Annotated in this window: 97 protein-coding genes, 1 tRNA gene and 1 riboswitch (1 of these 99 running past the window's edge); of the genes, 38 read left to right on the plus strand and 60 right to left on the minus strand. The window is 71.9% G+C overall.

Annotated features, from left to right (window positions below):
- Positions 1–878, minus strand: an 878-nt coding sequence (locus ACIGXP_RS30960) for an adenosylhomocysteinase (RefSeq protein ID WP_399773923.1), incomplete at its 3' end; no start/stop codon positions are given.
- A 467-nt stretch (positions 879–1345) separates the two neighbouring features.
- Between ACIGXP_RS30960 and ACIGXP_RS30965 the strand changes: the two genes are divergently transcribed.
- Positions 1346–3553 (plus strand): fructose-specific PTS transporter subunit EIIC, encoded by a 2208-nt coding sequence (locus ACIGXP_RS30965; RefSeq protein ID WP_399773926.1) that lies wholly within the window; start codon positions 1346–1348, stop codon positions 3551–3553.
- Between the two features lie 431 nt (positions 3554–3984).
- Here ACIGXP_RS30965 and ACIGXP_RS30970 read toward each other — a convergent pair whose 3' ends face one another.
- The 6 genes from ACIGXP_RS30970 to ACIGXP_RS30995 all read right to left on the minus strand — a co-directional run bounded on the left by ACIGXP_RS30970 (position 3985) and on the right by ACIGXP_RS30995 (position 9819).
- On the minus strand, positions 3985–4965 hold the full coding sequence (locus tag ACIGXP_RS30970; RefSeq protein ID WP_363216502.1) for a cation diffusion facilitator family transporter: 981 nt from the start codon (positions 4963–4965) through the stop codon (positions 3985–3987).
- Between the two features lie 162 nt (positions 4966–5127).
- Entirely contained in the window at positions 5128–6279 is a 1152-nt protein-coding gene (gene manA, locus ACIGXP_RS30975; protein WP_363216501.1) for a mannose-6-phosphate isomerase, class I, read from the minus strand.
- A 102-nt stretch (positions 6280–6381) separates the two neighbouring features.
- The gene (locus tag ACIGXP_RS30980) at positions 6382–7509 is read right to left on the minus strand and encodes an SIS domain-containing protein (protein ID WP_363216500.1); all 1128 of its coding nucleotides are present in this window, start codon (positions 7507–7509) and stop codon (positions 6382–6384) included.
- Positions 7510–7569: 60 nt separating this feature from the next.
- On the minus strand, positions 7570–7740 hold the full coding sequence (locus tag ACIGXP_RS30985) for a Trm112 family protein (RefSeq protein WP_363216499.1): 171 nt from the start codon (positions 7738–7740) through the stop codon (positions 7570–7572).
- A gap of 165 nt (positions 7741–7905) precedes the next feature.
- Positions 7906–9270 carry a phosphomannomutase/phosphoglucomutase gene (locus ACIGXP_RS30990; protein ID WP_399773931.1) on the minus strand — a complete coding sequence of 455 codons (1365 nt, stop codon included), beginning with the start codon at positions 9268–9270 and terminating at the stop codon, positions 7906–7908.
- A 123-nt stretch (positions 9271–9393) separates the two neighbouring features.
- Positions 9394–9819: a DUF3499 domain-containing protein gene (locus tag ACIGXP_RS30995; protein WP_094216539.1), complete on the minus strand. Its 426-nt coding sequence runs from the start codon at positions 9817–9819 to the stop codon at positions 9394–9396.
- Positions 9820–10235: 416 nt separating this feature from the next.
- Between ACIGXP_RS30995 and ACIGXP_RS31000 the strand changes: the two genes are divergently transcribed.
- Positions 10236–10688: a metallopeptidase family protein gene (locus ACIGXP_RS31000; RefSeq protein WP_363216506.1), complete on the plus strand. Its 453-nt coding sequence runs from the start codon at positions 10236–10238 to the stop codon at positions 10686–10688.
- A gap of 72 nt (positions 10689–10760) precedes the next feature.
- Here ACIGXP_RS31000 and ACIGXP_RS31005 read toward each other — a convergent pair whose 3' ends face one another.
- The 3 genes from ACIGXP_RS31005 to ACIGXP_RS31015 all read right to left on the minus strand — a co-directional run bounded on the left by ACIGXP_RS31005 (position 10761) and on the right by ACIGXP_RS31015 (position 16420).
- Positions 10761–12296, minus strand: coding sequence for a DUF5719 family protein (locus ACIGXP_RS31005; protein WP_399773934.1), 1536 nt, complete (start codon positions 12294–12296; stop codon positions 10761–10763).
- Positions 12293–15976: a glycosyltransferase family 2 protein gene (locus tag ACIGXP_RS31010; protein ID WP_399773936.1), complete on the minus strand. Its 3684-nt coding sequence runs from the start codon at positions 15974–15976 to the stop codon at positions 12293–12295. Before ACIGXP_RS31010 ends, ACIGXP_RS31005 begins: the two co-directional genes overlap by 4 nt.
- Before the next feature lie 180 nt (positions 15977–16156).
- Complete coding sequence (locus ACIGXP_RS31015) at positions 16157–16420, minus strand: WhiB family transcriptional regulator (protein ID WP_003975777.1); 264 nt, start codon at positions 16418–16420, stop codon at positions 16157–16159.
- Between the two features lie 579 nt (positions 16421–16999).
- On the opposite strand from ACIGXP_RS31015, the gene ACIGXP_RS31020 reads away from it, so the two are divergent.
- The 4 genes from ACIGXP_RS31020 to ACIGXP_RS31035 all read left to right on the plus strand — a co-directional run bounded on the left by ACIGXP_RS31020 (position 17000) and on the right by ACIGXP_RS31035 (position 20917).
- Complete coding sequence (locus ACIGXP_RS31020; protein ID WP_399773938.1) at positions 17000–17494, plus strand: cysteine dioxygenase; 495 nt, start codon at positions 17000–17002, stop codon at positions 17492–17494.
- 33 nt (positions 17495–17527) lie between these two features.
- Entirely contained in the window at positions 17528–18487 is a 960-nt protein-coding gene (cofD, locus tag ACIGXP_RS31025; RefSeq protein WP_363216494.1) for a 2-phospho-L-lactate transferase, read from the plus strand.
- Positions 18484–19791, plus strand: a complete 1308-nt coding sequence (locus ACIGXP_RS31030) for a coenzyme F420-0:L-glutamate ligase (protein ID WP_399773942.1) — start codon at positions 18484–18486, stop codon at positions 19789–19791. The genes cofD and ACIGXP_RS31030 overlap by 4 nt, the downstream gene beginning before the upstream one ends.
- A gap of 100 nt (positions 19792–19891) precedes the next feature.
- The gene (locus tag ACIGXP_RS31035; protein ID WP_399773944.1) at positions 19892–20917 is read left to right on the plus strand and encodes a DNA-3-methyladenine glycosylase family protein; all 1026 of its coding nucleotides are present in this window, start codon (positions 19892–19894) and stop codon (positions 20915–20917) included.
- A 148-nt stretch (positions 20918–21065) separates the two neighbouring features.
- Here ACIGXP_RS31035 and ACIGXP_RS31040 read toward each other — a convergent pair whose 3' ends face one another.
- Entirely contained in the window at positions 21066–22148 is a 1083-nt protein-coding gene (locus ACIGXP_RS31040; protein ID WP_363216491.1) for an NDP-sugar synthase, read from the minus strand.
- A gap of 182 nt (positions 22149–22330) precedes the next feature.
- Entirely contained in the window at positions 22331–23779 is a 1449-nt protein-coding gene (locus ACIGXP_RS31045) for a peptidoglycan recognition protein (RefSeq protein WP_399773947.1), read from the minus strand.
- A 129-nt stretch (positions 23780–23908) separates the two neighbouring features.
- Here ACIGXP_RS31045 and ACIGXP_RS31050 point away from each other — a divergent pair, with 129 nt between their 5' ends.
- From ACIGXP_RS31050 to ACIGXP_RS31060, 3 genes are all read left to right on the plus strand, one after another.
- Positions 23909–24664, plus strand: a complete 756-nt coding sequence (locus ACIGXP_RS31050) for a TIGR03089 family protein (protein WP_399773950.1) — start codon at positions 23909–23911, stop codon at positions 24662–24664.
- Between the two features lie 202 nt (positions 24665–24866).
- Positions 24867–25994 carry an LCP family protein gene (locus ACIGXP_RS31055; RefSeq protein ID WP_399773952.1) on the plus strand — a complete coding sequence of 376 codons (1128 nt, stop codon included), beginning with the start codon at positions 24867–24869 and terminating at the stop codon, positions 25992–25994.
- A gap of 229 nt (positions 25995–26223) precedes the next feature.
- Positions 26224–27984: an LCP family protein gene (locus ACIGXP_RS31060; protein WP_399773955.1), complete on the plus strand. Its 1761-nt coding sequence runs from the start codon at positions 26224–26226 to the stop codon at positions 27982–27984.
- A gap of 143 nt (positions 27985–28127) precedes the next feature.
- Here ACIGXP_RS31060 and ACIGXP_RS31065 read toward each other — a convergent pair whose 3' ends face one another.
- Positions 28128–29171: a glycosyltransferase family 2 protein gene (locus ACIGXP_RS31065; protein WP_363216487.1), complete on the minus strand. Its 1044-nt coding sequence runs from the start codon at positions 29169–29171 to the stop codon at positions 28128–28130.
- 254 nt (positions 29172–29425) lie between these two features.
- On the opposite strand from ACIGXP_RS31065, the gene ACIGXP_RS31070 reads away from it, so the two are divergent.
- A complete protein-coding gene (locus tag ACIGXP_RS31070) occupies positions 29426–30790 on the plus strand; it encodes an LCP family protein (RefSeq protein WP_399773959.1) in 1365 nt (454 codons plus the stop codon).
- Positions 30791–30899: 109 nt separating this feature from the next.
- Here the strand turns inward: ACIGXP_RS31070 and ACIGXP_RS31075 are convergent, their stop codons facing one another.
- Positions 30900–31460, minus strand: a complete 561-nt coding sequence (locus ACIGXP_RS31075; protein ID WP_363216485.1) for an acyl-CoA thioesterase — start codon at positions 31458–31460, stop codon at positions 30900–30902.
- A gap of 119 nt (positions 31461–31579) precedes the next feature.
- On the opposite strand from ACIGXP_RS31075, the gene ACIGXP_RS31080 reads away from it, so the two are divergent.
- Entirely contained in the window at positions 31580–32902 is a 1323-nt protein-coding gene (locus ACIGXP_RS31080) for an LCP family protein (protein WP_399773963.1), read from the plus strand.
- Between the two features lie 783 nt (positions 32903–33685).
- Positions 33686–35311 (plus strand): LCP family protein, encoded by a 1626-nt coding sequence (locus tag ACIGXP_RS31085; protein WP_363216483.1) that lies wholly within the window; start codon positions 33686–33688, stop codon positions 35309–35311.
- Positions 35312–35387: 76 nt separating this feature from the next.
- On the opposite strand, the gene ACIGXP_RS31090 is transcribed toward ACIGXP_RS31085, so the two are convergent.
- Entirely contained in the window at positions 35388–35750 is a 363-nt protein-coding gene (locus ACIGXP_RS31090) for a four-helix bundle copper-binding protein (RefSeq protein WP_363216482.1), read from the minus strand.
- 162 nt (positions 35751–35912) lie between these two features.
- Positions 35913–37070 (minus strand): acyl-CoA dehydrogenase family protein, encoded by a 1158-nt coding sequence (locus ACIGXP_RS31095; protein WP_399773968.1) that lies wholly within the window; start codon positions 37068–37070, stop codon positions 35913–35915.
- 180 nt (positions 37071–37250) lie between these two features.
- On the opposite strand from ACIGXP_RS31095, the gene ACIGXP_RS31100 reads away from it, so the two are divergent.
- Complete coding sequence (locus ACIGXP_RS31100; protein WP_399773971.1) at positions 37251–38594, plus strand: UDP-glucose dehydrogenase family protein; 1344 nt, start codon at positions 37251–37253, stop codon at positions 38592–38594.
- A gap of 90 nt (positions 38595–38684) precedes the next feature.
- On the opposite strand, the gene ACIGXP_RS31105 is transcribed toward ACIGXP_RS31100, so the two are convergent.
- Positions 38685–39191 (minus strand): CGNR zinc finger domain-containing protein, encoded by a 507-nt coding sequence (locus ACIGXP_RS31105; RefSeq protein ID WP_399773974.1) that lies wholly within the window; start codon positions 39189–39191, stop codon positions 38685–38687.
- Positions 39192–39285: 94 nt separating this feature from the next.
- On the opposite strand from ACIGXP_RS31105, the gene ACIGXP_RS31110 reads away from it, so the two are divergent.
- Together ACIGXP_RS31110 and ACIGXP_RS31115 are read left to right on the plus strand one after the other, a co-directional pair.
- Entirely contained in the window at positions 39286–39657 is a 372-nt protein-coding gene (locus ACIGXP_RS31110) for a VOC family protein (RefSeq protein ID WP_399773977.1), read from the plus strand.
- A 16-nt stretch (positions 39658–39673) separates the two neighbouring features.
- A complete protein-coding gene (locus ACIGXP_RS31115) occupies positions 39674–40060 on the plus strand; it encodes a VOC family protein (RefSeq protein WP_363216476.1) in 387 nt (128 codons plus the stop codon).
- Between the two features lie 19 nt (positions 40061–40079).
- Here the strand turns inward: ACIGXP_RS31115 and ACIGXP_RS31120 are convergent, their stop codons facing one another.
- Complete coding sequence (locus tag ACIGXP_RS31120) at positions 40080–40439, minus strand: MerR family transcriptional regulator (protein ID WP_363216475.1); 360 nt, start codon at positions 40437–40439, stop codon at positions 40080–40082.
- 61 nt (positions 40440–40500) lie between these two features.
- On the opposite strand from ACIGXP_RS31120, the gene ACIGXP_RS31125 reads away from it, so the two are divergent.
- The gene (locus tag ACIGXP_RS31125) at positions 40501–41631 is read left to right on the plus strand and encodes an alkene reductase (protein ID WP_399773982.1); all 1131 of its coding nucleotides are present in this window, start codon (positions 40501–40503) and stop codon (positions 41629–41631) included.
- Here the strand turns inward: ACIGXP_RS31125 and ACIGXP_RS31130 are convergent.
- The 3 genes from ACIGXP_RS31130 to ACIGXP_RS31140 are packed head-to-tail and all read right to left on the minus strand — an operon-like array spanning position 41580 to position 44421.
- A complete protein-coding gene (locus ACIGXP_RS31130; RefSeq protein WP_399773985.1) occupies positions 41580–42758 on the minus strand; it encodes a dipeptidase in 1179 nt (392 codons plus the stop codon). The genes ACIGXP_RS31125 and ACIGXP_RS31130 overlap by 52 nt on opposite strands.
- A gap of 5 nt (positions 42759–42763) precedes the next feature.
- The gene (purE, locus tag ACIGXP_RS31135) at positions 42764–43285 is read right to left on the minus strand and encodes a 5-(carboxyamino)imidazole ribonucleotide mutase (protein WP_363216472.1); all 522 of its coding nucleotides are present in this window, start codon (positions 43283–43285) and stop codon (positions 42764–42766) included.
- Positions 43282–44421, minus strand: coding sequence for a 5-(carboxyamino)imidazole ribonucleotide synthase (locus tag ACIGXP_RS31140; protein ID WP_363216471.1), 1140 nt, complete (start codon positions 44419–44421; stop codon positions 43282–43284). Before ACIGXP_RS31140 ends, purE begins: the two co-directional genes overlap by 4 nt.
- A 182-nt stretch (positions 44422–44603) precedes the next feature.
- On the opposite strand from ACIGXP_RS31140, the gene ACIGXP_RS31145 reads away from it, so the two are divergent.
- Positions 44604–45110, plus strand: a complete 507-nt coding sequence (locus ACIGXP_RS31145) for a GtrA family protein (RefSeq protein ID WP_363216470.1) — start codon at positions 44604–44606, stop codon at positions 45108–45110.
- A gap of 6 nt (positions 45111–45116) precedes the next feature.
- Here ACIGXP_RS31145 and ACIGXP_RS31150 read toward each other — a convergent pair whose 3' ends face one another.
- Together ACIGXP_RS31150 and ACIGXP_RS31155 are read right to left on the minus strand one after the other, a co-directional pair.
- A complete protein-coding gene (locus ACIGXP_RS31150; protein WP_363216469.1) occupies positions 45117–46388 on the minus strand; it encodes an ATP-binding protein in 1272 nt (423 codons plus the stop codon).
- A 41-nt stretch (positions 46389–46429) separates the two neighbouring features.
- Positions 46430–47107 carry a response regulator transcription factor gene (locus ACIGXP_RS31155; protein WP_053661516.1) on the minus strand — a complete coding sequence of 226 codons (678 nt, stop codon included), beginning with the start codon at positions 47105–47107 and terminating at the stop codon, positions 46430–46432.
- A gap of 497 nt (positions 47108–47604) precedes the next feature.
- Here ACIGXP_RS31155 and ACIGXP_RS31160 point away from each other — a divergent pair, with 497 nt between their 5' ends.
- Positions 47605–49110 (plus strand): peptide MFS transporter, encoded by a 1506-nt coding sequence (locus ACIGXP_RS31160; RefSeq protein ID WP_399773991.1) that lies wholly within the window; start codon positions 47605–47607, stop codon positions 49108–49110.
- 145 nt (positions 49111–49255) lie between these two features.
- Here ACIGXP_RS31160 and ACIGXP_RS31165 read toward each other — a convergent pair whose 3' ends face one another.
- From ACIGXP_RS31165 to ACIGXP_RS31195, 7 genes are all read right to left on the minus strand, one after another.
- Positions 49256–50536, minus strand: a complete 1281-nt coding sequence (locus ACIGXP_RS31165; protein ID WP_399773994.1) for a hypothetical protein — start codon at positions 50534–50536, stop codon at positions 49256–49258.
- On the minus strand, positions 50533–51630 hold the full coding sequence (locus tag ACIGXP_RS31170) for a hypothetical protein (RefSeq protein ID WP_399773997.1): 1098 nt from the start codon (positions 51628–51630) through the stop codon (positions 50533–50535). The genes ACIGXP_RS31165 and ACIGXP_RS31170 overlap by 4 nt, the downstream gene beginning before the upstream one ends.
- Positions 51627–52616 (minus strand): hypothetical protein, encoded by a 990-nt coding sequence (locus tag ACIGXP_RS31175; protein ID WP_399773999.1) that lies wholly within the window; start codon positions 52614–52616, stop codon positions 51627–51629. The genes ACIGXP_RS31170 and ACIGXP_RS31175 overlap by 4 nt, the downstream gene beginning before the upstream one ends.
- A 99-nt stretch (positions 52617–52715) precedes the next feature.
- Positions 52716–53432, minus strand: coding sequence for an LPXTG cell wall anchor domain-containing protein (locus ACIGXP_RS31180; protein ID WP_399774002.1), 717 nt, complete (start codon positions 53430–53432; stop codon positions 52716–52718).
- Between the two features lie 176 nt (positions 53433–53608).
- The gene (gene serS / locus ACIGXP_RS31185; RefSeq protein WP_399774005.1) at positions 53609–54892 is read right to left on the minus strand and encodes a serine--tRNA ligase; all 1284 of its coding nucleotides are present in this window, start codon (positions 54890–54892) and stop codon (positions 53609–53611) included.
- Between the two features lie 341 nt (positions 54893–55233).
- Entirely contained in the window at positions 55234–55794 is a 561-nt protein-coding gene (locus tag ACIGXP_RS31190) for an ATP-binding protein (RefSeq protein WP_363216462.1), read from the minus strand.
- 313 nt (positions 55795–56107) lie between these two features.
- Positions 56108–56485: an STAS domain-containing protein gene (locus tag ACIGXP_RS31195; protein ID WP_363216461.1), complete on the minus strand. Its 378-nt coding sequence runs from the start codon at positions 56483–56485 to the stop codon at positions 56108–56110.
- A 245-nt stretch (positions 56486–56730) separates the two neighbouring features.
- Here ACIGXP_RS31195 and ACIGXP_RS31200 point away from each other — a divergent pair, with 245 nt between their 5' ends.
- Positions 56731–57627, plus strand: coding sequence for an RNA polymerase sigma factor SigF (locus ACIGXP_RS31200; RefSeq protein WP_399774009.1), 897 nt, complete (start codon positions 56731–56733; stop codon positions 57625–57627).
- A gap of 300 nt (positions 57628–57927) precedes the next feature.
- Complete coding sequence (locus ACIGXP_RS31205; protein ID WP_399774012.1) at positions 57928–59517, plus strand: ricin-type beta-trefoil lectin domain protein; 1590 nt, start codon at positions 57928–57930, stop codon at positions 59515–59517.
- Positions 59518–59546: 29 nt separating this feature from the next.
- On the opposite strand, the gene ACIGXP_RS31210 is transcribed toward ACIGXP_RS31205, so the two are convergent.
- Positions 59547–59768, minus strand: coding sequence for a hypothetical protein (locus ACIGXP_RS31210; RefSeq protein WP_363215505.1), 222 nt, complete (start codon positions 59766–59768; stop codon positions 59547–59549).
- Between the two features lie 115 nt (positions 59769–59883).
- Here ACIGXP_RS31210 and ACIGXP_RS31215 point away from each other — a divergent pair, with 115 nt between their 5' ends.
- Positions 59884–61530: a hypothetical protein gene (locus ACIGXP_RS31215; RefSeq protein WP_399774016.1), complete on the plus strand. Its 1647-nt coding sequence runs from the start codon at positions 59884–59886 to the stop codon at positions 61528–61530.
- Between the two features lie 16 nt (positions 61531–61546).
- Here the strand turns inward: ACIGXP_RS31215 and hutI are convergent, their stop codons facing one another.
- From hutI to hutU, 4 genes are all read right to left on the minus strand, one after another.
- Positions 61547–62722, minus strand: a complete 1176-nt coding sequence (hutI, locus tag ACIGXP_RS31220) for an imidazolonepropionase (protein ID WP_399774019.1) — start codon at positions 62720–62722, stop codon at positions 61547–61549.
- Between the two features lie 20 nt (positions 62723–62742).
- Entirely contained in the window at positions 62743–64095 is a 1353-nt protein-coding gene (locus ACIGXP_RS31225; RefSeq protein ID WP_399774021.1) for a formimidoylglutamate deiminase, read from the minus strand.
- Positions 64092–65294 (minus strand): allantoate amidohydrolase, encoded by a 1203-nt coding sequence (locus ACIGXP_RS31230; RefSeq protein WP_399774267.1) that lies wholly within the window; start codon positions 65292–65294, stop codon positions 64092–64094. Before ACIGXP_RS31230 ends, ACIGXP_RS31225 begins: the two co-directional genes overlap by 4 nt.
- Before the next feature lie 119 nt (positions 65295–65413).
- Entirely contained in the window at positions 65414–67078 is a 1665-nt protein-coding gene (gene hutU, locus ACIGXP_RS31235) for a urocanate hydratase (RefSeq protein ID WP_399774024.1), read from the minus strand.
- Positions 67079–67225: 147 nt separating this feature from the next.
- Between hutU and ACIGXP_RS31240 the strand changes: the two genes are divergently transcribed.
- From ACIGXP_RS31240 to ACIGXP_RS31260, 5 genes are all read left to right on the plus strand, one after another.
- On the plus strand, positions 67226–68608 hold the full coding sequence (locus ACIGXP_RS31240; RefSeq protein WP_399774027.1) for a diaminopimelate decarboxylase: 1383 nt from the start codon (positions 67226–67228) through the stop codon (positions 68606–68608).
- A gap of 179 nt (positions 68609–68787) precedes the next feature.
- Complete coding sequence (locus tag ACIGXP_RS31245) at positions 68788–69171, plus strand: hypothetical protein (RefSeq protein ID WP_363215500.1); 384 nt, start codon at positions 68788–68790, stop codon at positions 69169–69171.
- Complete coding sequence (locus ACIGXP_RS31250) at positions 69168–69986, plus strand: transcriptional regulator (RefSeq protein ID WP_399774030.1); 819 nt, start codon at positions 69168–69170, stop codon at positions 69984–69986. The genes ACIGXP_RS31245 and ACIGXP_RS31250 overlap by 4 nt, the downstream gene beginning before the upstream one ends.
- Before the next feature lie 31 nt (positions 69987–70017).
- Positions 70018–70539, plus strand: a complete 522-nt coding sequence (locus ACIGXP_RS31255) for a roadblock/LC7 domain-containing protein (RefSeq protein ID WP_363215498.1) — start codon at positions 70018–70020, stop codon at positions 70537–70539.
- Positions 70540–70568: 29 nt separating this feature from the next.
- A complete protein-coding gene (locus ACIGXP_RS31260) occupies positions 70569–70943 on the plus strand; it encodes a hypothetical protein (protein WP_363215497.1) in 375 nt (124 codons plus the stop codon).
- Here ACIGXP_RS31260 and ACIGXP_RS31265 read toward each other — a convergent pair whose 3' ends face one another.
- Positions 70944–71528 carry a hypothetical protein gene (locus ACIGXP_RS31265; RefSeq protein ID WP_399774035.1) on the minus strand — a complete coding sequence of 195 codons (585 nt, stop codon included), beginning with the start codon at positions 71526–71528 and terminating at the stop codon, positions 70944–70946.
- A gap of 98 nt (positions 71529–71626) precedes the next feature.
- Positions 71627–72532 (minus strand): MurR/RpiR family transcriptional regulator, encoded by a 906-nt coding sequence (locus ACIGXP_RS31270; protein WP_363215495.1) that lies wholly within the window; start codon positions 72530–72532, stop codon positions 71627–71629.
- Positions 72533–72805: 273 nt separating this feature from the next.
- Between ACIGXP_RS31270 and ACIGXP_RS31275 the strand changes: the two genes are divergently transcribed.
- A complete protein-coding gene (locus ACIGXP_RS31275) occupies positions 72806–73246 on the plus strand; it encodes a hypothetical protein (protein WP_399774038.1) in 441 nt (146 codons plus the stop codon).
- Positions 73247–73252: 6 nt separating this feature from the next.
- Here the strand turns inward: ACIGXP_RS31275 and ACIGXP_RS31280 are convergent, their stop codons facing one another.
- Complete coding sequence (locus ACIGXP_RS31280) at positions 73253–74014, minus strand: SDR family oxidoreductase (RefSeq protein WP_363215493.1); 762 nt, start codon at positions 74012–74014, stop codon at positions 73253–73255.
- 149 nt (positions 74015–74163) lie between these two features.
- Here ACIGXP_RS31280 and ACIGXP_RS31285 point away from each other — a divergent pair, with 149 nt between their 5' ends.
- On the plus strand, positions 74164–75015 hold the full coding sequence (locus ACIGXP_RS31285) for a helix-turn-helix transcriptional regulator (protein WP_399774041.1): 852 nt from the start codon (positions 74164–74166) through the stop codon (positions 75013–75015).
- 297 nt (positions 75016–75312) lie between these two features.
- On the opposite strand, the gene ACIGXP_RS31290 is transcribed toward ACIGXP_RS31285, so the two are convergent.
- The gene (locus ACIGXP_RS31290; RefSeq protein ID WP_363215491.1) at positions 75313–76704 is read right to left on the minus strand and encodes a cystathionine beta-synthase; all 1392 of its coding nucleotides are present in this window, start codon (positions 76702–76704) and stop codon (positions 75313–75315) included.
- 160 nt (positions 76705–76864) lie between these two features.
- Between ACIGXP_RS31290 and ACIGXP_RS31295 the strand changes: the two genes are divergently transcribed.
- The 3 genes from ACIGXP_RS31295 (at position 76865) to ACIGXP_RS31305 (ending at position 80311) form a co-directional block, all read left to right on the plus strand.
- Positions 76865–77884, plus strand: a complete 1020-nt coding sequence (locus ACIGXP_RS31295; protein WP_363215490.1) for an SGNH/GDSL hydrolase family protein — start codon at positions 76865–76867, stop codon at positions 77882–77884.
- Between the two features lie 143 nt (positions 77885–78027).
- On the plus strand, positions 78028–79245 hold the full coding sequence (locus ACIGXP_RS31300) for an acetyl-CoA C-acetyltransferase (protein ID WP_363215489.1): 1218 nt from the start codon (positions 78028–78030) through the stop codon (positions 79243–79245).
- A gap of 283 nt (positions 79246–79528) precedes the next feature.
- Positions 79529–80311 (plus strand): hypothetical protein, encoded by a 783-nt coding sequence (locus ACIGXP_RS31305; RefSeq protein ID WP_363215488.1) that lies wholly within the window; start codon positions 79529–79531, stop codon positions 80309–80311.
- An 83-nt stretch (positions 80312–80394) separates the two neighbouring features.
- Here the strand turns inward: ACIGXP_RS31305 and ACIGXP_RS31310 are convergent, their stop codons facing one another.
- Positions 80395–80706, minus strand: a complete 312-nt coding sequence (locus tag ACIGXP_RS31310; RefSeq protein WP_363215487.1) for a hypothetical protein — start codon at positions 80704–80706, stop codon at positions 80395–80397.
- A 99-nt stretch (positions 80707–80805) separates the two neighbouring features.
- Between ACIGXP_RS31310 and ACIGXP_RS31315 the strand changes: the two genes are divergently transcribed.
- Positions 80806–81036, plus strand: a complete 231-nt coding sequence (locus ACIGXP_RS31315) for a DUF4287 domain-containing protein (protein ID WP_020940491.1) — start codon at positions 80806–80808, stop codon at positions 81034–81036.
- Between the two features lie 56 nt (positions 81037–81092).
- Here the strand turns inward: ACIGXP_RS31315 and ACIGXP_RS31320 are convergent, their stop codons facing one another.
- Together ACIGXP_RS31320 and ACIGXP_RS31325 are read right to left on the minus strand one after the other, a co-directional pair.
- Complete coding sequence (locus ACIGXP_RS31320; protein ID WP_399774047.1) at positions 81093–81953, minus strand: Bax inhibitor-1/YccA family protein; 861 nt, start codon at positions 81951–81953, stop codon at positions 81093–81095.
- Positions 81954–82219: 266 nt separating this feature from the next.
- A tRNA-Leu gene (locus ACIGXP_RS31325) sits at positions 82220–82306 on the minus strand.
- A 465-nt stretch (positions 82307–82771) separates the two neighbouring features.
- On the opposite strand from ACIGXP_RS31325, the gene ACIGXP_RS31330 reads away from it, so the two are divergent.
- Both ACIGXP_RS31330 and ACIGXP_RS31335 read left to right on the plus strand, forming a co-directional pair.
- Positions 82772–83542 carry an ABC transporter ATP-binding protein gene (locus tag ACIGXP_RS31330; RefSeq protein ID WP_363215485.1) on the plus strand — a complete coding sequence of 257 codons (771 nt, stop codon included), beginning with the start codon at positions 82772–82774 and terminating at the stop codon, positions 83540–83542.
- Positions 83542–86070: an ABC transporter permease gene (locus ACIGXP_RS31335; protein ID WP_399774050.1), complete on the plus strand. Its 2529-nt coding sequence runs from the start codon at positions 83542–83544 to the stop codon at positions 86068–86070. The genes ACIGXP_RS31330 and ACIGXP_RS31335 overlap by 1 nt, the downstream gene beginning before the upstream one ends.
- 72 nt (positions 86071–86142) lie before the next feature.
- Here ACIGXP_RS31335 and ACIGXP_RS31340 read toward each other — a convergent pair whose 3' ends face one another.
- The 14 genes from ACIGXP_RS31340 to ACIGXP_RS31405 form a co-directional block, all read right to left on the minus strand.
- A complete protein-coding gene (locus tag ACIGXP_RS31340) occupies positions 86143–87435 on the minus strand; it encodes a class I SAM-dependent methyltransferase (protein ID WP_399774052.1) in 1293 nt (430 codons plus the stop codon).
- Between the two features lie 162 nt (positions 87436–87597).
- Positions 87598–88989: an NAD(P)/FAD-dependent oxidoreductase gene (locus tag ACIGXP_RS31345; protein WP_363215482.1), complete on the minus strand. Its 1392-nt coding sequence runs from the start codon at positions 88987–88989 to the stop codon at positions 87598–87600.
- Positions 88990–89434: 445 nt separating this feature from the next.
- Positions 89435–90376 carry an exopolyphosphatase gene (locus ACIGXP_RS31350; protein ID WP_399774056.1) on the minus strand — a complete coding sequence of 314 codons (942 nt, stop codon included), beginning with the start codon at positions 90374–90376 and terminating at the stop codon, positions 89435–89437.
- Positions 90373–90909 (minus strand): DUF501 domain-containing protein, encoded by a 537-nt coding sequence (locus tag ACIGXP_RS31355; protein ID WP_399774059.1) that lies wholly within the window; start codon positions 90907–90909, stop codon positions 90373–90375. The genes ACIGXP_RS31350 and ACIGXP_RS31355 overlap by 4 nt, the downstream gene beginning before the upstream one ends.
- Before the next feature lie 53 nt (positions 90910–90962).
- Complete coding sequence (locus tag ACIGXP_RS31360; protein WP_399774062.1) at positions 90963–91439, minus strand: septum formation initiator family protein; 477 nt, start codon at positions 91437–91439, stop codon at positions 90963–90965.
- A gap of 118 nt (positions 91440–91557) precedes the next feature.
- The gene (gene eno / locus ACIGXP_RS31365) at positions 91558–92865 is read right to left on the minus strand and encodes a phosphopyruvate hydratase (RefSeq protein WP_363215478.1); all 1308 of its coding nucleotides are present in this window, start codon (positions 92863–92865) and stop codon (positions 91558–91560) included.
- A 307-nt stretch (positions 92866–93172) separates the two neighbouring features.
- Positions 93173–93874, minus strand: a complete 702-nt coding sequence (locus ACIGXP_RS31370) for a transglycosylase family protein (RefSeq protein ID WP_363215477.1) — start codon at positions 93872–93874, stop codon at positions 93173–93175.
- A 4-nt stretch (positions 93875–93878) separates the two neighbouring features.
- Positions 93879–94052: riboswitch (cyclic di-AMP (ydaO/yuaA leader) on the minus strand.
- Positions 94053–94234: 182 nt separating this feature from the next.
- Positions 94235–95386 carry a transglycosylase family protein gene (locus ACIGXP_RS31375; RefSeq protein WP_399774064.1) on the minus strand — a complete coding sequence of 384 codons (1152 nt, stop codon included), beginning with the start codon at positions 95384–95386 and terminating at the stop codon, positions 94235–94237.
- Between the two features lie 150 nt (positions 95387–95536).
- Complete coding sequence (locus ACIGXP_RS31380; RefSeq protein ID WP_399774067.1) at positions 95537–96859, minus strand: cytochrome P450; 1323 nt, start codon at positions 96857–96859, stop codon at positions 95537–95539.
- Positions 96856–97935, minus strand: a complete 1080-nt coding sequence (locus ACIGXP_RS31385; RefSeq protein ID WP_399774070.1) for a nucleoside triphosphate pyrophosphohydrolase — start codon at positions 97933–97935, stop codon at positions 96856–96858. The genes ACIGXP_RS31380 and ACIGXP_RS31385 overlap by 4 nt, the downstream gene beginning before the upstream one ends.
- Positions 97936–98045: 110 nt before the next feature.
- Positions 98046–98696, minus strand: a complete 651-nt coding sequence (locus ACIGXP_RS31390) for a SurA N-terminal domain-containing protein (RefSeq protein ID WP_399774270.1) — start codon at positions 98694–98696, stop codon at positions 98046–98048.
- 188 nt (positions 98697–98884) lie between these two features.
- The gene (locus ACIGXP_RS31395) at positions 98885–100378 is read right to left on the minus strand and encodes a protein kinase (protein ID WP_399774273.1); all 1494 of its coding nucleotides are present in this window, start codon (positions 100376–100378) and stop codon (positions 98885–98887) included.
- Between the two features lie 38 nt (positions 100379–100416).
- Positions 100417–101061: a hypothetical protein gene (locus ACIGXP_RS31400; RefSeq protein WP_399774073.1), complete on the minus strand. Its 645-nt coding sequence runs from the start codon at positions 101059–101061 to the stop codon at positions 100417–100419.
- A 173-nt stretch (positions 101062–101234) separates the two neighbouring features.
- On the minus strand, positions 101235–103514 hold the full coding sequence (locus ACIGXP_RS31405) for an N-6 DNA methylase (protein WP_399774076.1): 2280 nt from the start codon (positions 103512–103514) through the stop codon (positions 101235–101237).
- A 188-nt stretch (positions 103515–103702) separates the two neighbouring features.
- Between ACIGXP_RS31405 and ACIGXP_RS31410 the strand changes: the two genes are divergently transcribed.
- The 3 genes from ACIGXP_RS31410 to ACIGXP_RS31420 all read left to right on the plus strand — a co-directional run bounded on the left by ACIGXP_RS31410 (position 103703) and on the right by ACIGXP_RS31420 (position 107236).
- Positions 103703–104404 (plus strand): hypothetical protein, encoded by a 702-nt coding sequence (locus ACIGXP_RS31410; RefSeq protein WP_399774078.1) that lies wholly within the window; start codon positions 103703–103705, stop codon positions 104402–104404.
- A gap of 121 nt (positions 104405–104525) precedes the next feature.
- Positions 104526–105218 carry a hypothetical protein gene (locus ACIGXP_RS31415; RefSeq protein WP_363215471.1) on the plus strand — a complete coding sequence of 231 codons (693 nt, stop codon included), beginning with the start codon at positions 104526–104528 and terminating at the stop codon, positions 105216–105218.
- 71 nt (positions 105219–105289) lie between these two features.
- The gene (locus ACIGXP_RS31420; protein WP_399774082.1) at positions 105290–107236 is read left to right on the plus strand and encodes a hypothetical protein; all 1947 of its coding nucleotides are present in this window, start codon (positions 105290–105292) and stop codon (positions 107234–107236) included.
- 58 nt (positions 107237–107294) lie between these two features.
- On the opposite strand, the gene ACIGXP_RS31425 is transcribed toward ACIGXP_RS31420, so the two are convergent.
- Complete coding sequence (locus ACIGXP_RS31425; protein ID WP_399774085.1) at positions 107295–108014, minus strand: HNH endonuclease family protein; 720 nt, start codon at positions 108012–108014, stop codon at positions 107295–107297.
- A gap of 186 nt (positions 108015–108200) precedes the next feature.
- Complete coding sequence (locus tag ACIGXP_RS31430; protein WP_363215467.1) at positions 108201–109115, minus strand: hypothetical protein; 915 nt, start codon at positions 109113–109115, stop codon at positions 108201–108203.
- A gap of 156 nt (positions 109116–109271) precedes the next feature.
- Between ACIGXP_RS31430 and ACIGXP_RS31435 the strand changes: the two genes are divergently transcribed.
- Positions 109272–110033: an SDR family NAD(P)-dependent oxidoreductase gene (locus ACIGXP_RS31435; RefSeq protein ID WP_399774088.1), complete on the plus strand. Its 762-nt coding sequence runs from the start codon at positions 109272–109274 to the stop codon at positions 110031–110033.
- 9 nt (positions 110034–110042) lie between these two features.
- On the opposite strand, the gene ACIGXP_RS31440 is transcribed toward ACIGXP_RS31435, so the two are convergent.
- Positions 110043–110402: a MerR family transcriptional regulator gene (locus tag ACIGXP_RS31440; RefSeq protein WP_363215465.1), complete on the minus strand. Its 360-nt coding sequence runs from the start codon at positions 110400–110402 to the stop codon at positions 110043–110045.
- A 17-nt stretch (positions 110403–110419) separates the two neighbouring features.
- Positions 110420–113951, minus strand: the 3' portion of a protein-coding gene (gene mfd / locus ACIGXP_RS31445) for a transcription-repair coupling factor (protein ID WP_399774091.1). The gene runs 2 nt beyond the window's last position; 3532 of the gene's 3534 nt are visible here — the last part of the coding sequence; its start codon straddles the right edge of the window (only 1 of its three bases is visible, at position 113951); the stop codon is at positions 110420–110422.

Consider the following 113951-nt stretch of genomic DNA (forward strand, 5'->3'; position numbering starts at 1 on the left):
ACGATCACACGGGCACCCTGACCCCGCAGCGACTCCGCACAGCCCTTGCCCACATCGCCGTAACCGCACACCACCGCGGTCTTGCCGCCGATCAGAGTGTCCGTCGCACGGTTGATGCCGTCGACCAGCGAATGCCGGCAACCGTACTTGTTGTCGAACTTCGACTTCGTCACCGCGTCGTTCACATTGATCGCCGGGAACAGAAGGACACCGTCGCGCTGCATCTCGTACAGACGGTGCACACCCGTCGTCGTCTCCTCGGTGACACCGCGGATCTCGGAGGCCAGCTGGGTCCACTTCTGGGGGTTCTCGCCCAGGGTGCGGTGCAGCAGCTGGAGGATGACGCGGTGCTCGTCGGACTCGGCGGTCTCCAGGCCGGGGACCTTGCCGTCCTTCTCGTACTCGACGCCCTTGTGGACGAGGAGGGTGGCGTCGCCGCCGTCGTCGAGGATCATGTTCGGGCCGCCGGTGGGGCTGTCCGGCCAGGTCAGCGCCTGCTCGGTGCACCACCAGTACTCCTCCAGGGTCTCGCCCTTCCAGGCGAAGACCGGGACGCCCTGCGGGGCGTCGGGGGTGCCGTTCGGGCCGACGGCGATGGCGGCGGCGGCGTGGTCCTGGGTGGAGAAGATGTTGCAGGAGGCCCAGCGGACCCGGGCGCCGAGGGCGACCAGGGTCTCGATGAGGACGGCGGTCTGCACGGTCATGTGCAGGGAGCCGGTGATACGGGCGCCGGCGAGGGGCTGCGCCTCGGCGTACTCCTTGCGGATCGCCATCAGGCCCGGCATCTCGTGCTCGGCGAGGGAGATCTCCTTGCGGCCGAACTCGGCCAGGGACAGGTCGGCGACCTTGAAGTCCTGTCGGTTGTCGACAGTCGTCATTGCGAGCTGCTCCTCGGGGTTGGGTCGAGGTGGGTACGGCTGGTCTGCGCGGCGGCGGGCACAGGGGTGCCCGAAAGAGGACACAGGCATGCCCACGTACGCGCAGCGCAGTCCGTCGGAGGCCCTCTCTCCCTCGGCCGGCCCGCGCTGGGCCGCCCGACCGCCATCAGCAGCGACGTCTGGCTCCGTCCCAAGCTACACCGGACGGCCCGGTCGACCCCAGTCCGCCTCCGGTCGGTTCGAACGGTCCGAAAGGCGGTTTCGGGGTGCGGCGTGGGGCAGGAGCGGGCCGACGGGGGTGCGGGAAACCGTGGTACGGGAGCCCACAGACCGGCGCGAACAGGAACTTTCGCATCTTGGGGCCGTCGGTGGGGTGGTGCAGGATGCAGGGGCACCGGGGCCGTCCGGCTCCGCTCGCGGGGTGTCGGGGACGGCGCCTCGTGCGACGAAGGCGTTAGGAGATCGACGTGACCAGTCCGGCCGGCCCTCCCTCCATGGATGGCCGCGATGACGAGCGGCGGCAGGTGAAGCTGCTGGCGGTGACCGCCTGCCCGACCGGCATCGCGCACACCTACATGGCGGCGGAGAAGCTCGCACAGGCCGCGGCGAGCCGCGGCATCGAGATGAAAGTGGAGACCCAGGGATCGATCGGGGCCGAGAACGTTCTCGATGACAACGATGTCAGAAGCGCGGACGGCGTCATCGTCGCCGCCGACAAGGACGTCGACCTGAGCCGCTTCGCGGGCAAGCGGGTGCTGACGGTCGGGGTGGCCGAGGGCATCCACCGTCCCGAGCAGCTGATCGAGCGGGTGCGGTCGGCGCCCGTCCATGCGCCGGGCGGGGCTGCGGGCGGTTCGGCCGCGGTGCCCGCCCGTGGCGATGGCGGTGGCGGCGGCAAGGAACGGGGGCCGGTGTACAAGGCGCTGATGAACGGCGTGTCGTACATGATCCCGTTCGTCGTCGTCGGCGGTCTGCTGATCGCGGTCTCGCTGGCGCTCGGCGGGCATGCGACGGCGAAGGGTTATGTGATCCCGGACGGCACGTTCTGGGCGCATGTCAACGCGATCGGCGGGATCGGCTTCCAGCTGATGATCCCGATCCTGTCCGGCTATATCGCCTACGCCATCGCCGACCGGCCCGCGCTGGTGCCGGGCATGATCGGCGGCTGGATCGCCAACACGGGCGCACTGTACGACTCCCAGGCGGGTGCGGGCTTCATCGGGGCGATCGTGACCGGGTTCCTCGCCGGGTATCTGGTGTCGTGGATCAAGAAGGTCCGGGTGCCGAGGTTCGTGCAGCCGATCATGCCGATCATCGTGATCCCGATCGTGGCGACGACGGCGCTCGGGCTGTTCTTCATCTATGTCATCGGCAAGCCCATCTCATGGGTGTTCGAGCACCTGACGAGCTGGCTCGGCGGGATGACGGGGACGAGTGCGATTCTGCTCGGCGCGATTCTGGGGCTGATGATCGCGTTCGACATGGGCGGGCCGGTCAACAAGACGGCGTTCCTGTTCGGTGCGGGGCTCATCGCGAGCGGCAACCAGACGGTGATGGGCATGTGTGCCGCGGCGATTCCGGTGATGCCGCTCGGACAGGGGCTGGCCACGCTGATCCGCCGGCGGCTGTACACCGAGCAGGAGCGGGAGACGGGGCTGGCGGCACTGTTCATGGGGTGCTTCGGCATCTCCGAGGGTGCGATTCCGTTCGCGGCGGCACGGCCGGCGCAGGTGATTCCGGCGAACATGCTCGGTGGCGCGGTGGCCGGTGCGGTGGCGGGACTGGCCGGGGTGAAGGATGCGGTGCCGCATGGGGGGCCGATCGTGGCGGTGCTGGGCGCGGTGAGCGGGGTGCCGATGTTCTTCGTGGCCGTGGTGATCGGGACGGTGGTCACCGCGTTGGTGACCGTGGCGATGGTTGATGTGAGTGGGCGTCGGGGGGTGTCTGCCGGGGAGTCTGCGGGTGCGGGTGCGTCGCCGGCGGGTACGAGTGGCCCCGCGGACGGTGCGGACGCTCCGCCTGCGGATACGAGTGGCCTGGCGCGCGGTGTGAGTGTGGCGCCGGCCGGTGTCGGTGCGTCGGCTGTGGGTGCCGGGTCTGGGGTGGTTGTGCCCGGTCAGCGGGTGGAGGCTTCGGTGGGCCGGGACGAGGCGGGGGGCTCGGAGAGCTCGGCGCTTGTCTCGGCGGGCGGGGACGACGCGGCGGAGGGCAGCCGGGCCGAGGTGTTGTCCGGGTATCTCGATGAGCGGACCGTGCAGGGCACGCTCGGAGCGGTGGAGAAGGACGCCGCGATCCGGGAGATGGCGGAACTGCTCGCTCGGAGTGGAAAGGTCGCCGACGTGGACGAGCTGGTGGCGACCGCGTTGCGGCGCGAGGCGCAGGGGACGACCGGGCTCGGTGAGGAGATAGCGATCCCCCATGCGAAGACGGATGCGGTGACCGCCCCGGTCGTCGGTTTCGCCCGGTCGGCCGAGGGGGTCGAGTGGGGTTCGCTGGACGGTACGAAGGCCCGGCTGATCTTCATGATCGCCGTACCGGAGGCGGCCGCGGGGGACGAGCACCTGCGGATCCTCGCGCTGCTCTCGCGCAAGCTGATGGATCCCGGCTTCCGGGAGCGGCTGCTCGCTGCCCCGGACGAGGCGGCGGTGCTCGACGCGTTCGGCGAGGTGGGGTGACCTTTCGGTGAGGGGTCCGGTTTGGTCACTCGGTGAGGGGGTGAGTCCCTCGGGTCAGGTGAGTCCGGTGAAGTGAGCAGACGGTGCGGGTTGCCCTCGCCCTGGCCGCCGGCCTCTGGACCGGGACCCGCCCGCTCGGGGCGGCGTCGCGCCATCAGGGGTCGGCGCCCGCCCGGGACCGGGCCGCGTGCCCGGGGCCGGGCTTGCCTCCCTGGCTCGGGACCGCTGCGGGGCGCGGGCCGGCGCACTCGGGTCGGGGCCCGCACGCTTCAGGGAAAGGCCCACCTTCTCTGGTTCACATGCCCGCGCGCGCTCGGGGCCAGCCCGCTCCGGTTCACTGCCCGCACGCTCCGGGGCGGGCCGCTCTGGTCCGAGCCCCGCCCCGCCCTCGTCCCCGGGCCCGCGGGCTCTTGGGTGCTGTGGACGAGGGCTCAGTGTTCGGTTGTGTGGGGGGCCGGGCCGCCCGGGGTTGCCTCCGGGTCCGGGCCCTTGGCGGCCTCGGCCTCGCTGTAGATGTCCGGTTCGAGGTAGATCACGCGGGCGATGGGGACGGCGGCGCGGATGCGAGCCTCGGCGGCGTTGATGGCGCCGGCGACCTCCGCGGCCGTGTCGTCGTGCTGGACGGCGATCTTGGCGGCGATCAGGAGCTCCTCGGGGCCGAGGTGCAGCGTGCGCATGTGGATGACGCCGGTGACGGTGTCGCCGTCGACGGTCGCCTCCTGGATCTTCTTGATCACATCGAGGCCCGCCGCCTCGCCGAGCAGCAGCGACTTGGTCTCGGCGGCCAGGACCAGGGCGATCAGGACGAGCAGGACGCCGATGCAGACGGTGCCGATGCCGTCCCAGATGCCGTCGCCGGTGAGCACGGCCAGGCCGACGCCGAGGAGGGCGAGGACCAGGCCGATGAGCGCGCCGAAGTCCTCCAGCAGGACGACGGGCAGCTCGGGCGCCTTGGCGCGGCGGATGAACTGCGCCCAGGACAGTCTGCCGCGCAGTTCGTTGGACTCCTTGATGGCCGTGCGGAAGGAGAAGCCCTCGGCGATGACCGCGAAGACCAGGACGCCCACCGGCCAGTACCAGTGCTCCACTTCGTGCGGGTGGCTGATCTTCTCGTAGCCCTCGTAGATGGCGAACATGCCGCCGATGGAGAAGAGGACGATCGAGACCAGGAAGGCGTAGATGAACCGTTCACGGCCGTAGCCGAAGGGGTGCTGCGGGGTCGCCTCGCGCTGGGCCTTCTTGCCGCCGATGAGCAGCAGGAACTGGTTGCCGGAGTCGGCGAGCGAGTGGACGCCCTCGGCGAGCATGGAGGAGGAGCCGCTGAACGCGAACGCCACGAACTTCGACGCCGCGATCGCGAGATTGGCGCCGAGTGCTGCCACGATCGCCTTCGTACCGCCTGACGCGCTCATGTGTCCGCGTTGTCCCTTCGCCCGTGTCGTCGCCCTCGTGGCGTGTTCCGGCTTTGCCCGGCCTTTGCCGGTGGGCCATTCTTGCAGCCCGGCCGGGCCCCGGCGCGCCAGGTATCCACAACCCCGGTCATACGATCACAGCGCCGGGTATCCACAACCCCGTCAGACGATCACTGTGGCGCGGAAGACCGTGCCCGCGCCCGAGATCTCCGCCTTCTCGGCGGCCGGTACGAAGACCGACTGCCCCGGCTGCAGCTCGTGCTCGCCCGCGCGGACCGAACCGGCCGTGCAGAGCAGGATCTGCGGGGTGGTGAGGGTGAGGTCATGGGTGCTGCCGCCCTCGGGGAGGACGTACCGGGAGAGACGGAACTCGTCGATCGGTGTCTCGTAGACCTCCTCGCCGTCCGGGGAGGCCTCGGGGCGCAGCACGCCCGGGTCGCCCGGCTCGAAGCGGACCACCCGCAGCAGCTCGGGGACGTCGACGTGCTTGGGGGTCAGGCCGCAGCGCAGCACGTTGTCGGAGTTGGCCATGATCTCGACACCGAGGCCGCTGATGTACGCGTGCGGGATGCCGGCGCCCAGGAACAGGGCCTCGCCCGGCTGCAGGCGGACGTGGTTGAGCAGCATGCCCGCGATGACGCCGGGGTCGCCCGGGAAGTGGTGGGCGAGGACGGCGTAGGGGGCGTGGGCGCCGCCGAGGCGGGTGCAGGCGGCGGTGGTCTCGGTGACCGTCCGGGCCATGTCCTCGGGGTCGGCGGTGAGGATCGCGGTGAGGACCTCACGCAGGGCGGCGTCCTCGGGGTGGGCGTGCAACAGGTCGACGTACGGCTTGAGGGAGGCGACACCGAGCCCGTCGAGCAGGTCGGCGGCCTGGACCGGGTCACGGAAGCCGCACAGGCCGTCGAACTCGGTGAGGGCGCAGATCAGTTCGGGCTTGTGGTTGGCGTCCTTGTAGTTGCGGTGCGGGGCGTCGACCGGGATGCCGCGGCGCTCCTCGTCGGCGTAACCCTCCTTGGCCTGCTCCAGGTTGGGGTGCACCTGGAGGGAGAGGGGGGCGCCGGCGGCGAGGATCTTGAGGAGGAAGGGCAGGCGGGGGCCGAACTTGGCCACCGTCTCCGGGCCCAGTTCGCGCTCCGGGCCGGCGTCGATGACGTCGACGAGTGTCCCGCGTGCGGTGCGCGAGGGGGCTCCCGGGTGCGCGCCCATCCACATCTCCGCCTGCGGTTCACCGGTCGGCTCCACGCCGAGCAGGTGCGGGATGGCGGTGGTGGAACCCCAGGCGTAGGGACGGACGGTGTTTTCGAGGCGGTCCATGTGTCTTCTCTGTCTCCGTACGTACGCGGCTCAGCCGGCGCCTGCGGCCGAGCCGGTTGCCGTGCTGGTCGTGGGCGCGGGTCGGCCGGCCCGGAGCAAAGATCAGGCCCCCGAAGCGAGCGCCAGGTAAACAGCGGCGAAATCCGTGACGGCGATCAGTTCCGCGAGGGTCTCCAGTTCGCCGCCCTCCTCCGGTTCGAGTTCGCTGATCGGCGTGTCGTGGCTGAGAGCCAGGTCACGGGCGGCGGGGGCCGCGGTGAAGCCGGTGAGCGGGCGGTCGCGCAGCAGCACTACGCGCGCGTGCAGTGCGGGCTGTTCCTCGACGCGGTCGCGGAAGAAGTCCTCGGGGTCGGCGCTGGCGGCCAGCGGGCCGGCCAGCAGGGCGCTGTGCGCGGCGAGCGCCTCGGGGAGTTCGGCGACGAGCCCGGGGCGGCCGGCGAGTTCGGCGAGGGCGGCGGCGAAACGGCGCCCGGCGGGGCCCGCCGAGGTCCCTTCCGTCCACACCACGGGGAGCGCGTCGGCGAGTTCGGCGGCCAGGGTCTTGGCCGGGTTGCTGTAGGTGGCGATGGCGGGGCCGCAGCGCTCGGCGACGTGGTCCAGGCGGTCGGCGACCTTCTCCAGGGCCTCCGGCGGGGCGCTGAGCAGGCCGACACGGTCCAACAGGGCGAGCAGTGGGGTGAGCAGCGCCCAGAAGACGCCCGAGGAGGAGGCGGCGAGCGGTTCCGCCTGGTCGTACGGCGCCGTCGCCATCGGTACGAACAGGCCGTGGGCGCCTGCGACCGCCTCCGCGAGCGGGGTGCGGGGCGGAGCAACGGCGACGACCGAGCAACCGCGGCGGTAGGCCTGGTCGGCGAGGAGGGAGAGGCTGGGTTCGGTGCCGTCCGGGGTGGCGATCAGCAGCAGGTCGACGGAGCCGGTCCAGCCCGGCAGTTCCCAGCGCAGGGCGCCCGCGGCCGGGGCGACGCCGGTCGGGGCCAGGCGGACCACGGGGCTGCCGACGCCCGCCAGTGTGCCGAGGAGGTCGGCGGTGTGGGTGGCGGCGGCGCCGGGACCGGCGATGAGGACGGCGCGGGGCCGGCCGTCGGGCTTCAGGTCGCCGACGCCGGCCTCGGCGGCGTGCCGGGCGGCGGTACGGACGCGGGCGCCGGCCTCGGCGGCGCCGCGCAGCAGGCCCCGGCGGTCGGCCTCGGAGAGGCCCTCCGGGGTGTCGAGCAGCGATTCGTCCAGCATGGGCGGAAGCTCCGATCGCCGGGGGTCCTGTGCGGGTTGTCTACGACGTCGAGGGCGTCGTCACTCGGGGCGGCGGGCCTCGTCCACGAGGAGGACCGGGATGCCGTCGCGGACGGGGTAGGCGAGGCCGCAGTCCTGGCTCGTGCAGACCAGCTCGCTGTCCTGCTCCTTGAGGGGGGCGTGGCAGGCCGGGCAGGCGAGGATCTCCAGGAGGCCGGCTTCGAGCGGCATGGGGTGTCCCTTCGAGGGCGGGGTTTTCTTTGGCCGGTGGTCAGCGTACCGCTGGTGGGCGGGCTGAGCTGGGCTCACGTGCCGCCCAGGGGTCCGCCGGGTCGGCGGGGAGGCGAGGGCCCGGCGGCGTCGGCCGAGGCCGCCGGGAAAGTGCTGGCTGCAAAGTCAGGCCCTGATGATCGCCAGCGCCTCGTCGCGGATCTTGATCATCGTCGCCTCGTCCTTCGCCTCCGCGTTCAGACGGAGCAGGGGCTCGGTGTTGGAGGGGCGGACGTTGAACCACCAGTCGGGGGCGGCGACGGTGAGGCCGTCGAGGTCGTCGAGGGTGATGTCGGCGCGGCCCTCGTACGCGGAGCGGATCGCGGCGAGGCGGGCGGACTGGTCGGCGACCGTGGAGTTGATCTCGCCGGAGCCGGTGTAGCGGTCGTACTGGGCGACGAGGGAGGAGAGGGGGCCGTCCTGGCCGCCGAGAGCCGCGAGGACGTGCAGGGCGGCCAGCATGCCCGTGTCGGCGTTCCAGAAGTCCTTGAAGTAGTAGTGCGCGGAGTGCTCGCCGCCGAAGATGGCGCCGGTGCGGGCCATCTCGGCCTTGATGAAGGAGTGGCCGACGCGGGTGCGGACCGGGGTGCCGCCGTGCTCCTTCACGACCTCGGGGACCGTACGGGACGTGATCAGGTTGTGGATGATCGTGCCCTTGCCGCCGTTGCGGGCCAGCTCGCGCCTGGCCACCAGGGCGGTGATCGCGGACGGGGAGACCGGGTCGCCGTTCTCGTCCACGACGAAGCAGCGGTCGGCGTCGCCGTCGAAGGCGATGCCCAGGTCGGCGCCCTCCGCGGGGACGCGCTTCTGCAGGTCCACGAGGTTGGCGGGGTCGAGCGGGTTGGCCTCGTGGTTGGGGAAGGTGCCGTCCAGTTCGAAGTACATCGGGACGAGGGTCAGGGGCAGGCCGGCGAAGACCGTGGGGACCGTGTGGCCGCCCATGCCGTTGCCGGCGTCGACCACGACCTTCAGGGGGCGGACGGAGGTCAGGTCGACCAGGGAGCGGAGGTGCGCCGCGTACTCGTCCAACGTCTCGCGGGAGGACAGGGTTCCCGGCCGGGCCACCGCTTCCGGGGCTCCCGACTCCAGCCAGTGCTCGACCAGTTCACGGATCTGCGCGAGGCCGGTGTCCTGGCCGACCGGGGCGGCGCCCGCGCGGCACAGCTTGATGCCGTTGTACTGGGCGGGGTTGTGGGAGGCGGTGAACATCGCGCCGGGCAGGTTCAACGCGCCCGAGGCGTAGTACAGCTGGTCCGTGGAGCACAGGCCGATCTCGGTGACGTCCACACCGCGGTCCGCCGCGCCGCGGGCGAAGGCACGGGTGAGGCCGGGGGACGAGGGCCGCATGTCGTGGCCGACGACGATCGCCGCCGCTCCTGTCACCTCCGCGAAGGCGGCGCCGAACAGTCCGGCCAGTGACTCGTCCCACTGGTCCGGGACCACTCCGCGTACGTCGTACGCCTTCACGATCTGCGACAGATCAGCAGTCACGGCCAACCCTCCTGAAAGTCCTATGGGTGCCCACAAACTACCCGTTGGGGGTAAGGGCGAGGTGTGCGGACACCAAGGTCGACGCCCAGTGGTGCCCGAGAGGGGTCGGGCGGAATGGGTGGCTCAGTTGTCCGGAGAGCGCAGAACTCGCAGGTGGCCGCGGCGGGCGACCTCCATGGGGTCGGCCGTACGGCCTCCGCCGCCGCCCGCCTCGGCCGCGCGCTCCTGGGGCCGGGCCGCCTCGCGTACGGCGTTGGCAAGCGCTTCCAGATCGTCTCCGCTGGGCCGCGCGGGAGCGGAACCGTCGAGGAGGCGTACGACCTCCCAGCCACGGGGGGCGGTGAGGCGCTCGGAGTGCTCGGCGCACAGGTCGTAGCAGTGCGGCTCGGCGTAGGTGGCGAGCGGGCCGAGGACCGCGGTCGAGTCGGCGTAGACGTACGTCAGCGTCGCGACGGCGGGTCGGCCGCAGGCGGTGCGCGAACAGCGACGTACAGGGCTCACGACGTTGGACGGTACCGCACTCTTGAGCGGGCCGCGACGACTCTCCACCACGTCACTCCACTGTGTCGTGCTGTGAAACGCCCCACACACCCCTTCGGGGAGGCCTTGTTGACCTGCAAGGACGGGGGCTCGGAAAGTTTTGGGCGGGACCCGGTATGGTCATGAGTCAGTACAAACACCGTCAATTGCCGTGAGTTGGCGGTCTTGGAGGGTTACGGAAACGCGCCATTCGTTGGCTGGAATGGTCATCCTGTGACATGGGGGTGCATGCGGCCGATCGGCGGAGCATGGGCCGATCGGCGGCGGGCTGATCGGCGCTGGGTGCCGGTGGTCAGAACCGGCGGTCGAAGCCGGGGACCGGAGGCGGGGGTCCGGGCGGACGTGGCTGGTTGCGGTGCGGGGCCGGGTGGGTTGCCGTGTGGGGCCGGGCGGGCGGAGCCTGCGGGGACTACGCTTCCCCAGTGATGGACAACCGTGTACCGCCCCGCGCCGCCGGCCCCGGGCCCCGTCGCCGTGATCGTCACGGGCGGGGCATGCGGGGGCCGATCGCACCGCCGCAGGTGCCGCTCGCGGCCAGCCGTGCCGATGTGTTCGCGGACCTGGTGCAGGACTCCGTGGACCGTCTTGAGCGGCGGTGGCCGCAGCTGGCCGACTTCGATTTCCTCGTGTTGGAGGTGCCCCGGCTGGAGGGGCGGGCCGAGCAGGCGTGGAGCGACGAGGCCGTGCCGTTGGGCGGGGTCGTTCCTGCGCGCGACGGGCGGCGGGCGCGGGTGGTGGTGTACCGGCGGCCGGTGGAGATCCGGACGAAGGGGCGGGACGAGCGGGCCGCGCTGGTGCATGAAGTGGTGGTCGAGCAGGTCGCCGAGCTGCTGGGGCTGACTCCGGAGACCGTGGATCCGCGGTACGGGGAGGATTAGAGAGAGGGGGGACCCACCCCCTCTCCCGCCGGCACCTGCCCCGCACCGCACCGGCGCCACGGGACGCCCGTCTCACTTCTGCAGGATCGACAGGTCCTCCGTCGTCTTCGGTACGGCCACCATTCCCCGGTCGTACGGGAGCGTTTGGACGGTGAAGCCGGGGACTGCTGCCTCGGTGGCCGTGAGGGTGCGGGAGGCGTAGGCGGGGCCGCCGGAGACGGTTTCGACGGTGAGGGCGTAGCTGCCCCTGAGGCCGGCCGGGGCAGGGACCGGGACGTTCTGCGTGGTGCCGGATTTGATCGTGTACGTCTTCGTGGTCGCCGTGCCGCCCTCGCTGCCCGCCGAGGCGGTGACCCTCACCGTGGTGGCGGCGGTGGGCGCCGTCAGGGCGAGGGTCGTGCCCTTGGCGCTGTTGTCGGCCGATGTCGCGCGGGTGCCGACGGGGGCGGTGGCCGGGATGAAGGCCGTCTCCTGCTTGTCGCCCCTGCCCCTGACCACCCGGAGGGCCGCCACCACCGGCACCGACTGGTCCGTGGGGGTCAGGACGAGCGAGCCCGCCTCGCCTCTGGTCACGGCGCCGAGATCGGCCGTGGTCGTCATCCCCGACTTCACGTGCAGGGACTCGTTGCCCGCCGGGGTGATCAGGCCGTCCGGTGAGGCCAGGCGGACCTTCAGGTCGGCGTCGTCGCCGCCGGGTGTGAAGGCGATCAGACGGACGTCGGTGGCGTCCTTCGGGATGCCGGGCAGGACCAGGCTGCCGGCCGGGTCGGCGGCCGCGGCCAGCCAGTCGCCGCCCGCCTTGTCGTCCAGGGCCTGCACGGACGCGCCGACCCGGCCGCTGCGCACGCTGACGTGCACGGTCAGGTCGGCCTGCCGTTCGTCGGTGAGCGTGGAGAGCAGGATCGGCTTGCTCGCGTGCGGCGCGATGGTCTGGTTCTCGCCGAGCGGGGACTTGATCGCGCCGTCCTTGCCGTACAGCTCGATGTCGACGACCGCTGCGGAGTCGTCGGGATTGGTCAGGTGGACGTAGTCGGTGCGGCCGGTGGCCGTGCTCGCGCCCGGGAACCAGAAGTCGGTGTCGGCGGCCGTGCAGTTGACGCCCTGGAGGCCGCGGCCAGTGCCGGCGGCGACCTCGGTGGTCTCCTGGACGGTCCAGCCGGGTGCGAACTTGCCGTCGGCGGTGCCGATGAGTGCGGGCGCGTCGGCGCCGGAGGTGTCACCGGTGACCGGTGTGCCCGGTGCCTTGGGGGTGAGCACCGGCTTGTCCGCCGGCTTCTTCCCGCCCTTGGAACCCTTGGCGTCCTTGGAGCCCTTGCCGGTCCCGGAGTTGCCCGTGCCGTCCGCGGTCTGCTCGTCTGCCGCCTGGAGTTGGGCCTTGCCGCTGCTCGGCGTGGACCGGGTGACGGGCGTGAACGACGTGTACGCCGTGTCGGCGATGTCCGAGATGCTCGGCGCCGGGCAGAGCAGGCTCGTGCGCTGCACCGGCAGGTTCGCGGCCGGTTCGGGGGCGGCGGCCCCGGACGCGGACGGGCCGTCGAGCGCGGCGAACGCGGTGACGGCGGCCAGCGCGGTGGTGGCGGCGATCAGGGACAGGGTCGTGCGGTTCACTGCTGGCTCCCGTCGGGGCGCTCGCTGCCGGTGCCGTGGGGGTGCTGGGCCGGGTCGTAGCCCTGCTGGGCGGGGTCGTACGACGGGTCGTAGCCCTGTTGGTAGGCCGTCGGGTCGTACGGCATCCGGCCGGCCGTGCCGCCGTAGGCGTACGGGTCGTACTGGCCCGTCTGGTACGGGTCGGCGGCCGGGTATGCCTGCTGGTCGTAGCCGGAGGGCTGGTACGGGGTGCCGGTCTGGTACTGGTCGGTTCCGTAGCCCGCGTATCCGGCGTTCCCGTAGGAGCCCTGGTCCCAGCCGTCGTAGGACTGCTGGTGCGGTACGGCGGCCGGGGGCTCCTCGGGCTGCGGGGGCGCGGCGGGCTGCTCGTCGGCGGCCTGTTCCTCGGCCTGGGCGCGCAGGCGGCGGGCGCGGCGGCCCTCGCCGGCGGCGGCCTGGGCGGGCAGCGGCACCTCCTCGGGCAGGTCGTCGTCGACGTCGCGGCGGCGGCCGGGCAGGGCGAGGACGACCAGGACGACGGCGAGCGCGCCCTGGGCCCAGAGCCAGGCGGTGTGGGTGAGCGGGTCGGCGTAGGTGACGTCCAGCCTGCCGCTGTCGGCGGGCAGTCGGAAGCCCTGGGCCCAGCCGTCGACCGTGGTACGGGTGAGCGGCTTGCCGTTCAGGGTGGCCGTCCAGCCGGCGGAGGCGGTGTCGGCGAGGCGCAGCACGCGGCTGCCCGAACCGGCGGGGACGGTGGTGTGGATCTCCACCGGCCCGGCGCTGACCGACTGGGCGGTGCCCGAGCCGCCGGCGGGGACGATGGTGGCGCGGGACACCTCCTGGTCGACGCGGTACAGGGCGCTGCCGTGCTGCTGGCTGAGCCGGGTCAGGCCGGGGGTGGTGTCGAGGACGCGGGTGATGTCGCGGGGCGCGCCCTTGTGGACGAGGACGTAGCGCACGGCGAAGCCGCCGAGTTCGTCGGTCTGGTCGGCGCCGGAGCCGGCGACGAGGTTGGCGACGACCTTGTCCAGCCGGGTGTTCCGGCCGTCGGCGGCACCGGCCTCGGCGTCGCCCATACGGGCACCGGAGCCGCGGACCAGGGTGTAGCGCACGCGCGCGGTGGAGTCGCTGTCCAGGATCAGGGTGCGGGCCCGGTCGCCGGTGGTGGAGTCCTCGGCGACGAACGCGGGCACCTGGGTGGGGTCGCGGCGCTCCAGGGGCCCGTCGGCGCCGCGGATCATCCAGCCGGCGGCGACGAGCAGCGGGCCCGCGGCGCAGGCGAAGGCGATCAGGGCGGCGACGGGCTGGCGCCAGCCGAAGCTCTGCTCGGCGACACGCGCGCGTGCGCCGTCGGCGCCGAGGGCGGCCGCGGCCAGCAGGGCGATGCCGTAGACGAGGGTGGCCGGTCCGGCCCAGGCGGACCTGTTGGACAGGACGGCGAAGACGAGGGCCACCAGGGCGACCGCCCAGGCGGTGCGGATGGCCGGCTGCCGCTCGGAGCGCAGCAGCGCGGCGAGGGCGGCGAGGACGATGCCGATGAGCATGACGCCCTGCACGGTGCCGGGGCCGCCGGGGCTGGCGCCGAGCAGGTCGAGCGCGGAGGCCGCCGAAGGGTCGTACGCCAGGCCCGCTTCCTTGAAGAACCCGGCCGGGAACAGGGTCAGCGACCAGGGGGCGAGGAGCAGCAGCGGGGTGCCGAGCTGGGCGAGGAAGCGCAGGGCGTGGGCGACGAGGTCGCCGCGGCGCAGGACGAGCACGCCGGTGCCGAGGAGCAGCGCGATGGGCCACACGATCGGCGTGAAGGCGGTGGTGATGGTCAGCAGCAGCGCATACGCCCAGGTGGCGCGCCAACTGCCGCGGGCGCCGGAGCGGTTCGTGAGGCCGCTCGCGGCGAGGCCGGCGCGGGCGATCAGCGGCAGCAGCACGGCGAGGACGGCGGTGCCGATGCGGCCGCCGGCCAGGGCGCCGGTGGTGGCGGGCAGGAAGGCGTAGGCGATGGCCGCCCAGGCGCGCAGCAGCCGGGAGGTGACGAGCGGCCGGGAGGCGAAGTAGGCGGTGCATCCGGCGAGCGGTACCGAGGCGACCAGCAGGACGGTGACGGCGGGTCCGGTGGAGCCGAACAGCATGCCGGCGAAGGTCGCGAGGACCGCGAGGTAGGGCGGGGCGGACGCGGTGCCGCCCGCGCCGACCGGGTGCCAGGCGTCGGCGAAGCGCGCCCACAGGTCGCCGGCGCCGGCCGGGGCGGGCAGCAGGGCGCCGCCCGCGAGCGCGCCGCCGCTGAGGAGGGCGCGGCAGGCGGTCAGGGAGATGAGCAGGAGCGCGAGGAAGAGCACGGGGCCGGGCTTGCGGGCGATCCGCTTGAGCCGGGCGAACTGCTCGACCTCCAGGAACTCGGCGTCGTCGCCGCCGGGCCCGGACTCGACGGCACCGCCGTGCCGGCCGGCCCGGAAGGTGTCGTCGGAGCCGCTGGTGAAGTTGGCGGCGAGCTGCTCCACGGTGGCCCGGACGGTGGCGCCGGGCGGTGGGAACAGTTGGCGCAGTTCGCCCTTGTCGATCTGCGGGCGTCCGCGGCGGCGCCGGGCGGCGATGATCCGCTCGGGGCGCAGCAGGGTGCTGAGCAGGCCGCGGATCTCGTCGACGGCCTGGCCGGGCACCTTGCCGACGAGATAGGCGACGGTCCGCAGGACGGTGCCGAGGACGAGCCGCAGCAGCACCCAGGGCAGCGCGGCGCCACGGGAGTTGACGAGCAGGGTGTAGACGGCGCCGGCCTTGTCGACCTTGTGCGGGGAGGCGGCGGTGCGGCCGACGCAGTCGACGGTACGGCGCTCGCGGGAGGCGGCCTCGGCGTGCCGGACGACGGCGTCGGGGGCGATCAGGACGCGGTGGCCGGCGGCGTGGGCGCGCCAGCACAGGTCGACGTCGTCGCGCATCAGGGGCAGCCGGCGGTCGAAGCCGCCGAGCTGTTCGAAGACGTCGCGGCGGATGAGCATGCCGGCGGTGGAGACGGACAGCACGGTGCGGACGTGGTCGTGCTGGCCCTGGTCCTGTTCGCGGCGGTCCAGGCCGGTCCAGCGGCGGCCGGAGTTGGCGATGGAGACGCCGACCTCCAGCAGCTGCCGGCGGTCGTACCAGCCGCGCAGCTTGGGGCCGACGACCGCCACGTCGTCGCGGCCCAGCTCCAGTTCGGTGTCGACGACCCGCAGCAGCTGGGCGAGGGCGTCGGGTTCGGGGGCGCAGTCGTCGTGCAGCAGCCAGAGCCACTGGATGGGCTCGCCGTGCGGCAGTTCGGGCAGGTCGTAGGCGTCGTCGCGCCAGGAGCGGGTGACCGGGTCCCAGCCGCTGGGGCGTTTGAGGTACGGCAGCTCTTCCGGGGTGAGGACCGGGGCGGTGCGGCTCGCCTCCTCGACGGCCTGGCCGAAGCCGGTGCGCCGGGCGAGGTGCAGGACGCCCGCGTCGCCGAGGGCGTCGGTGAGCAGCCGGGCGGAGTCGTCCGCGCTGCCGGTGTCGGCGGCCACCGCGTACTGCACGGGGCGCTCCTGCCCGAGCAGCCCGGCGAGGGCGTCGGGCAGCCAGCGGGCACCGTCGTGGGCGACGAGGACCGCGGTCACCACGTGACGCGGGAACTCGGGTGGGCTGGCCGGGTCGAACGCTGCGGTGGCAGCGCGGTCTTGCTGGGCTGCCGTATGGCTGTGCACGGACATCGAGGTACGGGCCCCGGTTCGATGGACTGCGGTGGACGCCTGTGCCCTCTCGGGTGCGAGGGGACAGCGGGGCGTCTCGGACGAGCGACCACACTATCGGCTGGCCATGACGACGGCCCGCCGCCTGTGGATAACCCACCGGCGACGGGCCGTTCATGACGTTTTGGGCTGGATGTGCGGTCAGACGGCGGCCTTCTTGAGCCGGCGGCGCTCCCGCTCGGACAGGCCGCCCCAGATGCCGAATCGCTCGTCGTTGGCGAGGGCGTACTCAAGGCATTCGGAGCGGACCTCACAGGCGAGGCAGACCTTCTTCGCCTCTCTGGTGGAGCCGCCCTTCTCGGGGAAGAAGGACTCGGGGTCGGTCTGGGCGCACAGCGCGCGCTCCTGCCAGCCGAGTTCCTCGTCCGCGTCGTCGACCAGCAGTTGCTGCACCAGCTCGGTCATGTGCGCCCCTCGTCTGTCTTTCGCGTCCCCGTGTTGCCGCTACCGATTTCGGCTGAACGACACGAGTGAAATTACAAGTGTGCTGCTCCGGGCGAGTCAAGCCGAGATCTGCTATTGAGTCCGTTATTCACTCTGCGGAACCAAGGCCGTGCGGAAAGTGTTCAAATCGGCATAAACGGAAGGGTCGCCAGACCGTTCAGATGTCTGTACGGAGAAGGACGCCCCTGCGTTCGATCGCGTTCCGCGAGGCCCACGCGCCCGGATGGACGCCATGTGTCCCGGAAGTCGGGTGAACAAACCTTTCACCGCGGAGATGAACCGGATGAGGTGAAACGCGTCCCACATGCCGGTCGCCGAGTTGACAGCGCAGGTGTGAGCCGGTGTCCTAGGGGGCATGCTCGCGCACTCGGCACTCACCTCGACCCGCACCGCCGGGTCCCTCGGTGCTGCCCCGGGTCGCTGTAGCTGTTGTTGCTGTTCCAGCTGTTGAGCCAGACCTGCTCCAGCTGTCGGCCGGGTCACCCGCGGCCCGGTGTTCACCCCCCACTGCCCTTCCTTTTCCGAGGAACCACCGCACCCATGAACAGCGACAACGACCTCCAGATCGCCGGCGACATCCTCGAAGTCCCGCACCTGCTCCAGCCACCGCGCGAGCACCCGGCCACCGTTGCCGAGTTCGTGGGCCTCGCCCGCTCGATCGCCGCCGACCGCTCCCAGTGGGCCCACCTCGTCCGCTACGACGCGACCACCCGCTGGTACCACCGGCTGCGCACCGGCCCCGGCTACGAGCTGTGGCTGCTGTCCTGGGTGCCGGGACAGGGCAGCGGACTGCACGATCACGGCCGTTCCTCCGGTGTCCTGACCGTCCTGGAGGGAACGCTGACCGAACGCACCGCGCGGGGCACGCGCGCGCTCGCGGCGGGAGCACAGCGGGTGTTCGCGCCGGGCTACGTCCACGAGGTCGTCAACGACGCGCTGGAGCCGGCGGTCAGCCTGCACGTCTATCACCCGGGCCTGACGCAGATGCCGATGCACACGACCCCGCACTGCGAGGCTCGTCCGGTGACTGCCTGACGCGTTGTCGTACCCGCCTGCAAGACTTGGCGCATGCGCATTGTGGTTCTGGCAGGCGGCATCGGCGGTGCCCGTTTCCTGCGCGGTCTGAAACGGGCCGTGCCGGACGCGGACGTCACGGTGATCGGCAACACCGGCGACGACATCCACCTCTTCGGGCTGAAGGTCTGCCCCGACCTGGACACGGTGATGTACACGCTGGGCGGCGGCATCAACGAGGAGCAGGGCTGGGGGCGGGCCGACGAGACCTTCCACCTCAAGGAGGAACTGGCGGCCTACGGGGTCGGACCCGAGTGGTTCGGCCTCGGCGACCGGGACTTCGCCACGCACATCGTGCGCACGCAGATGCTCGGCGCGGGCTATCCGCTCAGCGCCGTCACCGAGGCGCTGTGCGACCGCTGGAAGCCGGGCGTGAAGCTGATCCCGATGACCGACGACCGCGTGGAGACCCATGTGGCCGTCGAGACCGAGGGCGAGCGCAAGGCGGTGCACTTCCAGGAGTACTGGGTACGGCTGCGCGCCGGGGTCCCGGCGCACGCGATCGTGCCCGTCGGCGCCGAGCAGGCCAAGCCGGCGCCCGGCGTGCTGGAGGCCATCGCCGAGGCGGACGTCATCCTCTTCCCGCCGTCCAACCCCATCGTGTCCATCGGGACCATCCTCGCCGTGCCCGGCATCCGGGAGGCGATCGCGGACGCGGGCGTGCCCGTGATCGGCCTGTCCCCCATCGTCGGGGACGCGCCGGTGCGCGGCATGGCCGACAAGGTGCTCGCCGCGGTCGGCGTGGAGTCCACCGCCGCCGCGGTCGCCGAGCACTACGGCTCCGGCCTGCTGGACGGCTGGCTGGTCGACACGGTGGACGCGGCCACGGTCGAGCGGGTCGAGGCGGACGGCATCCGCTGCCGCGCCGTGCCGCTGATGATGACCGACGTCGACGCGGCCGCGCAGATGGCGCGGGAGGCGCTGGCGCTGGCCGAGGAGGTGCGGGGAGCATGAGCGAGGAGCGCCCGCAGTACACGGTCCGGGCCCTGTCGGGCATCCCCGAGGTGCAGCCGGGCGACGACCTTGCCAAGCTGATCGCCGCCGCCGAGCCGGACCTGGCCGACGGGGACGTGCTGCTCGTCACGTCCAAGATCGTCTCCAAGGCGGAGGGCCGGGTCGTGCAGGCGGCCGACCGGGAGGCGGCGATCGACGCCGAGACGGTCCGGGTCGTGGCCCGCCGCGGCACCCTCCGCATCGTGGAGAACCGGCAGGGTCTGGTCATGGCCGCGGCCGGGGTCGACGCCTCCAACACCCCCGCCGGTACGGTGCTGTTGCTGCCCGAGGACCCGGACGCGTCCGCGCGGGCGATCCGCACGGGCCTGCGCGAGAGCCTCGGCGTCGACGTGGGTGTGGTCGTCACCGACACCTTCGGGCGTCCCTGGCGCGCGGGGCTCACGGACGTGGCGATCGGCGCCGCCGGCGTGCGCGTGCTGGACGATCTGCGCGGGGGCACGGACGGGCACGGCAACCCGCTCAGCGCGACCGTCGTCGCCACGGCGGACGAGCTGGCCGCCGCCGGCGACCTGGTCAAGGGCAAGGCGACGGGCCGGCCGGTGGCCGTGGTGCGCGGACTGCCGCATGTCGTGGGCGGCGACGACGGCGAGGGCGCGCGGGCACTGGTGCGGACCGCGCGGGACGACATGTTCCGGCTCGGCACGTCCGAAGCGGTCCGCGAGGCGGTGACCCAGCGGCGCACGGTCCGGGCCTTCACGGACGAGCCGGTGGACCCCGGCGCGGTACGGCGCGCGGTGGCGGCGGCGGTCACGGCACCGGCCCCGCACCACACCACGCCCTGGCGGTTCGTCCTGCTGGAGTCGGCGGAGTCCCGGACCCGGCTGCTGGACGCGATGCGGGACGCCTGGATCTCCGACCTGCGCCGGGACGGCAGGAGCGAGGAGTCCATCGCGAAGCGGGTGCGCCGTGGGGACGTGCTCCGCAACGCGCCCTATCTGGTCGTGCCGTGCCTCGTCATGGACGGCTCGCACCACTACGGGGACGCCCGGCGGGACGGTGCCGAGCGGGAGATGTTCGTCGTCGCGATGGGCGCGGGCGTGCAGAACCTGCTGGTCGCGCTGGCCGGGGAGCGGCTGGGCTCGGCGTGGGTGTCCTCCACGATGTTCTGCCGGGACGTCGTGCGCGAGGTGCTCGCGCTGCCCGCGGACTGGGAGCCGATGGGCGCGGTGGCGGTCGGACATCCGGCCGAGGAGGCGAGACCGCGGCCGCAGCGGGACGCGGGCGCGTTCGTCGAGGTGCGGTGAGTTCGCCGTACGCGCTCCTCCGCGAGCGCCTAGTCTCGTAGGACGACACCGGCTCTCGTAGGACGACACCGGCGGCACCGGCTCCCCTAGGACCTGATTCGTGGCAGGACGTTTCGCTCAGCGGCCCACGCGTACGACCGTGCGCGCAGGGGATGTCGGCGTACCCGCGGGTGCCGGTCCTGCCGGGATACCCCGGCAGGCCACGGCCCCTGCTCGGATACGACGCTGGGTGCCGGACGGGCCACTCGATCTGGGGCTGGTGCTCGGACCCCTGCGGCGCGGGCCCGCCGACCCGACCTTCCGGGCCACCGCGGACGGATCCGTGTGGCGGGCCTGCCGTACGCCCGCCGGGCCGGGCACGCTGCGGGTGCGCGGGTACGGCGGTGAGGTGCTCGGCGAGGCGTGGGGGCCGGGGGCGGAGTGGCTGCTGGACCGGCTGCCCGAGTGGCTCGGCGCGGCCGACGCGCCGGAGGCGTTCGTGCCCCGGCACCGGCTGGTGGCACTGGCGCGCCATCAGCGGCCGGGGCTGCGGCTGACGCGGACGGGGCTGGTGCTGGAGTCCCTCATCCCGTCGGTGCTGGAGCAGAAGGTCACGACGGATGAGGCGTACCGGGCGTGGCGGTTGCTCGTGCGGCGGTTCGGGGAGCGCGCGCCGGGGCCGGCGGGGGCCGGGGACCGGCCGATGTTCGTGATGCCGGAGCCGCGGACCTGGGCGCTGGTCCCCTCCTGGGAGTGGCACCGGGCCGGGGTCGACGACAAGCGGGCGTCCACGATTCTGCGAGCCGTGCGGGTCGCCGCGCGGCTGGAGCAGGCGGTGGGGATGCCGGCGGCCGAGGCGCAGGCGCGGTTGGAGGTCGTGCCGGGGGTGGGGCCGTGGACGTCGGCGGAGGTGGTGCAGCGCAGTCATGGGGCGCCGGATGCGGTGACGGTCGGGGACCTGCATCTGCCGGGGATCGTGGGGTGGGCGTTGGCGGGAGACCGGGACGCCGACGATGCGGGGATGCTGCGCCTGCTGGAGCCGTATGCCGGGCAGCGGCATCGGGCGGTTCGGTTGATCTTGTTGAGTGGGCGGGTGCCTGCACGGAGGGCGCCGAAGATGCCTCGGGTGGACATCGGGCTGCTGTAAGGGCGTTGCGTGGGGGCTCGGTGCTGAGACCGGGCGGGGGTTGGCCTGCCCGCGCTTACTGCCCGCGGCTGCGAACGCCCGAAGGGGCGCGGGGAACTGCGCGATCAGCCCCCACGCGCCCGCGGACGAGAACCAGGCGCCGGTGTTGCTACTGGTCCGAAGAGAAGCGCACCGCTCCCGCCGGGATGCGGGCGTCGCACCAGACACGTACTCCCTCGCGGAGCTCGTTGTCGGGGCCGATGACCGCGCCGTCGCCGATGACCGTGCCGGTGAGGACGGTGCGTTCGCCCACCCGGGCCCGGGTGCCGATGAGGGAGTCGGTGACGACCGCGCCGGGTTCGATGACGGCGCCCGGGAGGATGGTGGAGCCGAAGACCCGAGCGCCCTCGGCGACGAACGCGCCCTCGCCGACCACCGTGCCGCCGGTCAGCTTCGCGCCCGGCGCCACCGTGGCCGTGGGCAGGATCAGGCGGTCGCCGCAGCGGCCGGGGACCGCCGGTGAGGGCGCGCGGCCCAGGACCAGGTCGGCCGAGCCGCGGACGAAGGCCGCCGGGGTGCCGAGGTCCAGCCAGTACGTGGAGTCGACCATGCCCTGGAGATGGGCGCCCGCCGCGAGGAGGTCGGGGAACGTCTCGCGCTCCACCGAGACCGGGCGGCCCAGCGGGATCGTGTCGATGACCGAGCGGCGGAAGACGTACGCCCCCGCGTTGATCTGGTCGGTGACGATCTCCTCGGGCGTCTGCGGCTTCTCCAGGAAGGCGAGGACGCGGCCGGTCTCGTCCGTGGGGACCAGGCCGTAGGCCCTCGGGTCCGTCACCTTCGTCAGGTGCAGGGAGACGTCGGCGGACGTGGACTCGTGCGTGTCCACCAGCGCCTTGATGTCCAGGCCCGTCAGGATGTCGCCGTTGAAGATCAGTACCGGGTCGTCGGGGCCGGAGTGCAGGCGGGAGGCGACGTTGCGGATGGCACCGCCCGTGCCGAGGGGTTCCTCCTCGGTCACGTACTCGATGTGCAGACCGAGCGCGGAGCCGTCGCCGAAGTACGGCTCGAAGACCTCGGCCAGATAGCTGGTGGCGAGGACGATGTGGTCCACGCCCGCCGCCTTGGCGCGCGCCAGCTGGTGCGTGAGGAACGGCACCCCGGCGGCCGGGACCATGGGCTTGGGCGTGTGCACCGTCAACGGACGCAGCCGGGTGCCTTTGCCGCCGACCAGGAGGATCGCTTCTGTCACCTGTCGTCTCTGCTTCCTGCCGGGACCGGCCGAACTGCTCGTTCTACTCTTTTCGGCTGGTCAGTGTATGCAGACCGTAGCGGCGGCGCCCTTGACGACCACGCGTTTTCCCCCGAGATCGGTGTGAGAACGGTGTGAGACGGCGGGCCCCCCGGAACGGCGCCGAACGTGCTCCCCGGCCATCAGCGCCCCTGGTAGTGCGCCGCGTTGGAACGGGCGTTGCCCAGCTTGGCATACAGCCGCTTGCCGGGGCACTCGGTGGCGTATCCGTCCCGATGACCGGAGATCACATTCAGTCGTACCTTCTTACCTTCGGGGTAGAGGTTGCCACCTGCCGACGTGAGATATGTCTTGCCACGCGGATTGACCCCGTAGAGCCCGAGTTTCCACGCGGTGAGCCGGGCGACGGCCGTCACCGTGGCCTTGGACGGCTTCGCCGAGCCGTATGTGCCGATCACGCCGATGCCCATGGTGTCGCTGTTGAAGCCGGCGGTGTGCGCGCCGAGGACCGCTTTCGCCGCGCCGCCGGCCCGGCCCTCGTAGATGGTTCCGCACTTGTCGACGAGGAAGTTGTAGCCCATGTCCCGCCAGCCCATGCTCGTGACGTGGTAGCGGTAGATACTGCGGATGACGGAGGGGGCCTGGGTGCAGGAGTACGTGTTGCCCGATGCCGTGTGGTGCACGAAGGCGGCCTTGACCTTCTTGGCGTAGGAGAACCCGCGTTGGCGCAGTGACTCGTCCGCGCCCCAGCCGCGGCGCGTGACGATCCGCGGGCGCGGCCCGATGTGCGGCTTGCCCTGCACCGGCCCCTGCAGGCGGGTGAGTTCGCGCTCGGTGGCCTGCTTGCTCAGCGCCGGGATCTGCAGGGCGCCGAAGCCGGTGATGTCGGTGTTGGCGGCCGAGGCCTCCCGCGCCGCGGCCGTCTGCAGGCCGGTGTGCGGCGCGTCGGCCGGCGCGCCCGCGGGCGGTGCCTCGTCACCGGGGTCGACGAGTTCCAGGCGCAGCCCCGACGGCAGCGGCGGCCGCGGCCCGCCCTTACGGCTGCTCCGCGCATCGTCGGCACCCCCGCCGCCATCGGCGACGCCCTCCACCACGGCACCGTCATCTGCGCCCGTCCCGTCGGCGCGGACCCGTACGTCCACGCCGTCCGCATCGCCCACCCACAGCGGTGCGGTCGCCCCGCGTACTCGCCGGGCGTCCCGTTCCGCCGTGCCCGGGTCGGCACCGTGGTCGGCGTTGTGCGTCTCGACGTCCTGCCAGCCGGACCATTTCCCCGTCGCGGCCGACCGGGTGCGCACCCGGACCCGGCCGCGCAGTTCGCTGCCCGGGTCGCGCCAGACGACCCCGACCATCGAGAAGTGCTCGCCTTCGGGCCGGTACAGCCCCTGTTCCGGGGCGGTGCCGAGGTCGCGCTCGTCGGAGAGCGGGACGAGCGGCAGCGAGCGGGTGCTGCCGGGGAGCGCGGGATCGGCGGCGCTCGGGGCGGCGACAGCGGGTGCGGGCGCGGCGGACGCGGGCGGGGGCAGCGCGAGTGCGAGGGCCGCGGCGCAGGGCACACCGATCGAGCAGACGGCGATCGACGGTGCGCCGGCGGACGGTTGGCCGATGGACGAAGTCAGGAATCCACGCATGCATATGATCTTGGACATAGTCGTACAAATATGTCCAATGGTGAACTGACGGGCCGTCGGCAGCCGTTCCGCCGAACCGGTGCCCCCGCCGCACGCCGCGCGCGTCCGCCCGCGCGTACCCTTTCCCGGGTGAACGCCACCGATCGCACCCCTGCCGACCTGCTGGCTTCCGCGCTCGCCGCGGACCCCGGCCGCCCACTGGTGACCTTCTACGACGACGCCACCGGCGAACGCGTCGAACTGTCCGTGGCCACCTTCGCCAATTGGGTGGCCAAGACCGCGAACCTCCTCCAGGGCGATCTCTCCGCCGGGCCCGGTGACCGGGTCGCGCTGCTGCTGCCCGCGCACTGGCAGACGGCGGTGTGGCTGCTGGCCTGTTCGTCGGTGGGCGCGGTCGCCGACCTCGGCGGGGACCCGGCCGCCGCGGATGTCGTCGTCAGCGGGCCGGATGCGCTGGACGCCGCGCGGGCGTGCCGCGGGGAGCGGGTGGCGCTCGCGCTGCGGCCGTTGGGCGGGCGGTTCCCTCAGCCTCCCGAGGGGTTCGTCGACTACGCCGTGGAAGTGCCGGGTCAGGGTGACCGGTTCGTGCCGTTCGCTCCGGTGGACGCCGAGGAGGCCGCGCTGATCGTGGCCGGGCGGGAGTTCAGCGGGGCGGAGGTCGTGGAGCGGGCGCTGGCCCAGGCGCCCGCGCTGGAGCTGACGGGGCCCGGGTCGAGGTTGCTGTCGGGGCTGTCGTACGACACGTGGGAGGGGGTCGCCGCGGGGTTGTACGCGCCGCTGGCCGTCGGGGGGTCGGTGGTGTTGTGCCGGCATCTGGAGCGGCTGGACGAGGAGGCGCTCGCCAAGCGGATCGAGAGCGAGCGGGTGACCGCGGTGCGCCGCTGACAGGGGGTGCTTCGGCCGTACGGCGGGTGCGGGTGCGTGCGGGTCGTTCGCGCAGTGCGGGTTGTTCTCGCAGCTCACCGCGCCCCTCGAAAAGCCGCGGTTCCCCCGATCGGAGTAGCTGAGGGCGCTGTCACGGCTCTTCCCCGCCATCGTCGTAAGAGCAGGACACGACGCTCGTACGCCATGAGGGGGTGCCCCGGCCGTGACCGACTCCGCTCGCAGGATTTCCGGTACCGGTCGGCGGCGGTGGGTGAAGGGCGCGGCACTCGGACTGTCCCTGCTCGTCGCCGCCGCCGCGGGGGCCGGCTGGGCCGTCTACACCAAGCTGAGTTCGAACATCACCCCGGACGAGGCGGCCGCCCGCGAACTGGCCCGGTACGAGCGGGAGCGGCCCACCGCGCTGGTGCGGGGGGCGCAGAACATCCTGCTGATCGGGTCCGACACGCGGGCCGGGGACGGGAACTCCGCGTACGGGCGGGACCTGGGCAGCGAGCGGTCGGACACGACGATCCTGCTGCATCTGGCCGCCGACCGGCACAGCGCGACCGCCGTGTCGCTGCCGAGGGACCTGATGGTGGACATCCCCGGCTGCCGGCAGCCGGACGGCAGCCGCAGCCAACCGGTGTTCGCGATGTTCAACCACGCCTTCCAGGTCGGCGGTTCGGCGTGCACGATCCGGACCGTCGAGAAGCTGACGGACATTCGGATCGACCATCACGTGGTCGTGGACTTCAGCGGTTTCAAGGAGATGGTGGACGCCGTCGACGGGGTGCAGGTCTGCCTGAAGGAGCCCGTCGACGACAAGGCGGCCAAGCTGAAGCTGCCCGCGGGGAAGGTCGTGCTCGACGGCGAGCAGGCGCTCGGTTATGTGCGGGCCCGCAAGTCGCTCGGCGACGGCAGCGACACCGAGCGGATGGAGCGCCAGCAGCGGTTCCTCGGCGCACTGGTCGACAAGGTGCAGAGCAACGACGTCCTGCTGAACCCGGTGAAGCTGTATCCGGTGCTGGACGCGGCGACCTCCTCACTGACCGCCGATCCGGAACTGGCCAGTCTGCGCGGTTTGTACCAGTTGGTGCGCGGACTGCGCGACATCCCCACCGAACGGGTGCAGTTCCTGACCGTACCGAGGGAGTCGTACGTCTACGACGCCAACCGTGACCAACTCGTGGAGCCGGAAGCCGAGAAGCTGTTCGCCCGGCTGCGGACCGACCAGCCCGTGGCGGTGGCCCGGAACACGCCTCAGGACGGCTCGGGGACGGACGGCAAGAGCGACCCCTCGCCCGCGCCCACGTTCCGCGGGAACACCGCCGCCGAACGCACCTGCGAGTAATGCGCACATCAAGACACCGAACCTTCATCCAGGAAATGCGCCGGATTGCCCAGTTGTAGGAAGGTCGAATTTGTCACCGGCGTCGCTCGACGCTGAACTGGGCGGATAGGGTGAGCGACCCGGTGCACCTGACCGCGAGGTCCGTCCTGGGGTCGTGCACTGTTTCACCGAGACCCGAGCGCCTTGGGGGGAAGGCGCCGCGTGGCCCCGACGGAGGATTCGGACAACCGTGGACGCGCAAGGCCGTGGGCGGGCGGACAACATCGACCCCGCAGACCAGTGGGTGCTCAATCCGAACACCGGCGAATACGAACTGCGACTGGGTCCTTCCGCACCGCAGTCGTCGGTGCCCAGCCCCCGCAGACCCGCTCCCGGCGACAACGCGCGCGCGCCGCGCCGCCGTGACGCGGCGCCCGGCGCGACCCGTGAGACGCGCCAGGCGCGCGGCGGTGACGTACCGGCGCCGCGCTCGGCCCGGCGCCGTAGCGGCGAGCCGGAGACACCGCAGGGGCGGCGGGCGGCCCGGCGGGGGCCGGTGAAGAAGAAGTCCAAGGCGAAGAAGGTGCTGGCGTGGACCGCCGGCAGCACGGCGTTCGTGCTGGTCGCCATCGGCACCGCCGGCTACCTGTATCTCAAGCACCTTGAGGGCAACGTCACCACGACGGACGTGGGCAGCGCCGCCAAGGACGGCTTCAGCAAGGACGACGCCTTCAACATCCTGATCATCGGCACCGACAAGCGCACCGGCAAGGGCAACGAGGGCTACGGCGACAAGGGCAGCGTCGGGCACGCCGACACCAACATCCTGCTGCACGTCTCCAAGGACCGGACGAACGCGACCGCGCTCAGCATTCCGCGCGACCTGATCGTGAACGTGCCGGACTGCCCGACGAAGCAGCCGGACAACAGCGAGAAGGTCGTTCCCGGCACGGACGGCGTGCGCTTCAACACCAGCCTGGGCCAGGACGGCCGCGACCCCGGCTGCACCATGCGCACCGTGCAGGCAGTCACCGGGATCGTGCCGGACCACTTCATGATGGTCGACTTCAACGCGGTGAAGACGCTGACGACGGCGGTCGGCGGGGTGGACGTGTGTCTCGCCCACGCGGTGAACGACAAGGACTCGCACCTGAACCTGCCCGCCGGCGAGCACAAGATCGAGGGCGAGCAGGCCCTGGCCTTCGTCAGGACCCGGCACAGCTGGGGCAACCAGGGCGACCTGGACCGCATCAAGGTGCAGCAGCAGTTCATGGCCTCGCTGATGCGCAAGATGTCCTCCAGCGACACACTGACCAACCCGAGCAAGCTGATCGACCTCGCCGAGGCCGCCACCAAGGCGCTGACCGTCGACAAGGGCATCGGCTCCGTGGGCACGCTCAAGGACATCGCGCTGGAGCTGAAGAAGGTACCGCCGAAGAACATCTCGTTCGTGACGGTGCCCGTGATCGACAACCCGGCCGACGGCGTCGTCCACAAGACCGTCATCGTCAACCAGACCACCGCTCCTCAGGTCTTCGACGCGATCAAGAACGACGTCTCCTTCACCGAGGTGAAGAAGAAGCAGAAGGCGGAGAAGGACGCGGAGGCCGCGCGCCTCAAGGGCAGCCGGTCCGCGCCCTCCGACGTCCGGGTGCGGATCCTCAACGGCGGTGCCGACTCCGGCAGCGCGCAGGAGACCCTGGCCTGGCTGCAGACCAAGGAGGGCGTGCTGAAGTCCGAGAACGCGGGCAACGCGCCGGCACCGCTGGCCCGGACCACTCTTGAGTACGCGCCCGACCAGGCCGCGCAGGCAAGGGAGTTGGCCCACCTCATGGGCCTGCCCGGTGCCGCCCTCAAACCCGGCAGGAGCGTGACCAACTCCCAGGGCCTGCCGGCGATGACGCTGACCCTGGGCAAGGACTTCAAGGGCGCGGGGGTCTCCCTCACCGCTCCGTCGAAGGCACCGTCGGTCGACAAGTCGACGGCGGACAAGGTCCAGTGCGCCACCTGAGCGGCGCGCAGGCGATGTCGCCGAGGACGCGCCGTCCGCCCGGCGCCGGATCGTACGGATAGAGCGGACAAGGGCCCCTCCCCGGTGCGGAGAGGGGCCCTTCCTGATGTCCGGGCGGGTCCGGGCGGCAGCAGCGCAGCCGTTCAGTGTGCGGCGGGCACCGCCGGCCGCCGTGCTGCGACGACCTTCCTGGCCAGCGACTTCGGGCTGGTCAGAAAGCCCCAGCCCCACGACATGTGCATGGTGGCCAGAGCCACCGGGATCTGCAGCCGGGCCTTCAGGGGCAGCCCCTTGCCCGCCGGGACCGAGCCCGCGACGATCGCCGCCAGATAGCCGCCGGGGACGACGAAGCCCCACGGGGTGAGCACCGCGCCGACCACGATCCCCGCCGCGATCGCGCACACCGCCGCCGGCGGGGCGAGGTAGCGCAGGTTGATCGAACCGGAGTGGTAGCGGGCGACGACATGCCGCCAGCGGCCGTAGTCCTTGTACTGCTTGGCGAGAGCACGCACGCTCGGCCGGGGCCGGTACGACACCTTCAGCTCGGGCGAGAACCAGATCAGGCCGCCCGCCTCGCGGATGCGGAAGTTCAGCTCCCAGTCCTGGGCGCGGATGAACTCCTCGTTGTATCCGCCCTGCTGCTCCAGGGCCTCGCGGCGGAAGACCCCGAGGTAGACGGTCTCGGCGGGGGCCGCCTCGCCGCCGGTGTGGAAGGCGGCGTTGCCGACACCGATCTTCGAGGTCATCGCGGCGGCGACCGCGTGCTCCCAGTCGTTCTCGCCCTCGGCGTGCATGATGCCGCCGACGTTCTGCGCGCCGGTCTCCTCCAGGAGCCGCACGGCGGTGGCGATGTAGTTCGGCGAGAGCATGCCGTGGCCGTCCACGCGCACCACGATCGGATGCCGGGAGGCCTTGATCGCCGCGTTCAGCGCGGCGGGGGTGCGGCCGGTCGGGTTCGGGACGGTGTGCACGCGCTTGCTCGTGCTGGACGCGGTCTCGGCGACCAGCTCGGCGGCGATCTCGTCCGTGCGGTCCGTGGACGGACCGAGGGCGATGACGACCTCCATCTCGCCGGCGTACTCCTGCGCGAGGATCGCCTGGACGGCCGCGCGCAGATGCCGCTCCTCGTTGAGGACGGGCATGATCACGGAAACAGCGGGGAGCTGCACGTCGGGCTTGGCGTTCATAGGGGCCTCACGTTACCGCGAACGGGGGACACCGGTGCGCGCCGCAGGGGCGTAAGACCGGGCTGGAGATCGTATCGGCCTACGGTGCTCACGGATCCCACGTACGGCCTCGTCCGGAGGTGTCCCCTTTGGCCAGCCCGCCTCGGTCCCCTGCGCGTCCGCAGCGGCGACCGCAGCCGTCCCGCCGTGTGCCGCGCCCGCCCGAGCGGCCCGTGCGGTCCGTCCGGCCGCCCCGGCCCCGGCCCCGCTGGGCCATGCGCGCGGTGACCACGCTGTCGGTCGTGGTGCTCGCCTCCGCCGGGATCGGGCACGCGGTGATGAGCAGCCTGGACGCGGGCATCGCCCGGGTCGACGCCTTCAAGGACATGAAGAACCGGCCGCGCGCGGGCCACGGCACGAACGTGCTGCTGGTCGGCACCGACGGCCGGGACCGGATCAGCGAGCAGGAACGGCGGGCGTACCGGCTGGGCGGGGCGCCCTGTCACTGCACCGACACGATGATGATCGTGCACATCTCGGAGAACCGGGACCGGGCCACCGTGGTGAGCCTGCCCCGCGACTCCTACGCCGAGGTGCCCGCGCACACCGACCCGGCCACCGGACTGCAGCACGGACCGCACCCGGTCAGGCTCAACGCGGCCTACGCCGAGGGCGGCCCCCAGCTGACCGTCCGCACGGTGGAGAACATGACCCATGTGAAGATCGACCACTATCTGGAGGTCGACTTCGCCAGCTTCATGAAGACCGTGGACGTCCTCGGCGGGGTGCCGGTGTGCACGACGACACCGCTGAAGGACTCCTACACCGGCCTCGACCTGCCTCCCGGCACCCACACCCTCATGGGCGGTCAGGCCCTGCAGTACGTGCGGGCCCGGCACATCGACGGGGCGAGCGACCTGGGCCGGATGAAGCGGCAGCAGCAGTTCCTGGCCGAGCTGATCGACAGGGCCACCTCCTCGGGGGTGCTGCTGAACCCGATGCGGTTCCGGGACGTGACCCGGGCGGTGCTCGGCTCGGTCCGCGCCGACGAGGGCTTCGGCACCGACGAGCTGCTCGACCTCGGCCGGGCCATGCGGAACTTCTCCCCGTCGTCCTCCGAGTTCACCACCGTGCCCATCGGGCAGCTGAACTACCCGGTCAAGGGCATCGGCTCGACGCTGAAGTGGGACGAGGCCAGGACGGCCCAGCTCTTCGCGTCGCTGCGCGACGACAAGCCGCTCACCGCGGACCGCCCGGAGCACGGCCCGGCACCGGCCGCACCGGTGGAGGTGGACCCGCGGCAGATCCGGGTCCTGGTGGCGAACGGCACCGGCACGGCCGGCCTGGCGAAACGGGTCGACGCGGCGCTCGCGGCGACCGGCTTCGCCACGACCCACCAGCCGGTGGACGCCCCCGCCCACGTGCCGCGCACGGTCATCTCCTACGACCCCCGCTGGGACCGCTCCGCCCGTTCCCTGGCCACCGCCCTGCCCGGCGCCGAGCTGCGGTCCGTACCGGGCCAGGGGCCGCTGCTGAAGGTGACCGTCGGGGCCGACTTCAAGGACGTGCGCAAGGTCCGCTTCGACGACCCGCAGCAGCCGCAGCAGAACGTGGTGCGCGGCAACGAGGTGGTGTGCTGAGCGCTCCGCGGTGCGCACGGCGAGCCGCTCCCCTCAGTCCTCGCCGGTCCTTCCCAGCCCCGGTCCTTCCCGGCCCTCCCCCGTCCTTCTCGGTCCTCCCCGGGCCCTCTCAGTCCTCGTAGCCTTCGGCGGCACGCCGCTCCCGCAGCTCGCGGATCGCCCGGCGGCGGGCCAGACGGTGGGTGCGGCGGATCTGGGCCTCCTGGTAGCGGCGGCGGTCACGGTCGGTCTCCGGGAGCACCGGCGGCACCCGGCGCGGCTTGCCGTCGGCGTCGACGGCGGCGAAGACCAGATAGGCCGAGCCGACCTGGGTGGGCGGGGTCGATTCGTTCCAGCGCTCGGCGAGGACGCGCACGCCGACCTCCATGGAGGTCCGGCCGGTCCAGTTGACCTGCGCCTTCACATGGACCAGGTCGCCGACGCGGACCGGCTCCAGAAAGGCCATCTCGTCCATGGACGCGGTGACGGCGGGGCCGCCGGAGTGCCGGCCGGCCACGGCGCCCGCCGCGTCGTCGACCAGCTTCATGATCACACCGCCGTGCACCGTCCCCAGCAGGTTCGTGTCGTTGTGGGTCATGATGTGGCTGAGAGTGGTGCGCGAGGCTGAGGTCGGCTTGCCGGGGATGTCCGGCGCGATGTCCGGATTCGCGTCCGTGGCCTGGTCTGTCATGCCCTCCACCTTATGCCGAAGTGACATTCGCGGAATTTGTGTCAGCTTCGCAACAGCGGCGCCCTTATTTTCCGACAGCCCTTGTACGGCACAGTGCGGCGCCCTGCACACTGGGGCGCATGAATGACTGGCCCGAGGGATGGTCCGACGACAACCGCGGCCCGCGGTACGGACGCGGCAGTGGCGGCGCGCAGCCGGAAGGTGCCCGCGTGATGCGTCAGGTGCAGCGCGGCCCGGGGGTACCGCCCGGGCAGCGCTCGTACGGCGATCCCGGCCCGTCGGCGCCGCCGTACGGCTCCGGTGTCCCGCAGCAGCCGTCGTACGTGGACGGCCGGGGATACGACGAGGGCGCCGGTTACGACAGCGGCTACAACACCGGCCAGGTCTACGGCGGCGGGCGCCGCGGCGGCGGCTTCGTACCCAACGACAACGACCCGGACCCGGAAGTCGGCCGGTACCGGCCGCGCCCGAACTGGCGCCGCCGGATCAAGTGGACCGCGATCACCGTGGCGACCGTGGTGGTCGTCACCTCGGTCGCGACCTACTTCTGGGCCGACTCCAAGCTGCGCCGCGAGGTCGACCTGTCCACGGTCATCGACCGGCCCGCCTCGGGCTCCGGCACGAACTACCTGATCGTCGGCTCGGACAGCCGTGAGGGCATGTCCAAGGCCGACGAGAAGAAGCTGCACACGGGCGGCGCAGAGGGCAAGCGGACCGACTCGATGATGATCCTTCACGTCGGCGACAACGGCGACACGCTGGTCTCACTGCCGCGCGACTCGAACGTGACCGTCCCGTCGTTCAAGGGGACGTCCGGCAAGACCTACCCGGCCACGGGCCGGCAGGAGAAGCTCAACGCGACCTACGCCGAGGACGGTCCGACCCTGCTGGTCCGCACCATCGAGGCCAACACCGGCCTGCACATCGACCACTACGTGGAGATCGGCTTCCAGGGCTTCGCCAACATCGTGGACGCGGTGGGCGGCGTCGAGATCAACATCGACAAGGGCTTCAAGGACAAGTGGTCCGGCGCCGACTTCAAGGCCGGCAACCAGACCCTGAACGGCCAGCAGGCCCTCGCCTTCGTCCGCACCCGGCACGCCTTCGCCGCCTCCGACCTGCAGCGCACCAAGAACCAGCAGAAGTTCCTGTCGGCACTGGCCCACCAGGTGGCCACGCCCTCCACGGTGCTCAACCCCTTCAAGTTCTACCCGGTCATGGGCGCGGGCCTGGACTCCCTGATCGTCGACAAGGACATGTCCCTGTGGGACCTGGCCTCGATGTTCTGGGCGATGAAGGGCGTCCAGGGCGGTGACGGCACGTCGCTGAACATGCCGATCTCCGGTTCCGTCGGCGGCAACCTCGTCTGGGACAAGGCGAAGGTGAAGACGCTCGTCAACGAGCTGAACAACGACGAGAAGGTGACGGTCACCGGCAACTAGGCGGACACAGGCCCGCCCGCGGTCACCTCCCGGGGTTTCCGGCGTCATGGCCGGGTAAAGCATGGGCCAAAGCACGCCTCCCATTCACCGCATACCGGACCAGTCGGGCGGTTGTACGAGCGTGGGGTTTGTCACCGCTGCGCGCAGGCGCTGAACTGTGCGGATAGTGTGTGCGATCCGGTGCGGAACTGCCGTGACATCGTGCACCGTTCGACCGACTGCACTGAGGGTCTTTGGGGGGCGGCTCGTCGCGCGGCCCCGACGGAGGACGAAGCGACCGTGGACACGCAAGGCCGTGGGCGGGGGGACGACATCGCCCCGTCGGAGCACCGGGTACCGCTGCGCACCCGCCGTGCGGGGCGCCCTTCACGACGCCGGCGTACCCGCGCGTGAACCCGCCGATGTCACGGGCCGTTCGGCGCCCGCCCTAAGCCCGGCGAGGACCGGACCGACGCAACGGGGGCCCCTCCTCAGCATTCTGAAGTTCCGTCAGGACTTCCAGGCGTATGGCCGTACCACGCGGCGGGCCGGCGAAGGCGCCGGACCGCCGCGGCGAAGTCGACGGCCGACGAAGTCACACGCGCCTTGTGACGTCCGGGCTTCCCTCTGCGTCTAACTGAACGCAGCGCCACGGCGCGGGCCGGGCCGGCCCCGCGCATCGGCCGGTGCCCGGCGACCGGGGCACGGCCGGCAGACAACGACAGGGGCGCCGTACACCTCCGGAGGACGGTGGGCGCGCGACGAAGCCGCGGTGTAAGGGTGCCGAGGGCGGGAAGGCAGGAGATGGCACGCAGCAGCGTGGACCAGGAAGGGGCGGTGCCGCGGGCTCGGCACGCCGGCGAACCCGGTGCGGGGACCGAGGCGGAGGACGGGGGGAGCAGCCATCGGCGTGGCGGCGGCCGCAGACGTCGTACGGAGCCGGGACCTCCGAAGCCCAAGCGCCGCATACTGCGCTGGTCGGCGTTGACCCTGGCGGTCGTCATACTCGGCACCGCCGCCGCGGGTTACCTCTACTACGAGCACCTCAACGCCAACATCCAGAAGGACAAGCTGAACCTGGGCGACTCCGATGTGCCCGAGGCGACCCCGAACGCCGCCGGCCAGACACCGCTGAACGTCCTGCTGATCGGTTCGGACAGCCGGAACAGCGCGAAGGACCTCGCGCTCGGAGGGGCCAAGCAGGAGGCGGGGCGCGCGGGGCTCGCGGACGTGCAGATGCTGGTGCACGTGTCCGCCGACCGCACCAACATGTCCGTGGTCAGCCTGCCCCGCGACACGATGATCCCGATCCCCCGGTGCACCGACCCGCACAACGGCCACAGGTACCCGGCGCTCTCCCTCGCCATGGCGAACGAGTCACTGGCCCGCGGCGGCCCCGGCTGCACGGTCGCCACCTGGCAGAAGCTGACCAACATCCACATCGACCACTTCATGATGGTCGACTTCTCCGGCGTGGTCGACATGGCGGACGCCATCGGCGGCGTCCCGGTCTGCGTCAAGCAGAACGTCTGGTCGCACACCCACGACGGTCACGGCTCGGGCCTGAAGCTGACCAGGGGCACCACGTACGTCAAGGGCGAACAGGCCCTGCAGTGGCTGCGCACCCGCTACGGCTTCGAGGACGGCACCGACCTCGGCCGTACCCACGCCCAGCACATGTACATGAACGCGATGGTGCGCCAGCTGCGCGAGAAGGCGACGCTGGACAACCCCGGCGCGATGCGCGACCTGGCGGAGACCGCGACGAAGGCCCTCAAGGTCGACGAGAGCCTGGGGACGATCAAGAAGCTGTACGACCTGTCCGAGGAGTTCAAGCGGGTCCCCACCAAGCGGATCACGATGACCACGCTGCCGACCGTGCAGTGGTCGCAGGACCACGACCGGCTCGTGCCCGCGCCCGAGGACGCCGACCAGCTCATCTCCATGGTCCGCGACGACACCCCGCTGGACGGACGCGGCGCGAAGAAGAAGCCCGAGGAGAAGGCGAAGACCCCCGCGGACCCCGACGGCAGGATCGCGGTGCAGGTCCGCAACGGCACCGGAGCCGACGGCCAGGCCCCGGCGCAGCAGCGGGCGCTCGCGGTCGTCCAGGTCCTGCAGGGCAAGGGGTTCGCCCGGGCCGCGGCGGACGCCACGCCGGCCTCGCAGGCCAAGACCACCGTCCTGTATCCCAGCGCCGATCTGGAAGGCGACGCCCAAGCGGTGGCCCAGGCGCTCGGGATACCGCTGAAGCAGGTGCAGAAGTCGACCGACGTCTCGGGCGTCACACTGCTCGTGGGCGCCGACTGGCGCACCGGCACCGCGTACAAGGCGCCCTCCCAGCCGACGAAGGCACCCTCGTCGGCGGCCGTGCTCCCGGGCGACCAGAAGGGCGCCTGCATGGCGGTCCAGAAGGGCTTCACCTGGTGACCGGAGGCTGGTGAGCCGGGCGTGCACACGCTGCGGGGCCGCAGCTCCTCAGGGAGCCGCGGCCCCGCAGCGGGCGTCACATCTTGGCGCCCGCCATCGCGCGACAGCTCTCCGCACAGCGGCGACACGCCTCCGCGCAGCGCATCATCTGCTGGTCGTCGGGCATGGACATACACGCCTCGGCGCACATGTCGCACACCTTGGCGCAGAGCATGCACATCTCGGCGGACATGGGCGAGCGGCGCATCATCATGTCCGCGCACATGCGGGTCGTCTCGGAGCAGTCCATCAGCGCGCGCATGACCTGCATCTGCTGCTGGCCGCCCTTCTGCATGCAGGAGCTCATGCTCTCCTCGCACATGCTGTGGCAGTTCATGCACGCCTCGATGCAGTCCTGCATCTGCTGCGTGAGGGCAGGCATCATCTGGGACTGGGTCATGGCTCCTCCTCGGAGGCGGGGACCCGGGACGGGTCCCGTGTGCTTCCGTCCTACGTCCCCGGGGCCTGCCCCGCATGTGACCGACCGGTCGGCAGGTGCCCCCGGACAACGGAAAGGCGCCCCGGAGGGCGCCTTCCTGAAAGAGCCGTGCGGTCCTTGCCGTTACGGCAGGTTGCGGGCCATGACGATCCGCTGGACCTGATTCGTGCCTTCGTAGATCTGGGTGATCTTGGCGTCGCGCATCATGCGCTCCACCGGGTAGTCGCGGGTGTAGCCGTAGCCGCCGAGGAGCTGGACGGCGTCCGTGGTGACCTCCATGGCCACGTCCGAGGCGAAGCACTTGGCGGCGGCGCCCAGATAGGTGAGGTCGGCGTCGCCGCGCTCGGAGGCGGCGGCGGCCTGGTAGGTGAGGGCGCGGGCCGCCGAGATCTTCATCGACATGTCGGCGAGCATGAACTGGATGCCCTGGAAGTCGGCGATGGCCTTGCCGAACTGCTTGCGCTCCTGGACGTAGCCCTTGGCGTAGTCCAGGGCACCCTGGGCGACGCCGAGGGCCTGGGCGGCGATGGTGATGCGGGTGTGGTCCAGGGTCTTCATCGCGGTGGCGAAGCCGGTGCCCTCCTCGCCGATCATGCGGTCGGCGGGGATGCGGACGTTGTCGAAGTAGACCTCGCGGGTCGGGGAGCCCTTGATGCCGAGCTTCTTCTCCGGGGCGCCGAAGGACACGCCCGGGTCGGACTTCTCGACGACGAAGGCGGAGATTCCCTTGGAGCGCTTCTCCGGGTCCGTCACGGCCATCACCGTGTAGTACTCCGACACGCCCGCGTTGGTGATCCAGCGCTTGACGCCGTTGAGGACCCAGAAGTCGCCGTCGCGGACGGCCCTGGTCTTCATGCCGGCCGCGTCCGAGCCGGCCTCCGGCTCGGAGAGGCAGTACGAGAACATCGCGTCGCCCTTGGCGAGCGGGGTCAGGTACTTCTTCTTCAGGTCCTCGCCGCCGGAGAGGATCACCGGGAGGGAGCCCAGCTTGTTCACGGCGGGGATCAGGGAGGAGGACACGCAGGCGCGGGCCACCTCCTCGATGACGATGACCGTGGCGAGCGCGTCGGCGCCGGCGCCGCCGTACTCCTCGGGGACGTGTACCGCGTGCAGGTCGTTGGCGACGAGGGCGTCGAGGGCCTCCTGCGGGAAGCGGGCCTCCTCGTCCACCGCCGCGGCGAACGGCGCGATCTTCGCCTCGACCAGGGAACGAACGGCGTCCCGGAGCATGTCGTGCTCCTCGGACGGGCGGTACAGGTCGAAGTCAGCCGATCCGGCCACGGTCTCTCACGCTCCAAAGACGCAGTGATACTGACGCTAATTACCGTTAAGTAACTCAAATTTTAGAGGGCGGCCCGTGGGACGCCTACGTGAGCTTGGCGACAGCAGGGAAATTGCCCGGTGGACGGCCCGACTATGCTCGGCTCCGCATCACCGACGTACCCGACCTGGAGCACTTCCATGAGCCTGAAGATCACCGTGATCGGCACCGGCTACCTCGGCGCCACGCACGCCGCGGCCATGGCCGAGCTGGGCTTCGAGGTGCTGGGTCTCGATGTCGTACCCGAGAAGATCGCGATGCTGGAGCGCGGCGAGACCCCCATGTACGAGCCGGGGCTCCAGGAGCTGCTGAGGAAGCATGTGGCGGGCTTCGAGGGGTCCACCGGGCGGCTGCGGTTCACCATGGACTGGGCCGAGGCCGGCGCCTTCGGTGACGTGCACTTCCTGTGCGTGAACACTCCGCAGCGGCATGGGGAGTACGCGGCCGACATGTCGTACGTCGACGCCGCGGTCTCCTCGCTCGCCCCGCATCTGCACGGCCCGGCCCTGGTCGTCGGCAAGTCGACGGTGCCGGTGGGCTCGGCCGACCGGCTGGCCGGCTACCTCGCCGAGCACGCCCCGGCGGGCGGGGACGCCGAGCTGGCGTGGAACCCGGAGTTCCTGCGCGAGGGCTTCGCCGTGCAGGACACCCTGCACCCGGACCGGATCGTGGCGGGCGTGCGCAGCGAGCGCGCCGAGAAGCTGCTGCGTGAGGTGTACGCGACGCCGATCGGCGAGGGCACGCCGTTCGTGGTGACCGACTTCCCGACCGCGGAGCTGGTGAAGACGGCCGCGAACTCCTTCCTCGCCACGAAGATCTCCTTCATCAACGCGATGGCGGAGGTGTGCGAGGCCGCGGGCGGTGACGTGGCGAAGCTGGCGGAGGCCATCGGGCACGACGACCGGATCGGGGCGAAGTTCCTGCGCGCCGGGATCGGCTTCGGCGGCGGCTGTCTGCCGAAGGACATCCGGGCGTTCATGGCGCGGGCCGGCGAGCTGGGCGCGGACCAGGCGCTGACCTTCCTGCGCGAGATCGACTCCATCAACATGCGCCGGCGCGGGCAGATGGTCGAGATGACCCGGGAGGCGCTCGGCGGCGGTTCCTTCCTCGGCAAGCGGGTCGCGGTGCTCGGCGCCACGTTCAAGCCCGACTCGGACGACGTGCGTGACTCGCCCGCGCTGAACGTGGCCGGCCAGATCCACCTCCAGGGCGGCCAGGTCACCGTGTACGACCCGAAGGGCATGGGGAACGCCCGCCGGGTCTTTCCCACCCTCGGGTACGCCGACTCGGCGCTGGACGCGGTCCGGGGCGCCGATGTCGTCCTGCACCTGACCGAGTGGCGGGAGTTCCGTGAGCTGGACCCGGCGGCGCTCGGTGAGGTCGTGGCGGACCGGGTGATCCTGGACGGCCGCAACACGCTCGACCCGGAGCTGTGGCGCCGGGCGGGCTGGACCTACCGGGCGATGGGGCGCCCGACGGCATGAGGGCATGAGGACATGCGAAAGACGCCGGTTCGGCCGAGGCTCAGTCGGCCGAACCGGCGTCTTTCGCATTCTGCACCAAGGAGCTGTGCGTCACGCACCCTTCGCCCGGTAGCGCCGCATCTTCGCCCGGGCCCCGCACACCTGCATCGAGCACCACCGGCCCCGGCCGGCCGGACTGCGGTCGTAGTAGGCCCAGTGGCAGTCCGCGGCCTCGCAGGCCTTCAGCCGCATCCAGGTGCCTTCCGTCAGGCCCTCGGCGACGGCCGCGGCGACGCGGGAGAGCAGGGGGGCGTCCGGGGCGGCGGCGAGGGCCGCGGAGCCGTCGCGCTCGTCGACGGCGACGTACAGCGGGGCGCGGGACAGCAGCGTGCCGAGCGGGGTCACCTCGCGGTGCGGCCGGTGCCCGGCGTGGGCGAGCAGCACGGCCCGCAGTGACTCCCGCAGGTCCCGTGCCTCCTCCAGCCCGTCCGTGGTGATCCCGAAACGCCCCCGTCCCTCCTCGGTGTCCAGTGTGTCGGCGCCGGTTTCGAGGTCCAGCGTGTTGACCAGCGACTCGACCAGCGCCAGGCCTCCGGGAGCGGCCGATCTCTCACTCATGCTTGCGACGTTACCGCCGATGCGGGAGCATGCAGTAACCGTTACTGGTTACCCGGATATACGGGTAACGCCGTTGTGACACAAGGAGGTAGTCATGGCTCTCGCCAAGCTCGGTGTCGTGGTGCTGGACTGTCCCGATCCCCATGCGCTGGCCGGCTTCTACGCCGCGGTGCTGGGCGGCACGGCGGAGGCGGACTCCGACGACAGCGGCGAGTGGGTGGACCTGAAGGTGCCCGGCGGGCCGGCGCTGGCCTTCCAGGAGGCGCCGGGGTACGTGCCGCCGAAGTGGCCGGCGCCGGACGGCGCGCAGCAGTTCCACCTGGACCTGGTCGTGGAGGACCTGGACGCGGCCGAGAAGGGGGTGCTGGAGCTGGGGGCGCGTCCGCTGGACGCGGAGGACCGGGAACGCACCTTCCGTGTGTACGCCGATCCGGCGGGGCACCCGTTCTGTCTGTGCGCCTGCTGAGACCAGGGAGGATCCCATGGCGTCCGTCGCCCGACTCCGTTCCGTCGTGCTCGACTGTCCCGACCCGCATGCGCTGGCCGCCTTCTACGCGGCGGTGGCCGGGGGCACCCCGCAGGCCGAGGACGACGACTGGGTGGTGCTGAAGGTCCCGGACGGGCCGCGGCTGGCCTTCCAGCGGGCCGAGGGGCACACCCCGCCGGAGTGGCCGCGGGCGGACCGCAACGGCCAGCAGTTCCACCTCGACTTCGACGCGGGCCGGACCTGGGCGGAGGTGGACGCGGCCCATGAGCGGGTGCTCGCGCTGGGCGCCCGGCCGCTGGACCTGGAGGACCGGGAGACGAAGGACTTCCAGGTGTACGCCGATCCCGCCGGCCACCCCTTCTGCCTGTGCCGGATCGAATGAGGCGTCCGGGGTGGTCCGCTCAGCTCTCGCGGGCCGTGCGGATCACCTCGTCGAGGGTCTCCCGGGAGCGCCGCAGGTCGGCGATCATGCGGTCGATGCGGTCGCGTTCGGCGGTGAGGTCGGCGACCAGCTTGGGGGTGGCGATCGCGGAGGGCCCGCCGTCCCGGTCGCGCATGCAGGGCAGCAGCTGCCGGATCTTCTCGCTGTGCAGCCCGGCAGCGTACAGCTCCTGGATGCGGATGACCCGGTCGACGGCCGCGTCGGGGTAGTCGCGGTGGCCGCCGGGGGTGCGCTCGGCGAGGAGCAGCCCCTGGGTCTCGTAGTAGCGCAGCGATCGCTCGCTCACGCCGGTGCGCCGGGCCAGTTCGCCGATCCGCATCCGCCGCCTCCCCCGAAGAGGGCTTGAATCTGACATCAGTGTCAAGTTCTACCGTGCCGGCATGACGCAGACAACGGACTTCCTGGCCCCGGCCCGCCTCGGCCGGCTCGAACTCCCCAACCACCTGGTGATGGCCCCGCTCACCCGCAACCGCGCGGAGGCCGACGGCACCCCGACGGACCTGATGGTCACGCACTACGCCCAGCGCGCCTCCGCTGGCCTGATCGTCGCGGAGGGCTCGACGCCGAACGCGGTCGGACAGACGTACCCGGACATCACCGCGATCCACACCGACCGGCACACGGCCGGCTGGCGGCGGGTCACCGACGCGGTGCGGGCGGCCGGCGGGCGGATGTTCCTCCAGCTCCAGCACGGCGGCCGGGTCAGCCACCCGGCGACCACCGGACTGACCCCCGTGGCGCCCTCCCCCGTCGCCCTGCCGGAGACGATCTTCACCCCGCAGGGCCACCGGCAGGCCGCCGTGCCGCGTGAGATGACGGCGGACGACATCCGTGCCACGATCGCCGACTTCGCGGCCGCCGCCCGCCGGGCCGTCGAGGCGGGCTTCGAAGGAGTGGAGGTGCACTCGGCCAACGGAATGCTGCTGCACCAGTTCCTCGCCGGCAACACCAACCGCCGTACGGACGGCTACGGCGGCTCGGCCCGGCGGCGGGTGCGGTTCGCGGCGGAGGTGACCGAGGCGGTGGCCGACGCGATCGGCGCGGACCGGGTGGGCATCCGCATCTCCCCCGCGAGCAGCGTCAACGGCGTCCGCGAGGACGACACCGACGGCCTGTACGCCGCGCTCCTGGACCGGCTGAAGGGGTTGGACCTCGCCTATCTGCACCTGGTGCGCTCGGACCCGGCCACCGGCTGGTACCGGCGGATCCGCGCCGGCTGGCCCGGCGTCCTGATCGGCAACCCGGACCTGACCGGCCTCTCCACGGAGGAGGTCACCCGGGCCGCACGGGAGATGCTGGCGGCCGGTGCCGACCTGGTGGCGCTCGGCCGGCCGTTCCTCGCCAACCCGGACCTGGTCGAGCGGCTGCGCCTCGGCGCACCTCTCAACCCGGTCCGGGACCGGTACTTCATGTACGTGGGCGGGGCGGAGGGTTACAACGACTACCCCGCCCTCGCGGCTCAGCCGTCCAGCGACTCGATGGTGGCGTTGGAGGGCGCCCGGGTCGCCTGAAGGTCACGGGCCACGTCCTCCGCCGCGCCCAGCACCCGCACCGCGTTCAGCCAGGTCAGCTTGGCCAGGTCGGCCTTGGACCAGCCGCGGTCCAGCAGTTCGGCGAGCAGGTTCGGGTAGCCGGAGACGTCGCTCAGGCCGTCCGGGGTGAACGCGGTGCCGTCGTAGTCGCCGCCGATGCCCAGGTGGTCGATGCCGGCCACCTCGCGCATGTGGTCCAGGTGGTCCGCGATCGTGGACACCGTGGCGACCGGGCGCGGGTTGCGCTCCTCGAAGGCGCGGTGCAGTTTCATCGCCTCGGCGCCGGTGTCGAGGTGGTGGAGGCCGTGGGCGCGCAGGTTGTCGTCGGCCGCGGCCGTCCATTCGACGGCCGCCTGCAGCACGAACTTCGGCACGAACGTCACCATCGCGACCCCGCCGTTGGCGGGCAGCCGCTCCAGCACGTCGTCGGGGATGTTGCGCGGGTGGTCGCACACCGCGCGGGCGGAGGAGTGCGAGAAGATCACCGGCGCGCAGGTCGCGTCCAGCGCGTCCCGCATCGTCGTCGCCGCCACGTGCGAGAGGTCGACCAGCATGCCGAGCCGGTTCATCTCGCGGACGACCTCGCGGCCGAAGCCGGTCAGGCCGCCGGCCTTCGGCTCGTCGGTCGCGGAGTCCGCCCAGTCCACATTGGAGTTGTGGGTGAGCGTCATGTAGCGCACGCCCAGCGCGTACAGGCCGCGCAGGGTGCCGAGCGAGTTGGCGATGGAGTGGCCTCCCTCGGCGCCCATCAGCGAGGCGATACGGCCGTCCGCCCGCGCCCCCGCCATGTCCGCGGCCGTCAGGGCCGGGGCCAGGTCCGCCGGGTAGCGGGCGAGCAGCTGCCGTACGCAGTCGATCTGCTCCAGCGTCGCCGCCACCGGCTCCGGCTGTTCGCAGGGCACGTACACCGACCAGTACTGGGCGCCGACGCCGCCCTCGCGCAGCCGCGGGATGTCCGTGTGCAGCTGCGCGTTCTGGTGGCGTGCGATGTCGAGCGTGTCGAGGTCGTAGCCGGCCTTCTTGCGCAGCGCCCACGGCAGGTCGTTGTGGCCGTCGACGACCGGGAACTCGCGCAGCAGCGCGCGGGCCTCGTCGAGGGAGGTCATCCGGTTCACTTCCCGAAGCCGAAGTGGCCCTGGCCCTCGACCTTGGTGCGCAGCCGCTTGCCCTTCTCGGTGGCCTGGTCGTTGAGGTCCTGCTGGAAGTCGCGCATCTTGTGCAGCAGGTCCTCGTCGTGCGCGGCGAGCATGCGGGCCGCGAGGAGACCGGCGTTGCGGGCGCCGGCGACGGAGACGGTGGCGACCGGGACACCGGCCGGCATCTGCACGATGGACAGCAGCGAGTCCATGCCGTCCAGGTACTTCAGCGGCACCGGGACGCCGATGACCGGCAGCGGGGTGACGGAGGCGAGCATGCCCGGCAGATGGGCGGCGCCCCCGGCACCGGCGATGATCACCTTCAGTCCGCGGTCGGCGGCCTGCTCGCCGTACGTGATCATCTCGCGGGGCATGCGGTGCGCGGAGACGACGTCGACCTCGTAGGCGATCTCGAACTCGTCCAGGGCCTTGGCCGCGGCCTCCATGACGGGCCAGTCGGAGTCCGACCCCATGACGATGCCAACAACAGGGCTCATTCGGTGATCGTGCCTCTCAGGTAGCCGGCTGCGTGACGGGCGCGCTCCAGCACGTCGTCCAGGTCGTCGCCGTAGGTGTTGACGTGACCGACCTTGCGGCCGGGTTTCACGTCCTTGCCGTACATGTGGATCTTGAGCTTGGGGTCGCGGGCCATGCAGTGCAAGTACGCGGAGTACATGTCCGGGTAGTCGCCGCCCAGGACGTTGACCATGACCGTCCACTTGGCGCGCGGGCGCGGGTCGCCGAGCGGGAGGTCGAGGACCGCGCGGACGTGGTTGGCGAACTGCGAGGTGATCGCGCCGTCCTGGGTCCAGTGGCCGGAGTTGTGCGGACGCATCGCCAGCTCGTTGACGAGGACGCGGCCGTCGCGGGTCTGGAACAGCTCCACGGCCAGGTGCCCGACGACGTCCAGCTCCTTGGCGATGGTCAGCGCCATCCGCTCGGCCTGCAGCGCGAGCGACTCGTCCAGGTCGGGGGCGGGGGCGATGACCGTGTCGCAGACTCCCTTGACCTGCTGCGACTCCACCACCGGGTAGGCGACGGCCTGGCCGTGCGGGGAGCGCACGACGTTGGCGGCGAGCTCGCGGACGTAGTCGACCTTCTCCTCGGCGAGGACCGGGACACCGGCCCGGAACGGGTCGGAGGCCTCCTCGGCGGTCTCCACGACCCACACGCCCTTGCCGTCGTAGCCGCCGCGGACGGTCTTCAGGACGACCGGGAAGCCGTCCCCTTCCGCCGCGAAGCGCACCACGTCCTCCGGATCGGCCACGATCCGGTGCCGCGGGCACGGGATGCCGATCGCGTCGAGCTTCGCGCGCATCACGCCCTTGTCCTGGGCGTGCACCAGCGCGTCGGGCCCCGGACGCACGGGGATGCCGTCCGCCTCCAGGGCCCTGAGGTGCTCGGTGGGTACATGTTCGTGATCGAAGGTGATCACATCGCACCCGCGCGCGAACTCACGCAGCGTGTCCAGATCGCGATAGTCGCCGATGACGACATCGCTCACGACCTGCGCCGCCGAGTCCTGGGGAGTGTCACTGAGAAGCTTGAACCTGATGCCCAACGGGATGCCCGCCTCGTGCGTCATACGCGCGAGCTGCCCCCCGCCGACCATGCCGACTACCGGGAACGTCACACCTCTAGCGTATCGGCCACGCCGGGGCAGCCGGATCGCGTCCCTCTCACGATCTCTTACCGGTAGCTTTCCGCCCTCTTTCCGACCTGTTTCCGACCTGTGGCCCGGTGCGGAGGCATCGGTGAGCCCGCCTGGATAGCATGGCTGGGCTGACGAAACCTACCGACGGGAGCTGCACAGCCATGGAACCTCGTTCCTCGGGGCTGCAACGGCTCGTACGCGAGGTGGCCAAGTTCGGCACCGTCGGCGTTGCGGGCATCTTCGTCAACCTCGGCGTCTTCAACCTCGTCCGGCACGTCTCCGACCTGCCGGTGGTGCGCGCCAGCATCATCGCGACGGTGGTCGCGATCGCGTTCAACTACGTCGGTTTCCGTTACTGGACGTACCGGGACCGCGACAAGGGCGGCCGCACCAAGGAACTCACGCTGTTCCTGTTCTTCAGCGCGATCGGCCTGGTGATCGAGAACGGCGTGCTGTACGCGGCGACCTACGGGTTCGGCTGGGACAGCCCGCTGCAGAGCAACGTCTTCAAGTTCGTCGGCATCGGCATCGCGACCCTGTTCCGCTTCTGGTCGTACCGCACCTGGGTGTTCCGTGTGCAGCCGACCCGGGAGGCGGAGTCGATCCTGGTGGCCGAGTCGAAGAAGCCCTACCCCGAGCCGGAGCCCAAGTCGCAGCGGGTTCCGTAACCCGGTTCAGCGAACCGTCGGCCGGTCCTCCTCCGGCTTGCGGGCCGGCGGCGTACGGGACAGGAACAGCCCGAACACCGGCGGCTGGGCCTGCAGCAGCTCCAGGCGGCCGCCGTCGGCCTCCGCGAGGTCGCGGGCGACGGCCAGGCCGATCCCGGTGGAGTTCCGTCCGCTGATCGTCCGCTCGAAGATGCGCGCGCCGAGGTCGGCCGGGACGCCGGGGCCCTCGTCGGTGACCTCGACCACGGCCTGGTTGCCGGTGACCCGGGTGCGCAGCGCGACCGTGCCGCCGCCGTGCATGAGGGAGTTCTCGATCAGCGCCGCCAGCACCTGGGCGACCGCTCCCGGGGTGCCGACGGCCTGCAGATGCCGCTTGCCGGAGCTGACGATGGCCCGGCCGGCGCTGCGGTAGGCGGGCCGCCACTCGGCGAGCTGCTGCTGGATGACCTCGTCCAGGTCGAAGGTGACGGCGGAGCCGGTGCGCGGGTCGCGGGAGTTGGTCAGCAGCCGCTCGACCACGTCGGTGAGCCGCTCCACCTGGGTGAGCGCGACGTTCGCCTCTTCCTTCACGGTGTCCGGGTCGTCGGTGAGGGTGATCTCCTCCAGCCGCATGGACAGCGCGGTCAACGGGGTGCGCAGCTGGTGGGAGGCGTCGGCCGCGAGGCGCCGCTCGGCGGTCAGCATGCGCCCGATCCGCTCGGCGGAGGAGTCCAGCACATCGGCGACCCGGTCCAGCTCGGGGACGCCGTACCGCTTGTGCCGCGGGCGCGGGTCGCCGGAGCCGAGCCGTTCGGCGGTCTCGGCGAGGTCGGTCAGCGGGGAGGCGAGCCGGTTGGCCTGCCGTACGGCGAGCAGAACGGCGGCGACGACCGCGAGCAGCGCCACCAGCGCGATGATCAGCAGGGTCCGGCCGACCTCGCGGGTCACCGCGGATCGGGGCTCCTGCACGGTGACCTGCTCGCCCGACTCGCCCGCCTGCGAGGCGCTGATGACGTCGCCCCGCGGCTGGGTGCCGATCTCTATCGGGGCCCTGCCGGGCATGCGGATCACCGCGTACTGGTCCTTGCTGACGGGGTTGCGCAGCACGTCCGCGTTGACGTTCTCGGCGGCGAGGATCCGGCTGTCCACGATGCTGGCCAGCCGCACCGCCTCGGACTCCACCCGCTCCTGGGCACTGTTGCTGATCGTCCGGGTCTCGACGATCACCAGGGAGATGCCGAAGACGGCGATCACCACGAGGACGACGGCGAGGGTGGACTGGATGAGACGTCGGCGCATGTTCGGTTACCTGAGGTGATCGCTGGGCCTCCGGCGGGGGCTCAGCTCTTCTCGAAGCGGAAGCCCACGCCTCGTACGGTGGCGATGTAGCGCGGATTCGCCGCGTCGTCGCCGAGCTTCTTGCGCAGCCAGGAGATGTGCATGTCGAGCGTCTTGGTGGAGGACCACCACGTGGTGTCCCAGACCTCGCGCATCAGCTGGTCGCGCGTGACGACCCGGCCGGCGTCCCGCACCAGCACCCGCAGCAGGTCGAACTCCTTGGCGGTGAGCTGCAGTTCCTCCTCGCCCATCCACGCCCGGTGCGACTCGACGTCGATCCGCACCCCGTGCGTGGCCGGCGGCTGCTGCGGCTCGGCGGCGCCGCGCCGGAGCAGTGCCCGCACCCGGGCGAGCAGTTCGGCGAGCCGGAAGGGCTTGGTGACGTAGTCGTCGGCGCCCGCGTCCAGGCCGACGACGGTGTCCACCTCGTCGGCCCGCGCGGTCAGGATGAGGATCGGCACGGTGTGGCCGTCGGCCCGCAGCCGGCGGGCGACCTCCAGGCCGTCCATGCCCGGCAGGCCCAGGTCCAGTACGACCAGATCGACGCCGCCCTGCATTCCGGCGTCGAGCGCGGTGGGTCCGTCCTCGCGCACCTCGACCTCGTAACCTTCCCGGCGCAGGGCGCGGGCCAGCGGCTCCGAGATGGACGCGTCGTCCTCGGCGAGCAGTACACGGGTCATGGAGTGATGGTAGACCGCCCGCCCACGGTGCTGGGGTGTGATCGCTTCCGCGGTCTCTTACCTTCGTACGCTGCTGGTACGAACCATTGGTCCGGGGATGCGATCGTAGGAGAGACCTTCGAATCCGTTTCTGCGGTTCCCCCGACACCTGTGATCCGCGTCTCAAGTCCTTCCATATCCGGCACTGTCCTGCCGTATGGTGACCTGAACGCCTGTAGTACACCCGGGGACCTTTGGCGAGCACATGACGCTGAGGGTCTCTTTTGTGTGCGGGCTGATCAAGATCAGCCTTGAAAGGAATGACCTCTGGCCGGGCTCCGGACGCATCGTCGCGTCGGGGCGTGGATCCCGGTGGTCGCCGTCCACCGCTTCCGCGACCCGGAAACGGACTCCCCCTGGGCGTTGGGGGTGGGCGGCCGACCCTGCCGGTGCCGGCCGCACCCCCACCGGGCGCGCAACGCTCCAGAAAAGCGCGTCCCGACCAGCAAGGAACGACCATGGCGTCCAGCCTGACGAAGGACTCGGTCCGCCCGGGCACCCCCGGTTCCGAGAAGACCTTCTTCGGCCACCCCCGCGGCCTGGCCACTCTCTTCATGACCGAGATGTGGGAGCGTTTCTCCTACTACGGCATGAGGGCCCTGCTCCCGCTGTATCTGGTGGCCCCGGGCGGCCTGCACCTGAGCGCGGGCACGGCGACCGCGATCTACTCGGTGTACGTGTCGCTCGTGTACCTGCTCGCCCTCCCCGGCGGCTGGTTCGCCGACCGCGTGCTCGGCCCCCGCAAGACGGTCGCCGTCGCGGGTCTGATCATCATGCTCGGCCACCTGTGCCTCGCGCTGCCCGTGGCCGCCAGCTTCTTCGTGGGCCTGGGTCTCGTCGCCATCGGTTCGGGTCTGCTGAAGGCCAACATCTCCACGATGGTCGGCCACCTCTACAACGGCCCGGAGGACCCGCGCCGGGACGGTGGCTTCACCCTCTTCTACATCGGCATCAACGCCGGTGCCTTCGTCGCGCCGCTGGTCATCGGCACCGTCGGTGAGAACGTCAACTGGCACCTGGGCTTCGCCCTTGCCGCGCTGGGCATGGCGCTGGGTCTGGCCCAGTACCTGCTGGGCGGCCGCCACCTGAGCGCGAAGAGCAGCGAGGTCCCCACCCCGCTGACGGCCGACGAGAAGTCCGTCACCCTGCGCAAGGGCCTGACCTGGCTGGCCGTCGCCGCGGTCTTCTACGGCGTCGTCGGCGGCACCGGTCACTTCACCCTGAACTGGGCGCTGATCCCGCTCACCGTCATCGGTCTGATCGTGCCGATCCTGGTCATCGCCCGGATGCTGCGCGACAAGGACCTGAGCACGACCGAGAAGTCGAAGGTCCGGGCGTACATCTGGTTCTTCGTCGCCGCCGCGGTCTTCTGGATGATCTACGACCAGGGTGGTTCGACCCTGTCGCTGTTCGCCGAGAAGAGCGCCAAGAACTCGATCCTCGGCTGGGAGTTCCCGGTCTCCTGGTACCAGTCGGTCAACCCGGTCATGATCATGGCCCTGGCGCCGGTCTTCGCCTGGCTGTGGCTGTGGCTGAACCGGCGCGCCAAGGAGCCGAGCACGATCGTGAAGTTCGCCTCCGGTCTGGTGCTGATCGGTGTGTCCTTCTTCGTCTTCCTCGCCCCGCTGTCGATCGCCGAGGGCGGTCACAAGGCCGCGGCGATGTGGCTGGTCGCGATCTACTTCGTGCAGACCATCGGTGAGCTGACGCTGTCGCCGGTCGGTCTGTCCGTGACGACGAAGATGGCGCCGGCGAAGTACGCCTCCCAGATGATGGGCGTCTGGTTCCTCGCCGTCACCGCGGGCGACTCGCTCACCGCGCTGATGTCGAACCCGGCCATCGGCGGGGTCAACCTCGACAAGATGGGCTACGTCGGCCTGGAGGCGGCGCTCGCCGTGATCGCCGGTGTGGCGGTGTGGATGTACCGCAAGAACGTCAACAAGCTGATGGGTGACGTGCACTAGTCGCTGCCGCCGGGCCCGGCCCGGCCGACGGAGGGCCATCGCATCCCCGGGATGTGGTGGCCCTCCGTGCATGTCCGGGGCCGCCGTGCGTCCGGCACCGCCGGAACCCGCCGTCGTGGTGACTCACCGTTGCGGCGGAGAGAAGTTACCGGCGTACCCTGCGGCCCGGCATGAAGGTGAACACCGCGCCGCCCAGGAGGATCGCCGTGCCCGCCACCAGGCCCAGTGCCTTGAGGGCGCCGTGGTCGCTCGCGCCGGTCTCGGCGAGGCCGCCGGAGCCGGAGGTGCTGCTGCCGCCGCCGGCCGAACCGCCGGAGGCGGACGTGCCTCCGGACGCGCCGCCCGGCTGCCCGCTGGTGTCCAGGGTGAGCGAGACCTCGGTCCTGGTCGGGGTGCACGTCGTGGTCGTGCCGAGCGCCTTGACCGTCAGAACCCCCGGCGACAGCGTCGAACTGCCGCTCGCGCCGGGCTTGTAGGTGCCGGTGAGGTCCGGGATCTCGATCGGGTCGCCGGACTTGATGGGCTGGGCGTTGGCCGGCCCCTCCACATGCACGGTGCCCTTGTCGGCACCGCCGAGCACCACCTCCATGGACGGCTTCACGGAGTCCTTGGGGATGTCGGCGGGGCTGTTCATCACCGACTTCTTGAACTGCACGGTGAGGTCGAAGTTCCCGCCGTTCTTCCGTGCGTCGATCTGCACCGGCGAGGTCGCGTTCTTGTCGCCGATCGGGGTCTTGCAGGCGTAGGGGATCTGCACCTCCTTGCCGGTGAAGTCGCGCTGTCCGCTGCCGCCGCTCGTGGTGGCCGTGGGGGTCGTCGAACGGGTGGGGGTGCTCGACCGCGTCGGCGTCGCCGACCGGGTCGGTGTGCTGCTGGACGTGCCGCCGCCACCGTCCGTCACCTGGATCGTCGCCGCCTTCTGCACGGTCTCCTTCGGCGAGCACCTGGTGTCCGTCGACATCGCGTTGACGGTGTACGCGTCCGGTGTCAGCGTCACCGCACCGGCCGCCGTCAGCTTCAGGCTGCCCTTCATGTCGGACAGCACCATGTCGCCGCCCTTGGGGATCGCGGGGTTCGTGCGCGTCCCCTGCATCGCGATGCCGGCGGTCTGCGCGCCGGCCGCCCTCAGCACTCCGGACGGCTGGACCGAGTCGGCGGGCAGGTCGATGATGTCGGGGTTCTTGGACGCGGCCTGGACGAACTTCCACACGACGTCCACCGTGTCACCGACCTTCGCGGTGGCCGGTGCGGTGATCTCGACCTTCGTGGTGCCGTCGACGGGACTGATGCCCGCCGGTGGCACACAGTGGGTGGCGTACGACACCTCGGCCGCCTGCGCGGGGCTCGCGGCGAGGCCCAGCAGGACGCCCGCACCGCTCAGCGCCAGCGCGGCGCCCGCGGCCGTCCCTCTCCTTCGGATGCTCACGTGGGTCCCTTCGTGGTGGGAGTCGTAGGACTCGACGGGCTGTCGGTGTGCGGTGCGGAGAGCCGGCCGGCCGGGTCGCCCGGGACGGAGCCCGGGGTGAACCACGGCAGGGTCGGGTTCGTGGGGGGCGGTTCGGGGGTCCGGGAGCGCGACAGCGGCAGCCGCAGCGCGGGCCGGGACGGCAGCCTGCGGCCGCTGCTGCGGGAACCGCCCGGGCGGCGCGGCCGTACCCGGTCCACCACGGCCATGCCGATGCGGAACAGCGCGGCCGGGACCACCAGGCAGAGCAGGATCCAGAACAGGGTCACGCCCCAGGGGCGGCCCACGCCCCACGGCTGTTCGGCGAGGACCCTGCCGTCGTACTTCAGGGACACGGTGTAGTCGCCGTGCGCCCCGGCGGACAGTTCGACCGGCAGCCTGACCTCGGCGCGTCCTCCGGGCGCCAGGGTGCCGTGCCACTGCCGGTCGTCCCACTGCGGGGCGAAGACGCCGTGGGCGGAGCCGACTTGGAAGACGGGGTCCTTGATCGCGCCCGTGCCGGTGTTGCCGACGGTGAAGACCAGGGTGCGGCTCGGCGGCGCCCCGAACCAGGTGAGCGGTCCGCTCGACCCGGTCAGCCGGGTGTCGGACAGGATCGCCAGCCGGCCCCCGGACTGTTCGGCGGGCAGCGGGGCGACGGGGTGCCCGGCGACCTGCAGGACGGCGTCCGCCTGCGCCTCGGCGCCGGTGACGGTGGCCACGTGCACCACGCAGGGGCAGGGTACGGGCGGTTCGGCGACCGGGAGTCTCCGGCGGAAGCCGCCCCGGGCGTCGGTGGTCACGGCGCGGCCGTCGCCGTTGGCACAGGAGTTGGTCCCGCCGATGACACCCCGGGACGGTGTGGCCCGCCCACACACCAACAGCATCAGCAACGTGTGCGACCGCCAGCCGCTACCGCTGACGGTGACCGCTCCCCCGGCGCCCCCCTGCGACGCCGACAGCGTCACCACCGGCCCGTCCGCCGCGACCGCCGCCCGCCCCGAGAAGGGCACCACCAGCAGCGCGAGCACCACCGCCAAGGTGGACAGCCGCAGAGCCCCTGCCTTTCCGCTCACTTCACCGCCCCCTCCGCCAACGCACCGCCACAAGGGCCGCCCCCGGCAACGCCGTCCGCCCCACGGACCGGCCGACCGCCGGACGGCGTACGGCGTCGGTACCGGTGTGCGGCAAGCGCCGCGCCCGTGATCAGCAGCAGGGCACCGGACGTGGCCGCCGGCGCCGGCCACGGCACGAAGTGGGCCGTCGCGGTCGCCGTGTCATGGGCTCCGCCCGGGGCCGTCACCGTCAGGCGTACGTCGACGGCGTCCAGCGCGGGCCGGTCGGGCCACGGCTCGGTGAGCTTCAGGCGGGTACCGGGGCGCAGGCGGACGGGCAGGGGGCGGGCGGCGCGGTCCAGGACCCGGCCGAGGATGCCGTCGGCACGCACCGCGACCCTCGGTACGAGGACGGTCGTACCGCGGTTGACCAGCTCGTACGTGATGCGATCGGCGTGCACGGCGAGGTGCTCGACGGTCAGTGCGGCGAGCGCGGGGCCGCCCACGCGCAGCCGGAGGGGGACGGTCGCGGTATGCCCCCGTGTGTCGCGCGCGACGACGGCGGCGGAGCGGTCGCCGGGCGCCGCCCCGACCGGCACGGTCACGGTGAAGGGCACCTCGGCGCGGGTGCGGGCCGGGACACGTATCCCAGTCCCGGCCCGCTCGGCGAAGACGGTCCGCAGGCCGGTGCCGGACAGCCGTACGGCGACCGGCGCCCGTCCGGGATTGGTGACGGACACCGTGTCCCGCAGGACCGTCCCGGGCGTGCCCTCGGCATAGAAGGACGGGCGGCCACCGCCGGCGGGCGCGACGGACCAGCCCGCGGCGGCCGAGGCCCGGGGCGTGGCCCCCGGCGCGGCGGCCGAGGCCCGGGGTGCGACGCCCAGCACGGTGCCGAGCGCGGCGCACAGGCACAGGCCCGCGGGCAGGACGGCGCCGGCCCGGAACAGGGCGCGGACCGGGGGCAGGCGCCGGTGGCGGATCAGGGCGCGGGCGGCGGACGGCATGGGCGGCTCCGGCGGGGCCTCGGTGCAGTGGGGCCTCGGGTCGAGTGGGGCCTCGGTTCGCGGGGTTCGATGGGGCTCTCCTTCGGCGGGGCCCGGGCGTCAGCGCCGCACCGTCTGCCCCCCTCGGGTCAGCCAGAGCGCGCCCGCCGTGCCGGCGAGGAGCACCGTGCCGCCGAGTGTGCCGAGGGCGACGGCGGAGTCCTCGGGGCCGGTCTGCGGGAGCTGTCCGCCGGAGGAGGCACCGGAGGAACCACCGGAGGCCGAGGACGAAGAGGAAGACGACGAGGACGTGGACGAGGAGCCGCCGGCTGCGGTCACGGCCAGGGTCAGGCCCGGTTCGGGGCTGTTGGCCGGCGTGCAGGTCGTCGTCGTACCGAGCGCCTTGATGACGAGCGTGCCCGGCGTGAAGGTGACCTTGCCGGACTTCTTCGGCGTGTACGTGCCGCTCAAGTCGCTGATCCTGATGGGGGTGTTGGCGGGGATCGCGGCCGCGTTCGGGGGCCCGCTGACCGCGAGGGTGCCGCTGTCGGCACCGCCCAGCCTGATGGTGGCGCTCGGACTCATCGCGCCCTTGCCCAGCTCGACCGGGCTGGAGGAGACACCCTTCTGCCAGGTCATGGTGATCTTGTAGCCGCCGCCGCTCCTGACGCCCGTGATGTCGATGGGCGAGACGGCGCTCTTGACGCCGATCGGGGTGTGACAGCGGTAGTCGACGTCGACCACGTCGGCGTGGGCGGCCGGCGCGGACAGCAGCACCGCCGAGCCGGCCAGGGCCGCGGCGGACGCGAGCGCGGCGGTTCGTTTCGGGTACGACACGGTCGGTCCACCCCATTCGTTGCGGATTCGCTCCGGCGAGCAGTTCCTGACGGCACATCAGATTCGGCCGTCAAGGTACGCCCGGCGCCGTGAGGAGGGAAGACGCATCACACGCCGGAGTTGTGACGATCCGGCGTGTGTGACGGGTGGCCGGAGTGGAGGGTGGGCCGGGCCCCCTACGGCCGGCGCAGCACCTCCGGCAGCCCCCAGCGCCGTAGCACCTCGGGAACGACGACGGTGCCGTCGGGCCGCTGATGCTGTTCCAGCAGAGCCGGCACCAGACGGCTGGTGGCCAGGCCCGAGGCGTTCAGGGTATGGACGTGGACCGCCCTGCCGCCGCCGGCCGGGCGGTACCGGATGCCGCCGCGCCGGGCCTGGTAGTCGCGGGCGTTCGACACCGAGCTGACCTCCGCGTAGGCGCCCAGGCTGGGCAGCCAGACCTCGACGTCGTACGTGCCGGCCTGGGCGGCGCTGGTGTCCCCGGCGGCGAGCCGGGTGACCCGGTAGTGCAGGCCCAGGCCGGCGACCGACTCCTCCGCCCGGGCGAGCAGTTCACGCTGGGCCGCCTCCGAGTCGGCGGGCCGGGTGAGCTGGAACAGTTCGACCTTGTTGAACTGGTGGCCGCGCAGGGTGCCCCGCTCCGCGGTGCGGTACCCGCCCGCCTCCTTGCGGTAGCAGGGGGTGTAGGCGACGTACTTGAGGGGCAGCTCGCGCTCGTCCAGGGTCTCGCCGTGGTGCAGGGCGGCGAGCGCGGTCTCGGCGGTGGGCAGCAGGAAGCGCTCGGGACGGCCGTCGGGCCCGTGGTCGGTGACGAAGACGTCGTCGGCGAACTTGGGGAACTGGCCCGCCGTGTAGCCGGCCTGCCAGGTCAGCAGGTGGGGCGGCAGTACGAAGGTGTAGCCGGCCCGGCGGTGGCCGTCCAGGAAGTGGTTGAGCAGCGCCCACTCCAGTGCGGCGCCCTCGCCCCGGTAGACCCAGTTGCCGCTGCCGGCGAGCGCGGCGCCGCGCCGGTGGTCGACCAGCGCGAGGTCCTCGGTGAGGCGGACGTGGTCGAGGGGCGGAAAGCCGAACTCCGGGCGGGCGCCCTCGGTACGGACGACCTGGTTGCGCTCCTTGCCGCCCGCGGGCACGTCCGGGTCGGGGAGGTTCGGCAGGCCGTCGAGGAACGCGCGGTGCCCGGCCTCCAGCCGGCCGTGCGCGGCGGTGGCCTCCGCGACCCGGCCGGCCAGTTCCGCCGCCCTGCCGAGGAGTTCCCCCGCCGGTTCGCCGGCCCGGCGCCGGGTCGCGATGTCCGCCGAGACGCGGCGCCGTTCCCCACGCAGCCGCTCCAGGGCCGTACGGGCCTCGCGCAGCTGTCGGTCGAGGGCGAGGAAGGCGTCGAGGTCGACGTCCAGGCCGCGTTTGGCGAGGCCTTCGCGGACGCGTTCGGGGTGCTGCCGGATGAGGGTGATGTCAAGCATGGTGCTGCCCAACTGTGCGGCGGGGCGGCACGGTCCGCCCCGGGTCGGTTCCCTCGGGGCGTGGGCGAGAGGGTGCTCGCGGTGCCACCACGCCTTCGCCGTCGTACGACGGCCTCGTCGGGCCCGATGACGGGGGCCGGCCGGCGGGGCATTTCCTCCCCGCACTCGGGAGGGGATTCACCCCGGGGTGCGAGGCCGCCTTCACAGCGGGTGGCGGCTCTCTCGGCTCGCCGGCCCCGGGCTACTTGTCTCCGTCAGCGCGTTGCGCCCAGGCTAGGGGGTGCCGTACCCGGCGAAAACCGAATTTTCCGCGCGCCACGTACGGACGGGAACCCGATGGCCTACGCCGGTGCGCCCAGCTCCGCCCACACCGTCTTGCCCGGCCGGCCCGCGGCGCGGACGACGCCCCAGTCCAGGCACAGCCGCTGCACGATGAACATGCCGTGCCCGCCCGGGCGGCCGGCGCGGTGCGGGGTGCGGGGTGCCGGCTGGCCGGTGCCGCGGTCCGAGACCTCGACCCGGATCACCTTGTTGTCGCAGGCCAGGAGCAGTTCGTCGGGCCCCTCGGCGTGCAGGCAGGCGTTGGTGACCAGCTCGGAGACGACGAGCAGCACGTCCTCGGCGGCGGCCCGCTGGTCGGCGCCGGCGGCGGGCAGCCAGCCCCACGCGTACAGCGCCTGGCGGGCGAAGTCGCGGGCGAGCGGGACGACGCCGCTCTCACCGCGCAGGCCGAGTCTGCGGACCTGCGGGCCGCCGGTGCCCTGAGTGCCGCCGGCAGGTCCGGACGGTGCGGCTGCCCCCGTGGGCACGCCTGCGACAGGCGCGCCCCCCTCGGACGCCCCGGAAGCGCCGCTGGGCTCCGGGCCGCGGTCGCCCGGCGAGTAAGGCCGGGTGGTGCTCATCAGCGCTTCACCTCACCGATTCACCAGTTCACGATTCAAAAGGCCGGCACCGGTCCGTGCCGACCGGTCCATAGGTCGTCCGCCCGGCGTCCGCCCGCCGCCCGCGCGGGGTGTTCTGCTCGCCCGTCCGTCGCACGTACGTCCTGTCCAGTCGTTTCGCCGGTCCCGGGGCGGTCCGGGGGCCGGCGGTCGTCGGGGGTCTCCCGCTTCCTGCCCTCTCCTGCCCGGCCGATCCGGCGCGACACCCCTGTCTTCGGCGTGACGAACGCAACGACCGGGGGCCGGCGGCACACGGGAGGGCGGGACGGCGGGCTCAGTCGGCGCCGTCGGTCAGGGCCGCCTCCACGGAGTCGTGCACGGTGAAGACCGCCTCGGCACCGGTGATCTCGAACACCCGGGCGACCACCGGCTGCATCCCTGCCAGATGGACCCCGCCACCGGCGGCCTCCGCCTTCAGCCGGGCGCCCAGCAGGACGTTCAGGCCCGTGGAGTCGCAGAACTCCAGGCGCGAGCAGTCCACAACGAGGCGCGAGAAGCCCTTGTCCAGGAGGTCGTCGAGGGGCTCACGCAAAAGATCGGCGGTGTGGTGGTCGAGTTCACCCGCCGGTGTCACAACGGCGCTGGAGCCCTCTTCCCGCACCTCCACCAGAAGCCGGCCCGACTGTGCGCTGCCGACCGTCCCGTGGTCCATGCCGTCTCTCTCCCGAGGTCGTGGACGCTGACTGCTCTCGAACATTACGCCCTCCATGCACACTCCGGCACCCGAAGAACCTCACAGAACCGGACATACCTGAACAGAACGCACTTGCGATCGTCTCGGTGAAGCGGGTAGGGCTAGTAAGGACACCTACCCCTACACGCCGGCTTCGGAGGCGCCGCACACCGCAGTGCACGCACGGCTTCGGCAGCCATATGCCGAGAACGATGGAGGACACCATGTCACCCCGGCTCGACGCATCGCATACCCCGTTCGCGACGTCGACACCCCCACCGGAACAACTGGATCATCCCATCGACGCCCTCGATGCCTTCGAGGGACTCCCGGAGATCCCCCCGTACGACGAGATCGGCCCGGTCGACGCGCGGGCCCTGTCCAAGACCCTCTTCGAGCGTCTGGAGTCGCTGGAGGAAGGGACGCACGAATACTCGTACGTCCGCAACACCCTCGTCGAGCTGAACCTCGCGCTCGTCAAGTTCGCCGCCTCCCGCTTCCGCTCCCGCAGCGAGCCGATGGAGGACATCATCCAGGTCGGCACCATCGGCCTGATCAAGGCGATCGACCGCTTCGAACTCGCCCGCGGTGTGGAGTTCCCCACCTTCGCGATGCCGACCATCATCGGCGAGATCAAGCGTTTCTTCCGCGACACCTCGTGGTCCGTGCGCGTGCCGCGCAGACTGCAGGAGCTGCGCCTGGACCTGGCCAAGGCCGGGGACGAGCTGGCCCAGCGGCTGGACCGCGCGCCGACGGTCGCGGAACTGGCCGAGCAGCTCGGCATCTCCAACGACCAGGTCGTCGAGGGCATGGCCGCCTCGAACGCCTACACGGCCTCCTCGCTGGACGCCCAGCCCGAGGAGGACGAGACGGAGGGCGCGCTCGCGGACCGCATCGGGTACGAGGACCACGGCCTGGAGGGCATCGAGTACATCGAGTCGCTCAAGCCGCTGATCGCCCAACTCCCGCAGCGGGACCGGAAGATCCTCTCCCTGCGTTTCGTGGCGAACATGACGCAGTCGGAGATCGGCGAGGAGCTCGGCATCTCCCAGATGCACGTCTCCCGGCTGCTGTCGCGCACCCTGGTACGGCTGCGCAAGGGGCTGACGCTCGAGGAGTGACCGGCGGGTCCCCGCCGCGGTGACGCCACCGGAAGCGGCCCGGCCGTCGGTGCCGGGCCGCTTCCGCGTGTGCGCCGCCCACCTCTCCAAGTGCGTGGGTATCCACGGTCCGTGCGGCCATTCCCGGATTCCGGCCGCAGCCCGGCCCAACTCGCCCTGAGGTCCCAACCGTTATGCGGTTACCCACGGAAACCCCTTTTCCCGGCCGTCCCCCTCGACCACTATGGCCCCCCATACCGGCTGGTTGGCCGGGCCGGGGCCGTGACGGCACGGTCGCCCGTGGTGCGAGGAGGCTGGACGATGGCTCAGGGGGACGGGGCCGGGACGGGCGGAACCGAGGCGGGCGCGGAGTACGAGGACGTACCGGACGCCCGGCTCACCGAACTGCTGCGCTCCTCGGCCGCGACGGCGTACCCCGCGCTGCAGGAACTGCGCCGTCGGCACCACCCGGCGGTGCTGGCCTACGCCCGGCTGTGCGCGGCGAGCGAGCCCGCCGCCCGTCGGCTGGCGGCCGAGGCCGTCACCACGGCGGCCCGCGAGACGGCCCGGGGGGTCGAGCCCGTCGTCCCGCTGCGCCACCGGCTCCTGCTGCTGACCGCCGGGCTGGCGGCCGCCTGGGCACGCGACGAGCGCGCCACCGGCCTCGACCCCGGACTGCTGCTGATCCTGAACGCGTCCGGCCTGCCCGACGGCCCCACTCCGCCCCTCCTGCCCGCGTTCCAGTCGCTGCCGTCCCGCACCCAGGGCCTGATCTGGTACGGCGCGCTGGAGGAGGAGCCGCAGGAGCGGACCGCCGCCCTGCTCGGGCTGAGCCACGCGGACGTGGCCTACGGCACCCCGCAGGCCCTCAAGGCGCTGGCCCGGGCCTGCCTCCGCCTGCGCCTCGCCGGCTCCGACGACCCGCGCTGCGCCGACTTCCGGCGGCTGATCGAGGAGGCGGTACGGCCGGACGGGCCGCGCTACAGCACCGATCTGGACGCCCACATGGCCCGCTGTCCGCACTGCACGGCCGCGTTCGAGGAACTGCGGGCCCTGCGGGACGCGCCCCGGCAGACCCTGGCGGAGGGCCTGCTGCCGTGGAGAGGGACGGCGTACACAGGCGACGACGTCCGCACCGAGGAGCCGCCGGCCGTCCCCGCTCCGCCCGCCGTACGGGGGACCCGGCCGCCCCGGCGCCGCGTCCTGTTCACCTCGGCCGCCCTGGGCGTCGCCCTGACCCCGCTGCTGGTCTTCCTGCTCACCCCGGCGCACGGCGACGACCGGCAGCCGACGGCCGCGACACCCACGCCTCCCCCGGTGACGGTGACGGCGACGGTCTCCGTCACCCCGTCCCCCACCCCCTCCCCCACGAAGCCGTCGTCGAAGCCGTCGTCGAAGCCGCCGTCGAAGTCGCCGTCCCCGACGCGGACTTCGGCCCACCCGACGACCGCGCCCCCGTCACCCCGGCACACCACCACCCCCGGGCCGCCCCCCTCCTTCACGCCCCCGGGCACCTCCTTCGCCCAGGTGCTGAACGTGGCGACGGGCCGCTGCCTGGACATCCGCGACGGCGATCTGTCCGAGGGCAACGACGTCATCACGGCCCCCTGCTCCTTCGCCGACACCCAGCGCTGGCGCTTCGACCCCTACCTGGGCGTGCTCCGCTCGGCAGCCGACGACCGCTTCTGCCTGGACAGCCGGGGCTCCGTGGACCGGGGCGTCGGCATCTGGGAGTGCGACGCGGTCTACAGCGGCAACGGCGACAACCTGCGCTTCGCCATCGACCCCGACGGCACGATCCGCCCGGACATCGCCATCGAGACGGCGGTGACCCCCTACGGCCGGCACGGGGTGGCCCTGCAGCCGCTGGACGACAGCGAGGACCAGCGCTGGCGGGCCGGGGCCCGGTAGTACCGGGACGGCTCGGGGAAGCCGGCGGGTCACCGGCTCCGGCTGGAGACCAGGGCGGTGCGGGTCCAGTGGATCAGCTGCTGGACGATGCCCCGGGCCCGGGCGCTGTGCTGCGGGAAGAACGGGAGCAGCATCAGCGCCGGCGCCGAGGCCACGGTGACCACGAGCAGCGGCACCAGCGCGAACAGGACGATCAGAACACGCTGTACCCAGCGGGCACCCGCCGTCAGAAACGTCCCCGAGGAGTGCATGGATGAGCAGTCCTTTCCGTGAGTGACGACCTGCCCACCACCCTCCGGCGGCTTCGGTAGGTTGCGGAACCGGCAACCGTTGCCATTCCAGGGCCAAGCACCGGGGGGATCACCGATGACCGAACTCGCCTGCCCGGCGGGGGTTTCCGGCGCCGTCGAGCGAGGAGTCGTACGCGAGGTTGCCGCGCTGGGCAACGCGTTGACCGAGCTGTTCAACACCCTGGGCCTGTCGCAGAACGCGTACGCGGTGCGGGTGTCCCTGGACAAGTCCGTCGTCTCCCGCTTCCTGCGGGGCCGCCGCATCGCGACGCAGGACTTCGTCGACCGGCTGGTGCGCGAGGTCGAGGAGAACCGGGGTGCTCCGGTCAAGCCCGAGGCCAAGGACCGCTTGGCCGAGCTCCGGCTGGCGGCACTCCGTGCGTGCGATCCGGATGTCTACGAACTGGAGTCCCTGCGCGCCGAGATGAGGAAGTCGCGGCGCGAGGTCGAGATGCTCGTGCGGCACCAGGAAGCCCTGCACGATCTGCTGGACAAGCGGGAGTCCGAGATCGGCGCCGTCCAGGGCGAGTTGGAACGCGTCCGGCGCGACGGCGTCACGGAATACGTGCGCGCGGAGCGGGCGGAGGTGGAGCTGCGCGAGGCCACCGAACACCACTCGGCGGAACGGGGCCGGCTGGTTGACGAGGTCGCCCGGCTGAAGCGGGAACTCGCCGAGGTCGCCGCGATGAAGGAGCAGGCGGAACAGCGCTGCGAGGACCTGGAGACGCGCGTCCGGGAGATGGAGGAGGAGCTCGCCCACAGCCGCGAGGGGGCCGGGGAGGCGTCACATCTGCCTTTCGATGCGTTTCTGGCTCAGCTGGAGCACCAACTCGACGTGGGGGACCAGCGGGGGGTCACTCTGGAGGCGACCCAGGCGGCATGGGAACGGCCGATCAAGGAAGTCGTCCGGCTCATGGCCTGGTTCGGGCAGCGGCAGGACTTCTCCCGGCGGGACCGCATCGTGGTGGACGTCGTCCACTCCCGCTCCCTCGACGACCTCGCCGCGTTCGGAACGGCGCTGCGCCCACTCGGCTTTCCGCGCCCCAGAAGCCGTGTGCTCACCCCGGCTGCGATCGTGCTGCTCAACGAGGAGGTGGTGGCCATCCGATCGGTCGAGGAGATCGCGACACTCCACACCCGCTGGGCGGAACCCGACCGGAAACGGCGCGTCACCAGGAGGGACCTGATGGCGACGCTGGTCAAGTCCGACAGGAGCGTGGGCGATGTGGCCCGGGTCATCGCCCGGCTCGGCCCCGACGACGAGCTGTCGAACCGGCACATCACCCAGGCCGCCGAAACGGTCGAGCCGGGGCGTCTCGCCGCCCTCATCCCCCTTCTCGCCGGGAGCGATCGGGAGGACCTGGTGGCTCCGCTCTGCCGTGCCCTGACCCAGCAGCTCCCCCTCAGGTCTGCGATCGCACTGGACATGCGGGGTCTGGAGAACATGAGCGAGGAGCACGCCGAGCTTCTCGTCAGGGCGCTGCTGCGGGCGGTCACCCTCGACGCGGTCGTCGTGTTTCTGGCGAGGATCTGTGACGCCTACGACGAGGGGCGTCGGGCAGAGCCCGTGGTGACCGCCTTCTTCGACGCGCTGAAGTCGGCCGGCGGACTCGCCGACGTGGCGTCGTTCGTGGCCAAGAACAAGGGGAGGCGGCTGGGCCTGCCGAGCGCGTGCACTCAGCTGCACATGCGCTTGAGGGCGTGGTCGGCCACCGGGAGCTGAGCCGGCTCGCTCCCTGTCACACCACCCGCACCCCGCGTCGCCACACCCCGCCGACCAGCGGAACGCCCGGCCGGTAGGCCAGGTGGACGTGGCTCGGGGCGTCCAGGAGGACGAGGTCGGCGCAGGCGCCGGGGGTGAGGTGGCCGATGTCGGTGCGGCGCAGGGCCGCCGCGCCGCCCGCCGTGGCCGACCAGACCGCCTCGTCCGGAGTCATCCGCATGTCACGGACGGCCAGAGCGATGCAGAAGGGCACGGAGGAGGTGAAGGAGGAGCCGGGGTTGCAGTCCGTGGACAGGGCGACCGTGACACCCGCGTCCAGCAGACGGCGGGCGTCCGGCCACTCGGCGCGGGTCGAGAACTCGGCGCCCGGCAGGAGCGTGGCCACCGTGCTGCCGCTCGCCAGGGCGTCCACGTCCGCGTCCGTGAGGTGGGTGCAGTGGTCGGCGCTGGCCGCGTCCAGCTCGACGGCCAGCTGGACGCCGGGGCCGTAGGAGAGCTGGTTGGCGTGGATGCGCGGGTGCAGGCCCTTCGCCTTGCCTGCGGTGAGGATCGCGCGGGCCTGGTCGCCGTCGAAGGCGCCCTTCTCGCAGAAGACGTCGATCCAGCGGGCGTGCGGCGCGCAGGCGTCCAGCATCTCGCCGGTGACGAGGGCGACATAGGCGGCCGGGTCGTCGGCGTAGTCCGGGGAGACGATGTGCGCGCCGAGGTAGGTCACCTCGTCGGTGTGCTTCGCCGCGAGGCGCAGCGCCCGGGACTCGTCCTCGACCGTGAGGCCGTATCCCGACTTGGTCTCGAAGGTGGTGGTGCCCTGGCGGAGGGCCTCGTCGAGGTAACGGGTCAGGTTCGCCTCCAGTTCCGCGTCCGTCGCGGCGCGGGTGGCGGCGACCGTGGTGCGGATGCCGCCCGCCGTGTAGGAGCGGCCGGACATGCGGGCGTTGAACTCCTGGGTGCGGTCCCCGGCGAAGACCAGGTGCGAGTGCGAGTCCACGAAGCCCGGCAGCACCGCCCGGCCGCCCGCGTCGACCCGATTGTCAGTGGCGGGTGCTTTGCTGGCTTCACCGGTCCACACGACGCGGTCGCCGTCGATGACGACGGCCGCGTCCTGGATCAGACCGAGGGGGGAGCTGTCACCGAGGGAGGGGTCATTGGTGACCAGCGTGGCGATGTTGGTGATGACGGTGCTGCTGCTCATGGTGTCCTCGTGGGTGGTCGTCAGGCGCGGAGGGCTTCGACTGCGCGCGCGAGAGCTTGCGGCACATCGGGCACGAGGGCGTGCGCGCCGTCGCGTACGACATGCCGGCCGCCCACGACCGTGTGCCGTACGTCTGCCGCCGTCGCCGCGAATACGGCCGTCTCGGCGCCGAGGCGCGGCACCGGCCCCGCTGTTCTGACGGAGTCCAGGGCGATGGTCGTGAAGTCGGCCAGTGCTCCCGCCTCCAGGGTGCCCGCATCCTCCCAGCCGAGAGCGGCGTGACCGTCGGCGGTGGCGGCCCGCAGCAGCGCGGCAGCCGTCCAGTGTCCCCGGGTGCGGGTGCGCAGCCGCTCGTTCAGCTCCATGGCGCGCGCCTCTTCGAGCAGGTCGATGACGGCGTGGCTGTCGGAGCCCAGGGAGAGCGGTGAGCCGGCCCGCTGCAGGGCGACGGCCGGACCGATGCCGTCGGCGAGGTCCCGCTCGGTCGTCGGGCACATGCAGGTGCCGGTGCGGGAGCCGCCGAGCAGAGCGATGTCCTCGTCGGTGAGGTGGGTGTTGTGCACACCGGTGGTGCGCGCACCGAGGACACCGTGGTCGGCGAGCAGCCGGGTGGGCGTGCAGCCGTGCGCGGCGAGGCAGGCGTCGTTCTCGGCCGTCTGTTCCGACAGATGCACATGCAGCGGCGCCCGCCGCTCCTCGGCCCACCCGGCGACGGTCGCCAACTGGTCGGCCGGTACGGCCCGTACGGAGTGAATCGCCGCCCCGATCCGCGCGTGGTCCCGCTCCTTGAGAACTGCACAGCGTTCGGCCCAGGCCTCCGCGCTGCCGTCGGAGAAGCGCAGCTGGTGGGGGTTCGGGGCCTCGCCACGGTGCTTGTTCACGATGGCGGAGGAGAGATAGCAGGTGTCGAGGAGGGTGATCCGGATGCCGGCCTCGGCGGCGGCCGCGATCAGTGCCTCCCCCATGGCGTTGGGGTCGGCGTAGGGGGTGCCGCCGGGCGCGTGGTGCACGTAGTGGAACTCGCCGACAGCGGTGATGCCGGCCAGGGCCATCTCGGCGTACACCGCGCGCGCCAGGGCGTGGTAGGTGTCCGGGGTCAGGCGGTCGGCGACGGAGTACATCACCTCGCGCCAGGTCCAGAAGGTTCCGGAGCCGACCTGGACGGTGCCGCGCAGCGCACGGTGGAAGGCGTGGCTGTGGGCGTTGGCGAGCCCCGGCAGGGTGAGCCCGCGCAGTACCTCCGCACCGGGCGGCGCCGTGGGCGTCCCGGTGCGGACCGCGCCGATCCGCCCGTCCTCGGCCTCCAGCACGACCCCCGGCTCGACGTGCGTGCCGAGCCAGGCGTGCTCCAACCAGTAGGTCCGCTTGGTCACCTGCAGGCCAGCCCTTCCAGTACGTCGGCGAGCGCGTGCACCCCGGCCACGCAGTCGTCCTCGGCTGCGAACTCGGCCGGGGAGTGCGAGACCCCGGTGGGGTTGCGTACGAACAGCATGGCGGTGGGGATGCTGCCGGAGAGGATTCCCGCGTCGTGTCCGGCCCCGGTTCCGAGCACGGGCACCTTCAGGCCGGTGTCCTTGCCCAGGATGCGGCCGAGTTCGTCGCGCAGGGCGTGATCGAACTCGACGACCGGGGTGAAGGACTCGCGCACGACGTCCAGGTCGATGCCGTGGGCGTCGGCGTACTCGCGTGCGGCCTTCTCGATGCCGCCGACCACGGTGTCCAGAGTCTCCTGGTCGGCGGCGCGGGAGTCGAGCCACCCGCGCACGAGGGAGGGAATCGCGTTCACGCCGTTGGGCTCCACCGCGATCTTCCCGAACGTGGCGACGGCACCGGCGAGCGCGGCCTCCCGGCGGGCGGCGAGCACGGTCTCGGCATAGGACAGCATCGGGTCGCGCCGGTCGACCAGCCGGGTGGTGCCGGCGTGGTTGGCCTCGCCCCGGAAGTCGAACCGCCAGCGGCCGTGCGGCCAGATGGCACTGGCGATGCCCACCCGGTCGCCGGACAGGTCCAGCGCCCGTCCCTGCTCGACGTGCAGTTCGACGAAGGCGCCGATCCGGGCCAGCCGCTCGGGGTCGGCCCCGATGCCCTCGGGGTCGTGTCCGGCGGCCTCCATGGCCTGCGGGAGGCTGACCCCGTCCCCGTCGGTGAGCCGGTGGGCCTGCTCGACGCTCAGCTGCCCGGCGGTCAGCCGGGACCCGACACAGGCGAGCCCGAACCGGGCCCCTTCCTCGTCGCCGAAGTTGACGATGGCGAGGGGTTTGGTGAACCGCGCGCTCCTGCTCCGCAGCTCGTCCAGGGCGGCGAAGGAGGACACGACCCCGAGCGGCCCGTCGAAGGCCCCGCCGTCCGGCACGGAGTCGAGGTGCGACCCGGTGACCACCGCGTCTCCGGCCGCCGGGTCCCCGAGCCAGGCCCACTGGTTCCCGTTCCGGTCGACCTCGTACGCCAGCCCACGCCCCTCGGCCTGCTGCCTGAACCAGGCCCGGCAGTCGGCGTCGGCGCCGGTCCAGGCGTAACGGCGGTAGCCGCGGGACTCGGCGTGCCGCCCGATGGGGAGCAGCTCGCGCCACATCTCGTGGAAGGAACGCGAGCCGAGCTGAGAGTGGGGGAGGGTGGGCACGGCCGAACCCGTGGACGGCGACGAGGCCTCAGCCCCCACCGAGGAGGTGCCGTGCCCGACCTGTTCCTGCGTCACGCGCCGTCACCCTCGCGCATCGGCACTCGCACCCCGCGCTCGGCCGCGACCGACTCCGCGATGTCGTACCCGGCGTCGACATGCCGGATGACACCCATACCGGGGTCGTTGGTGAGAACGCGCCGGATCTTCTCGCCACCCAGCTTCGTACCGTCGGCCACGGTGACCTGACCGGCGTGGATGGAGCGGCCCATCCCCACACCGCCACCGTGGTGGATGGACACCCACGACGCACCGGAGGCCACGTTGACCATGGCGTTCAGCAGCGGCCAGTCGGCGATCGCGTCGGACCCGTCGAGCATGGCCTCGGTCTCGCGGTACGGCGAGGCCACCGACCCGCAGTCCAGGTGGTCGCGGCCGATCGCCAGCGGTGCCGCCAGCTCACCGGAGGCCACCATGTCGTTGAAGCGCTCGCCGGCCTTGTCGCGCTCGCCGTAGCCGAGCCAGCAGATACGCGCGGGCAGACCCTGGAAGTGGACGCGCTCGCCGGCCATCTTGATCCAGCGGGCCAGGGACTCGTTCTCCGGGAACAGCTCCAGGATCGCCTTGTCGGTCTTGGCGATGTCGGCGGGGTCGCCGGACAGGGCAGCCCAGCGGAACGGGCCCTTGCCCTCGCAGAACAGCGGGCGGATGTAGGCGGGCACGAAGCCGGGGAAGGCGAACGCCCGGTCGTATCCGGCCAGCTGGGCCTCGCCGCGGATGGAGTTGCCGTAGTCGAACACCTCGGCGCCGGCGTCCATGAAGCCGACCATGGCTTCCACATGGCGCGCCATGGACTCCCGCGCACGCGTGGTGAAACCGGCCGGGTCCTTCGCGGCGGCATCGGCCATGTCCTCGAAGGCCACGCCCACCGGCAGATAGGACAGCGGGTCGTGGGCGGAGGTCTGGTCGGTGACGATGTCGATGGGGGCGTTCATCGCGAGCAGCTGCGGGACCAGCTCGGCCGCGTTGCCGAGGACACCGATGGACAGCGGGCGGCGGGCGTCACGCGCCTCGGTGGCCAGCTGCAGCGCGTGGTCGAGCGAGTCGGCCTTCACGTCCAGGTAGCGGTGCTCGATGCGGCGCTCGATGGCGCGCGGGTCGCAGTCGATGCAGATGGCGACACCGTCGTTCATCGTCACCGCGAGCGGCTGGGCGCCGCCCATGCCGCCGAGGCCGGCGGTCAGGGTGATCGTGCCCGCGAGGGTGCCGTTGAACTTCTTCGCGGCGACGGCGGCGAAGGTCTCGTAGGTGCCCTGGAGGATGCCCTGGGTGCCGATGTAGATCCAGGAGCCGGCGGTCATCTGGCCGTACATGGTCAGACCGAGGGCCTCCAGGCGGCGGAACTCCTCCCAGTTGGCCCAGTCGCCGACGAGGTTGGAGTTGGCGATGAGGACGCGCGGGGCCCACTCGTGGGTCTGCATCACGCCGACCGGGCGGCCGGACTGGACCAGCATGGTCTCGTCCTGCTTGAGGGTCCTCAGCGTGCGCACCATGGCGTCGAAGGAGCGCCAGTCACGGGCGGCCTTACCGGTGCCGCCGTAGACGACGAGCTTGTCGGGGTGCTCGGCGACCTCGGGGTCGAGGTTGTTCTGCAGCATGCGCAGGGCGGCTTCCTGCTGCCATCCCAGGGCGCTGAGTTCCGTGCCGCGCGGTGCTCGTACGGGGCGGGGTCCCGACATCGTCTGCCTCCTGCTGTTACTACGTCTATTCACATCCTGAAGGTCTGAATAGAACTAGTCAATACATCGGGGCGCACCCGTCCGCGCGCCGTCGGTGTTTGGCTGGATGTACGCGAGACCGGCACGGGGGAAACGAGGGGAGAGGTTGTGGAGCAGGACATCGAGACGCAGCCCGGCGAGGCGCGGGAGCGCGCCGCCCGGCGGGACGACGCGGTGCGCGCCGCCGTCGAGCAGGGCCTGGTGGGGCCGGACGCCGCCGTGGTGGGGCTGCTGGACGTGACCGGGATCCGGGAGTCGGCGGCGGCCCTGCGGGCGGCGTTCGACGCGGTCCTGCCGCCCGGGACGCCGGTGCTGCACGCCTTCGCGGTGAAGGCGACCCCGCTGGTCCCGGTGCTGCGGCTGCTGCACGAGGCGGGGATCGGCGCGGAGGTGGCCAGCCCGGGGGAGCTGGCGCTGGCCCGCGCGGCCGGGGTGCCGGCCGCGCGGACCGTGCTGGACTCGCCCGCCAAGACCCCGGCGGAGCTGCGCGAGGCGCTGGCGCTGGGCATCGCGGTGAACGCCGACAATCCGCAGGAGCTGGACCGCCTGGACACCCTGGTGCGGTCCGCCCCGACCAGGTCCCCGCTCGGCATCCGGGTGAACCCGCAGATCGGCGGCGGCACGATCGGGGCGACCTCGACGGCGACCGAGACCTCGAAGTTCGGGGTGGCGCTGCGCGACGAGGGGGCGCGCGAGTGGGTCGTACGGGCTTACCTGGACCGGCCGTGGCTGACCCGGCTGCACGCGCACACCGGCTCGCAGGGCATTCCTCTGGCACTGCTGGCGCGGGGCGCGGCGGAGGCGTACGCGCTCGCGGAGGAGATCAACGAGCGGGCCGGGCGGCGGCAGATCGACACGCTCGACATCGGCGGCGGACTGCCGGTGAACTTCGCGGCCGAGGCGACGGCACCGTCGTACGCGGAGTACGCCCGGCTGCTGGCCGGTCAGGTGCCGGGGCTGTTCGACGGGCGGTACGGGCTGGTGACCGAGTTCGGGCGGTCGCTGCTGGCCAAGCACGGCACGGTGGTGGCCCGGGTGGAGTACACCAAGAGCGCGGGCGGGCGGCGGATCGCGGTGACGCACGCGGGCGTACAGGTGGCGACGCGGACCGTCTACGCACCGGGGGCGTGGCCGCTGAGGATCGGCGCGTACGACGCCAAGGGGCGGCCGAAGCCGGGGCCGGACGTGGTGCAGGACGTGGCCGGGCCGGCCTGCTTCTCGGGGGACCTGCTGGCGGAGGGCCGCGCGCTGCCCCTGCTGGAGCAGGGCGACTACGCGGCGGCGCTGGACACGGGCGCGTACTACTTCGCCCACCACTACGCCTACAACTCCCTCGCCCGGCCCGGCATCCACGGTTTCGCACCGGACGGTTCGGGAGGGGTCGCCTTCGCCACCGTGCGGGAGCCGCAGACGGTCGCCGAGGTGGTCGCGGAGTCCGGCGGGGCGCACGCGTCGGCGCTCACCACCCTCTGGGCATCCGGGAGCCGTTGACGCACCTCCGGCACCTTCGAACAAATGGGCCAACCAGCCGGAGACACACGTCAGTTGACCCACTCTAGTACGCCGCATGCATGTTCCACTGGAAAATGCCAAAGGCTCCTCCTTTCGCGCGCACGGTGCGTAGTGTCTCTGTCACTCAGCCGGAGGCCCAGGCGGGAGGGGAACCCACGGTGCCCGGAATCGACGAGTGCCTGCTGGAAGCGATGCGGTTACCCGGTGCGCGGGGAGCGGCACTGGTGGACTGGACGAGCGGACTGGCGCTCGGCACGGTCGGGGAGGCGCCCGGCGGCGATCACGAGACGACCGCCGCGGAGGCCGCCGAACTGGCCCGGATGGCCGCCGAGCACGGAGCCTTCGCGGCCCACGGGGACGGACACCCGCCGGTCGAGGACGTGATCGTCAGCAACCACGACAGCTATCACCTGCTGCGGTTCGTGGACACGTCCTTCGACAGCAGCGTCTTCCTGCACCTGTGGCTCGGCCGCGAGGAGGGCAATCTCGCGCTGGCCCGCATCCGGCTCGGCGAGATGGCGGCCAGGCTGGTGCTGGGATGACCGTGGTGCAGACACCCCCGCCGCCGCTGCCCGTGCGGGACAGGTCGGCCACCCGTGCGCTGTCGCCGATGCTGACCCGGCTCGCCGAGGAGCGGGCCACCGGCGTCCTGGTGCGCGAGCACGGCACCCTGTACCTCGCCGAGGGCCGGGTCGTGCACGCGGAGAGCCCGCTCGCCCCCGGTCTCGACGTGCTCCTCACGGCCCACGGCACCCTCGCGGCCGCCGCCTGGCAGCGGGCCGCCGCCCAGGCCGCCGGCTCGCTGCAGGCGGCCGAACTCCTCCTGGAGGCCGGGCTGTTACCGGCCGGCGCGCTGGAGCTGTGCCATCTGGACGCGTTGTACGACGCCGGGTACTTCACGCTGGCCCCGAGCAGCACCCCGGGACGCTTCCGCTACGACAACGCGCCCCGCATCGGCCCGCTGCCCTCGGTCCCGGTCGTCGCCCTGGAACGCGAGACGCTGCGCCGCCGCCTGATGCTGCACCGGCTGTGGCCGGACCCGGCCGCCGACAGTGCCCCGCTGATCCGCGCGGACCCGGTCGCCCGTCCGGCCGCCACCGCGCCCGTCACCCCCAGGCAGCGGGCGGTCCTGGACCGTGTGGACGGCGTCCGCACGGCCACCGCGATCGCCCGGAACCTGGGCCGGCAGGCCTTCCACACGCTGGTCGACGTACGCCGGCTCGCGGCGGCCGGCCAGGTCGCCCCCCTGGCACCCGTCGTCACGGAACCCGCCCTGCCGCCCCCACCCCCACCCCCGGTCACCGACCCCGACATCGCGCTGCTGAAGAGGCTCAGGGATGCGCTGGAGGCGCTTTGAACGGCACCGCCCCGCCGAGAGGAGAGAGCTGATGGTGTCCGAGGAGGACCTCCAGGCCGTCCTGGACGAGCTGCACCGGCTGCGCACCAGGGTGCCGCAGCTCACCGGTGCCCTGGCGGCAGGCGTCGACGGACTCGTCGTCGCCCACGACACTCCCGGAGTCGACCCGGAGGGCCTGTCCGCGCTCACCGCCGCCGCGCTCGGCGTCGCCGTGCGGATCACCGACGCAACCGGCAACGGCGGCTTCCGGGAACTGCTGGTGCGCGGCGAGCGCGGCTACATCGCCGGCTACGCGGCCGGCCGCACCGCCGTCCTGACCCTGCTCGCCGAGGGCCGGGTCAACGTGGGCCGGCTGCACCTGGAGGGCCGCCGGGCCGGCGCCCGCATCGGGGAGCTGCTGGACGCCGCCGAGGCCGCCGCACAGGAGGCCCGGCGGCCCGTGCGGCCCCTGGGCGCCGTCAGCGCCGCACCCCCGGCCCGTACCCGCACGGCCCGCACACCCCGCACGCCCCCTGTCACGAGTGCCGATACGCACACCCCGACCGACCGCTGAGACAACCCGACCGTTCCGAAAGGACCACCATGGCCAACACCGAGACCGCGCTGAAGGAAGCCCTCACCTCCATCGAGGGCGCCACCGGCGTCGCGCTCGTCGACTACACCAGCGGAATGGCGCTGGGCACGATGGGCGGCAACAAGACCTTCGACCTGAACGTGGCCGCGGCGGGCAACACCGACGTGATCCGCGCCAAGATGCGCACCATGGAGATGCTGGGCCTCAAGGGCGAGATCGAGGACATCCTGATCACGCTGACGGACCAGTACCACCTGATCCGCCTGCTCAGGAGCCGCGGCGGCAACGGCCTGTTCCTCTACCTGGTCCTCGACTCCTCCCGGGCCAACCTGGCGATGGCCCGGCACCAGCTGAAGAGGATCGAGGCAGAGCTGGAGGTCTAGTCAGACCAGGGCCGCGGTGCGGCGGCGGGTCCCGCCCGGGGCCGCGTCGCCGGCCGCGATGCCCGTACCGCGCAGGCCCTTCACGGCCTTGCCCGCCGGGCCTCCGCCGCGCCGGTCGAGCCAGTCGACACGGACCCACAACAGCGTCTCCCCGTCCCGCTCCCACCGCCCGATCCAGGCGGCCTTGAGCCGCAGCCCGGTGCCGAGCCCGGCCAGCAGCATGCCGCCGGCCGCGGGTACGGCGAAGGCGGAGCCGAGCGCGGCGGCACAGGCCAGCAGCAGCCACCAGCGGTGCCCCCGGCGCCAGTTGCGCACGGTCACCGCACGGTCCTGCAGCACGTCGTACTTGCCCGCGCGAGCCGCACCGCGGGCGAGGGCGCCGTACCGCCGGCGTCGTACGAGCGCCATGAGGGCCGCGCCCACGAGGAACAGCGCGGCCCCCGCGAGCACCCCGATCCGGCGCCCGGTCACCCCCTGCGGCAGCGCACCGATCCCGGCGGCGAACACCCCGGACCACCACAGCGGTGCGGCTCCCGCCCGTACGACCACGGCCACCCGGGCCAGACCCTGTCCTCCGCGCGCCACGTCAGCCTCCCGTGTCACGTGTCCGCGAACAAAACCTCGTGGCGAACCTAGCGGCAGAACGTGAGACGAATCTGAGAGCACACGCGGAAGGCGGCCGGTCACTCCACGAACAGACCCCGGGCCGCCGCCTTCGCGTCGAACTCCTCCAGCCGGGCCTGCGCCTCGGGCAGGTCGTCGCAGACCGCCTCCAGCAGCACCCGCCCGAGCAGCATCGGCGCGCACGCGGTGTCGAAGGCGAGCCCGGTGCCGACGGCGGCGGGCAGCAGCAGATCGGAGTGCTTGGCGACCGGCGCGAACGCGGAGTCGGCGACCGTGACGGTCGTCAGGCCCACGTCCTTGGCGTAGGCGAGGGTGTCGACGACCTCGCGGGGATGCCGGGGCAGCGCGAAGCACAGCAGCGCGGAGGCGCCCGCGCGGACGGCCGCGTCGATCCGGTCCTGGATCATCGTGCCGCCCTCGTTGAGCAACCGGACGTCCGGGTGCACCTTGGCGGCGAAGTAGGCGAAGCCGTACGCCTGGGAGGCGGCGGCGCGCAGGCCGAGGACCGGCAGCGGACGGGAGGCGGCCAGGATCCGGCCGGCCTTCTGCACCGGGCGGGGGTCGGCGAGCAGCTCGGCGAGGTGCCTCAGGTTCTCGATCTCGGCCTCGACGGCCTGCTGGTACTCGTTGAAGGCGCCCGCCTCGGCGGCCGGTTCGGCGGGGACGACCTCGCGCAGGTGCTTGCGCAGCGCCGGATAGCCGTCGAAGCCGAGCGCGACGGCGAACCGGGTCACCGAGGGCTGGCTGACCCCCGCCAGTTCGGCCAGCTCCACGCTGGACAGGAAGGGCACGTCGGCGGCCCGCCGCACCATGCTGTGCGCGATCCGGCGCTGGGTCGGCGTGAGCCGGTGCCCTTCGAAAAGCGCCTGCAGGCGGTTCGCGGGGCTGTCGGCCACACCACCCGAGGCCACACCACCGGGGGTGACAGCACCCGAGGTCACACCGGCACTCCTGTCCACGCTCATGACGCGCTCCCCCTCCAGAGGTCCGTGAACCGGTCGAGCGGTGCGCGGACGGCGGTGACGAGTCGGCAGCCGCCGACCAGACGATACGCAAGCGGCATCAAGCCCACACTCCCCTCACCCGGACATCCGATCCTGCCCTATGACCACCGGAACCTATTCAGTCACCAAGAACTCTGCATGACTCTATACAGCCAGGCAAGGGCCGGCGGCCCGGTGCGAAGAGGGGGGTTGTCCCCCGTGCGGGTGGAGTGATCGCTCCGTACGCTCGGGCCCATGAGCACACTGGACTCGCCGGACGCGAGCCTGAAGAAGGACGCGGAGCTGCGGAAGGAACTCGACGCCACCGTGCGGGCCCGCGCGGACCTGGGCGCCGACTACGACTCCGCGCTGGCCGACTCCTTCCTGGAGAAGGTCGAGCAGCGGATCGACGACGCGGTGGACCGCCGGGTGCGGCGGCACCTGGCCGAACAGCGGATGGAGACCGCGCGCGGCGCGCGGCGCCCGAAGGACGCCGACACCTGGCCGGAACGCTTCGGGTTCGCCATCGTCTCGCTGGTCCTGGCCATCCCGCTGACCGCCATCGGCGGTGGCATCGCGGGGACGGCCGGGACGCTGGTCACCTGGCTCGGCATCGTCGGCGTCAACGTCGCCCAGGCGGTGCGCACCAACCCGGAGCTGCTCACCGGGCGGCGCCGCACGTCGTCCGAGGACTGACCGTCCTCACGCCTGCCGGGTCGGCAGCACCATGATCTGGCGGAGGTTGACGTGCCGGGGCCGGCTGGTGGCGTAGGCGACGACGTCCGCGACCTCCGCCGCGGAGAGGGCGCCGATCGCCTCCAGCATGCCGTCCAGCTGCCCGGACAGCTCCGCGCTGTCGACATGGTCCTTCAGCTCGGTCTCCGTCAGCCCCGGCTCGATGTTCGTCACCCGCACGTCCTGCGGCCCGAACTCGGTGCGCAGGGACTGCGAGAGATGGGTGACGGCGGCCTTCGTGGCGCCGTACACGGCGTAGTGGGGGAAGGGGATGTGGGCGCCGATGGAGGAGACGTTGACGAGGTCCGCGGTGCGGCCCTCGGCGGCGGTGCCCACCAGGTCGGCGGTGAAGGCGCGGATGATCCGCAGTACGCCGGCGACGTTGGTGTCGAGCATCCGCTGCCACTCGTCGAGCCGGCCCTCGCCGACCGGGTTCGGCAGCATGACACCGGCGTTGTTGACGACGAGGTCGACGGGGCCGAACGTCTCGTGGACCAGGTCCCGGGCGGTGGTCACCGAGGTGTCGTCGGTGACGTCGGCGACCACGGCGAGCGCCTCGCCGCCCTCGGCCCGGATCTTCTCGACCACGCCGTCCAGCCGGTCCGCGCGCCGGGCGAGCAGCGCCACCCGGGCGCCCGCGGCGGCCAGTTGCCGGGCGACGGCCTCGCCGATGCCGCTGGCGGCTCCGGTGACGACGGCGGTGCGGCCGGACAGGTTCTCGTACGACATGGGTGTACCCCCTGGATGGTTCGCGCCGGGGCGGCTCCCCGGCGGCCGGCACCAGCCTCACCGCATCCGGCGGCCGTACCCAGGGATGCGGTTTTCCTGGGTCTGCCAGTACCAGGCCGGCGTCCGGCCGCTCCCCTACGATCGGGGGCATGGACGGGGACTGGCCGGTAGGGGAAGTCGGCGACTTCCTGCGCTCGCGACGTGCACGCATCCAGCCCGAGGAGGTGGGGCTGCCCGGCCATGGGCGGCGCCGCGTACCGGGCCTGCGCCGCGAGGAGGTGGCCCAGCTCGCGGGGGTGAGCGTCGACTACTACGTCCGTCTGGAGCAGGGCCGGGGGACGAGCGTCAGCGACGCCGTGCTGGACGCGATCGCCCGGGTGCTGCGGCTGGACGAGACCGAGCAGACGTATCTGCGGGCGGTGGCGCGTCCTGGCCGGCAGCGCCCGGGGCGGCGGCGGCCCGAGACGCGCCGGGTACGCCCCGGTGTGCAGATCCTGCTCGACACCATGGAGCGCAGCGCGGCGTTCGTGCTGGGCCCCCGCATGGACGTACTCGCGTGGAACGCCCTCGGCGACGCGGTGAACGGCTTCAGCCGCCTGGCACCGGCCGAGCGGAGCATGCCCCGGCAGGTCTTCCTGGATCCGGCCGGCCGGGACCACTACCCCGAGTGGCACGCGGTCGCCGCGCAGACGGTGGCCCATCTGCGCGTGAACGCGGGCCGGTACGCCGACGACCCCGAGCTGTGCGCGCTGGTCGGCGAACTCTCCCTGAAGAGCGAGGACTTCCGCCGGCTGTGGGCGGACCACGAGGTCAGGGAGTGCGCGTACGGCGTGAAGAAGATACGGCACCCGGTGGCGGGCCTGCTGACCCTGCCGTACGAGACCCTGACGATCCCGGCGTCCCCGGACCAGACCATCGTGGTGTACACGCCGGAAGCGGGATCGGAGACGGCGGAGCGCCTTGCGCTGCTGGGGAGTTGGGAATCCAGCAGCACGCGCTGAGCCCTGTGGGAAGCGGGTGCGCGGGGACCGCCGCACCCCCGTTGCCGGGGGGCGGGACGACGGCGGTCCCCGCGAGGGACGCGGGCCGGGTCAGGACCGGGCTTGCGCGTCCGTGGCGTCCATGGAGGTCCGGGAGCCGCTCCGGAGGTCCTTGGCGCCGTTCGGCGCCGGCCGGGGAGGGGAGCCGCTCCCTCCCTGCCGACAGGCACCAATGTGCCGGACGCGTGTTAAGCGGGTGCTGCGCGCACATGACACGCTCGTACCACTTCCGCGAACCCCGGTCCCCCCCGAGGTCGGCTACTTGTTGCCGCCCTTGGCCAGGAAGGCCAGCAGGTCCTGCCGGCTGACCACGCCGGTCGGCTTGCCCTCGACCAGGACGATCGCCGCGTCGGCCGAGCCGAGCACGGACATCAGGTCGCCGACCGGCTCGCCGGAGCCGACCTGGGGCAGCGGGGCGGACATGTGCTTCTCCAGCGGGTCGTCGAGGGAGGCGCGCTTGCTGAAGAGCGCATCCAGCAACTCCCGCTCCACGACCGACCCGACGACCTCGGCGGCCATCACGTCCGGGTGACCGGCGCCCGGCTTGACGACCGGCATCTGCGAGACGCCGTACTCGCGCAGCACCTCGATGGCCTGGCCGACGGTCTCCTCGGGGTGCATGTGCACGAGCGAGGGGATGGTGCCGCCCGCCTTGTCGCTCAGGACGTCGGCGACACGGGCGCTCGGGCCCTCGTCCTCCAGGAAGCCGTAGTCGGCCATCCACTCGTCGTTGAAGATCTTCGAAAGGTACCCGCGGCCGCTGTCCGGCAGCAGTACGACCACGACGTCGTCCGGGCCGAGGCGCTCGGCGACCCGCAGCGCGGCGACGACGGCCATGCCGCAGGAGCCGCCGACGAGCAGGCCCTCTTCCTTGGCCAGGCGGCGGGTCATCTGGAAGGCGTCCTTGTCGGACACGGCGACGATCTCGTCGGCGACGGTGCGGTCGTAGGCGCTCGGCCAGAAGTCCTCACCGACACCCTCGATCAGGTACGGCCGCCCGGAGCCGCCGGAGTACACCGAGCCCTCGGGGTCGGCGCCGATGACCTGGACCTTGCCGTCGCTGGCGTCCTTCAGATAGCGGCCGGTACCGGAGATGGTCCCTCCCGTGCCCACGCCCGCCACGAAGTGGGTGATCCTGCCCTCGGTCTGCTCCCACAGCTCGGGACCGGTCGAGTGGTAGTGCGACAGCGGGTTGTTGGGGTTGGAGTACTGGTCGGGCTTCCAGGCGCCCGGGGTCTCCCGGACGAGCCGGTCGGAGACGTTGTAATAGGAGTCCGGGTGCTCGGGCGCCACGGCGGTCGGGCAGACGACCACTTCGGCGCCGTACGCGCGCAGCACGTTGATCTTGTCGGTGGAGACCTTGTCAGGGCAGACGAAGATGCACTTGTAGCCCTTCTGCTGGGCGACGATCGCCAGTCCCACACCGGTGTTGCCACTGGTCGGCTCGACGATCGTGCCGCCGGGCTTGAGCTCCCCGCTCTCCTCGGCGGCCTCGATCATGCGCAGGGCGATGCGGTCCTTCACGGAGCCGCCCGGGTTGAAGTACTCCACCTTGGCCAGGACGGTGGCCTGGATGCCCTTGGTCACGTTGTTGAGCCGCACCAGCGGGGTGTTGCCGACGAGGCTGATCATCGAGTCGTGGAATTGCACCGTTGTCTCCGGTCGCTGCAAAAGATGGTGTTCGTAGTGGTGTCGCCAGCCTAAGGCCACGGGTGTGGCCGTGGCGGTCGTTCACTCCCCGTTGAGATTGGCACACGGCCTGTACGGGGCAAGGAGTGGATGTACGGCTATGAGGAGGTGGCGGCGACGCATGACGAGCATGTCGAGGGCGAGGGTGGCCCGCCGCATCGCGGCCGGAGCGGCGTACGGCGGAGGCGGGGTCGGGCTGATCGGTGCGGCCGCCGTCGGTCTGCTGCTGGCGGAGGTCCATCTGGCGCGGCGCCATGTGGGCAACGGCAGCGGCGGCCGCGTCCCGGTGGCCGACGGCGTCTACGGCCACGCGTACGACGTCCCGGGGGAACCGCCCCTGCGCCTGACCATGCTCGGCGACTCCACGGCGGCCGGGCAGGGCGTGCACCGGTCGGGCCAGACGCCGGGCGCGCTGCTGGCCTCGGGCCTCGCTGCGGTCGCGGAACGCCCGGTGGAACTCCGTACCGTGGCCCTGCCGGGCGCCCAGTCCGACGACCTGGACCGCCAGGTCGCTTCGGTGCTGTCGGGGGCGGCGCCCGTTCCCGACATCTGCGTGATCATGATCGGTGCGAACGACGTGACGCACCGGATGCCGCCGACCCGTTCGGTACGGCACCTGTCGGCGGCGGTACGACGGCTGCGCACGGCCGGTGCGGAGGTGGTGGTCGGCACGTGTCCCGACCTCGGCACCATCGAGCCGGTGCAGCAGCCGCTGCGCTGGCTGGCGCGGCGGGCCTCCCGGCAGCTGGCGGCGGCGCAGACGATCGGGGTGGTGGAGCAGGGGGGCCGGACCGTGTCCCTGGGCGATCTGCTCGGCCCCGAGTTCGAGGCGAATCCGCGGGAGCTGTTCGGCCCGGACAACTACCACCCCTCGGCCGAGGGGTACGCGACCGCCGCCATGGCCGTCCTGCCCACGGTGTGTGCGGCGCTGGGTCTGTGGCCGGCGGAGGAGGAACGGCCGGACGTGTCGCGGCGGGAGGGCTTCCTGCCGGTCGCTCGCGCGGCGGCGGAGGCGGCGTCGGAGGCGGGCACGGAGGTCACCGCGGCGATGCCCACGGGGCCGCGGGGGCCGTGGGCGCTGCTCAAGCGGAGGCGGCGGCGCCGGGTACCGGAGGCCGAGCCGGCACGCCCGTCGGTGTGACCCGCCCGGGCGGGGGCACCCCGAACCAAGCAAGCGCTTAGTAAATTGCGGTCAGTGTCACACCGCGACACCGGTGACCTGGGCCATACGGAGCGGTAACTTCCCAACCGGCCCTGCCCAATCCCGTTCACATGGAGCCCGTGATGCCCGAAGCCGTCATCGTCTCGACCGCCCGCTCCCCCATCGGCCGCGCAGGCAAGGGCTCCCTGAAGGACCTGCGCCCCGACGACCTGACCGCCACGATCATCCAGGCCGCGCTCGCCAAGATCCCCGAGCTGGACCCCAGGGACATCGACGACCTGATGCTCGGCTGCGGCCTGCCCGGCGGCGAGCAGGGCCACAACCTCGGCCGGATCGTCGCCGTACAGATGGGCATGGACCACCTGCCGGGCTGCACGATCACCCGCTACTGCTCCTCTTCCCTGCAGACCTCGCGCATGGCCCTGCACGCCATCAAGGCCGGCGAGGGCGACGTCTTCATCTCGGCCGGTGTCGAGACGGTCTCCCGCTACGTCAACGGCAGCTCCGACATGCCGGGCACCTACAACCCGCTGTTCGCCGAGGCGCAGGCCCGCACCGAGGCCGTCGCCCAGCAGGAGGGCACGACCTGGCACGACCCGCGCGAGGACGGCCTGCTGCCCGACCCGTACATCGCGATGGGCCAGACCGCCGAGAACCTGGCCCGCGCCAAGGGCATCACCCGCCAGGAGATGGACGAGTTCGGCGTCCGCTCGCAGAACCTCGCCGAGCAGGCCATCAAGAACGGCTTCTGGGAGCGCGAGATCACCCCGGTCACGCTTCCCGACGGCACGGTCGTCAGCAAGGACGACGGCCCCCGCCCCGGCGTCACCCTGGAGGGCGTCGCCGGTCTGAAGCCGGTCTTCCGCCCGGACGGACTCGTCACCGCCGGCAACTGCTGCCCGCTCAACGACGGTGCCGCGGCCGTCGTCATCATGTCCGACACCAAGGCCCGCGAGCTGGGCCTGACCCCGCTGGCCCGGATCGTGTCCACCGGTGTCTCCGGCCTCTCCCCCGAGATCATGGGCCTCGGCCCGGTCGAGGCGAGCAAGCAGGCGCTGCAGCGCGCCGGCCTGACCATCGGCGACATCGACCTGGTCGAGATCAACGAGGCCTTCGCCGCCCAGGTGATCCCCTCCTACCAGGAGCTCGGCATCGACATCGACCGGCTGAACGTCAACGGCGGCGCCATCGCCGTCGGCCACCCCTTCGGCATGACCGGCGCCCGGATCACCGGCACGCTCATCAACTCCCTGCAGTGGCACGACAAGCAGTTCGGCCTGGAGACGATGTGCGTCGGCGGCGGCCAGGGCATGGCGATGGTCATCGAGCGGCTCAGCTGACGCACCGTCCGTAGCGGAGCGGGCACAACACGTCAGGAACCGGCCCGGAACCGAGGAAACTCCAAGGTTCTGGGCCTTTCCGTGATCCAATCTCGCCCAGGATGTGACCTATCTCGCTCGCCGGACACATCGGTGCAGGTCAGCGCAGGTCAGCATGGCGGGCGGCTCGGGCGCGAACCCAAAGTCCTGTCCGTTTCGTGACGTTACGCACTGACAGCTGGATAGTCCGCCCTTCAAGCTGATGTAGGAAGTCGGGGGTCGACTTTGAACCGGGAGTATGTCAGTGAGCGCCATGCCGATCGCCCTGCTGCTCATCACGGCCGCCACCGGCGCCGTGGGCGTCGCCGTCCTGCGCACCGTTCTGAAGCTGCGCCGCCAGCTCGGGGAGCTGCAGGCCCAGCTCGCGGAGAACCAGTCAGCCGCCATGCGTGCGCTGCTGCCGCACGCCCGCAGCGGCTCGGACGCCGACCAGATACGCGCCGCCGTGGCCGAGGCGCTCGCCGAGGAGCGGGAGCGGGAGCTGGCCGAGGCGCGCGCCTTCTGGGCCGCCCAGGAGGCCCGTGACGCCTCCGACACCCCGACTCTGCTCGGCCTGCCCGACGCCGACCTGTTCCTGCCCCGGCAGACCGACTTCATGGGCCTGGAGCCGGTGTCCGAGCCGACCGCCGAGACCGACGAGTTCGCCGGGGAGTCCCCGGAGCTGGCCGCGGCCCGCCGCCGCCACCCCTCGCACCCCGACTTCGTCCCGGTGCAGTCGCCGGCGGTGAACGACCACGAGCGCACGGCGACCACGCTGGAACAGCTGTCCGCGGACCGCGTCGAACTCTCCGACGTCCGCCCGGGCCCGCTCGGCACCCTCGACGTCTACGTCTTCGCCGACGGCACCACCCTGTGCCTGACTCCGGGCCACCGCGACACCGCCGAGCGCCTGGCGGCAGCCGTGGACGCGGGCGAGGCCCCGTATCTGCTGGGCGGCTCGGGCATCTCCGGCGCCTACACCCTCACCTTCGCCTGCGGCGAGGACATGGTCTACATCCTGGCGGACAGGGTCATCGCCTCGCTGTGAGGCACCGGCGAGCCCCAGCGCCCCCCAAGGGGCGCGGGGAACGGCGCGAGCAGCCACGAACGGCCGGCACCCGCCAACGCGCCTCAGACCCCCGCCCTCTCCCGCGCCTCCTCGACCAGCCTCACCGCTTCGGTGACTTCGGCCTCGCTCTCCAGCACGGTCGCCAAGTCGTGCGCGGCAACCAGAAGCTGGTCGGCCGCCGCGAACATCCCCGCATCCGGCATGTCCCGAGGCTCGCCGTCGGGCTCTTCCAGCAACTGAGCCCGCCGGGAAAGCTCCCGGGCCACGGCCAGGGCCTCAGCGGCAGCGCCCCGCTGCAGCCGGCTCTGCGGAGCAGCCCGCAACCGGTCGGCGAAGTGATCCACTGCTTGGGTCAAGGGCGTCGTATCAACCACGCGCCGAGCGTAACGTGCCGCACTGTTGCCAATACGCGAACGCTCAGGCACGGTGACGTGAAGGACCGGCTTACATCCCCTTTGCGTTCGGAGGCGCCGATGTCCCAGCTCTTCTCGGAGGAGACCCACCGCAACCTGCTCGCCCGCATCCCCCACTGCACCGGTCGTGAAGTCTCCGACTGGCTGCGCACCGTTGAAGAAGGCCCCGCCCTGTTCCGCTTCGAGGAGAAGGTCAGCTGGCTCCGGCACGAGTACGACCTCGCGTACGGCCACGCGAAGGCGATCGTCCACGAGTACGACCTGAGGAGGGCAGCGCGCAAGCTGCTCTAGACGGGAAAGGGCCCCGGAGCGGAACTCCGGGGCCCTTCTCATGACCGGCGCGGACGCTAGTCGTTGTTGGTGAAGATCGCCACCAGACGCAGCATCTCCAGGTAGATCCACACCAGATGCACGGTGAGACCGAACGCGGCGAGCCAGGACTCGTTGCGCGGGGCGCCGTACGCGATGCCGTCCTCGATCTGCTTGAAGTCGAGGGTCAGGAAGAACGCGCCGAGCAGGATCGCGAAGATGCCGACGAGCGCGCCCAGCGGGCCGAAGCTGCGCAGCCCGCCGTCCGCGGCGACACCGGTGACGACCAGGAGCAGATTGACCGCCATGACCACCAGGAAGGCCAGGGCGATGGCGATGCCGACGCGGGCGTAGCGGGCGGTGACGCGGATCCAGCCGGCCTTGTAGACCAGCAGGGTCGCGCCCGCGACCGCCATGGTGCCGAGCACCGCCTGGAAAGGTGCGCCCTGCCAGCGGCTGTTGTAGATCTCGCTGACGACCCCGAGGAAGATGCCCTCGAAGGCGGCGTACCCGAGGATCAGCGCGGGCGACGGGGTGCGCTTGAAGCTCTGGACCAACGCCAGGACCATCGCGACCAGCCCGGAGCCGAAGGCAAGGCCGAAGCCGGTCGCCGTGACCGGCAGCAGCGTCCAGGCGAGGACGGCGCCGACGGCGACGGTGCCGAGCGTGATGGCCGAGCGGACGACGACGTCGTCCATCGTCATCCGGCCGGTGCTGACGGGGGCCTGGGGCGGTGCGCCGTACTGGACGCCCTGCTGGGCGTACGGGTTCTGGGCGTAGGGGTTCTGCGCGTACGGGTTGCCCTGTGCGTACCCGGCCTGCGGTGCGGTGTTGAAGCCGGCGTAGCCGTTGTCGCGGCTGAACCCCCGTCGCGAGAAGACCGGGTTACTGCTCCTCATTTCACTCCTCCACGGCTGCCGTGCGCAGCCTTGGCTCAAGAGTAATGGATTGGCAAAGGACCGACCATGATACTTGAGGAGGATCTTTCCCCTGCCGTGCTGCGCAACACGCTACGTCGGCCGGTGATTCCCGGCCATGGCTGATCGCATTCCCTGACGAACCTGCGACCTAACCGATGCGGACCGGGGAACCGGTCTCCTTCTCGTGGGCGAGCGCGCCACACCGGTGGGAGCCGTGCGCTGAACCCCTGTCGCAGGGGCGCGGGTGGTGCCCGGAGCCGGACTTGAACCGGCACGCCCGCGAAGGGGCAGCGAGGTTTAAGCTCGCCGTGTCTGCATTCCACCATCCGGGCAGGCCATTGGGCTCCGCTTCGAGGTCCGAGCCTATCGGGACGCATCCCCCGAACAGCGGACGGGCGGACCGATGTTGTCTTATTTTATTGACGTCTGAGGGTGCATCAGCCCGCGGAACGGGCCATCCGCACTTGCCAACAGCGTGCCGTGACGGGGGTACGGCCGTACGTGGAATGACGGAATTTCACCGTCCTAACGAGGGTGTTCCACCCGTTCTCGACATCGTTCGACACCGGTTCGACACCGGTTCGGCCGCGCACGTTGTCAGGGCCGGTGCTCAGGGCCGGTGCTCAGGGTCGGTTCTCAGGGTCGGCCGTCCTCCCCAGGTATGACACGGCGCCCGCCCGTCCGACCCGAGTCGCCCTCCGGAACCGGAACAGCGGCTGACTCCACGCGCCCCTGGCACCGAGACGATGGAGCGGTCCCCCATGGAACACACGTCGTCCCGACAGGAGCACCGTCCCGTGACCACCACACCCACCGCCGGCCGGACCACCGCCGTGGCCGCACGCGCCACGGAGCTGTCGAAGATCTACGGGCAGGGTGAGACCCGGGTGGTCGCCCTGGACCGGGTCTCCGTCGACTTCCGGCAGGCCGAGTTCACCGCGATCATGGGCCCGTCCGGCTCGGGCAAGTCCACCCTGATGCACTGCGTGGCCGGCCTCGACACCTTCTCCTCCGGTTCCGTGCGCATCGGCGACACGGAGCTGGGCTCCCTGAAGGACAAGCAGCTCACCAGGCTCCGCCGGGACAAGATCGGCTTCATCTTCCAGGCGTTCAACCTGCTGCCGACGCTGACCGCCCTGGAGAACATCACCCTGCCGATGGACATCGCGGGCCGGAAGGCCGACAAGGCGTGGCTCGACCAGGTCATCCAGATGGTCGGCCTGTCCGGGCGGCTCAGCCACCGGCCCTCGCAGCTCTCCGGCGGTCAGCAGCAGCGCGTGGCCGTCGCCCGTGCCCTCGCCTCCAAGCCCGACATCATCTTCGGTGACGAGCCGACCGGAAACCTCGACTCGCGCTCCGGCGCCGAGGTGCTCGGCTTCCTGCGCAACTCCGTGCGCGAACTGGGCCAGACCGTCGTCATGGTGACCCACGACCCGGTCGCCGCCGCCTACGCCGACCGTGTGGTCTTCCTCGCCGACGGCCGGATCGTCGACGAGATCCACGGCCCCACGGCCGACTCCGTCCTCGACCTCATGAAGCAGTTCGACGCGAAGGGCCGTACCAGCTGATGTTCCGCACCGCCCTGCGCAACGTGCTCGCGCACAAGGCCCGGCTGCTGATGACCGTGCTCGCCGTCATGCTCGGCGTGGCCTTCGTCTCCGGGACGCTCGTCTTCACCAACACCATCTCCGACGCCTACCAGAAGAGCTCCGCCAAGGGCTTCGACCAGGTCGACGTCGCCGTACGGCCGAAGTTCCAGGACTCCACGGGCGACAAGGTCGGCCGGACGGCCGAGCTGACCCGGGCCATGCTGGACAAGGCCGGCAAGGTCCGGGGCGCGGCCTCCGCGACCGGTGTCGTCAGCGGCTTCACCGCCGTCGCCGACCAGGACGGAAAGCTGGCCGGCGGCGACTGGCAGTCGGCCGGCGGCAACTACTGGGGCACCAAGGACGCCCGTTACCCGCTGGTCGGCGGCCACGCTCCGCACGGCAGGGGCGAGGTGCTGCTCGACTCCAGGACCGCGAAGCGCGCCGGCTACCAGGTCGGCGACACCGTGCGCCTGTCGGTGAACGGCCCGGTCCTCACCCCGACCCTCGCCGGCATCTTCACCACCGACGACGGCAACGTGTCCGCCGGCGGCAGCCTCGCCCTGTTCGACACGCCGACGGCGCAGAAGCTCTTCGGCAAGAAGGGCACGTACGACGAGATCGACGTCAAGGCCGCGTCCGGCACCAGCCAGTCCGCGCTGAAGGCCGAACTGGACAAGGCCCTGCCGTCACACCTGGTGGAGACCACCACCGGCAAGCAGCTCGCCGACGACCAGGCGAAGATGATCTCCGACCAGATGAGCAGCCTGAAGCAGAGCCTGCTGGTGTTCGCCGGCATCGCGCTGTTCGTCGGCACGTTCATCATCGCCAACACCTTCACCATGCTGGTCGCCCAGCGCACCCGGGAACTGGCCCTGCTGCGCGCGGTCGGTGCCTCCCGCCGCCAGGTGACCCGCTCGGTGCTCGTCGAGGCGTTCGCGGTCGGCGCGGTCGCCGGAGTGGCGGGGCTCGCCGCCGGTATCGGCATCGGCGCGGGCCTGCGCTCCCTGCTGGGTTCCTTCGGCGCGAGCGTCCCGGACGGGCCGCTGGTGATCAGCCCCGGCACCGTGGTGGCCGCTCTCGCGGTCGGCATCCTCATCACCATGCTGGCCGCCTGGCTGCCCGGCCGCCGCGCCGCGAAGATCCCGCCGGTGGCGGCGATGAGCAGCGTGCACGCCAAGGCGACGGCCAAGTCGCTGGTGCTGCGCAACACGCTCGGCGCGCTGTTCGCGGCGGCCGGTGTCGCGGTGGTCCTCGCGGCCACGTCGATGGACGCCGACTCCGCGCAGGGCCCGATGGGTATCGGTGCGGTCCTGCTGATCATCGGCGTGTTCATCCTGACCCCGCTGCTGTCCCGGCCGCTGATCGCGGCTGCCGCCCCGGTCATGCGCGCCTTCGGCGTCTCGGGCAAGCTGGCCCGCCAGAACTCGGTGCGCAACCCGCGCCGTACGGCGGCCACCGCCTCCGCGCTGATGATCGGCCTGACCCTGATCACCGGCATGACGGTGATGGCGGGCAGCCTGCAGACGTCCATCGACAGGATGGCCTCCTCGGCGATCCGCGCGGACTACGTCGTCTCGATGGCCAACCGCGGCCCGCTCTCCCCCGATGTGGCGGACAGGATCTCCGCCACCGAGGGTGTCACCGCCAGCAGCCCGCTGCGCAACGCGGAGTCCCGGATCGACGGCAGGACCGAGTTCCTGACCGGCGTGAACGGTTCGTCCATCGGCAAGCTGACGGACCTGAAGGTGGACGACGGCACCTTCGAGGTGGGCGGCTCGCAGGTCGTCGTGGACAAGGACCGGGCCAAGGAGTACGGCTGGACGCCCGGTTCGCACTTCACCGCGCACTTCGAGGACGGCAGGGCACGCACCCTGACGGTCGCCGGTGTCTACGAGGGCAACGAGATGATCAACGGGATCATGCTCGACAACAAGGTCCTCACCCCGCACCTGAGGGACCCGGCCGACATGCAGGTCATGGTCAAGACGGCGGACGGCGCCTCCGACGCGGCCAAGGACAGGCTGACCAAGGCCCTCGGCCTGAACCCGGCGATCAAGATCCAGGACAAGCAGGACATCTCCAACGACATCGCGAAGATGTTCACGACGATGCTGAACATGCTCTACGGCCTGCTCGGCATGGCGGTGATCGTCGCGGTCCTCGGGGTCATCAACACCCTGGCCATGTCGGTCTTCGAGCGCTCCCAGGAGATCGGCATGCTCCGCGCGATCGGCCTGGACCGCAGGGCGGTCAAGCGCATGGTCCGCCTGGAGTCCCTGGTGATCTCCCTGTTCGGCGGCGTGCTCGGCATCGGTTTGGGCGTGTTCTTCGGCTGGGCGGCCGGTGAGCTGCTGGGCACGAAGATGCCGACGTACGAACTGGTCCTGCCCTGGGGACGGATGGCGGTCTTCCTGCTGCTGGCGGGCCTGGTCGGGGTCCTGGCCGCCCTGTGGCCGGCCCGGCGCGCGGCCCGGCTGAACATGCTGGCGGCGATCAAGGCCGAGTAGCCGTACGACGGCAGGGGCCCCCGTTCCGGTCGCGGAGCGGGGGCCCCTGCCGTGCCGGCCGTTCGGCCCGGGTCAGCCGTGCCAGGTGCGCGGGCGCAGCGGCAGCCCGGAGGCACCGGACTCCGGTGCGCGGATCGCCAGGACCTGGTTGACGCCGATCCGGTTGCGTTCGAAGGCGAGCGCCGAGGCGGCCATGTACAGCCGCCAGACGCGGGCACGGCCGGGGCTGGTGAGGCGGACCGCGTGGTCCCAGTCCGCCTCCAGGTTGGCCACCCAGCGGCGCAGGGTGCGGGCGTAGTGCTCCCGGATGGACTCCACGTCCCGCACCTCGAACCCGGCGCGCTCCAGCTGGGTGACGGTGCTGCCGATCGGTGCCAGTTCGCCGTCCGGGAAGACGTAGGCGTCGATGAACGGGTCCACCCGGTACGACGATTCGTCGTGCTGGGGGCGGCGGGCGATCTGGTGGTTGAGCAGCCGCCCGCCGGGCTTCAGCAGGCCGTACAGCTGCTGCGCGTACTCCAGATAGCGTTCGGCGCCGACGTGCTCGGCCATGCCGATGGAGGAGATCGCGTCGAAGGGGCCGTCCGTGACGTCCCGGTAGTCCTGGACCCGGATCTCCACCCGGTCGGTCAGCCCCTCGTCGGCGACGCGCTTACGGGCGTACGCCGCCTGCTCCTGCGACAGCGTGACCCCGACGACGCTCACGCCGTGCTCGCGGGCCGCGTGGATGGCCATCGAGCCCCACCCGCAGCCGACGTCCAGCAGCCGCTGTCCCGGTGTCAGGCCGAGCTTGAGGCTGATGAGTTCGAGCTTGTCGCGCTGGGCGCTCTCCAGAGTTCCGCCGTCCTCCCAGTAAGCGCATGAATAGACCATGGACGGGCCGAGGACGAGCTCGTAGAAGTCGTTGCCGACGTCGTAGTGGTGGCTGATGGCCCGCTTGTCGGTGCGCCGGGTGTGCAGGTTCCGGCGCGGCCTGCGGGCCTCCTCGCGCGGCGGGGCGGGCGGGATCGGCGGCCCCGCCAGCTTCAGCAGCTCACGGACGGCGGCCCGTACGGCGGGGTCGCGCACGGACTCGATCAGACCGCGGGCGTCCTCCCCGCGCTCCCACAACAGACCCGCCATCGCGTCCAGTGCGGTGTACAGGTCTCCCTCGATCTCCAGGTCGCCGGAGACCCAGGCGCGGGCGACACCCAGCTCGCCCGGCTTGAACAGCATGCGGCGCAGGGCGCGGCGGTTGCGCACGACGAGCGCCGGCGCGTCCGGCGGCCCGGCCTGCGAACCGTCCCAGGCCCGCAGGCGGACCGGGAGCGGGACTCCCAGCAACTGCTCGGCAAGACTCCTCAGCCGCGATGCGGCGTCGGCCATGACGCACACCTCCAAGACGACGATCCCGGATGCCGGTTACCAGGTAAACACCGCTGACCACTGAAAGTAGTCCCGCAGGCCGTTTTTCCCGGAAAAGCCCGAAGGACCCCCCGCACCACGGATGGCGGGAGGTCCTTCGGATCGGTCGGCGACCGGGGGAGGTCAGGAGGCCTTGGCCTTCGCCCCGGTCTTGTCGGCCGTGCTCGCGGCGGCGACCGGCGCGGGCTTGGCGGCCTCGTAGAACTCCTCGCGCGGGTTCTCCATGGCGCCCAGGGAGACGACCTCGCGCTTGAGGAACATGCCGAGCGTCCAGTCGGCGAAGACGCGGATCTTGCGGTTCCAGGTCGGCATCGCCATGCCGTGGTAGCCGCGGTGCATGTACCAGGCGAGGCGGCCCTTGAGCTTGATCTTCATCTTGCCCATGACGATCATCGCCACGCCCTTGTGCAGGCCGAGACCGGCGACCGCACCCTTGTTGGCGTGCTCGTAGTTCTTCTGCGGGAAGCCCCGCATGCCGGAGACCACGTTGTCGCCGAGGACGCGGGCCTGGCGCAGCGCGTGCTGGGCGTTCGGCGGGCACCAGGCGTTCTCGTTGCCCGCCTTGCGGCCGACGAGGTCCGGCACCTGGGCGTTGTCGCCGGCGGCCCAGATGTAGTCCGTGCCCTTGACCTGGAGGGTGGGCTCGCAGTCGACGTGGCCGCGCGGGCCGAGCGGCAGACCGAAGCGGGAGAGGGCCGGGTTCGGCTTGACGCCGGCGGTCCACACGATCGTGTTCGAGTCGACCTCGAGGCCGTTCTTCAGCACCACGTGGCCGTCGACGCAGGAGTCCATCGAGGTGGAGAGGTAGATCTCCACACCGCGGCCCTCCAGGTGCTCCTTGCCGTACTGGCCGAGCTTGGGGCCGACCTCGGGCAGGATCTTGTCGGCGGCGTCGACCAGGATGAAGCGCATGTCCTCACGGGACACGTTCTTGTAGTACTTGGCCGCGTCCCGGGCCATGTCCTCGACCTCGCCGATGGTCTCCGCGCCCGCGAAGCCACCGCCGATGAAGACGAAGGTGAGCGCCTTGCGGCGGATCTCCTCGTCGGTGGTCGAGTCGGCCTTGTCGAGCTGCTCGAGGACGTGGTTGCGCAGGCCGATGGACTCCTCGATGCCCTTCATGCCGATGCCCTGCTCGGCGAGGCCGGGGATCGGGAAGGTGCGGGAGACCGCGCCGAGCGCGATGACGAGGTAGTCGAAGGGCAGCTCGTACGCCTCGCCCACCAGCGGGGCGATCGTGGCGACCTTGCGGTCCTGGTCGATGGTGGTGACCCGGCCGGTGAGGACCTCCGCCTTCGGCAGCACGCGTCGCAGCGGCACGACGACATGGCGAGGGGAGATGTTGCCGGCGGCGGCTTCGGGGAGGAAGGGCTGGTAGGTCATGTACGACCGGGGGTCGACGACCGTGACGGTCGCCTCGCCGTAGCGCATCTTCTTGAGAATGCGCCGAGCTGCGTACAGGCCTACGTACCCACCGCCTACTACGAGGATCCTGGGACGCTCCGTGGTGCTCATGCCATCGAGTATCCCCCTGCCTCGGAGGGGTCGCTCGTGCGCCCCTTCACAAGCTCCGGCAGGGCCTGTGCTACACTCCGCGGCTCGCGTGACGCAGATCATGACGGGCGAAGGGAACCGCAGCACCCTCGGAGCCGTTGTCAATGCCGCGTGAGCTGCCTCTCTCGGCCGCAAGCCGGTGTGTGAGCGCTTCGCAACACCTCCGTCGCCACGCGATCCGCAGGTGTCGCACGACCCTCATCTGAACATGTTCAAAGGCGTCTTGGGCCCCCGAAAGGGCCAACGGACACCCTTCTGTGACCCGACCGGGCCGAATTCCTTGTGAAGAACTTCACGAACTTTTCCGGTGCGGTTGCGACAGAGGGGCCCCGAAGGGCCCCTCACCACCGCTCAAACGTTATCCGACCTGCTCAGCAGGCGGCTACCCGCGAGTAACAAAAGAGAGCTACGCCACCGACCACGCGATGCCGTCGAGGATGTCGTGCTCGCTGACGACGACCTCCTCGGCGCCGATCCGCTCCATGATCGCGAGCAGGACCAGGGCACCCGCGCCGATGACGTCGACCCGGCCGGGGTGCATCGACGGGACCGCGGCGCGCTCCGCGTGCGTCGAGCGCAGCAGCCACGCGGTGATCTCACGGACGCGGTCGCGGGAGATCCGGGAGTGGTGGATGCGCGCGGAGTCGTACTCGGGCAGCTCCTGGGCGATCGCGGAGACGGTGGTGACCGAGCCGGCCAGGCCCACCAGGGTGTGCGCCTCGCGCAGCGGGACCGTCTGCTCCGCGAGGTCCAGGGCGGCCTCGATGTCGGCCCTCATCGCGGCGATCTGCTCCTCGGTGGGCGGGTCGGCGACCTTGCCGTCGTGCACCAGGTGACGTTCCGTCATCCGCACGCAGCCGACGTCCACCGAACGCGCCGCCCGGACATGGTCGTCACCGACGACGAACTCGGTGGAACCGCCGCCGATGTCCACGACGAGGTAGGGCCTGGTGAGGTCGTCCCGCCCCGTCAGCTCCCTGGTCGCGCCGGTGAAGGAGAACTCCGCCTCCTGGTCGCCGCTGATGACCTCCGGCTCGACCCCGAGGATGTCCAGCACGCCGCGCACGAAGTCGTCCCGGTTCTCGGCGTCGCGGGAGGCGGAGGTGGCCACGAAACGCAGCCGCTCGGCACCGTGCTCCTTGATCACGGCCGCGTACTCACGGCAGGCCGCGAACGTGCGCTCCAGCGCCTCCGGGGCGAGCCGGCCGGTGCGGTCGACGCCCTGGCCGAGCCGCACGATCGTCATCCGGCGGTCCAGCTCGACGAGTTCGCCGGTGCCGGGGTGCACATCGGCGACCAGCAGGCGGATGGAGTTCGTACCGCAGTCGACGGCGGCGACCCGCGTCACTTCTCGTCCCCCTCGGTGTGCTGGAGCGTCACACAGGCACCCTTGCTCCACCACTCCGGCAGCATGGCGATCGCCTCGTCGCCGAGCGGGTTCACGCCGGGGCCGGCGGCCAGCGAGTGGGCCACCAGGACGTGCAGGCACTTGACCCGGTCCGGCATACCGCCCGCGCTCGGGAAGCCCGTCAGCTCCTCGATCTCGTCCCGGCGCCGGACGTAGTCCTCGTGCGCGGCCCGGTAGGCGGCGGCCAGCTCGGGGTCCGTCTGCAGCCGCTCGGACATCTCCTTCATCACGCCGTTCGCCTCCAGCGTGCCGATGGCGGAGGACGCCTTCGGGCACGTGAGGTAGTACAGCGTCGGGAAGGGTGTGCCGTCGGGCAGCCGCGGTGCGGTCTCCACGACGTCCGGCTGGCCGCACGGGCAACGGTGCGCGATGGCCCGCAGGCCCCGCGGCGGGCGGCCGAGCTGCTGCTTGAAGGCCTCGACGTCCGCGTCGGTGGGCTCGGTGCGCGAAGTCGGCGGCGGGGGCGTTTCCATGGCTGCTCTTCGAAGGCTTTCTGTCGGTCACGGCCAAAGGCCGGAGTTACTGCTCACTGGTCGGAGGCGTCGGACTTGTCGACCCCGTCCCAGACGTTCGCGTACCAGGGCCGGTGGGCGGCCCCGAGGTCGGCGCGGGACTGCTGGGCCGTGCCCGGGTCGACGACCACGTACCCGGTCTCGCCGGGCTTCACATAGTGCAGCCGGCGCCGGATCTGCTGCTCGGCGTAGGAGTCGTCCTGCCAGCGTGCCTTGAGGTCGCGCAGCTGCTCCACCCGCTTGCGGGCCTGGTCCTGCTGCCGCTGGAGGTCGGCGATCTCCGCGCGCTGGGAGACGTACTGCCGCATCGGGTAGGCGAGCGCGACGATCATCGAGCACAGCACCAGCGCGAGCAGCGCCGCCCGGCCGGTGAGCCGGGAGCGACGGGCCTGCCGCTTGGTCTGGGAGCGGTAGACCCGGGCCGCCGTCTGCTCGCCGAGCAGCCGCAGCCTGGTCGCGGTGGAGAAACGGTCCCGGTCCTTCACGGCCATGTGGCTCTCCCGCCTCCCCTTGCCCTGCGCTTCACACACGTGCGTACGTCCCCGGACACGGTACGGGACCGGGTACGGGGACGTACGTATGACTGGCTAAGACTTAGCCCAGGTTGCGTCAGCCCTTGGAGACCTCGATGTGGCCGCGGAAGCGCGGGAACGCGCTGCGGCCCGCGTACACCGCGGCGTCGTCGAGGATCTCCTCGATGCGCAGCAGCTGGTTGTACTTGGCGACGCGCTCGGAGCGGGCCGGGGCGCCGGTCTTGATCTGGCCGCAGTTGGTGGCGACGGCGAGGTCGGCGATGGTGACGTCCTCGGTCTCGCCGGAGCGGTGGGACATCATGCACTTGAAGCCGTTGCGCTGGGCCAGCTCGACGGCGTCCAGGGTCTCGGTCAGCGAGCCGATCTGGTTGACCTTGACCAGCAGGGCGTTGGCGGTGCCCTCCTCGATGCCGCGGGCCAGGCGCTCCGGGTTGGTGACGAACAGGTCGTCGCCGACCAGCTGGACCTTGTCGCCCAGACGGTCGGTGATGACCTTCCAGCCGGCCCAGTCGTCCTCGAACAGCGGGTCCTCGATGGAGACGAGCGGGTAGGCCGCCACGAGCTCCTCGTAGTACTCCGTCATCTCGGCGGCGGAGCGCTCCTTGCCCTCGAAGAGGTACGTGCCGTCCTTGTAGAACTCGGAGGCGGCCACGTCGAGCGCGAGGGCGATCTGCTGGCCGGGGACGTAGCCGGCCTCCTTGATCGCCTCAAGGATGAGGTCGAGGGCCTCACGGTTGGAGCCGAGGTTCGGGGCGAAGCCGCCCTCGTCGCCCAGACCGGTGGACAGGCCCTTGCTCTTCAGGACCTTCTTCAGGGTGTGGTAGACCTCGGTGCCCCAGCGCAGCGCCTCGGAGAAGGACTCCGCGCCGATCGGGGCGATCATGAACTCCTGGATGTCCACGTTGGAGTCCGCGTGCGAGCCGCCATTGAGGATGTTCATCATCGGCACCGGCAGCAGGTGCGCGTTCGGGCCGCCCAGGTAGCGGAAGAGGGGGAGGTCGGAGGCCTCGGAGGCGGCGTGGGCGACGGCGAGGGAGACACCGAGGATGGCGTTGGCGCCGAGGGAGCCCTTGTTGTCGGTGGCGTCCAGGTCGAACATGGCCTGGTCGATCAGGCGCTGCTCGGTGGCGTCGTAGCCGACCAGCTCCGGGCCGATCTGCTCGATGACGGCGAGGACGGCCTTCTCGACGCCCTTGCCCTGGTAACGGTTGGGGTCACCGTCGCGCAGCTCGATGGCCTCGAAGGCGCCGGTCGAGGCGCCGGACGGGACGGCGGCACGACCCGTGCTGCCGTCGTCGAGGCCGACCTCGACCTCGACCGTGGGGTTGCCTCGGGAGTCCAGGATTTCCCGGGCTACGACGACGTCGATGGACGGCACGAGCATCTCCTTCTTGGATGTGACGCTGGAAGTGCGGGGCTTGCTGCCTTACGGCTGCGCCTTGCGACTAGAGCCTAACCGTCTCCGGGGGATCGGCCACCGACCGACCGTCCCGTGGACGGGGAGGACACGCAGACGGTACCCATTGTTCACGTGCGGAACAAAGGGTGGATGCAGAGGGCACACAGAAAAGGCGAGCGGCGCACGGAAAAGGCGGGGCGCAGAAAAGACCCCGCCCCGGCGCGTACGGGGGAACACGCGCCGGGGCGGGGAGCCCGTGGGGACGGAGGGCGGACCCGAAGGCCGCTGTCGCTTACTTCAGGTGCAGCTGCTGGCCCGGGTAGATGAGGTTGGCGTCCTCGACGATGTCCTTGTTCAGCTTGAACAGCTTCTGCCAGCCGCCGGCGACGTGGTGCTTCTCGGCGATGGTGCTGAGGGTGTCGCCCGTGACGACCTTGTACTCGCCGTCGCCCTTCTTGACCTTCTTGCCGGTCGGGGTGGTGACGGTCTTGCTCGCGGACGGGGCCGTGCGCTCGGCGGAGCGGGAGGCGGCCTGCTGGTCGGAGCGCGTGGTGGTGCTGGGCGCGGTGGTCTTCGACGAGGTGGTGTTCGAAGTGGTGCTGGGCGCGGAGCCGTTGTAGGCGGCGCTCGACAGGCCCGTGCCGCAGACCGGCCAGGCGCCCTTGCCCTGCGCGGCGAGGACCTTCTCGGCGACGGCTATCTGCTGCGCCTTGGTGGCCTGGTTGGCCTGCGGGGCGTAGGCGGTGCCGCCGTACGCGGCCCAGGTGGAGGCGGAGAACTGCAGACCGCCGTAGAAGCCGTTGCCGGTGTTGATGGACCAGTTGCCGCCCGACTCGCACTGGGCGACCGCGTCCCACTCGGAGGCGGTGGCGGCGGAGGCGTTGCCGGCCGCCATCAGCGGGGCGGCGACGGCGGCGCCGGTGACACCGGCGAGCGTGATGGCGCGGACGGCCTTGGACGGACGACGGTGCTTGCCCTTGCCGGAGAACAGCATGGATCGATCCCCTCACCGACGCCTGCGAGGTGAGCTGTCGGGTTCGGGCCGGTTGAGTTGCCCGGCCGCACGCTCGCTTGCGCGAGGTGCGGCTTCACCCCCAGCCGGTGCCGGCGTCAACCGCCGGGACCGGCACTTACCTTGGGTCCCCCGCTCCTGCCCACGGCGCTTGACGCGACGACTGTTCCCGGGCAACCGCTGGCAGGATTCGGCGTTGCGACTGCCGGGGCTCGTGGTGACGAGCGGTCCTGACCGTAGACACGTGATCGGGGGAATTTCAAAGACGATCAGGGCTTCTGAGACTCATCCCACACTTTCACCGAATCGGACATCAACGGCGAAACAGGGCGTCAACTGCCGCTACTTTGCACCCTTTTCGGAACCGACTTCCAGGGTCTGACCGGCGGTGATGTGGTTCGGGTCGGCGCCGATGACGCCCTTGTTCCCGTCGTAGAGCGCATGCCATCCGCCGTCGACGCCCAGGGAGTCGGCGATGGAGGCGAGGGTGTCCCCCTCGCGCACGGTGTAGGTGTCCGCCGCACGGCCGGCATGACGGCCGGAAGAGGGGGCGCTCTGACCGTTTGTCACGCTTTCGTCCGCACTGTCACCGCGGTGACGTCCGCCACTGCTGAGCGCGCCGGTGTCGACCAGACTCCAAGAACCGGCGGGCTGCTGGTAATTGTCCGATTCGTCGGTACCGGGGGTTGCCGTCGGCGAGCTGTCGCCGCCCTGCGAGTCGCCATTGCCGGACGAGCCGGGCGTGTCGGTCTTGTCGGACTTGGGGTTGCCGGTTCCGGTGGGGCCGCCGGTCGCGTCCGGGGTCTTCGTGGCGTGGTGGCTCTGGTGCGGAGACGGCGAGGCGCCGGAACCCGAGGGGGAGCCGGAGGAATCGGGGCCCGAGGAATCCGGACCGGAGGAGTCCGAACCGGAGGCGGAGTTGGCGCCCGAGTCGGTGCCCGAGTGAGAACCGGAACCGGATCCGGAGCCGGTCCCGGAGTTGGACGCGGACGAATCCGGCAGACCGGACGAGTCGGAGCTGCCGGCCGAGCCGGAGGTGTCACCCGGGCCACCGGTGTCACCCGACCCACCGGTGTCGCCGGGGTTGCCGACGCCGGTGTCGACATCGACCGAACCGGAGTCGGAGGTCAGTCCGGAGAGCACGGCGCAGGTGGCCCACGGCCTGGTGCCCTGGTCGGCCAGGATCTTCTCGGCGACGGCTATCTGCTGCGAGCGGCTGGCCTGGTCGGCGCTGTCGGCGTACTGCGTGCCGCCGTACTTGCCCCAGTCGTCCAAGGAGATCTGCAGGCCGCCGTAGTAGCCGTTCCCGGTGTCCGCGCTCCAGGAACCGCCGCTCTCGCACTCGGCGACCTTGTCCCAGGTGGTGCCGTCGGCCGCGTTGGCACTCGCGGCGCCGAGCAGCGGGATCGCGATGGCCGAGCCGGTCACTCCGGCTGCGACGAGGAGGGCCGGAGCCTGACGGGGGCGACGGTGACGACCGTTCCCGGAGAGCATGCGGAAGCCTTTCGTGCGACAGCAGGACCGGCGCGGCGCGCTGAAATCCTTCGCCACGCTGATGGGTGAACGTATCGGCAGACGATCACTTGTCACAAGTTAATGCCGCGCAGATCACGTGAAGATCACAAAGTTGAATGCCCTTCACGTTCAGCCTTCCGCTGCTGTGCCGGCCGCCGGGGTGAACTCGACCGGCAGGGTGCGCAGGCCGCGCATGATGAGCCCGCCGCGCCAGCGCAACTCCTCCGGGTCCACGGCGAGCCGCAGGTCGGGCAGCCGGGTGAGCAGGGTGGCGAGCGCGGTCTGGCCCTCCAGCCGGGCGAGCGGCGCGCCGAGGCAGTAGTGGATGCCGTGGCCGTAGCCGAGGTGCTGGTTGTCGCGGCGGGCGAGGTCCAGGACGTCCGGGTCGGAAAACCGCTCCGGGTCCCGGTCGGCCGCCGCGAGCACCACGAGCACCGGGTCCCCCGGCGCGATGTCCTGTCCGCCGATGGTGAGCGGCTCGGTGGCGAACCGCCAGGTGGCCAGCTCCACCGGGCCGTCGTAGCGCAGGAGTTCCTCCACCCCGGTCTCCAGCAGCTCCCTCTTCCCCTCGGCCAGGCAGTCCTGCAGCCGCGCACGCTGCCCGGGGTGGGTGAGCAGGGCGTAGGTGCCGTTGCCGATGAGGTTGACGGTCGTCTCGAAGCCGGCGAACAGCAGGATGAACGCCATCGCCGCGGCCTCGTTCTCGGTGAGGTGCTCGCCGTGGTCGGAGGCCCGGATGAGGCCGGAGATGAGGTCCTCACCGGGCGCGGGCTCGGCGGGCAGCGCCTCGCGCTTCCTGTGGATCAGCTCGGCGAGGTAGCCGCGCATCTTCTTGACGGACCGGGCGACCCCGCCCCGCGGCCCTCCGCCGTGCCGGATCATCATGCCCGCCCAGTCCCGGAAGTCGTCCTGGTCCTCGCGCGGGACACCGAGCAGGTCGCAGATGGCGTAGATGGGCAGCGGGAACGCGAACTCGTGGATGAGGTCGGCCGAGCCGGTCGCGGCGAACCGGTCGATGAGACGGTCGGTCAGCTCCTGCACCCGGGGCGCGAACTCGGCGACCCGGCGCGGGGTGAACGCCTTGCTGACCAGCCGGCGCAGCCGGGTGTGGTCCGGCGGGTCGATGTTCAGCAGATGGGTCATCAGCTCGGCCTTGCGCTCGCCGGGGATGCCGGTCTTGCCCTTGGCGTGCGCGGGCTCGTCGTGATGTGCCGGGTTCTTGCTCAGCCGCTGGTCGGCCAGCGCCTGCCTGGCGTCGGCGTACCGGGTGACCAGCCAGGCCTCGACCCCGCTGGGCAACCGTGTCCGGTGCACCGGCGCGTGCTCGCGCAGCCAGGCGTAGGCGGGGTAGGGGTCGGTGGCGAACTCCCAGGTGAACAGGGCCGGAGCGGAGTCCGGGGCGGAGTCCGTGGTGGAGCCGGGGGCGGTCCGGGGATGGTGCTGGTCGGTCACTCCCCGACCGTATCCGCACCCGGGTGGGCCTCCGCGTCCCGGTGGCCGTCGCGGGCCGCGCGTATCGCCTCGGTCCCGGCACCCTCCGCCTCCCGTATCGCGTCCCGGTAGGCCCGCGCCGCCGCCCGCAGGGCCGCCTCCGGGTCCACACCGTCCGCCTCGGCACGGACCGCCAGGGCGAGCAGTTCGTAGCCGATGCCCTCGCCGCGCGGCAGGCGGACGTCGAGGCCGGCCGTCCGGGCGCGGGAGGCGAGCTTGGCGGCGAGGGCCAGTCCGGGCTGGCCGAGCGGAACGCCCTCCGTGACCGATGTGCGCTGCTTCTCCTCGGCCTTGGTGCGCAGCCAGTGCTCCTTGACGTCCTCCGGCGTCTCGGCCTTCTCGTCACCGAAGACATGCGGGTGCCGGTGGACGAGCTTGGCGACGATGCCGCTGGCCACGTCGTCGACGGAGAACGGCGCCTCCGGGTGCTCCTCGGCGATCCGGGCGTGGAAGACGACCTGGAGCAGGACGTCACCCAGCTCCTCGCGCAGCTCCTCCCGGTCGCCGGCCTCGATCGCCTCGACCAGCTCGTACGCCTCCTCGATGCCGTACTTGGCGAGGCCCTCGTGGGTCTGCCGGGACGACCAGGGGCATTCGGCGCGAATGCGGTCCATGACCTGCACGAGGTCCAGCAGGCGGGCGCCGGGCAGGTCGTAGGAGGCCGGCAGCAGCTCCAGCTCCGGCATGGAGACGCGGCCGGAGCCGGCCAGCCGGGCCAGGCCGTCGGTGAGCGCGGGCTCTCCCTCACCGGTGGCCACGACCACCACGGTCCGCCCTCCCGCGCAGGCGTCGACCAGCTCCTGCGCGGTGGGGGACGCCTCCTGCACGGCTGTTCCGGCCTCGCGCAGATACGGCAGCTGCGGGTGCGCCCCGTCCGCGCACAGCACGGCATCGGCGGCGCGCAGGACCTGCCAGGCGGGCCAGGACAGCAGGCCGGGGGCGACGCGGTGGCTGGTGGTGAGCAGGACGATGCGGCCGGGGTCGGGCGTGGCGGCGAGGTCGGAGCTGGATGCGTTCACGATCCGAACGTAACCCACGGCGGGAGGGAGCGGATCGGGTTGTCCACAGGGCGGGGGTGATCGTGTGATCGTATGACTGATGCGTTGCCCTCGAACGTACTCGTCCGGCGGCGACCGGGCCGGCCGTGCTAGGCCGTCACCGGCTGCCCGCCGTCCGCCGCCGTGACCTCCCGCACCCACGGCGTCCCGGCGTCCACCCGGCTGCTCTTCTGCACGTCCCACGTGCCGTAGCGCGGGTTGAGGTCGACCCGGAGCTCCTGGGAGGCCTTCGACAGAGCCTTCCAGAAGTCGGGCCGGCTGGTGTCGGTGCCGAGCTTCCCTGCCAGCTTCTGCGCCTCCAGCTGGAGGCGCAGGTTCTCGTCGAGGTGGGCCGGGGCGATGCCGTACTTCTGCAGCCAGGCGGTCTGAAGCCCCTTGGCACCGCCGGCCTGCTCCTGAAGGCCGGTGCGCATCCGCTGGACCTCCTTACGGGTCACCGTGATGCCCTCGTCCTGCGCGGCACGGTGCAGCACCCGGTCGAGGACCATGTTGTGCAGGGTGTCCCGGGTGAGGCTGCTGGTGGAGGCGAGGACCTGCTGGTACTGGGTCTCGTCCGGCACCGCGGCCCGCTGTGCCCTGCGGACCTCGTCGACCCGGCTCTCCAGCTGGGCAACAGTGATCCGCTGCCCTCCGACGACGGCTGCGGCGCCCGGGTGCGCGTCGCTTCCGCAGGCGGTCAGCAGGGGTGCCGCGGCGGCGATCGCGGCGGTGAGGACGAGCGCGGTGCGGCGGCGGTGCAAGGAGACCTCCAAGGGGAGATTGTGCGACGGTGCACAAAGTCTTGCGGTGATCGATGGTAGGCAGTGGGCGGGCCGGGGCCAACCCATTCGACCAACGATTCGCACCCGCTGGAGGCACCGCCGCACCCCCCGCACCCACCGCATCGGCTCAGCCGGTGGCACACGCCCTGTTCGCGCTGTCGTACGCGCTAACCGCGCACCTGTCCGAGCCACTGCAGGGTGCGCCGGATCTCCAGGGCCATCGGGTGACCGGGGCCGTGCAGCCGCTCCAGGTCCATCAGCAGCCGGGCCAGGGTGTCGTGGGCGGACGGCCGGTCGCCGAGGGCGAGCAGCAGATGGCCGATGCGCCGGCGGACGTCGTGGGCGAGCTGCGGGTCGCCGGAGACGTACTGGTTCTCGTAGTACGGCAGCAGCGCGCGGTACTCGGCGAGCGCCGCCGCCGGCTCGCCCAGCTGCTCCAGGCACTGCGCGGCCTCGTAGCGGTAGCGCAGGGACTGCGGGTCGGCGTGGCCGGCCTCGGCGGCGCGTTCGTCGGCGAGCCGGCGCAGTTCGGGCAGCGCGCGCCGGTACTGGCCGTCGTCCATGAGCGTCGCCGCGTACTGCTTGCGCAGCGTGCGCACCACCGGGGAGTGTTCGCCGTGCTGTTCGGCGGCGGCGGGCAGGATCGCGCCCAGGATGTCCACGGCCTGGGTGATGCGCCCCTCCCCCAGCAGGCGCTTGACCTCGTCCACGGCCGCGGCGACGTCCGGCTTCTCGGCCACCGGCGGCGCCGGCGCGACGGGGGCGGGCCGGGGCGCGGGGGTCCGCGCACGGTCCGGCCAGGGGGCGTGCGGGCGCAGGAAGGGGCGCGTGGGGTCCAAGGGCGCCCCGGTGGGCGTCCCGCGCGCGGGCAGGAGCGCCGCCAGGTCCTCGTACACCTCCTGCGCGGAGCCCGGCCGGTGCTGCGGGTCCTTGGCGAGCAGCCGCAGGACGAGTGTCTCCAGCGCCTCGGGGACCTCGGGGCGGATCCGGCGCACGGGCACCGGGGGCTCGTACAGGTGCCGGTGCAGCACACCGAGCGCCGTGGAGCCCGCGAACGGCACGTCACCGCTGAGCAGTTCGTGCATCAGCACACCGAGCGCGTACAGGTCGGTGTACGGGCCGACCGCGCCGCCCATCGCCTGCTCCGGCGCCATGTAGGCGGGCGAGCCGATCGGGGAGCCGGTGTGGGTGAGGCGGGTGGTGTCGGTGTCCATGACGGACGCCACGCCGAGGTCGAGCACGGTGACCGTGCCGTCCTGCTTCACCATCACGTTGCGCGGCTTGAGGTCGCGGTGCACGATCGGCACCGCGTGCACGGCGCTCAGCACGGCGCACAGCTGCGCGGCCACCGCGACCGCCCACGGCCACGGGTACGGATCGTGCTCGGCGAGATGGTCGGACAGGTCGGCGCCGTCGACGTACTGCATGACGAGGAACAGCTCCTCGCCCTCACTGCCCGCGTCGTGCACGGTCACCAGACCGGGGTGGTCCACCTGCGCGGTCACCCGGCACTCGCGCAGGAAGCGGCGGCGCAGCTCGTCCGCCTCCTGGCCCGCCACCTTGTCGGGGCGCAGCAGCTTCACCGCCACGCGCCGGTCCAGCCGCCGGTCGTACGCCGTCCACACCTGGCCCATGCCGCCCTGTCCGATGAGCGTGGACAGTTCGTACCGGCCGGCGACGACTCGTCCTGTCGCCACGCTCACCTTCCGCCCTCGTGGCTGTCGGGCCGGCCGTCATGCTTGCGCAGATAGTCGCTCAGCTCGTCCAGTTCGGCGCGTACCTGCTCGATATGGGTGGGCGCCGGGCGCTGCGGCGGCTGGGGCACGGGCGTGCGCGGTATCGGGGGCGGCGTGTGCGGGACGGCCGGGGCCGGGGGAAACGGCGTGTCGTGGCCCGCTCGGCCGATCGGCACGGCCGGGGCGGGCGCCGCCGTGTACGGGTGCGCGGGGCCCGGGTAGCCGTACCCGGCCTGCGCCGGCCGCTGTGCCGCGTACGACTGCTGCCGCAGCATGAAGTGCCGGATGTCCGCGGCGAGGTAGTACGCGATCGCGGCCACCAGCGTGCCGAGCAACAGGAACATGCCGAAGTAGCCGCCCGGGGTGTGCACGTCGTCACCGGACTCGGTGCCTATCAGCACCAGGCTGAGGATGTCGGCGACCAGCGCGGCGACGAACAGGCCCCAGTCCAGCGACCGTCGCGTGACGATCGCCAGCCGCAGCAGCATCACCCAGGCCAGCAGGCCGACGCTGAAAAACCCGGTCGCCACGAACAGCACACGCAGCAGAACCAGCCACGCGGTGTGCGGCGGCCGCTTCACCGGCTGTCCGTAGCCGAGGCCTTGCATGACTGCTCCTGATGCCTGATGTGGGCGTACGTGTCCGCCCGGCGCGTTCCGCCGGGCGGAGGACGCCGGTCGTGCGATTGTCGCTTCGAGCATATGACCCGACACGGACAAGGACACGGACAAGCGTCCCGGCTGTACCGAACCGTTGTCCTGCGCGCTCCGTCGGCGGGCGGTCAGTCGGGCGCCACCGTACCGTCGGTGAGGCCGTCGTACATCCCGCGCACGAGCTGCTCCCCGAGCCGGCTCGTATGGCGCAGCGCCCGCTCGAACTCGTCGAGTGCGCGGAAACGCGCGCCGTAGCGCCCCTGTTCGTCCAGCGGGAGCCGGGGCAGCTGCAGGCGGCGCACGTCCAGCCGGGTCGCGGTGGAGGCGTAGCTGCTGGCCTGCCGGTTGTTCGCGGTGCCGCGCAGGAAGCCGGCGAGGAACCACGGGTCGAGCGCCGTGCGATCGGGGCGCAGGAGCACGAGGTTGCGCCCCAGGGCGGCGCCCCCCGTCGCCTCATCGATCACGCGCGCCACCGAGCCGCCGCCCAGCACCGGTACGACGACGTCACCCGGCTCGGTCAGCACCGCCTCCTCCTCGCTCTCCGGAAGCGTCCCGGACGGCGCCGAGCCGGCGAGGACGTCATGGTCGGTGAGCACGGGCACGCGCGCGTGGCCGCCGTTTCCGCCGGTGCGCATCACCAGCGCGCCCCCGCGCGCGAGTTCACCGATGGTGGTGAGCGGCCAGCGCGCGCCCGGCGCGGGCGCGGCGGGCGGCGGAGTGAGGCCGGCGGTCAGGCGCAGGGTCGCACCGAGGCGCTCGCGCACCGCCGTGAGCTGCTCCGCCCCGTCGGCCACGGCCGCCGGCGGCAGATGGCGGGCGGGGGCGAGGTCGACGTCGTCGTCGAGGAGTTCGATGACCGGCACGGACCGGGCAAGCCCGGGCCGCTCCGCCAGCCGTCCCGCGCGTTCGAAGGCCCGCCAGGCGTCCAGGACGGTCTCTCGCACCGCCGCCCAGTCCGGCCCGCCGCGCCCCTCCCCGGCGAACCTCCCCGAGTCCACGAGCAGCACCTCGGGCGCCGCCGGCGTCCGGTCGGGCCGGCGCAGCACCCATACGTGCAGCGGGATGTTGTACGGCGGTGCCGCCCCGACCGGCAGCGCGATCACGGCCCTGAGCGCACCCCGGCGCAGCAGGTCGGCGCGGATCCGGCGCCCGGAACGGCGGGAGGCGGCGGCCGGCGGCATGAGCAGCACGGCGAAGCCGCCGTCGGCCAGCCGGGCCAGCGCATGCTGCACCCAGGCCAGCTCGGACTCGGTGCGGGCCGGGAAGCCGTACTCCCAGCGGGGGTCGTAGGCGAGTTCGTCGTGGCCCCAGTTGCGCTCGTTGAACGGCGGATGGCACAGCACGGCGTCGGCGCGCAGCTCGGGGTGGGCGTCGGCGCGCAGGGTGTCACCGGCGGCGCCGCGCACGCCGGCCCGGGAGTGCAGCGCGAGCCGCAGCGCGGTGAGCGCGGCCAGGTCGGGCGCGCTGTCCTGGGCGTACAGCTCCTGGTCGGGGCGGGTGCCGACGGCCCGCAGCAGGGCGCCGGTGCCGCAGGCGGGGTCCAGGACGGTACGGGCGGGGCCGGCGAGGTCGGCCATGAGCTCGGCGAGGCCGGCGGGGGTCAGCGTGTACTGGCGGGGGTTGGCGTCCAGGTGCCGGCCCAGCAGGAACTCGAAGGCCTGTCGCGCCCCCAGCTCGGCGGCCAGCTCGGCCGTGCCGCGCAAGAGGGGGGCGGAGAGGAGGAGTTGAGGACCGGAGGGGGTGTGCAGGGCGGGGGCGGGGAGTGAGGTTGGGGTGGGGGCCGGGCTTGGGGCCGTGGGGGTGGCCGAGGCGTTCACAGCAGGTCCCGTGTGACCCGAGTTCACATCCGGGGCCGTAGCGGGCCCGTTCACACCGGGCAGGATTGGCCCGTCGGACGCGGCGTCCACCACGTCCTGCCCACCCGGAGTGTTCACACCCTCCGCGCCACCGGACCTGTTCACCCCCGCCCCGCGGCCCGCGGTCGGGCCGCCGTGCGCCCCGCGGCCCGGTACACCGCCGAAGCGCGCTGCCAGCACCTGCTCCAGCGCGCCCGACAGCACCGCGGCCAGGCGCGCGTCGGAACCGGCGCTCGCGTCGAGCCAGACGGTGGGGCGCTCATGGATCAGCAGGAGGACGCATCCCGCCTGCACCAGGGCGCTCAGGGGGCCCTCAGGATGTCCGACGAGCTGCTGCCAGACGCGTTCGCGCAGCGGGACCTCGGCGAGTTTGCCCTGCTTGCGCAGCCATGCCTCGACCTCGGCGAGCGCGAAGGACGGGCTGGTCTCGGTGCCGCCGACCGGCTTGGGGAAGTCGGCGTGCCGGCGCCGCCAGTTGCTCACGGCCGCCCGGCCCACCCCGGCGAGCCGGGCGATTCCGGCCGCGGTCACTTCTGTCGCGTTGTCCTGCACCGGCCCCGCTCCCCTCGTCCCGTGTGTGGACCGAGCATACCGGCGTACACAAGATCCAAGGCTTCACGGCCGTGTACAAGTCCAACCCTGTGAACAGTGTTGACTCGGTTCACAGCCTCTGCTCTTATTGACTCAGCGAACGAGCGGCCACCGGAGGGGGCGGCCGCCGCTTTGGGAGGGGATTCGCCATGGGCATGAAGGCCAAGGTCGCGCTGGGCGCCGTCGTGGGAGTCGTCGTCATCGGTGCCGTGTCCGCCAACGCCGGCAGTGACGGCAAGGACGGCGGCTCGGGCGGCAGCGGCAAGGACTCGTCCGCCTCCGCCCAGCACACGCCCGGCGGCACCAAGGGCAAGAAGAACCCGGGGGACGGCCGGGCGGCCGGGAAGCGGAAGGCAGCCATCGCCGGCGACGGCGAGTTCCAGGTCGGCTCGGACCTGAAGCCGGGCACCTACCGCACGACCGGCAACACCGACGACATGTGCTACTGGGAGCGCGCCAAGGACGCCAAGGGCGAGACGGACTCGCTGCTGGCCAACGACAACGTCACCGGCACGAGTTACGTGACCGTCAAGCCCACGGACAAGATCTTCAAGTCCAGCGGCTGCAAGGACTGGGAGGCCGTCGACCCCAAGGCGAAGGGCACGCCCGCCTCCTCGATGGACGGCGACGGAGGCATGTACAAGGTCGGCACGGACATCGCGCCGGGCACGTACAAGTCGGCCGGCAACAAGGACGACTCCTGCTACTGGGAGCGCACCAAGGACGCCGAGCACGGGCTGGACTCGATCATCGCCAACAACAACGTGACCGGCACGGCCGTCGTCACCATCAGCCCGGGCGACGCCTACTTCAAGACCACCGGCTGCGGCGACTGGAAGAAGGCCGCCTGATCCGGCCCTGAACCGGCTCCGAGCCACCCAGCACCGCCACCCCCCACCCCCAGCCCCCACCCCCCGACCCCACCCCCCTATCACCGCTCACCTGTTCACCCACCCCTGTTCAAGGACTGTCATGCACCTCTCTCCCCGTGTCGCCACGCTGCTCGCCGTCGCGGTGCTGCCGCTGGCCCTCACCGCCTGCTCCCCCGACGACGGGGGCGCGAGCGCCAAGCCGGCCAAGGCGAAGAACCTGAACGCCGGTCTCGTCACCGGTGCGAGGCTGAAGAAGGCACTGGCGCCCGCCTCGGCCTTTCCGTCCGCGCTCACCCTTGAGGCCGCCGGTGCCGCGGACAGCGGCGGCGCCTTCCTCTCCCCGTCCAGCAGGAAGACCGGGAAGCCGGACTGCACCAGGCTGGAGGCGACCTCCTGGATCCAGCTGAGCGGCTTCAAGGGGGGCGTGTCGTTCGCGCAGAACGACTACGCCAACCAGGACAAGACGGAGGAAGTAGCCCAGGAGATCGACCAGTTCCAGGGCACCACGGCGACCGAGGTGATGAAGGGCCTGCGGGACGTCGCCGCCCGGTGCGCCACGTTCACGGACACCGACACGCACGCCAAGGTGAAGCTCACGGGCACGTCCACGGCCGGGCTCGGCGACGAGGCGTACACGATGACGCTGAAGAGCGGCGCCTGGGAGAACGGCACGACGCTGATCGCGGCGCGCTCGGGCAGGTCCGTGGTCACCGTGCTGTCCACGGCGGGCTCCGACAACGGCGCCGCGTCCGCGAAGAAGGTAACGACGGCGATCCTGGCGGCGCTGAAGTAGGAGGCACAGCCGGGCGGCCGGGCCTGAACTCCGGCCGCCCGGCAGCCACCCGTCCCCCGTGAAAGACGCCGATGCCCGTGACGTCCCGCCCCGCCGACAGGACGGCCGCCGAAGAGGCCGCCGCACGAGACCGGGGCCTCCCCGGAACCTCGCTGCGTGCCGCGCTCGGTCTGGGCCTGCTTTGGCCGGACGACGGACGCACCGCCACCCGTGTACGGCGCCCCGTCTTCGCGGCGCTCCGGGCACCGGACGGCCTGCTGGCCGGGCTGGAGCGGGTCGTACTGGGCCCGCAGGCCCTGTCCACGCGGCGGGTGCCGTGGGCCGAACTGCCGTCGCAGATCCGGCGGGCGAGCTGTGCTCGGGGTGCGCAGCCGCTGCTGCGGGCCATGGCCCAGGCGGCCGGCGCGAGGGACGTCGCCCCGCCCGGAGTCACGCACCCCGACCGTCTCCTGGACATGGTCGACCACGGCCTGCTGTACGACATCGCCGGCCGGCTGCCCAGGTCGGAGCAGGCCGGCCGGAGCAGTGGCCGGGCGGCGCGCGAGTTCGCCAGGACGGCCTTCCGCTCGGCCCTGCGCCAACTGGCCCTGCTCGCCGCGCTGGACGCGGGACGGTGCCGGTGGGAGCTGTGCTGGGCGGGTCCCCCGGTGCGCCAGGTGGCACCCGACGGGTCGGCCGAGGCACTGGAGGAGGCCCTGGACCACGCGGTCGCCGAGCCACCGGACACGGCACCACTGCGCGCCCTGCTGTCCGGCGGGGGGCGGGGGCCGTTCTCCGGCAGGCGGCACGGCACTGCCATCCCACGCCATGCCCTGACGGCCTCCCGCTCTCCTTCTCTCCGCCCGCAGCCTCTTCGGTCACCTCTTCAGGCGGCCCGACTCGGAAAGACCCGTATGAACGTCCTGATCGACATAGCCGGTGCCGGCGCCCTCGTCTACGCGGCCGTCACCATCCCGCGCAACGCCCGCAAGGCGCGCGCCGCCCGCGCCGAGGCGAAGGCCAAGGCGCCGGTGAACATCGACCCCGCCCAGTACGGGCTGGTGCCCGCCGCACAGCTCGACACCCGTTTCGCGGGCCCCGATCCGGAGGCCGACGCGGTCGCGGTGGCCGCGCTCGCCGGTGACTGGCGGCGGGCTGCCGCCTACCTGGCCGGAGCGGGTCGCGACTGGGACCTGCGGTGGTACCGGCTCGGCATCCTCACGCACGCCGCCGCCCAGGACGACAGCTGGGTCAAGGCATGGAGAACCGAGCACCCCGACGACCCGTCCGCCGCGCTGGTGCACGCCGACGCGCTCGTCGTGCTCGCGGGCAACGTCCGCGGTGACAAGGGGGCGAAGCACACCACGGCGGAGCAGTTCGAGGGCTTCCGCAGGCTGCTGGCCCAGGCGCTGCCCGCCTGCCAGGAGGCCGCGCGGATGGCACCCGACGATCCCTGCCCCTGGATCGCGCAGATCACCATCGCTCTGGGGCTCGGCTGGTCGCACGACGAGTTCCGGGCGCTGTGGGCCGAGGTCACCGCACGCGACCCGCACCACTTCGGTGCCCACGTCAGCGCCTTGCAGTACTGGTGCGCCAAGTGGCGCGGTTCGCACGAGCTGATGTACGCGTTCGCCGAGCAGGCCGCCGCCTCCGCTCCGCCGGGAAGCCTGCTGCCCGTACTGCGCCTGTACGCGCTGCTGGAGCACGGCACCCGGGAACGCGACGAGCCGGTGTACCACCAGCCGTTCGTGCAGGCGGCCGTGGACGCCACCCTGGACGCCGTGGACCGGGTGCCGGCCGGACACCACCGGCTGCCGGTGGTCCGGCACCTGCTGGCGGACACCCTGTTCCTGACGAAGCGGTACGCGGAGGCAGTCGAGCAGTTCCGGGCGGTCGGCGGACACATCGGCAGCGTGCCCTGGACGTACTCCGGCAACCCGGTCAAGGCCTTCGTCCACGCCCGCACCAACACCTTCGTCCTCTGGGAGAAGGCGGGCCGCCCCGCCCCTCCGCCCCGCGGCCGCGCGACCGGGCGCTGAGGGGACACCCGCGGCTGCAGCGCGTGCCGTCACGAGGCCGCGGGCGCGGGCCCGCGGCTCACCGTGCGCGGAAACGGTCCGGTGCCTTGGTGGGGTTGCCGCCCGTGGGGAGTTTCCGGCCGGGGCAGCCGGTGAGGACCTTCTTCATGGCGGCCTGCTCGGCGGCGGTGACCCACAGGCCGTACTTCTTCTTCACGGCGACCTGGGCGGCCACATAGGTGCAGCGGTACTTCTGGTTGGGCGGCAGCCAGGTGGCCGCGTCGCCGTCTCCCTTGCCTCGGTTGGTGCTCGCGTCGACGGCGATGAGGTTGAGGGGGTCGTTGGCCAGCGCTATGCGTTTGCTCGGGTCCCAGTACTTGGCGCCCTTCTGCCAGGCGTCGGAGAGGGCGACGACATGGTCGATGTCGACCTGGCTGCTGCCGCGCCGGTAGGTGATGTCCTTGCCGGAGTAGGGGTCGGGTTCGAGCAGGCCGTAGGAGACCTTGCAGGCGCCGCCGGTGAACTTCACGTCCTTCAGGTCGCGTTTGAGTATGTCGTCGCGGGTGTCGCAGGAGTTGGAGTCGGTGTCCGCCCACGCGGTGCCGAAGCGGGCCCGGGAATATCCGGTCTTCGGGGCGCGTCCCTTGACGGTCAGTGAGTCGACGGCGGCCAGCGCCGCTCCCCCGCCCTGCGTCCTTCCGGGTCCCGAGGACCCCTTGGTCTGCTCGCTCTTGCAGCCGGTCACGGCGACGGCCATGACGACCACCGCGGTGACCGCCCCGCACCTCAGACGCGTCACGGTACGTCCCCCTCGCTCGCCCTTGTCCGCCCTGCCGGCCGTGGCGGATCGTTCCTGTGCCCACGGTAACGGACCGCCGGCTTCCGTCAGATGGGCACAAAGGGAACCATCAGGTGCAATTCCGACCCGACTTGGGGCACCTGAGAGCTTGGCGGCGGAGCCCGGGGAGTGCGGCCGTGCGCCCGCTCACACCTTGCCTATGCCCAGGGTGGATTCCGAGGGCAGCAGATGGGAGGAGAGGATCGCGACCCAGTAGTCGCCGAGCAGGTCGGCGAGGCGGTCGGTGTCCGTGCGGCCGAGGGTCTGCCAGGGGCGGGCGGCCAGGCGGTCGGTGTGCTCCTCCACACCGCGGCGCAGGGCGCGGCCCGCCTCCGTGGCCGTACCGTCCGCCTCGACCAGGCCCCGGGCGGCCAGCCGGGCGCGGGCGGCCGACCACTGGCCGCTGCTCCAGCCCCGGCTCTCGAACCGTTCGACGGACGCGGCGCCGATCGCGGCGAACGACACCAGGGCCTCGACGGGGTCCAGGTCCGCGAGGAGCAGGGCGGCGATGTGGCCGTCGCCGCGGTGCTCGCGCAGGACGGTGGCCGCGTGCCACAGCTGCAGGTGCGGGGGCTCCGGCCAGGGCAGTTCGGCGTTGGCCGCGGCGAGCGGGCGGCCCGCGGTGCCGGCCGCCTCGGCCGCGCGCCGGGCGAGGGCCGCGGCCTCGGCCAGCTCGGGGCTGTCGACGCGGTCGCCGAGGAGCGTGCGGTAGGTGCGGTCGATGCCCCGCAGGCGTGCCGCGAGGACGTCGCGCGGGCTCGCGATGCTCCAGGCCGCGTCGATGTGTGCGGCGACCATACGGGGGTTGAAGCTGTAGAAGGCAGAGGCCACGCGTTCGGTGCCGGCGGGACCCAACGGGGCGGCGCGCAGCGGGAAGTAGCTCGGCCAGCGGTCGGCCGTGCCGTATCCGAGGGCAGCCGTCTCCTCGAACACCTCGGGCGCGTAGTACAGCACCGCGTGCAGCGGCTCCAGCAGGTGCCACAGCTGACGCACCCGCGCCGCTTCCACCGGCTCCCCCGGGACGGTTCCCTCTCCTACGGCCTTGCCGTCGTGCTCCGACATGACGTGCCCCTCCCCGTCGTCCCGTTCCGCGCGCGACCGCGCGGCCCTGCGGCACGGACAAGACTGCCCGAGACGACCCCGGACTCGTATCGCTTCGGCAGAAGTCGGCGTCCCCGGTTGACCTTGACACCGGCGTCAGGGTCCGAGGATCCGGGCATGAGCGAAGACACCCGCACCCACAGCCCCCGTATCGTCGTCGTCACCGGTGCCGGTACCGGTATCGGCCGGGCCACCGCGCGCGCGTTCGCCGCCGGGGGCGCGCGGGTCGTCGCGGTCGGCCGCCGGGCGGCGCCGCTGGCCGGGACGGCCGACGGGCACCCCGGTATCACGCCGGTGTGCGCCGACCTCACGTCCGAGGACGGCCCCGAGACGGTCGTGCGTACGACGCTGGAGCGGTACGGCCGGATCGACGTCCTCGTCAACAACGCCGGGGTCGTCACCCCCGGATCCCTGCGCAGCTGCACACGCACATCGGTACGTCCGCTGCTGGAGACCAACCTCCTCGCTCCCGTCCTGCTCACCCAGGCCGCGCTGCCGGCGCTGGAGGCCGCCCGGGGTGTGGTGGTGAACGTGACGACCTCCGTCGGTCAGCGCGCCTGGCCCGGCAACTCCCTCTACGCGGCGGGCAAGACCGCCCTGGAGACGCTGACCCGCAGCTGGGCCGTGGAGCTCGCGCCGCACGGGGTGCGGGTGGTCGCCGTGGCGCCCGGTGCGATCGACACCCCCATCGGTGAGCACTCCGGTCTCGGCCCCGAGCAGGTGGCGGGGCTGCGCACATGGCAGCGGGAGCACACCCCGCTCGGCAGGATCGGCCGCCCGGAGGAGGTCGCCTGGGCGATCACCGGGCTCGCCTCCCCGCAGGCGTCGTTCGTGACGGGAGTGGTGCTGCCCGTGGACGGCGGGGCGGTCGTCGCCTGACGGCCGGCCTCAGGGACCCGTGTCCCCCGCCTCCCGCAGCGCCGCCGCCAGCCGGTCCCGTACCGCCGTCTGCGTCGCGATCCGCGCGTCCAGCACCGCCAGCCGGTCCCGGGCGACCCCGAGGCCCTTGGCGGAGGCGGGGCCGGCGGTGACGTCACCGTCCAGGCAGGGCAGGAACACCCGGACGTCGTCCAGGGTGAGGCCCGCCTCCAGCAGGTGCCGGATGTTGCGGACGCGGACCGCGGTACGGGCCTCGTACTCCCGGTAGCCGTTGGCGGCGCGGGCGGAGGTGATCAGGCCCTGCTGCTCGTAGTGGCGCAGGGCGCGCGGTGTCGCCCCGGTCGCCGCCGCCAGTTCACCGATCCTCATGTCCCCCCTTGCGACTCCTACGAACCCAGGACCGAGGCGAGGAACTCCCCGACCCAGCCCAGCAGTTCGCGGCCGACCAGCGGCTTGCCGCCGACCTTCGCGGTCTTCGGGCGCGGGACCAGCACCTGGTGCACGGCCGGTTTGATGACCGTGCCCGGGTACAGGCGCTTGACGCGCAGCTCCTGCGACTCGCGCAACTCCACCGGTGCGAAGCGGATGTTGGTGCCCTGCAGGACGATCTCACCGACCCCGCACGCGCGCGCGAGCATCCTGAGGCCGGCCACCAGCAGCAGGTTCTCCACCGGTTCGGGCAGCTTGCCGTAGCGGTCGGTGAGTTCCTCGCGGACGGCCTTGATGTCCTCCTCCGAGTTGGCGGAGGCGATGGCCCGGTACGCCTGCAGGCGCAGCCGCTCGCCGGGCGCGTAGTCGTGCGGGACGTGCGCGTCGACGGGCAGCTCGATCTTGACCTCCAGCGGCGCCTCCTCCTCGATCTCGCCGGTCTCCAGCTGGCGCCGGTAGTCCGCGACGGCCTCGCCGACCATGCGGACGTACAGGTCGAAGCCGACGCCCGCGATGTGGCCGGACTGTTCGCCGCCGAGGAGGTTGCCGGCGCCGCGGATCTCCAGGTCCTTCATCGCCACGTACATGCCCGCACCCATCTCGGTGTGCTGGGCGATCGTCGCCAGGCGCTCGTGCGCGGTCTCCGTCAGCGGCTTCTCCGGCGGGTACAGGAAGTAGGCGTAACCGCGCTCGCGGCCTCGGCCGACCCGGCCGCGCAGCTGGTGCAGCTGGGACAGGCCGAAGGTGTCGCCGCGCTCCACGATCAGGGTGTTGGCGTTGGAGATGTCGATGCCGGACTCGACGATCGTCGTCGAGACGAGGACGTCGAACTTCTTCTCCCAGAAGTCGACGACGACCTGCTCCAGCGCCGATTCCGACATCTGGCCGTGGGCCGTGGCGATGCGTGCCTCGGGGACGATCTCGCGCAGCCGGGCGGCCGCGCGGTCGATGGACTCGACCCGGTTGTGGATGTAGAAGACCTGGCCCTCGCGCAGCAGTTCGCGGCGGATGGCGGCGCCGATCTGCTTCTCCTCGTACGGCCCGACGAAGGTGAGCACCGGGTGGCGCTCCTCCGGGGGCGTGGTGATCGTGGACATCTCACGGATGCCGGTGACCGCCATCTCCAGGGTGCGCGGGATGGGTGTGGCGGACATGGTCAGCACGTCCACGTTGGCGCGGAGCTTCTTCAGCTGCTCCTTGTGCTCGACGCCGAAGCGCTGCTCCTCGTCGACGATGACCAGGCCCAGGTCCTTGAACTTCGTCTCGGAGGAGAACAGGCGGTGGGTGCCGATGACGACGTCCACCGCGCCGTCCTTCAGGCCCTCCAGGACGGCCTTGGCCTCGGTGTCGGTCTGGAAACGGGACAGCGCCTTCACGCTCACCGGGAACTGCGCGTACCGCTCGGAGAACGTCCCGAAGTGCTGCTGCACCAGCAGGGTCGTGGGCACGAGGACGGCCACCTGCTTGCCGTCCTGTACGGCCTTGAAGGCGGCCCGCACCGCGATCTCGGTCTTGCCGTAGCCGACGTCGCCGCAGATCAGGCGGTCCATGGGGACCGACTTCTCCATGTCCTCCTTGACCTCGGCGATGGTCGTGAGCTGGTCGGGGGTCTCCGCGTAGGGGAAGGCGTCCTCCAGCTCGCGCTGCCAGGGCGTGTCGGTGCCGAAGGAGTGTCCGGGGGCGGCCATGCGCGCGCTGTACAGCTTGATCAGGTCGGCGGCGATCTCCTTGACCGCCTTCTTCGCGCGTGCCTTGGTCTTCGTCCAGTCGGCGCCGCCGAGCCGGTGCAGGGTGGGCGCCTCACCGCCGACGTACTTGGTGATCTGCTCCAGCTGGTCGGTCGGGATGTACAGCCGGTCGCCGGGCTGGCCGCGCTTGGCGGGCGCGTACTCCACGACCAGGTACTCGCGGGTGGCGCCCTGCACGGTGCGCTGCACCATCTCGATGTAGCGGCCGACGCCGTGCTGTTCGTGGACGATGTAGTCGCCCGGCTCCAGGGTGAGCGGGTCGATGGTCTTGCGGCGCCGGGCCGGCATCCGGGCGCCGTCCCGGGTGGCGGTGCGCTGGCCGGACAGGTCGGTCTCGGTGAGCACGGCGAGTTTCAGCGCCGGGTCGACGAAGCCGTACTCGATCGAGCCGCAGGAGACGTGCACCACCGACGGGCTCAGCTCGCCGAGGTCGGCGTCGAGCCGTGCGGCGATGCCCTCGCCGCCGAGCACCTCGACCGTGCGGGCGGCCGGGCCGTGGCCCTCGGTGACGAACACCGCGCGCCAGCCGTCGGCGAGCCAGCCCTTGGTGTCGGCGAGGGCCCGCGCGGTGTCGCCGCGGTAGGTCTCGGGCGCGTGCATGCCGAGCTTGAGGGTGTCCGCGTCGAGCTCCTCGTCCGCCGCGAAGGGCGAGACCGACCACCACATCATGTCCAGCTCGCGTGCGCGGTCGCGGACGTCGGCGATGGACCACAGGGAGGCGGCGCCGACGTCGATGGGGGCCTCGCCGCCGCCGGCGGTGGCCGCCCAGGAGGCCTGCAGGAACTCCTGGCTGGTCGCGACGAGATCGGCGGCGCGCGTGCGGACCCGCTCCGGGTCGCAGACCACGGCCATGGCGCCCTTGGGCAGGACGTCGAGCAGCAGCTCCATGTCGTCGACCAGGACGGGGGCGAGGGACTCCATGCCCTCGACCGCGATGCCCTCGGCGATCTTGTTCAGGAGTTCACCCAGTTCCGGGTGCTCCTCGGCGAGGGCCCGCGCGCGTGCGCGTACGTCGTCGGTGAGCAGCAGTTCGCGGCACGGCGGTGCCCACAGGCCGTGTGCGGCGACTTCGAGGGAGCGCTGGTCGGCGACCTTGAAGTAGCGGATCTCCTCGACGTCGTCGCCCCAGAACTCGACGCGCAGGGGGTGTTCCTCGGTGGGCGGGAAGACGTCCAGGATGCCGCCGCGCACGGCGAACTCGCCGCGCTTCTCGACGAGCTCCACGCGCGCGTAGGCGGCGGCCGCGAGGGCGTCCACGACATCGTTCAGGTCGGCGGTCTGCCCGGTCCTCAGGGATACCGGCTCCAGGTCGCCGAGGCCCTTGACCTGCGGCTGCAGCACGGAGCGCACGGGCGCCACGACGACGGAGACCGGGCCGGTCTCGGGGTCGTCGGGGCGGGGGTGGGCGAGGCGGCGCAGCACGGCGAGACGGCGGCCGACGGTGTCGCTGCGCGGGCTGAGCCGCTCGTGCGGGAGGGTCTCCCAGGAGGGGTACTCCACGACGCCCTCCGGGGGGAGGAGGGAGCGCAGGGCTGCCGCCAGGTCCTCGGCCTCGCGGCCCGTCGCCGTGACCGCGAGCACGGGGCGGCCGGCCTCGCGGGCGAGGGCGGCGACCGCGAAGGGGCGGGCCGCCGGGGGGCCGACGAGGTCGACGTGCATGCGGTTGCCGTCCGCGGCCGCCGTGATCGCTTCCGCGAGGGCGGGGTCCTTGACGACGGCGTCGAGCAGACCGTGCAGGCTC

Origin of the sequence: Streptomyces sp. NPDC053069 (assembly GCF_044546895.1) — a bacterium.
GTDB lineage: Bacteria > Actinomycetota > Actinomycetes > Streptomycetales > Streptomycetaceae > Streptomyces.

Excerpts from the sequence above, each read along its gene's own strand:
- ACIGXP_RS30970 (WP_363216502.1), bottom strand. The coding sequence starts at position 4,965 with ATGAGCGCGTCAGGCGGTACGAAGGCGATCGTGGCAGCACTCGGCGCC.
- manA (WP_363216501.1), bottom strand. The coding sequence starts at position 6,279 with ATGGACCGCCTCGAAAACACCGTCCGTCCCTACGCCTGGGGTTCCACC.
- ACIGXP_RS30980 (WP_363216500.1), bottom strand. The coding sequence starts at position 7,509 with ATGCTGGACGAATCGCTGCTCGACACCCCGGAGGGCCTCTCCGAGGCC.
- ACIGXP_RS30985 (WP_363216499.1), bottom strand. The coding sequence starts at position 7,740 with ATGCCGCTCGAAGCCGGCCTCCTGGAGATCCTCGCCTGCCCGGCCTGC.
- ACIGXP_RS31000 (WP_363216506.1), top strand. The coding sequence starts at position 10,236 with ATGGACAACCGTGTACCGCCCCGCGCCGCCGGCCCCGGGCCCCGTCGC.
- ACIGXP_RS31010 (WP_399773936.1), bottom strand. The coding sequence starts at position 15,976 with ATGTCCGTGCACAGCCATACGGCAGCCCAGCAAGACCGCGCTGCCACC.
- ACIGXP_RS31015 (WP_003975777.1), bottom strand. The coding sequence starts at position 16,420 with ATGACCGAGCTGGTGCAGCAACTGCTGGTCGACGACGCGGACGAGGAA.
- ACIGXP_RS31020 (WP_399773938.1), top strand. The coding sequence starts at position 17,000 with ATGAACAGCGACAACGACCTCCAGATCGCCGGCGACATCCTCGAAGTC.
- cofD (WP_363216494.1), top strand. The coding sequence starts at position 17,528 with ATGCGCATTGTGGTTCTGGCAGGCGGCATCGGCGGTGCCCGTTTCCTG.
- ACIGXP_RS31030 (WP_399773942.1), top strand. The coding sequence starts at position 18,484 with ATGAGCGAGGAGCGCCCGCAGTACACGGTCCGGGCCCTGTCGGGCATC.
- ACIGXP_RS31045 (WP_399773947.1), bottom strand. The coding sequence starts at position 23,779 with ATGCGTGGATTCCTGACTTCGTCCATCGGCCAACCGTCCGCCGGCGCA.
- ACIGXP_RS31065 (WP_363216487.1), bottom strand. The coding sequence starts at position 29,171 with ATGAACGCCAAGCCCGACGTGCAGCTCCCCGCTGTTTCCGTGATCATG.
- ACIGXP_RS31070 (WP_399773959.1), top strand. The coding sequence starts at position 29,426 with ATGCGCGCGGTGACCACGCTGTCGGTCGTGGTGCTCGCCTCCGCCGGG.
- ACIGXP_RS31075 (WP_363216485.1), bottom strand. The coding sequence starts at position 31,460 with ATGACAGACCAGGCCACGGACGCGAATCCGGACATCGCGCCGGACATC.
- ACIGXP_RS31080 (WP_399773963.1), top strand. The coding sequence starts at position 31,580 with ATGAATGACTGGCCCGAGGGATGGTCCGACGACAACCGCGGCCCGCGG.
- ACIGXP_RS31085 (WP_363216483.1), top strand. The coding sequence starts at position 33,686 with ATGGCACGCAGCAGCGTGGACCAGGAAGGGGCGGTGCCGCGGGCTCGG.
- ACIGXP_RS31090 (WP_363216482.1), bottom strand. The coding sequence starts at position 35,750 with ATGACCCAGTCCCAGATGATGCCTGCCCTCACGCAGCAGATGCAGGAC.
- ACIGXP_RS31100 (WP_399773971.1), top strand. The coding sequence starts at position 37,251 with ATGAGCCTGAAGATCACCGTGATCGGCACCGGCTACCTCGGCGCCACG.
- ACIGXP_RS31105 (WP_399773974.1), bottom strand. The coding sequence starts at position 39,191 with ATGAGTGAGAGATCGGCCGCTCCCGGAGGCCTGGCGCTGGTCGAGTCG.
- ACIGXP_RS31110 (WP_399773977.1), top strand. The coding sequence starts at position 39,286 with ATGGCTCTCGCCAAGCTCGGTGTCGTGGTGCTGGACTGTCCCGATCCC.
- ACIGXP_RS31115 (WP_363216476.1), top strand. The coding sequence starts at position 39,674 with ATGGCGTCCGTCGCCCGACTCCGTTCCGTCGTGCTCGACTGTCCCGAC.
- ACIGXP_RS31120 (WP_363216475.1), bottom strand. The coding sequence starts at position 40,439 with ATGCGGATCGGCGAACTGGCCCGGCGCACCGGCGTGAGCGAGCGATCG.
- ACIGXP_RS31125 (WP_399773982.1), top strand. The coding sequence starts at position 40,501 with ATGACGCAGACAACGGACTTCCTGGCCCCGGCCCGCCTCGGCCGGCTC.
- ACIGXP_RS31130 (WP_399773985.1), bottom strand. The coding sequence starts at position 42,758 with ATGACCTCCCTCGACGAGGCCCGCGCGCTGCTGCGCGAGTTCCCGGTC.
- purE (WP_363216472.1), bottom strand. The coding sequence starts at position 43,285 with ATGAGCCCTGTTGTTGGCATCGTCATGGGGTCGGACTCCGACTGGCCC.
- ACIGXP_RS31145 (WP_363216470.1), top strand. The coding sequence starts at position 44,604 with ATGGAACCTCGTTCCTCGGGGCTGCAACGGCTCGTACGCGAGGTGGCC.
- ACIGXP_RS31150 (WP_363216469.1), bottom strand. The coding sequence starts at position 46,388 with ATGCGCCGACGTCTCATCCAGTCCACCCTCGCCGTCGTCCTCGTGGTG.
- ACIGXP_RS31155 (WP_053661516.1), bottom strand. The coding sequence starts at position 47,107 with ATGACCCGTGTACTGCTCGCCGAGGACGACGCGTCCATCTCGGAGCCG.
- ACIGXP_RS31160 (WP_399773991.1), top strand. The coding sequence starts at position 47,605 with ATGGCGTCCAGCCTGACGAAGGACTCGGTCCGCCCGGGCACCCCCGGT.
- ACIGXP_RS31175 (WP_399773999.1), bottom strand. The coding sequence starts at position 52,616 with ATGCCGTCCGCCGCCCGCGCCCTGATCCGCCACCGGCGCCTGCCCCCG.
- serS (WP_399774005.1), bottom strand. The coding sequence starts at position 54,892 with ATGCTTGACATCACCCTCATCCGGCAGCACCCCGAACGCGTCCGCGAA.
- ACIGXP_RS31190 (WP_363216462.1), bottom strand. The coding sequence starts at position 55,794 with ATGAGCACCACCCGGCCTTACTCGCCGGGCGACCGCGGCCCGGAGCCC.
- ACIGXP_RS31195 (WP_363216461.1), bottom strand. The coding sequence starts at position 56,485 with ATGGACCACGGGACGGTCGGCAGCGCACAGTCGGGCCGGCTTCTGGTG.
- ACIGXP_RS31200 (WP_399774009.1), top strand. The coding sequence starts at position 56,731 with ATGTCACCCCGGCTCGACGCATCGCATACCCCGTTCGCGACGTCGACA.
- ACIGXP_RS31205 (WP_399774012.1), top strand. The coding sequence starts at position 57,928 with ATGGCTCAGGGGGACGGGGCCGGGACGGGCGGAACCGAGGCGGGCGCG.
- ACIGXP_RS31210 (WP_363215505.1), bottom strand. The coding sequence starts at position 59,768 with ATGCACTCCTCGGGGACGTTTCTGACGGCGGGTGCCCGCTGGGTACAG.
- ACIGXP_RS31215 (WP_399774016.1), top strand. The coding sequence starts at position 59,884 with ATGACCGAACTCGCCTGCCCGGCGGGGGTTTCCGGCGCCGTCGAGCGA.
- hutI (WP_399774019.1), bottom strand. The coding sequence starts at position 62,722 with ATGAGCAGCAGCACCGTCATCACCAACATCGCCACGCTGGTCACCAAT.
- ACIGXP_RS31230 (WP_399774267.1), bottom strand. The coding sequence starts at position 65,294 with ATGTGGCGCGAGCTGCTCCCCATCGGGCGGCACGCCGAGTCCCGCGGC.
- hutU (WP_399774024.1), bottom strand. The coding sequence starts at position 67,078 with ATGTCGGGACCCCGCCCCGTACGAGCACCGCGCGGCACGGAACTCAGC.
- ACIGXP_RS31250 (WP_399774030.1), top strand. The coding sequence starts at position 69,168 with ATGACCGTGGTGCAGACACCCCCGCCGCCGCTGCCCGTGCGGGACAGG.
- ACIGXP_RS31255 (WP_363215498.1), top strand. The coding sequence starts at position 70,018 with ATGGTGTCCGAGGAGGACCTCCAGGCCGTCCTGGACGAGCTGCACCGG.
- ACIGXP_RS31260 (WP_363215497.1), top strand. The coding sequence starts at position 70,569 with ATGGCCAACACCGAGACCGCGCTGAAGGAAGCCCTCACCTCCATCGAG.
- ACIGXP_RS31270 (WP_363215495.1), bottom strand. The coding sequence starts at position 72,532 with ATGAGCGTGGACAGGAGTGCCGGTGTGACCTCGGGTGCTGTCACCCCC.
- ACIGXP_RS31275 (WP_399774038.1), top strand. The coding sequence starts at position 72,806 with ATGAGCACACTGGACTCGCCGGACGCGAGCCTGAAGAAGGACGCGGAG.
- ACIGXP_RS31280 (WP_363215493.1), bottom strand. The coding sequence starts at position 74,014 with ATGTCGTACGAGAACCTGTCCGGCCGCACCGCCGTCGTCACCGGAGCC.
- ACIGXP_RS31285 (WP_399774041.1), top strand. The coding sequence starts at position 74,164 with ATGGACGGGGACTGGCCGGTAGGGGAAGTCGGCGACTTCCTGCGCTCG.
- ACIGXP_RS31295 (WP_363215490.1), top strand. The coding sequence starts at position 76,865 with ATGACGAGCATGTCGAGGGCGAGGGTGGCCCGCCGCATCGCGGCCGGA.
- ACIGXP_RS31300 (WP_363215489.1), top strand. The coding sequence starts at position 78,028 with ATGCCCGAAGCCGTCATCGTCTCGACCGCCCGCTCCCCCATCGGCCGC.
- ACIGXP_RS31315 (WP_020940491.1), top strand. The coding sequence starts at position 80,806 with ATGTCCCAGCTCTTCTCGGAGGAGACCCACCGCAACCTGCTCGCCCGC.
- ACIGXP_RS31320 (WP_399774047.1), bottom strand. The coding sequence starts at position 81,953 with ATGAGGAGCAGTAACCCGGTCTTCTCGCGACGGGGGTTCAGCCGCGAC.
- ACIGXP_RS31335 (WP_399774050.1), top strand. The coding sequence starts at position 83,542 with ATGTTCCGCACCGCCCTGCGCAACGTGCTCGCGCACAAGGCCCGGCTG.
- ACIGXP_RS31340 (WP_399774052.1), bottom strand. The coding sequence starts at position 87,435 with ATGGCCGACGCCGCATCGCGGCTGAGGAGTCTTGCCGAGCAGTTGCTG.
- ACIGXP_RS31345 (WP_363215482.1), bottom strand. The coding sequence starts at position 88,989 with ATGAGCACCACGGAGCGTCCCAGGATCCTCGTAGTAGGCGGTGGGTAC.
- ACIGXP_RS31355 (WP_399774059.1), bottom strand. The coding sequence starts at position 90,909 with ATGGAAACGCCCCCGCCGCCGACTTCGCGCACCGAGCCCACCGACGCG.
- ACIGXP_RS31360 (WP_399774062.1), bottom strand. The coding sequence starts at position 91,439 with ATGGCCGTGAAGGACCGGGACCGTTTCTCCACCGCGACCAGGCTGCGG.
- eno (WP_363215478.1), bottom strand. The coding sequence starts at position 92,865 with ATGCTCGTGCCGTCCATCGACGTCGTCGTAGCCCGGGAAATCCTGGAC.
- ACIGXP_RS31370 (WP_363215477.1), bottom strand. The coding sequence starts at position 93,874 with ATGCTGTTCTCCGGCAAGGGCAAGCACCGTCGTCCGTCCAAGGCCGTC.
- ACIGXP_RS31375 (WP_399774064.1), bottom strand. The coding sequence starts at position 95,386 with ATGCTCTCCGGGAACGGTCGTCACCGTCGCCCCCGTCAGGCTCCGGCC.
- ACIGXP_RS31400 (WP_399774073.1), bottom strand. The coding sequence starts at position 101,061 with ATGCAAGGCCTCGGCTACGGACAGCCGGTGAAGCGGCCGCCGCACACC.
- ACIGXP_RS31410 (WP_399774078.1), top strand. The coding sequence starts at position 103,703 with ATGGGCATGAAGGCCAAGGTCGCGCTGGGCGCCGTCGTGGGAGTCGTC.
- ACIGXP_RS31415 (WP_363215471.1), top strand. The coding sequence starts at position 104,526 with ATGCACCTCTCTCCCCGTGTCGCCACGCTGCTCGCCGTCGCGGTGCTG.
- ACIGXP_RS31420 (WP_399774082.1), top strand. The coding sequence starts at position 105,290 with ATGCCCGTGACGTCCCGCCCCGCCGACAGGACGGCCGCCGAAGAGGCC.
- ACIGXP_RS31430 (WP_363215467.1), bottom strand. The coding sequence starts at position 109,115 with ATGTCGGAGCACGACGGCAAGGCCGTAGGAGAGGGAACCGTCCCGGGG.
- ACIGXP_RS31435 (WP_399774088.1), top strand. The coding sequence starts at position 109,272 with ATGAGCGAAGACACCCGCACCCACAGCCCCCGTATCGTCGTCGTCACC.
- ACIGXP_RS31440 (WP_363215465.1), bottom strand. The coding sequence starts at position 110,402 with ATGAGGATCGGTGAACTGGCGGCGGCGACCGGGGCGACACCGCGCGCC.